Here is a 105166-nt window from a genome sequence, read left to right as displayed (position 1 = left end):
CGCCGATGCCGCCATCGAACTCAACGGCCGCCCACGCAAAACGCTCGGCTGGGAAACCCCAGCCGAGCGTTTCGCTGCTTTACTTCAGACCTAACCCCGTGTTGCGACGATCCCTAGAAACCGCCGAAGCGGGGGCCCATGTCGACGAAGCCTCGGCCCTGCACGCCGGGCTCCGCCGTCGGCGTCACGCCTTGTTCGCGAGAGCGAAGCGGACGGATCCGTCCTGGCCCTGCTCGGCGTCGAGGATGCGATCGTCGAGCGCAGGTACGGCCTCCGCTTCGACGAACAAGCGGGCGCCGTGGGAGTCGATGACGGCATCCGTCGCCTGCGGTGCGGGGGCGACGCTGATCTCGAAACCTCGCTCGGGGCCGGTGTTGCGGATGCGGACTCCACCGTCATCAGGAACGTCGGGGATGCCGGCGACGATCGCCTTGACGGCCTCTGCAGCGGTGTCGGTCATTGTGAGCATGGTGCTCTCCTTCCGTTGGGCGTGCATCGGAACGGGCCACGATTCCGAGATCCGCGCCGGATCGCAACCGTGTCGCGCGTGTCGGGTGCCATTCACACCGGATGCCAAGGTTCATCTGCCGGTGCGAGCGCGGCAGTGGGCGCCGCCGATGAGCGGATCGAGCGATGCCACGTGGACCGCGCGCCGGACATCCACAGGCGCTCTCGCGAAAGACTCCTGGAGTGAAGGACGGGTTGCGGATGCTCCCGGAATGAAGGACGGGTTGCGGATGCTCCCGGAATGAAGGACTCGAGATCACGAGTGGTTCGCGGGCGCGGAGCGGTGTCCTTGGTCGCGGGAGTCTCAGGGTGGTGTCCTTCGCTCCGGGAGCATCCGTGCAGTGTCCTTCGTTCCGGGAGTGTCCGTGCGGTGTCCTTCGTTCCAGGAGTCTCCCGAATGTCCGGCCCGCGTGCCACGCTCGAGCCATGAGCAACGCGCAGCGCTTCCTCGACGGCTATCTCGAGGCCTGGACGACGAACGATCCCGACAGCATCCGTGCCCTCTTCGCGCCCGACGCGACCTACCGCGGTGCCCCGCGCCACCTGCCCCCCTTCGAGGGGGTCGACGCGATCGTCGCGCACTGGCTCGAGGAGCAGGACGCTCCCGGCACGTGGACGTACGAGGGCGGTGTCGCGCAGGAATCCGGCAACGCTGCGCTCATCCACGGAGTGACGTCGTATTCCGACGGTCCGAAATCGGGCGTCTACGACAACACGTGGCTCGTGCGGTTCGACGACGACGGTCGCGCGACGGAGTTCCAGGACTGGTGGTTCGAGCGCAGGGGGTGACTCCGTCGCACCAGTGGGCGACGCAGGAGTCGGCGTCGCCTGCGACGGTACCGCTTCAGCCCTGCTTCAGCCTCGACCCGCCAGACTGGACGCATGCGGGTGCTGGTGGTCGACGACGAAGTGCGCTTGGCCGACGGCATCCGTCGCGGACTCGAAGCCGAAGGCTTCGCCGTGGACGTCGCGCACAACGGCGTCGACGGGCTGTGGCGGGCGCGCGAGACGCCGTACGACGCGATCGTACTCGACCTCATGATGCCGGGGCTCAGCGGCTGGAAGGTCGTCGAGGCGCTGCGCGCCGAAGAGAACTGGACCCCCGTGCTCATGCTCACGGCCAAGGACGGCGAGTGGGATCAGGTCGAGGCGTTCGAGACGGGCGCCGACGACTTCGTGACGAAGCCGTTCTCGTTCGCGGTGCTGGTCGCCCGGCTGCGCGCGCTCATCCGGCGCGGCAAGGTCGAGCGGCCGACCGTGCTCGAGGCGGGCGACCTGCGGGTCGATCCGGGTGCCCGTCGCGCGTGGCGCGGGGACACGCAGATCGCCCTGACGTCTCGCGAGTTCTCGGTGCTCGAGCATCTGATGCGCCATCGCGGCGATGTCGTCGCCAAGCGCGACCTCATCGCGGGGGTGTGGGACGACGACTTCGACGGCGATCCGAACATCGTCGAGGTGTACGTCGGGCACCTGCGGCGCAAGGTCGACAAGCCGTTCGGGCGCAACGCGATCGAGACCGTGCGCGGCGCGGGGTACCGATTGGCGGGCGACGGTGGCTGAGCGGCGGGGGCGCTCGTTGCGATCCCGCATCACGCTCAGCGCGACCCTGATCGTCGCGCTCGCTCTGGTGCTCGGGGCCGTCGGCTTCTACGTCGTGCTGCGATCGAGCGTTCTCGGGTCGGCGACGGCTTCCGCCGAGGCCCGGGCCGAAGAGATCGCCGACCGCATCGACGGCGGGGGCACCGGCATCCTGTCGTCCCTCGACGACGTCGCCGCCTGGGTCGTCTCAGGTGACGCGCTCGTCGCCGTCACCGACGAGGTCGAGGGCGAGGTGCTGCCGACGACCGAGGGGCTCGTGACGATCGACGGCGAGCCGTTCGTCGTCGCGTCCGAGGGGCTCGACGGTGACGGCACCCTGTTCGTCGGCACATCGGTCGAGGACGACCTCGCGACCCTCGGCACCGTGACCGTGCTGCTGGCCGTCGCGGTGCCGCTTCTTCTCGTGCTCGTGGCCGTGACGACGTGGTTCGTCGTGGGCAGGGCGCTGCGGCCCGTCGCGCGCATCCGGCAGGAGGCTGAGGGCATCACCGCCGAGCGCCTGCACCGCCGGGTGCCGGTGCCGGACTCGGCGGACGAGATCGCTGCGCTCGCCGTCACGATGAACGGGATGCTCGACCGCCTCGATGTCGCCGCACAGGCGCAGCGGAGGTTCGTGTCGGATGCCTCGCACGAGCTGCGTTCCCCCCTCGCGACGATCCGGCAGCACGCCGAGCTCGCGGGTGCGCACCCTGAGGCGACGTCGACCGCCGAGCTCGCCGAGGTCGTGCGCGACGAGGGCCTGCGGCTGCAGGGCATCATCGATGCGCTCCTGCTGCTCGCGCGGCTCGACGAACATGCGGCGACGTCGTCGGAGCCGGTCGATCTCGACGATCTGGCGCTCGCCGAGGTGTCGCGCCTGCGGGCCGCCGGCCACGACGTGGACGGCTCGGGCATCCACGCCGGTCGCGTACAGGGCGACGCGCGCCTGCTCGGGCAGCTCGTGCGCAACCTCGCCGACAACGCTGCGCGGCACGCTCGTTCTCGCATCGCGATCGGAGTCGCGGTGGCAGACGGGCGCGTGTTCCTCACGGTCGAGGACGACGGTGCGGGCATTCCGGCGGCCGAGCGGGAGCGCGTGTTCGAGCGTTTCGTACGCCTCGACGAGGCGAGGGCGAGGGATGCCGGGGGCAGCGGCCTCGGGCTGTCGATCGTGCGCGGAATCGCCGATTCTTCGGGCGCGTGGGTCGTCGTCGACGACTCGCGCTGGGGCGGCGCGCGATTCGCGGTCGCGTTCCCCGCGGCATCCTGAATCGTTCTTCAGGGAGCTTCAGGCTGGCTTCAGTGCCCGGTCGCGAGCATGGAGTCATGACTGACACGCAGAAGCCCCGTTCCCGCAAGCGCACCATCCTGATCTCGGCCGGCGCCGCCGGCGCGGCTCTCGTCCTGATCGGCGGAGGCGTCGCCATCGGCGCTGCGCTCGCCGACGATCGCGACGATGACTTCTCGCCCGTTGCGGGCGTTGCGACCGCGTCCACGTCCCCGTCGTCTGTCGCGACGCAGAGCCCGACTCTCAGCGCCGGATCGGCCTTCGGAGCCACCACGACCGACGAGCTGATGGCCGTCATCGACGCCGCGCGCGCGGTTGCGGCCGGAGAGGCGGTGTCGGTGGATGCCGAGCGCGACGGCGGCTGGGAAGTGAAGCTGCGCAGCGACACCGGTGCGGAGACCGAGGTGCGGGTCTCGGCCGACGGCACGGCCGTCGTGTTCGAGACCGAGCAGGACGACGACCGCCCACCGAGCGCCGTGCTCGATCGCGCGACCGTCGACGCCGTCGTTCGCGCGGCGCTGGGGGAGGCCGACGGCCGGATCACCGACCTCGACGCTGACTCTTCGTCCTACGACGTGACCGTCGTGACGGCCGATGGTCGCACGATCGACATCGACCTCGCGGGTGACTTCACCGTGCTCCGCGCGGACGTCGACGACTGATCGCTGTTGTGTCTGGATGGGCCGCGCCGGTGCGGGGGACCGCTACCGGTGCGGCGCGGCGACTCCTACGATCGGGGCATGGACCCCGCCATCCAGTCGATGATCGACAACCTGCCCACCAACACCGGCAAGTCCCTCGACGAGTGGTTCGTCGTGCTCGACGCTGCCGGCCTCGAGAAGCACGGCGAGATGATGTCGCTCCTCAAGTCCGAACACGGCGTGACGCACGGGTATGCGAACGGCATCGTGCTGCAGTACCGCGCGCGGGGCACGTCGTCGTCGGACGACGATCTGGTGGAGGCGCAGTACTCCGGGGCCAAGTCTGCGTTGAGGCCGATCTACGAGGCGTTGCGGTCGTTCGCGGTGGGCCTCGGCCCGGATGTCGAGGTGGCTCCGAAGAAGGCGAGCGTCTCGCTGCGCCGCTCGAAGCAGTTCGCTCTGGTCGAGCCCGCGAGCGCGAAGCGCGTGCAGTTGGGGTTGAATCTGCGCGGGGTGGAGCCGGTCGGACGGTTGGAGGCGTACTCGGGCATGTGCACGCACCGGGTGTCGCTGACGTCGGTCGACGAGGTCGACGATGAGGTGCGGGGGTGGCTCGCTCAGGCGTATGCGCTCGCGTGAGTAGATGCTTGCTTGCCCGTGCCGCTCGTGCGGTGCCGGGGCGATCGCACCGTCTCATCCCTCGGTACTTCGATGCCGAGCACGGCTCCACGTCCGTCGATCGGTCGCTGGCCGGGGCGGCCGATGAGGGATAGCCGCCCTCGGCTTCATCTGACGCCCGCGCAGATCTGGTGAATCAGAACCCCCGTGGATTGGAGCGATTCTGAAGGTAGCCCCGCTGGCTGCACAAGTCTTGCCACGATTCCTCATCCACCTGGCGGAAGTTGCGCCCGCGAACGCGGCAGATCTGGCTCCATCCATCTCGGCTGATCAGATCCTCCGACGGAATCGACCCGTTGTTGATCGCACGCACGACCTGCGCGTCGCTCCAGTTCGTGATGCTCACGTGCCTCCCCCTTGTGTTCGACCGGCCACCGCAGTGCGGTCAGTGGCAATGATCCAGATCACCGATCGCCGAATCGACCCGTTGCAAGGTCCGAGGTCGGCATCTCGGACTTACGATGCTCGTCGTGACTACCCCTCGTCAAGGTTGTCGTGCGGTGCACCGACGTCGGCGCGCACTCGTATCGATCTTGCCCCCTCGAAGCGCGCCCGGGAATCCTCGGCAGCGATGTCGGAGGTTCGTCGCATACTGATCTACTCGCTGCTCGGCGGGTATCCGCACGTGAACAGGAGTTCCGCATGACCGACCCGAACTACACCGCCCTGCTGATCATCCTCGATCGGTCGGGCTCGATGACCGCCATCCGCGATGACATGGTCGGTGGCATCGAGCAGATGATCGCCACGCAAGCGGCGGAGGACGGGATGCTGACGATCGACATCGTCACGTTCGATACTCAGATCGAGCTCACCCACCATTTCGCCGACCCGGAGTCGGTGCAGGTCGAGCTCGTGCCGCGCGGAGGCACCGCGCTGTACGACGCGATCGGGTGGGCGTTCAATGGCTTCGGCCAGGCCCTCGCCGAACTTCCCGAGCACGCACGGCCGGGAACCGTGCTCGTGACGATCGTCACCGACGGTGAAGAGAACAGCTCGAAGGAGTACAGCGCAGCCACGGTGACGCAGTTGATCGAGCACCAGCGGTCCGCGTTCGATTGGGATGTCTCGTTCCTCGGCGCCAACCAGGATGCGATCGCCGAAGCCCGCAAGATCGGCATTCGTGCGGAAGATGCGCTCGACTACGACCTCGGCTCCGTCGCGGGGACGATGACCGCCCACAGCGAGAAGCTGAGTCGTCGCCGGCGGGGCGACCTGACGGGATACACCGACGCGGAGCGAGGGAGCGCCCGGGGCGACGAGAGGCCGTAGCGCGCAGCGGCGCGAGGTGCGGCGGATACACTGGATGCCGCCAGCCTCTGTAGCTCAATGGAAGAGCAGTTCCGTCCTAAGGAAACGGTTGGGGGTTCGAGTCCCTCCAGGGGCACCGAAGTTTTCCGGCTTGATCAGGGCTTTCCCTACACGTTTGGTGTGCGGATCTCGCCCGGTTGTCGTGCTCGCGATCTACCCCGCCGCCATGTAAGTTCGGCAGTATGACAGTGGCGCCGGCGGTGGATCAGATGGTGACCGCGCTCATCCCATCCTTGTCTCGGAGCCTGGCCGATCAATTCAACGTCTTCCGCGTGATGCATCACGGCACGCACGAGAAGCAGCTGTCGAATGTGTTCGCCTGGCTTCTCAGGCCCGACGCGACCCATCGTCTGGGGAGCACCTTCCAAGAGATCCTCGTCGCTCGCGTAAATGGCGGACTGCCTGCAGGGAGCGATCAGTTTCCCGCATTCGGGTATCGCGTTATCCAGGAAGTCAACACGTCGGGTTCCGGCGAGATCGGTGGGGACATCGCCGACATCATGCTGACGTGCGAGACGGCCAGCATCGTCATCGAGAACTTCGAATCATCCGACGGGCACGGTCACGATTACGGGCGCTATCTCGCGCACGGTGCGGAAGGTGGCAAGCAGAGCGTCGTCGTGCTGCTGTGTGCTCGTCGCGAAGCGCATCGGCAGATCGGTGGGTGGCAGGATGCCGTGGTCATGACGTATGCCGAGCTGATCTCAGCGTTGGAATCCAGGGTCGCCCAAGACTCGAAGTGGCGACGCGAAAACCCTGATCAGTACTTCTTCATCAACCAACTCGTCGAGCATTTCGTGGAAGGCGCAAGGGCTGTGAGCATCGAGGACCGGATCTCCTTCATCAACACCATGTGCGAAACCGGCGAGTCAGCGCGTTACGGATACCGTCAGCAAGCGGCAGCGGCCGAGGAGTTCGCCGCCCTCATCGCGCAACACGCGACGCGACAGTTCGAAGAAGGGCGCTCGACGCTTGCGAGCGTGAAGAGGACCTTGAAGCGCTATGCCGAGCGAACGTTGGTCAGGCAGCTCGCCGCGCTCCTGACGTCTGGGCCGATCACATCGGTGGAGATGAACTTTCGCGGGCAGTGGGAGTGGTGCGTGACTCTTCGTCGCGACCAGCACCCGACGATCTTTCTCGAGTTCGGACCAACAGCGGTGGTCGAGAACGGTCGGGTTCCTCAACCCCTGACCGCCCCCGACTACACGAAGGTGTTCGTGACCCGTAAAGTTGCGGGCGACGGGATCGATTTCATCCTGCAGACAGACGTCGGCCTTCAGGAAGTGCTCGAAGGCCTTTCGGACGACGACACTCGCCTCCGTGATGCGGTGCTAGCGGCCGCCGGGGCGGGTTAGTAGCGCATCGCAACTTGGCTCGCGAGGCCGATCACCGGCCGGTGGCGTACGAGATCCACCGACGGGCTGACCGATTCCTCTATAGTCCGTGCGTTTTGCGCCAGAACCATGATCGCGGCAGCGGATCATACGATGAGCCACTATGCAACAGCTCGCGGACCAGAGGGTAATCATCCTTCGGTGAAACATCTAGGACGTGACGGTAGTGGTCGCCGCCTGCCTGGGAGAGTATCGCTGCGCGCCAGAACTTCCAGGTGCTGTCGGTGACCCGACCGATCCGTCGACAGTCGATCTCGTCTTCGCACAGCTGCAGGTATCCCTTGATTACGACGATGTCGGCCCGGCGAGGACCGCCCGACGATACCCAACGGAACGACCGCCGATCCATCAGCTCCCAGTACCTCGCGATGTATAGCGACTCGAACTCTCGATGCATCTGCCGGCTGTGGAACAGCAACTGCCATGCAGCCACGATCACGGCGACCAACGTCGCGACTTGGAGGATAAGACTCCAGATGTCGATGCCCACGAGGTTGATCGTGATCAGAGCTGACCGAGAAGATGATTGGCGATCGCCCGACCGAGCGGAATCGGCACAGCGTTCCCGATCTGTCGTGCGACGGCCGTTTTTGAGCCGACGAACCGATGAGTATCGGGGAATCCTTGCAGCACGGCGGCCTCGTAGTGCGTGATCGCCCGATGCTCTGTCGGGTGAAGGTAACGCCCCTTCTCAGGCTTGAAGAACTCTGTGCGGATCGTGACCGATGGCCTATCCCAGTGAAGCCTTCCCATCACATCCCCGGAGCCACTCGTGTGCCCGATCCAGCACGGCGCTTTCAAGCGATCAGGGAGATCGAACCGATTACCGCCCTCGGGAATCTCCGGAAAGCGGAGCTTCGAGATCTCCGCATAGTCGCGGCCGACATGCAGCTCGAACGGGCGGAAGACGCCGGGAAGTCGAACGCCGAAGAACTCTTTGGTTCTGCCGTCGAGCTGCGTCTCAGTAACCACAGGCGGGATGTGCTTGAACGCTTGACGGACAGTTCGGTGCCTCCCGATGTGCGTCGGCTCCGGCATCCCGACCGCCGGGAGATCGCGGTGGCGGCCGATCAAGATCGCGCGCTTACGTGCCTGAAACGCGCCGTAATCCGCAGCATTGAGGATGTCCCACTCGAACGTGTAATCGCGCATCATTCCGTCCGGCTGCGTCGACTCGGTGAAGTCTTGGAACTGCTGCGAGTTCGCGAACGCTGCGACGTTCTCCACGACGAAGTACTTCGGCTGTGCACGCAGAATGGTCGCCGCGTACTCCTGCCACAGGTAGTTGCGCTTGTCGGCCGTGTCGCGCTTGCCGAGCATCGAGAAGCCCTGGCACGGCGGACCGCCGACGATGACGTCGACATTCGGCACGTCCTCGTCTCTGAGCCAGCCTTCGATGCCACCTTGGTAGACGACGTCCTTACCGAAGGTCGGTCCGAAAGTCGCGCTGAAGGTCGCCGCGGCAGCGATGTCGAGCTCCACCGCTCGCTCGACATGGAAACGGTCCGATGCCTCATGAAATCCCGCGGTTAAACCGCCCGCGCCGGCGAAGAGATCGAGGACGGAGATCGTCTGCGTCACGCGATCAGAGTCAGGGGTCGAATCGACCTCGACGGGGAGCTGCAGAGTCATCCTGATCAATCTACTGTTGAGGCGAAGGGATCAAGCCATGGCCGCCGGCGAGTCCACGACGCCACGTCGTCGCACCGAATCGTGGGCGAGCACGCCGGGAAGCCGCGCCTCCATGCGATCGAATCGCGGACGGGATACGTCTCCCGAGCTCGCGATCCGTCGTCGACTGCACGCGTCCGGCCTTCGCTACCGGGTATCGGTGCGACCGGTCGCCACGCTACGTCGCACCGCCGACATCGTCTTCACCCGGACCAAGGTCGCTGTTTTCATCGATGGGTGCTTCTGGCACGGTTGCCCCGAGCATTATCAAGCGCCTGTTCGGAACGCTGAGTTCTGGCTCGCGAAGCGCCTGCGCAATCAGGCGCGGGATGTCGATACTGACGCCATCCTCAAGGAGGAGGGCTGGCGCTCGGTACGCGTCTGGGAGCACCAGATCAACGAGGCGCCCGACGCGGTGGTAGCCGAGATCGTCGCCATCTTGCGCGAGATCTGATCAGCGCCGGAATGGCCGGTGAGCCTCGAACTCGATCTCGAAGCCGAACCGCCCGAGGCGGTTCAGGAGCGACAGCAGCTCCACCGGCATCTTCGTCAGGTACGCCTGGCGAGCTCGGATTTCGGTCGGTCGATAGTCCTGGAACGGGTAGTACTTGAAGCCGCGGTGTCGCTCCTTGAGCTCATCTTCGAGCCGCACCACCTCGGAGTGGATCGACTCGACCTGCTCACGGGTGATCGGTCGAGGAAGCGACGTGTAGTCCCTCAAAGGCACGACCCAGTGCGGGCGGCGGTCCGCCGTGGCTGCATCGAGATCGGGACGCGTTCGAGGCACCCACACATGGGACTCCACAACGGGCGCGGATGCCGCGCGTGACCATCCGACGATGCCCGTAGCCCCGGCGGGCGTCGTGAACCAGTGCAAGATGACGTCGCCGGGCTGCACCATTCGCACGAGGTCCCAGTGCCAGATCGGTCGCTCATCCGCCGTCGTGATCGGCGCCCGCAGGTCGATGCCGGGTGCCTTGGCGCCCGCGATCTCCATCCAGAACCGCTGTCCTGGTTGGCCCTGCCACCAGAACTGCGGCCTCAGGTCGGCGTCATCCTCGATCATGAACCGCCCTCACCCCAACAGGAGCGCACTCGGCGCGCCCTTCCATGTCACCACGAGCTCATCGCGTGCGCGGCTCGCCGCGACGTAGAGCAGCGACCGGAACTGCTTGTCCTTGTCGGGCCTGTCTTCCTCGGGAACACCCTTGTATGCCCATGCGGGTGGGAACGAGCCGTCGGAGACGTCGAACAGCACGACGCGCGAGAACTCCATTCCTTTCGCGGTGTGCATCGTCATCGCGACCGGGCTGCCGCCGGTCACACGGGGTGCGTTGAGGAGCGTGAGAGAGACGTCGCGCTGGGCGAGACCCTGCTGCACCTTCTTGGCCGCATTGTTGGATGCCGCGAGCACCGCGATCGTCTCCTTGCGCACGCCCTCGTCGATCCAACGCTTGATGTCGGCCGCGATCTTGTCGAGCTGCTCCGCGTCCGACTTCGCCGTGTGCTTGGTCGGTTTCGGCCCACTTCGGGCGGAACGGTAGCCCTCGGTCGAGACCTCGAGTCCTTCTGAGTCGTCGTACTCTTCCCCGGCAAGCACGCCGAGCGCGAAGCGAAGATTCTCGAGGGTGGTGCGGTAGTTGAGGGTCAACCGTCGCGATCGACCCTGAATATGGATGCCGTAGTGCTTGAGCACCGTGGGCCGCCCGTAGATGCGCTGGTGGGTGTCGTCGGCGATGAAGAGGTCGTTCGCCCCTTCGGCCACGATCGCTCGCAGCAGCTTCCACTTGGCGGGTTCGAGATCTTGACCCTCGTCGACGAGGACGTGATCTGCGAAGGTCGTCCCGGTCGACGTCAGCCACTGTGCACCGATCGCGGCGATCTCGCCGTAGCCGAGCTGGTTTGCGATCCGCTGGTCTTTGCGCATCTGCTCGATCACCGCCCACACGGCCGCTCGCTTTCCTCGGTCGAGTGCGACGCCGCGTCCCGGGCGACGGACGGTGAAGTATGCGTCGGCGTTCAGGATCCTGTTCGGCAGCACCACCTGGGCGTACTCGTCGTCGAAGAACGCCGGCGACTGCAGTGAGATCGACAGCGACGACCCCGCCTGCGTGATGGCCGATGACCAGTCCGGCTCCGCGGGCGATGCCGTCTTCTCGCGCGTCGAGCCGATCGTCGCGAGCGCGGCCTCGCTGAAGCCTTCGCCGGCGCGCATGCGCACCTCGGCTGCGAGTTGATCCACGCCTCGCACGAGCACACCGGGGTCGCCCAGCCTCTCTGCGATGGGAACCGAGGCGTCCAGACGCTCGAGGTCGCGGCGCAGATTCTCGGCGAGCGCGCGGGTGAACGTCGTGAGGATGATGCGTGCAGCAGGATTCTCGAGCGCGAGGCGACGTGCCCGGTGCAGCAGCACCACAGTCTTACCCGTGCCCGCGCCCCCGCTGAGACGGAAAGACCCCGAGTAGTCCTTCTCGACGTACGTGCGCTGTTCGGGATGCAGGAAGACCCGCCACGCCCCGAAGTCGCCGTCCTCGATGATCCTGCGCAGCTCCTCGTTGTCCTCCACGTAGGTGAACTGCATCTTCGATGCGGGGTGCTCGAGCGCCTTGAGGATTCTGGTGTCTTCGTCGTCTTCGGGTTCGACTTCTACCGGCTTGTCGAGTCCGAGCTGCTCACGGATGACGTGAAGTGCCTCGCGTGCGGCCATAGAGAGCAGCACTTCCTGCTGCCACTGTGTGTGCAAGTTCTCCGCGAACTCGAGCAGTGCGTCTTCGTCGGATAGAGCGAAGGCCGCGTCGGCAAGATCCTGTGTGAATCCGAACTGCTCTGTCAGGTCGGTGACCAGGTAGCCCAGTTCGCTCAGCAGAGGTGTCTTGGACTGAGCGGTCGGAACCTCGGCGGGCGTGGCCGCGGCGTCGACCGTGACCTCCTGCGCAGCGACAGCCTCGTGCAGTTCGAGGACGCCGTTGACGTGGTTGAGGTGGAGGGTGAGCTTCTTCGCCTTCTCGGTGCCCTCGTCGTGGGGCCACGTTCCGGCGTAGACGTAGTGGGTCTCTCCGTTCGGCGGATCGATGCGGAACAGCACGGCGCGCCAGAAGTCGTTCACGCGGCCCGTCCGAGCGCGAGCGTCGACCGCTCCGTTGATCGGTTCGATGTGGAGCCCCGGGCTCGCGTCGTTGGCACTCAGTTTCTCGATGAACGTGAAGATCAGCGCCTTGACGTCCTTGTCGTGTTTGGGCTGCTTGACGCTTGCATAGGTGACGGCAGGCATGTCAGTCTCCTCCGGTCAGTGCCGCGACCTGCGCGGCGAGGTCATCGGACTGCGGGTCGAGGAGCGTCCAGCCGTCGCTGGTCAGCGAGTCGGCTTCGCCGTCCTGCAAGTCCAGAGAGATCGCGACGCGTGCGTCCGCCCACGCGAACGAGATCGGAATGCCCCCACCGACCTCGACGCCCATTTCAGGCAGCGGGATGGAAGCCGCAGCCAGTCGATCGATGACGTGGCGTTCGGCACCCGTGGCGTACGCGGCGAGCGACGCCCACTCGCTCGGCAATTCGGTTGCGCCCGTCGGCGTGACACCCGGAGCCGCGGCGGAGAGAGGGGTAGCGGCTGCCAGCCGCGACAGGGTCGTGATCTCGACACCGGACATGTCCGCGCGCCACCCCACGACGTTCGACAAGTGCAACCACAGCCGCCATGCGTGATCGAATCCCGCGTCAGCGAGCGCCTCGTCGCGGTCGTCGAGGACTAGGGCGAAGTCGGTGGCCCCACCACCTTTGAGCCGCGTCGCCGAGACGAGGGGTCCGGCGGCTGTGACCCAGTCCGGAGCGGGTATTGGTGACTTCGGTAGCCCTTCGACGAAGACGCGGGCAGCGCGTTCGAGCGCCGATTCGCCGCCGAACGGCGTCGAGGTCGCGGACCTTTGGAGGATCACCGGCAGGACGCGTGCGACGGTGTCGCGACGCTTCGCCTCGTCGTCGGGCCTCTGCATCCACTCCATGAGGAGCGTGACCGGGTCGGCGGTGAGCTTCGCAAGCTGGGTGAGCGGCAACTGCGCCTGGGCTGCGACCTTCTCTGCCCATGCCGGCACGAACCACGAAGTGTCGAGCTTGTCACCCATCAGATCCGCCCACGTGACCGCGACCACGCGATGTCCGAGCCCGCGCGCGGCGTCCCGCTTTTTCGTGTCGTCGGCGAGGCGGTTGCACCCGACCACCGCGTGGAAGGCCTTGCCATCCGTGTAGATCGCGATCGGCTCGGCGCCGCCGCCGAACTGTTCCAGCACGAAGTCGGGCTGGGTCGGGCCCAGCGGAACCTGTGGACGCAGCATCCAGATCCGTGAGTCGCCGGGGAAGGACACCTGTACCTTGTTGCCCCAGTCGCCCGGGATCTCTTTCACACGACCGCCCAGAGCCTGCGCGCGTTCGATGAAGGTCTTGCGGAACAGCTGTTCGATCACGGACTCGCTGAGCGGGACGCCCGGGTCGACGTCGGTCACGTCGAACGCCGTTGACGGATCGCCCGTCGATGAAACCTCGAGCAGCTTCGCGAGCGCCTGTTCCGCCGACGCGCGAGAAATGTTCGCATTGCCCGGAGCGAACGGCAGCAGGCAGCGGTGACACGCGGCGCGCTGCTCGTCCTGGCATGGACAGTCCTTGAGCACTCGCCAGGCGTCGATGAGGATGCCGTGGAGTCGGGCCGGATCAGCGAGCTCTGCGAGGTAACCCGTGCCGCCGGGGACGGTGTCGTGGATCAGCAGTGCCTGGGCCGTTCCGCCCTCGTCGCCGAGCGGCTCGGTCACGGGCACGATTCGCAGATGGTCCGGATCGCCACCCATCGATTCGCGGAGTCCGAGCAGCACGGCTGCGCTGAGACTCGGGACCACCACGCCGTCGCCGAGCGTGAGCGCGGGAGGGAGACGGAGGAAGATGCCCTGCGTCACGAGCGTGCGGGCCAGAGCCAGCGCTACCGTCTTCTCGCTGGATTGGTCACGTCGAGGGCACCACGGGCGGTGGTCGCGACGGCTGTTTCCGCCGGCCTGCGAGTCGAGCTGACCACAGGTGTCGCACACGCGGAAGAGTGGGCCCGTGACCTCGGAACCGGCGAGGAAGCGGCTCGGTCCGGCGCCCGAGCGCTTGCCGAAGTTGATCCACCGGATCGTCAGGTCTCGGGCATACGTGACGCCGAAGCTCGTGCCCTTGTCATACCAACGACGCACGATCCCGGCGGGGTTGAGGTCGGCACCGACCTTCACCGCGAACGCCGTCCGCCGCCGATCGTCGCTGCGATCGCCGATGACGGCTTCGTCGCGGCGCGCGACGGCCGAGACGGTCTTGAGTTCCGCCACGGGCATCCGCTGGGCGGCGTCGCCGATGCCTTTCGACCGACATCGGGGACACTCGGTGAGAGGCCCGTCGGCGCTCCGCCGGGCGAACCCGCACTCGGGGCAGAACGTCCAGTCCTCGACCGCTTCGCCGCCTGGGCCGAGATCGACGGCGTCGACCGGGATCTCGAGCCCCTGGGCGTAGAAGTAGGAGCCGGGCGCCAGTTCGTGGATCGCTATCGCCGCTCCACGTTCATAGCTGTAGGTGTCGTCGTGCCACTCGGAAGTGTCGGGATCGATCCACGACACCGCGGCGTCGAGGCGCACGGAGTCGTCGAGGAGCGTGTAGTTCGGCAGAAGCCCGAACCGCTCCAACGCGCCGATCCAATAGCCGTCGGTGAGTGCGGTCTGCTGGGCACGCAGCATCCGATCAGCCGCCTGGGCAGCCCGGAACGCGTCCTTCGCATCGCTCTCGACGCCCAGCTCTGCGGCGGCTTCGAGATCGGGGAGTGCCTTGCCGATCTCTGTACGCCGACGGGTGACCGTCTGCAGCTCGAGGTTCCAGCGCAGTACGGCGTCGCGGACGGACGCCGCGAGACCTGAGGTCCCGGCTTCTCCGGTCGGCGTCGCCCAATCTCGGAGGCGAGTGGCGGCCGCGTCGCCCAACGTCGGGAACGACTCGAGAAAGGCGTCGACGAATTCGTTCGCGCCGGCGTCGGCGAACGCGATCGCGTCACCGAGGAACGAACCGGCCTCGGACGTCTTCAGCACGTCGTTCGCCTTCTGAACGGTGTCGGACTCGGCCGATCGTCGGTCGAGGATCGACGCGAAGTACTGCCGGCGCAGGATCTCCTGCGCGTCGACGAATGTCGCCGGGGGGCGCACCGCACCGTTGATCACCGACAGCGGGTCGCCCATTCGAGGCAACTGGTCGCCGCGACCCGTGACCGTCGCGATCGACAGCGCGTTTCCGGTGAGGCGGCCCGCGCGGCCGACGCGCTGAAGGTACGACGCGACGCTCCGGGGGAGCCCCGCCAGCATGACGGTAGACAGGTCGCCGATGTCGATTCCCATCTCGAGAGTCGGGGTGGCGACGAGGACGTTCGGCGCCGACGGGTCGTCCGACGACGACTTGAACCCGTTCTCGTAGTCGAGGCGAACTTTCGTGTCCAGCAAACTCGTGTGCTCACGGGCCACGACGCGACGCACAGATCCCTTGTCGTAGAGGGTGCGGTAGTAGTTCTCGGGCGTACCGCCCACGGGCCCGAGGGCCCCGGGGCAGCGCGCCGAGATGCACGGGCCGTCGCGCAACTGACCGATCGCGTCGGCGGTGCCCGTCACGGGGTTGCGGCACACATCGCACTCGAGTCGCACGTCGCCGCTTCGGAGGGCGTCGCTGTCGACCGGCCGCACCACGATCGACGAAGGCGGGATCAGGTAGGCGGTCGCAGCCCCACCCGATACCTGGCGTGAGCGGAGAATCCCGATGCGTTCGAGCTCGGCGAGGAGCGCCGCGGTCAGGCGCACGCCGTCGGTCGCCGCCGACCCGAGGACTTTGCGCGCCCAGATCGCGTACCAGCTCTGCGCAGACGACACCACGTCTAGGTGCGTCCGATGGGCGTCGTCACCGGTCGGGGCGTGCGGGCCCACGCGAGGATAGCCGGGAGCGTCGCGTCCGGGTGGGAACGCCGGCATCCCAACCCCGCGCTTGCGACCGCCCCAGATCGGCCAGCGCTTGCCGTCTTCTTCGATGTAGCGGGTGAACCACTCGTGTTCGATCGCACCGCGGTCGCGCATACGCTCGAGCACACCGCGCACCCATCGGACGACACCGTCATCAGACGTCGACGCGGGATCCAGCCCGCCGATCACACCGTCGGCAGGAGTGTCTATCAGCACCTTGCGACCCGCGGCCCGCAGCGCAGCCTCGGTGGCCGAGACGGATGCCGCCAGGCTGCCGGTCAGTTCGAGAGTGCGTCCGACCCGGGACTGCAGGCCGAACTCCATCGCGAGATCGAACTGCAGCCGTCGCTTCACACGGGTCAGCACGGCGGCGGGCACCCCGCGAAGTGTCTCGGATTTCCAGAACTCGATGAACTCTTCGCGCTCGACGAGGTCGGGAGGCAGCAGGCGGTAGCGGGCGTCGGCGTCGTCGCCGGCATCCTGCACCAGCAGGTTGGCGATCTCGTCGAGTGGCGTCGCGTCGTCGGCGACGGCGTGACGAATCGCGTTGCGAAGGGCGAACACGTGCGCGCGGCTCTGCACGAAGCCGGCGCGGTGCGCGGCATCCTGCACGCTGTCGGTGAAGACGAGCGCCTTCTTCTCGGCGCGGTCGAGGTCGGCGTCGCCGAAGAGTGTGGTGACGACGACGGACAGCATGGTCGCCATGGCGCTTCCGAGGAACCGGATGCCGTCACGTCGGCCGCACGCGGGACACACGTCGTCGCGCGAATCGTCGTCGATCTCGCCTGACGTGAGCGCGAGAACGGGCAGTGCCGTCCCCTGCTCGTCCGCATCGTCTGGTCGTGAGGTCAACAGCGCGCGATGCTCATGGTCGAACCACGCGAGACCCGGGACCGGCTCGCCGCCGAGCGCGGCGTCAGCTTCGGAGGGGGCATGGAGCAGAGCGCGGAAGCGACTCTTGCTGTCGCGGGCGGCGTGGTCGCGACGGATATCGTCGTCGGTCGCCGACAGCTCGTTGCCGACGGGGGCGAGCTGCACACCCCATCCGCTGCGCCCACAGTGACGGCAGAAGATCGCCGGGAACCATTTCGTGTCGATCGTGTCGTCGGCCCCCGCCGCCACGGGTCCGTTGTCGGCCCAATGGAACCGCGCAGTGGGTGCTGTCGCGCGGTCGATGCGGGTGAGCTCACGGATCCACATGTGCAGGTCGATCGACAGCGCTCGCCGCCCGAGGCGGGCGCGCACATGGCTGAGTGCCGCGAGCACACGGGTGAGGAACACGCGCCGCGCTCCGCTGCGACTTTCAAACGTCTCGGTCACGCCGAGGCCTGCGGGGAGCAGCTCGTCGGCGAGATCGTCGATGCCCACCGCCTTTTCGGCACGCGTCGCGATCGCCTGCACGAGATCATGGGAAGCGACGGATGCCAGGAGGTCGTCGTCTGAGACCGACGCCCAGTCGACGTCCGCGCCGTCGGCGAACAACGCCGAAAGCACTCGGCCGGCGAGTGCGCCTGCGGGTGCCCCGTCGATGTCGCCGGGGAGTGCTGCGATGTCAGCGACGAGGGAGTTGTCGAGCCCGCGCGGCGCGCCGACGGGAGTGCCTGAGGCACGCGCGGCGCGCACCCACTGACGCACCGACTGGCGGGTCTCGCGGACGACGCTGTCGGCGGGGAACGGGATTCCGAAGACGGTCTCGGCGAACTCGAGCATCCTCCCGGGATCGCCGTCGTCGCCGAGGGTGGCACTGGTCGCGATCGGAGTGACATCGCCGAGTGGGCCGCTGCCGAGGGGCTCGGGCGCGTTCTCTGGGCGAAGACGTCGCAGCGTCAGCCCGAGCCGGCGGAGGAGCATCGCGACGTCGGTGCCCTGTGCGCCGTCGTAGGTGTGGAACTCGTCGAGCACGAGGTATTGGAGACTCGATGCCGCCGCAGCGAGGAGAGGCTGATCCGCGCTGCGCAGCAGCAGCTGGTCGAGCATCTTGTAGTTGGTGAGGAGGATGTCGGGTGGATCCGACCGGATCGAGCCGCGGTCGTTGATCAGGCCGTCGGCGGTGACGCGGGTGCGACTGCGCCCCGCGGTCTCGCCGGTGTAGATCGCAGCGCGCACGCCTTTGAGCGCATCGTGCCCGCGGATGAGCTCGGCGAGGCGCCGGGACTGGTCGTTCGCGAGGGCGTTCATCGGATAGAGGATGAGCGCCTTGACTCCGGTGTCTCCCGCTGCTTTCGCGCGGAGGACGTGGTCGAGGATCGGGTAGAGGAACGCCTCGGTCTTACCCGAACCGGTTCCGGTGACGACGAGCGTGGGCTGGGGAGCGGTCTTGACCGATCCGTCGGGTTGCTCGCCGCGGTTTGCGGAGCTCAGTCGCCGGAATGCCTCGGCTTGGTGGCCATACGGGGTGTGCCCCTCGTACCAGCCGAGCGAATCGCGCCAGCCGTCGGCGGCCGCGCGGAACGGCACCCGCGCGCGGACATAGGGGCCTCGGAAGATGCCGCCCTCGGCGTCGCCGAGGAATTCGCGGAGCGCGCGCTGTGCCTCTTCGTCCGACAGCGCGAACGTCGTCGTGAGGTAATCGACCAGGCTCGACCGGATCTGCGCCGCCTGGCGCGAAGGCAGCAGTTCGCTCACGAACGCTCCTGCAGGATCCGCTCGAAGTGCGCATACGCCTGCCGCATGTCGGCCTCGCGGTCGAGCGTGACGAACGGGAGCTCGTACTCGTACGTGTTACCTGACGGGTTCGTCGCACTGCGCTCGTCCTGCGTAACCGCATCACCCTTTTGGCGCCAGACCTTCAGCACCTCGTTAGGGACTAAGCGGCCATTCTTGTCGTAGATGTACGGGCTTTTCCCGAGCCCACGGTCGTAGTCGAATAGGACCGGAAACTGGGTGCGGTAGACAGTGCATAGCTCGTCAGCGGTGATGCCGAGCGAAATAGCGCACAACGCATCGATCTCCACCAACGCTTGACGCCGGTCACTATCTCGACGTAGGGGAGACTCGGCTGTCCATGTTGGTGCGTCAGCCTCCAAAGCGGGTCTGTTGGCGTACGCGAAACCGGGGGCCCAACTCATTAGAGCAGCGGGCGGACGCGCCTGTCTCCTCCACAGATCGTCGTACGCGGACGTTAGGGCGTTGAGGCGAAGTGCACGCCAAGCTATCGCCGACGCGCACAACCCGGTCGCGACGGGGAGGCGTTCGATCGCCCCGAGGAGAATCGACGACTTTGGAGCCGCCCGGACCGAGAGATCAGCGAGCAAAGACGACATTGAACCCGCAACGATGGAGAGGCTGTCATCCGCGTGTTCACGCATACCGACGGAGAGCACACTCTGTCGAAGGTGCGTGGGTCCGGGGGGAATAAGCGCTGGGATGAGTGTGCGCTCCCCGGTGTTCGCGGCCATCATACGCCAGACGACTCGGTAGTAATCGGTGGCGGGTTTGCGATCGGGACCCCAGGTCATGAATCCGGACTGGTATTCGGCGCGGGGGAGTGTTGGCTTGTAGATCGTCACTGGTGCTTCCGCTACCTGAATACCCTCCAGGTCTACCCGTGACCAGTCCTTATTGTTCTTCATCGAGGGGTTGGGGTACTTGTAGATCGGCGTGGCGACGAATATATGCGGACCCTGCAAGATTGCGCTCTCGACGCCAGTACGACCCCAGTCGACGTCGAAACGGCCAGACGCGCGATCGGTTGTCTCATCCCACCCGCGCGCGTAGTCGAGGGAGTACTGACCTCCGACACGCGGGGCATCCGCAAGCTTCGAAAGTACGCTCGCCGTTGCGTGGTTCACGGCGTACAACATTCTCGTCTGTGCCACGGGAGATTCCCCGCCCTCGAGGAGAGTCCACCACGAGCGCAGGGTGGAGCTGTCAACGTGCGTTATGCGATCTCGATGAGGTCGGAGGTCCCAATGGCCATCGCTAGTTCTCAACCCTGGTTCCGGGCCGGTGCCATCGTGCTGTAGGGAGCCCACAACGGTGGACGGGTGGTAAAGATTTGTCGCCATCAAGAAGCCTGGCTCACCGGGTGAGCCGTACACGTGTACGCCGTATGTGACCAGATTGTGGATCTCGAACAATGCGAGCTCGTTGACGAATTGCCAGTGACGCCGAAGCCGCCCGTATGTCGCCCGGCGGAGTGGCCCGGCCTTCTCGTCGGTGAAATGCGTCTCGGGGTGAATAAGCGCGACAGAACCCCTTGACGAAAGGTGCATCCAGGTTTGCTCCATGAAGCACCGATAAAGGTCGGGCTGAAGACCTGCGAGATGCGGATAGTTGACCGGCGATCCCACGAACGCGGCCGTGCACGCGACATTCGCCGTCCCGTCGACGAGTAGATCGCGGATGCCATCGAGCTCGAGCGTTTGTGCACGCTTGGCCTTCACCTGGATCTGCGTGGGCTTGACGGCGAGCTGCCACCAGGGGTCGCCCTCGGCCAGGAGGGCGTCGACGTTGGACCTCGGTCGCACCCACGGCGGGTTCCCGACCTGCAGGTCGAATCCGCCGCGAGCGAATACGCCAGCGAAGTCAAGCTCCCAATGAAAGAAGCCATTGTCTTTGGCGATGCGCGAGGACACCGCCAGCCATGGGTGACTTGCCAGAGCGTCGTCGATGTCGAGGGCGCTCGACCAGTCGAGGTCGTCCTTCTCGGCCTCCTCGAGGTCGTCCCATTCAGCTGGCAGGCCGAATTGCTGGGCTCCTTGGCCAGCCCGGCGGGCGGTAGCTCGCGAGTGGCCGCCGATCAGCATAGTGAGGCCGTCGAGCCATCCATCGAGGTCGGGCGGAGTCACTCCTTGCGTCAGGTGGTCGGTGAGCGGCCAGAACCAAAGAGCGCTCCACGCATCCATCACTCGCCGGAGGCGTCGGTATGCGCCTCCCTCGTCGTTGAGGAACGCCTCGACCTGGCGTCGGGATACGATCGAGTTTTCGCCGTCCTGCTGCGGTCGAGGGTCGTTCCAGAGCGCGACCTCTCGGGCGACCTGCTGCTCAGCGATCTCAAAGCGCCGTAGCGTGAACTGCCAGAGCACTTCGACACGATGGCTCAGCCCGACGAGGCGGTCGATCTGCTTCTTCGATGGTTTCCTGCGCAGCCGTTTTCGCCAATCGCGAATCGCAGCGTACGCCTCCGGCGCGAGCTCCTTGCCTTCATTGGCATCGACGCCTGATCCCCAGCCGTCTGCTGGGAGGAGGAAGTGATGGACCTTTCCAAGCGTCGCGCTGCCGAGCTTTCTCTCTCTCATCTCTTCGGCGAGAGTTGAGACCGGCACTGGTGTCGGTACATCGTTCAACCACGACTTGTCTTCGACTTGTCGCTGCGAGTACACCGCACGGCGGGCGCCTATGAGGGAGTTGCCCCGACGCAAACGCAAGCCGAACCACGGAGCCTGCAGACCGTCGACCATCGTGTCGAGCCACAGCGAGATCTCGGCGAGTTCCACAGCGGTGGCATTGAGGTCGACGCCGTACACCTGGTGCAGCGCGATCGCTGCCTTGACCTTCTGCAGCTCGCGGGGGCGCTCGTCAGGGTCGATGCGTTCGCCGGTCTCGTGCTCGCGGCGCTCGAGGTACTGCTCTGCGAGTTGTCGCACAGCCTCGATGGCGAACGCCCCAGATCCGAGCGCTGGCTCGCACACCGTCATGCCGAGAATCTCTTCGGCGGTCGTGCGGTGGCCGTCCTGGTCGAGCAGCTCTTCGAGTGCCTGTGACACGACGAACTTCGTCAGGACTTCGGGGGAGTAGTACGACGCCGAGGTCTGGCGCTCGCGGCCGGAGAGGCGGAACACGAACTCACCACCGCTGTATCGGCGTGGCCTCGATTCGCCCGTGATCGGATCGGTGATGCGGACGAAGTCCCTCTGTGCGATGCCTTCTGACCGGGTGACCGGAACGACCCATGATCCCTTCGAGCCGTCGCCGCCAGGCGCGACCTCGTAGAGATCTTCCTTCGCGAAGAAACCCGTGTACGACATGAGGCCCTCGTACACCGCGCCGAGCTGGTTGATGCCGAGGTCGGCGTACGAGATGAAGCCGCGGTCACGGCCCTTCTTGACCTGGTTCTCGCGGGTGAGGAGGAGAAGCTGCAGCACGCGCTGGAGCGCCCCATCACCGAGTCCAACTTCGTCGATCAGCGACGTCGCCGTCTTCGCGAACAGGTCGGCGTTCAGCGAGTTGAAGGTCAGTCCTTCGCGGAGGGTCTCGTCGGTTTCGCGTTCCTCGCCGGCGTCGTGGCCGGCATCCACCAGTCGGAAAAGTGTCGCGAGGGACCCGGAGAGGTGAGTGCGATGACGTGATTCCTCGCCGAGCTCGACGAGGACGAGCTCACGCAGTCGATCGAGGCCGTAACCGAGTGAGTACTCCGGAGCGCCGACCGGCAGCACCTTCATCTCGGGCGAGGCCTCGGCGTAGAGGAGGAACAGGATCCGGTAGAGGTAACGCAGCGACTGCCGCGCGAGGACGTTGGCCTCGGCATCCGGAAGCGACTCGAGATCTTGGGTCTTGCGACGCCGCACGACCTCGTTGGCGATGATCTCGATCGACTCCCGCACGCCCTCGCGCAGGTCTTTCGAAACACCGACGGTGTGCTTCACCGAGTCGTCGAGCGTCTCTGTCCACCACGTCGTGCCGTCGACGTCGGGCAGCACGGTCTCGCTGCTGAGCACGGTGGCGGCGCGATCGAACTCGCCCGCCTTCTTGGTGTCGCCGCGGTCGAGCACGAGCTGCAGGTCGACGGCGAGGTAGCGGCCCTCTGCCCAGCGGTCACGCTCGGCGAGGAGCGCCCACGTTCCTGACAGGACGACAGCAAACGCCGGGGTGTCGTCACCGCTGAAGAGATAGGAGAGGCAGCGCGCGACAGAGCTGACTGCGTCGGCATCGTCCGGGGTGAAGGGCTCGAGCAGGGTCGCCTCGTCCTTCGCCAGCAGATCGGACACATCATCGACGCGGTGCGCACGCACGACGGCGCCGGCGGGCGACTCAGGGGTATCGGCGGGCGCGATGATCGTCACCGGGCCGCTCACCGTGCGGTGCCAGCGGGCGTCGGCGTAGCCGAGGGCGGTGACGAGCGGCGTGAGCACCGCGGCGTCGTATGCGGCGGCATCCGTCGCCTCGCTTGCAAGCGCGCTCAGCAGATCGCGACGAACCGCAGCCAGGCGGGATGTCGGCGTCTGCTCGCCTTCCCTTGCGCGCTCGTCCCATGACTTGCGCAGGGCGCCGAGCCGGGACTGGAACGACTGTTTTGTCGACTCGGTGTTGAAGTAGTGCTCGCTGATCCAGTCTTCGCCGACGACGAAGGCATCCGATGCCATGCTCAGTTCTCCTCGGGGACGATCACGAGCAGGGGGCGAGCCAGACTTCGCGCGGGCAGCATCGTCCGGGCGATCTCGGCCTCTTCACGCACACGGCGGGCGCGTTCCTTGACCCCGACGCGTTGGACGAGGTCTTCCGAGGCATCCACCCATTCGTCGACACGATCCGACCACTCAGCGACCCTGCGACGTACGTCCTGCGCGGCGGCATCGGACGTCATGCGCAGGTGTTCCTCCGCAGCATCCACAGCCGCGGAGATGAGCTCCTGCACCCCGTCGACACCATCCACGCCGGCGGGATTACTGCGATCGGGGGTGATGCCGAGTTCGTCGAACGCTTCTGCGGTGTCGGCGAAGGGGCGGATGGAGGTGCCTGTCACGGCGACAAGGTTCGTCGCGATGACCTGACCGCGGGCATTCGTCAATGACCCCAGCACGAGGACCGTTGGGGCGTGGACGTCGCCGCGAACGGCGAACACCTCGTCGCGACCGAGACGGGCGAGCGTGCGGTCGCCCGCCCAGTCGAGCACCGGATGCAGCGGACCGAGATAGTGGGCCTCGGGCCAGAGGCCCTTGTTGTTCGCCTTGTCGTTCTGCGCGTCCTTCAGTGACGCCTGTGCTCGCGTTAGGGTGACCGCGAGTTTCATGTCGTCGACGACGCGGCGGTCGGTGAGGTAGGTCTGGGGGAGTACCGCGAGGCGCTGGCGCAGGTCGTCAGTCGGGGTGAGTTCGACGAGTCCGTAGCCCTGGTGGTCGACCCAATCGACGCCGCCGGCACCAGGGGATGCGGCGGGGGTCTCGAAGACCTCATCCAGCGCGGCGGCGAGGTACGCGGCATCCGACGGGAACAATCCCGTGCTGATCCGCTCGGTCACCGTCACCTCGGTCGTGCTGTCGACGTGGTGGTCGGCGTCGTCGAGGATGAAGGTGAGCCAAGGGTCGTCGGCATCGGATGCGACGGAGTCAGGTGTCGGAATCAGGTCTTCGAGCGATTGACCCTTGATGAGCGCCGCTTCGACCGCCTTCTCCTCTGCGGCGACGCTGTACGAGCCCATGAGCGCGCCGGCGTCACCGAGGGCTCCATGAGCCTCGGTCTCGCGATCGACGAGCTTGGTGAGCACCCGGATGTCGCCGACGAACTTCTCGTGTGTCGGTCGCAGGAGGAGCGTCGTGATCTGCGGGGCGTGGCGCTGGCCGTACCGGTCGATGCGGCCGTTGCGCTGCTCGATGCGGATGAGGCTCCACGGGATGTCGAAGTGGATGAGCTCGTGGCACTGGGCGTGCAGGTTCACGCCCTCGGAGGCGATGTCGCCCGTGACGAGGATGCGGATCGGGGACGCGGAGAGCTTGAAGGACTCGACGACCTCCTGCTGCTCGACATCCGACAGCCCGCCGTGCAGCACGGCGACCTGTTCGGGCTTGAGGCCGAGCTGCGTCTGAAGCTGCTGCTGGAGCCAAAGGAGCGTGGGCACACGCTCCGAGAAGACGACCGCGCGCATGTCGGACGATTTCGAGACGCCGATGCCCTTGAGATACGTGACGAGCTGCTCGAGCTTCGCCGAGGGGCTCGCAGCACTGTCCTTCGCGAGGGCGAGCAGCCGATCGAGTGACTCGCGCTCACGTTGTTGCGCGTCGGTGCGCTCCTCGCCGAGAGTGCGGATGCGGTTCTTGACCGATTCGACGAGGGCGGGGGGACTCGACAGGTAGGCCTTCGCCAGGGTCCAGGGGAAGAGACCCTTGTTCTCGCCCGAGTATGGGCTCGAGCCTGCCGCCGGATAAAGCCAGACGTCCGCGAGCTCGTGGGCGACGGCATCCTCTTCCAGGGAAGCGTCGACGAGCAGGTGCTGCAGATCCTTGCGCTCGACCCAGTCGTCGCCCACCTCACGGGCGACCTCGGGGGAGTGGCGATGGCGGCGGACGACGAGCCGGTCGAGCGCCTCACGGTTGATGTCGCCGTCGGGGCCGACCGCGGTCGGTTCGAGCAGGCGGATGAGTTCGGCGAACGACTCTTTGTTGCCGTTGTGCGGGGTCGCCGACGCGAGGATCATCGCTTCGGTGTTCGGCGCGAGCACGCGAGCGAGTGCGTTGTTCTGCGTGCCGGAACCGGTGAGGTTGTGGGACTCGTCGATCACGACGGCATCCCACTGATGCTTGCGCAGGTGGTTGAGGTAGCGGTCCTGTTTGAGGGTGTCCATCGAGATGATGACGCGCTTGTAGAGGCTGAACGGGTTGCGGGTCGCGGGGAGCTTCTGGCGCACGCGCTGGATGCCGACCGAGTCGAGGCGGACGAACGGCAGAGCGAACCGCGTCCACATCTCGAACTGCATCTGCTCGAGCACGTGTTTTGGTGTGACAATCAGTATGCGCTCGCCGCGGCCGCGGCGCACGAGTTCGGAGAGGATCATGCCGATCTCGATCGTCTTGCCGAGCCCCACCGTGTCGGCGAGGAGGATCCGAGGGCGAAGGTTGTCGGCGCTCAGCGCCTTGCGGACCGCCGAACGCTGGTAACCGAGGGCGTCGGTGAGCATCTGCGTCGAAACCGAGAGTTTACCTTCGCCGAGCGGGATCGGGGTCTTGCGGAGCGTGGACTCGAGCCAGAGCCTGCTTCGGCGGTACTTCGGTGAATCGTCGGCGCGGACCTTCGTCTGGCGAGGGTCGTAGGGAACGATCTCGTCGAGGTGCTCGTAGAACGCGGCGCGGGTGTCTCGGACGAGCTCGGAGAGACCCGTGACCTCGACGAGGAGTCCGTCTTGAGTGGGGCTCGCGTTGGTCACGAGCCAGTCGGCGTCTCGCACGCGGACGAGGGAGCCGGGTGCGACGTTCAGGGGCGCGGCATCCATCGACGTCCTCGTCTCCACTCCGGTTTGTCCTCTCCCACGCCTTCGGCCATCGTATCCAGCGAGTGCTCTTCGCGTTCGGGTGCCGGATTTCGAGCCGTCTCGAATCCACTCTATGAGGGTTCTCTCATCTTTCCCTATGCTCGGGAGGGTCGGCGTCGGAGCCGCCACGGGCCCGATGTCGGAGGTGGTCCGTAACGTCTGTCGGCTGGGCTGAGGTGCTCGGTGCCGCGGGGAACCGCCGCTTCCGAATGGGGAGAACGAAGATGAGCTGGCCGGAGCTTATGGAACCTGCGCTGCAGGAATACATCGAGGAACGACAGGCGACCGCGCTGCGGACGTACGAGAACGACCCGGATCTGCTGACCGAGCACGTGCGACAGGAGGACAGCTTCCGCACGGGCGGTTACGGGACGCGGCAGATCAGCGAGCTGTTGCAGAACGCGGTCGACGCGATCGGCGCAGGAGGCGGCACGGGGATGGTCGAGTTCCGCCTCGCCGACGGGGCGCTCTACTGCGCGAACGAGGGTGTGGGATTCAGTCGCGAAGGTGTGCGTGCGGTCACGTACGCGTTCTTGAGCACGAAGCGCGGAGACGAGATCGGGCGGTTCGGACTCGGGTTCAAGAGCGTCCTCGGCATCTCGGACAACCCGCAGATCTACAGCAGGGGCGTGAGCTTCGAGTTCAACGCCCCCGATACCGCCGAGCTGTTCGCCGGCATCCCGAACGAGGGCGGCCGCTTGCCGCTTCTGCGGATCCCTACGCTCGCCGACCCGGCCGTCGCCGCCGCGGAGGATCCCAATCTGGCGGAGCTGATGTCATGGGCGACGACGGTGGTGAAGCTCCCGCTGACCCGCGAGGGTGACCGGCTGCGGAAGGAGCTTTCGAACTTCGACGTCGAAGCGCTGTTGTTCTTCAAGCCACTGGAACGGCTCCGCATCACGGTTCAGGAGTCGCCCGGGTCCGCGCCACTGTCGAAGGACTTCACTCGTGAGGGCCACCCGGACGACGGTGAGGTGCACCTGGTCGCGCCAGGCAAGGAGCGCGAGCGGTGGCTTTACGCCGAGAGGGAGTACCGTCCGACGATCGACGTTTCATCGACGCTCAGCGCCACATCGCTCCGCGAGTCGATGACGGTCTCGTACGCCGTGCGGCCCGAGGGACGAGCGGGAGTCGGGCGGCTGTGGGCGTGGTTCCCGCTTCAGGACGAGACGACTGCGAGCGGCGTCTTCAACGCGCCTTGGCAGGTGAACGACGACCGCACCACGCTCATCCCCGGTTCGCAGCTCAATCGCGCGATGCTGGGCGTGGCCGCGGAACTCTTCCTCGACGTCGTGGCTCGAGCTTCCACCCCGACTGACTTCGCTGCGCATCTCGACCTGTTCCCCGCCCGCGGCCGCGAGATCCGGAGCAATGCCGACAGGTTCCTTTCGGACGAGATCCCGAAGAAGGCGTCGAGTCGACCGATGATCCCCGATGTCGGTGGCCGCCTGCGCGTGCCGACTTACTTCGAGCGGGTGCCCGAGCTCAAGAGTCCGCCTGTGACGGCTGCGGCGGTCCGAGCTTGGGAGGAGGTCGCACCGCGTGACAACCTGCCGCACTGGCAGAGTTTCACCACGGCGACGCGTCGCGCGCGCCTCCGGACGTTGCTGGGAGGGTCGGACGAGCAGCGTTCCCCCAAAGAAGTGGGCGTGGCGGGTTGGCTTCAAGAACTGGTCCATGATCGCGGCGCCGAGAGTGTCGAGACGGCGGTTTCGATCGCGGCGTCACTTTCGCCGATTTCGGCGGAGATGAAGGACGCGGTCGCTTCGGCGCCGATCGTTCCGTTGGAGGGTGGGCGGTGGGCGCGAGTCGACGCGAGCTCGACCGTACTGCTGCCTCTCGAGGGTGCGGCGATCCCCGCGGGAGTCCATATCGTCGACCGCGCACTCGCCGCTTTCGGTTCGATCGCGGATGATCTGCGCTCGCTGGGGTTCCGGGTGGTCTCGGCTGACGAAACCGCGATCGCACTTGCCAACAGTGCCTCCGATCATTGGTCTCCGCTGGACTGGGGGCGCTTCTGGAACGTCGTCAGCTCGGCGACTCCACAGACCGCAGTGCGGGCGATCGCGGATGTGCGCGGGAGAGGCATCGACATCCATCTGCCGACCAGAGCGGGCACCTGGCGCCCGGCTCGCGAGATGCTTTCGAATCCCGCATTCGCTCCGTCGGTCGCCGTTCGCCACGTCGACTCGGATCTGGTTCCCAGCATGGCCCTCGTGCACGCAGCCGGCGCCTCGCCCCGACCTGTCACCGGCTACCCGCTCGGGCGCGACGGCTTGCGAGTCCGGTACGTGTCTTCGATCGAGCAGATGGCGCGCGCGTTCCTTGCCCGTTCGGGAATCGGTGGTGTGCGGATCATCGTGCCCGATGCCGATGGTGTGGGCCCACTCGACGTGCTGGAGGAGAAGCTGACGGACGAAGAGCGAGTGAGTTGGACTCGAGAGATCCTGACCGCGATGGGCAGTCGGGAGATCACCCTGAACGTGCCGCTCGGCGGTCGTAAGACGGCGGAGATCCCTGCGTCATCCTTCGAGTGGTGGGCCGCGCGTAACTTCGGTCGCCTGGCCACCACACAAGGAGTCCGATCGCTGACTGACGCGGTATCGTGGCGCCTCTCGCGCTACGGCGCCTTTCTCCCGGTGGTCATCGACGGTGAAGTGAGTACGGTCGTGGGGCTGCCGAACGAACTCGCATCCGTGTCGGACGCACATCTCGTCGACTTCCTCTCGCGAGCCGGCTACCCGTTGAACCCCGCGGTCGTCGAGCCGTTCGCTGAGCTGCTCCGTCTCAGCGCCTCTCGCGACTCCATCCCGATACCGGACGTGATCCCGGCCGTGTCGCGGGGCACCGTGTCGCTCACCCCGCCGCATGAGGTGGCGGTCGCCGAGAAGTCGGCCGACGTCACCGCGCTCGACGAAGCTGGGGTGGCGTACATCCCGACGGGAGGTGACATCGGTGATCTCGTGCGTCGTTGGGCGCTCCTGCTCCCGGGAGAGGCGCTCCAGCAATCTTTGGAGATTCTTGGTCTGGGCGAGTCTACGCCGGTGCTCGACCTATACCCGAGCCTCCAGGGACGCGTCGTCGCCCGCCTCGGAAAGCAGCGGATCGCCCGTGCGGAATCGATCGCGCGCGTTCTCCGAAGTATCCACGGCGAGTCGAAGCGGCCTCTCACCTCGGCTGTCCAGGACGGGGTCGTGGTCGTGGATCGTTCCCTCGACCATCAGGGCGCACTCGAACAGATTTCGCGCGAGCTCGACCTTCGCCTCACCGCGGACGACGTCCGAGGGGTCCTGCGCGACGACGAATCGATGCGACGGAGCGAGCTCATCGAACGTGCGCAGGCGGCTCGCAACAACGAGCAGCGGCTGCTCATCCTGGTCGGCGCGGATGTGCTCCGCCAGCGATTGCCCAAGGGACTTCTGCCTGCAGTCGAATCCAGGACCGGGAAGCTGGACGATCGCGAGATCGCAGAGCTGTTCATACGAGTACAGGGTCAGGATGCCGTGCGCGCCGTGCGGGAGGACCTCGCACGTGTCGGCGTGCCGGTGCCCAAGCAGTGGGACGGCTCGGCCACCGCTCAAAGCGCCGTGAAGCGGTTGGGCTTCGACACCTCGTTCGCGGGCACCCGGGAGGCTCGGCGGATGTCTGTCACCCAGGTTCAGGGGCAGGTCATCCTCAACGAGCTGCACGATTTCCAGCGATCGCTCGCGGCTCAGATCACGGAGCTCGCGACGACTCACCATCCCGAGAAGAAGCGCGGTCTGCTCTATCTGCCGACCGGTGCCGGCAAAACACGCGTCACGGTCGAGGCGATCCTCCATCTCTTGAAAGAGCGGCAGGTCGAGGCCCCGATCCTCTGGATAGCCCAGAGCGAGGAGCTTTGCGAGCAGGCGATCACGGCATTCGCCGAGGTGTGGCGCTGGATGGGCGACGAACGACCGCTGGACGTGAGTAGGTTCTGGTCGGGACATGAGCTCGATGAATCGACGGAAGAACTGCAGATCGTCGTCGCGATCGACGACACGCTCGCGAGTCGGTTGAACGAACCCCAATACGGATGGCTGACACGGCCCGGCCTCGTCGTCATCGATGAAGCCCACACGGCCGGTACGAAGACCTACACGGAGATCCTCCGATCGCTCGGGTTGACGGCGAACCGGACCGAACGGCCACTTCTCGGCCTGACCGCTACCCCATTCCGCGGGCGGAACGAAGAGCTCAATCGCCGCTTCGTCGAACGATTCGGGTCGAACCGGCTTGAGTCTCTGGATCCGGAGGATCCGATCGGCGAGCTACGGGAACGCGACGTGCTCTCCGAAGTCGACTACGACATCCTGTCGGGCGTTTCGGTCGGGGTCGGGGATCAGGACGCGGAGTTCCGCCGGATGAAGGAGGTCACGAAGAACATGCTGACCCTCATCGGTCAGGACATGGGCCGCACGCAGGGGGTGGTCGACCACATTCAGGCACTGCTGACGAAGAACCCCGACTGGCCGGTGCTGGTCTTCGCGGCATCCGTCGCATCCGCCCACACGATCGCCGCGCTTCTCGTTCTGCAGGGTGTCCGCGCAGATTCCATCGACGGCGGCGCGCGAAAGCAGGAGCGACGCCGAGTCGTCGAGCGGTTCAAGTCTGGGGAGTCGCAGGTGTTGGTGAATTGTGACCTGCTCACACAGGGATTCGATGCACCGAAGGTGCGCGCCCTCTACATCGCGCGTCCGACGTTCAGTCCCAATCGCTATCTACAGATGGTCGGTCGAGGTCTACGCGGGCCGGCCAACGGCGGCACCGACCGGTGCCTCATCGTGAACGTCGCCGACACCTTCGAACAATTCGGCGAACGTCTCGCCTACAACGAGTTCGACTACCTCTGGAGCAAGAAATGACGGACATCCTCGAAACGCTGCCAGCGCCCGTATCGGATCCGAGAGAGGGGCGGGATGCCGTCACCGCCGAGCTTCGTAAGAGGTGGCTCGGGCCACTCGGCGGCGATGCCGAGGTACTGGAACGGAGCCCTGTCTATGCCTACCTCGTGGGCACGCTTTATCCGGTCGAGCGTGGGGTCGCACCCGTGGCGTTCGTCGAGGACGTAGAAGTCGAGGAGACGGACGAGACGCCGCTCGACGTGCCGGAGTTGTACACCGAGGACGATGACGTCGATGCGGGCACGGGTGATAGTGACGAAGAGGACACCGGGATCAACATCACCGGCGCCTTCGGGTGGGCCCCGCAATCGCTGGGCGTGTCATTCGTCCACTCGAGCGACGTCATCGCCGTGAACATCGCCGCCGGAGTCTACGAGAAGGTGGACCCGTCGGCCGAGGACACCGCAGTCGCTGGTGAGGCGGGCGGGACGAAGGATCAGAAGCGCGAGGCGTGGAAGCGTCGGCCACTCTCCGCACGGCACATGGTCACGGTCACCGGGTCGGGATCCGTCGCCGTACTCGAGGGACGCGCCACGCTGTCATGGAGGTCGCGGATCCACAACGGCAAACGGCTCACCACCGTGTCGTTGTCGAACGCTGCGGAAGTCGCGACAGGCGAGGCCAAGAGACACGCGGACGTGTGCCTGTTCCAGGTGTCGATGTCATGCGTCGACGATCACGGGCTTTCGCCGTACCCGCAGGGCGACGTCTACGCGACGGACGAAGACCGCGAACTGGCGTTCCGATACCGCGACAAGCCTGCTTTCGCCATCGGCCACGGCGTAGCCGTCGAGTGGTCGCCCGAGGACGCGCCCACGCTCGTCACCACAACCGTGCTGCCGGAGGTGGAGGTCGCGGCAATCCGCGCGAAAGTCGGATCGGGTGACATCTACTCGATGCGTTGGCTGTCCGACGAGGCGATCGCCGGTGTCGACCTCTCTGCTGCGCTCACCCAGATCGTCACTGACTATCGGGTGTGGATCGACGGCCAGAGGGACATCGCCGACGGCGAGGTGAGTAACTTCCGGAGCGTGGCGGCCGACATCGTCGCCCGACAGGAGCGCGCAGCATCCCGTATCGAGGAAGGAATCGCGATCCTGGCAGGCGACCCACGGGTACTCACAGCATTCAAAATGGCCAACCGGGCGATGCGCTGGCAGATGCTTCGGCAGCGCGACCTCGTCGAGAAGGACGTGCGATACGGCTCGGCGCTGGACGCCGATCGGGGCAAGGATGAGCCTCAGTGGCGCCCGTTCCAGCTGGCATTCATCCTGAGTGCGCTCGCGTCCACGGTCGACGACGAACACGACGACCGCGAACTGGTTGATCTCATCTGGTTCCCGACAGGTGGTGGCAAGACCGAGGCGTACCTCGGCCTGGCGGCTGTCGAGATGATCCGTCGGCGCATCGTCGACGGAGTCAAGGGTGGCGGGCTCGCCGTCCTCACCCGGTACACGATGCGTCTGCTCACCGCTCAACAGTTCCAGCGCGCGGCGACACTCATCTGCGCGCTCGAACTGATGCGTTCCGATGACGAACGGCTCGACGACGCGCCCGCGTTCTCGATCGGAATGTGGCTCGGCAACTCGACCACTCCAGGCACCTACAAGGCGGCGGAGAAGCAGATGCGTCAGGTGCGCTCGCAGGCTCGGCCGGAGAACCCTTTCCAGCTGCTCGCGTGCCCGTGGTGCGGGACGTCGATCATGCCGCCGCGTTCCACCTCGAACGATCGGGCGTACGGAGTTCGTTCATCCGCCCACGGATTCGAGTTCTTCTGTCCCGACGAAACGTGTCCCTTCAACGACCGGCTCCCGGTGCAGGTGGTCGACGAAGGGCTGTACGACAACCCGCCGACAATGCTCGTGGCCACGGTCGACAAGCTTGCGCGGCTCGCGTGGATTCCGCAGGGGTCGAAGTTGTTCGGGGTGAAGAGCGTCTCCGCTCCGCCGTCATTGGTCATCCAGGATGAGCTCCATTTGCTCTCGGGTCCTCTCGGAACGATCGTCGGGATTTATGAGGCAGCCATCGGCGGATTGCTCCGGTGGAATGGGACTGCACCGAAGGTCGTGGCGTCGACCGCGACGACCCGCGCGTCGATCGAACAAGTGCAGGGGCTCATGGCGAAGGCGGTCGAGTCGTTCCCACCCGCGGGTGTCGACGCCGACGACAACTATTTCTCGGAACCCGACCCCGAAGCCGCGGGGCGCCGATACCTGGGGATCATGCCGCAAGCGCACACGCCTTCCTGGGCCGTAGGTCAGCTGTCGGCAGAGATCCTCAACGCTCCGCAGGCGGTCAACCTGTCCGGCAAGGCTGAAGACGCCTACTGGACGCTCGTGGTCTATCACAACAGCCTTCGTGAGCTGGGGCGCACCGTCACCATCCTCCGTGATGACGTGCCATCGAACCTGATCCGACGTGAGAAGGCCGAGGGTTCTGCCCGAGAGCTTGGATCCGACGGTGTGCATGAACTGAACGGGAACGTCGACTCAGCGGAACTGATCGCTCTCTTGCAACGCTTGGAGAAGGGGCCCGACGACGCACAGGTCATCGACGCGCTCGCGACCACCAACATCATGTCGGTGGGCATCGACGTGAGTCGACTCGGTGTGATGCTCGTGAACGGTCACACCAAGACGACGTCCGAGTACATTCAGGCCACTTCGCGCGTCGGCCGTGGAAAGACTCCCGGTCTGGTGGTCACGATGTTCCGATCGGGCAAGCCCCGTGACCGTTCCGTCTTCGAGTCGTTCGGCGCATACCACCGCGCGTTCTACCGGTTCGTCGAACCGTCCAGTGTCACCCCGTGGTCTCTTCAAGCCCGCAAACGTGCCATCCGGGCTGCCCTCGTGATTCTCGTTCGTCATGGGGTCGGGCTCTCGGACAACGGCGACGCGTCGCTGTTCGACCCTGACTCCGCGCCCGTGAAGAAGGCCGTGGCACTGTTGAAGCGGCATGTGGAGTTCGCCGATGAGGACGAGGCATCCGTCGTTGCGAGTGAGATCGATGACGCCGTTCTCGAGTGGGTGGATGCGCGAAACCGTGTCCAACAAGAGGGGAAGAAGCTCGTCTACTCGTCTCGCGACCATGACGAGCGTCTGATGAGACAGTTCACCGATCCAGGCAAGGGATGGCCCGTCATGAACTCGATGAGAAATGTGGATGAGGTGGTCCGCGTGCGGGCGAATGGAGAGCGTCGTGGCTGAAGTGCAGGTGAAGACGGTCCGCGCATCGGAGACGGTATCCCCGTATGGGCCGGGGGCGATCGTGGACATCCTCGGCCAGTCGTTCATGGTGCCGACGGGTGACAAGTGGCCGCCGAGCAAGTTGCGCCGCGCGGTGCGATCGGACCGACTGGCCGAGGCGCTCGGCGTGGACGATCTCTGGGCCGCGCCGACCACGCACACGCCGGAAGATCAGAAGACACCGGGGCTCGAGTTCGAGCGGTTCCCCGCTTGGTTGTTCTGCCAGGGGTGCCGTCGCATGATCAAGTGGACTCGCTCTCTCGAGACGGGTGGTCTGCCGCATTGCCAAGAAGCCGCCTGTGATGGGCGACTTGTGCCGATGCGATTCGTCGCCGTGTGCACGTCGAACAGCCATATCGCAGACGTGCCCTGGGTCGAGTGGATGCACCGATCGGCGGACGGCGACTGCAAGGCAGACGACAAGCTCAAGTTCGAGTCTGCCGAGGGACGCGCCGAAGGTCTCAGCAGCCTGCAGGTTCGATGTGAGCGCTGCGGTCACCGACGTACGCTCGGCGAGCTTCGCCGGGATGTGCTCTCGGTCGAGGGGTTCACATGTCGTGGCAAGCAGCCGTGGGAGCGTGATTGGGGTGTGTGTGGCAAGCCGATCGATCCCCAGCAGAGAGGTGCCACAAGCCTGCACTTCTCGGACACGATGAGCGCGATCGACATCCCCGCGGTGGAGAGCAGATCTGAACAGGATCTCGAGGCCATACGCAGTCATGTGTTCTTCACCGCCCTGCGCGGCGCGACCGATCTTGCTCAGCGCGACATGCTCGCTGGACAGATCTCGCTGGACACCGGAATCCCGGTGGCGGATGTGATCGCGGCGGCGCAGCCCCCCGCAGCACCCGGCGACGTCGACGTCCGCGCCACGCGGAGCGGACTTCAGGCCGACGAGTATGAGGCGTTCATCGCGGCCGTCGCCGGAACCGCACCCGTGGAAGGGTTTCATACGCGTCCCGCTCGGCTTCCTCGGGGTCGAGGCGACGCGAGTGACGGACTTGCGGCTTTGATCACGGACATCGTGCTGGTCGATCGACTTCGCGACGTTCGAGCGGTTCTCGGATTCCGTCGGTACACCCCGGATGCCGAGCTGAAGGCGGCGGTGCCTTTCACTGCCCACGAGCGCAAGTGGTTGCCGGCGGTGGAGGGGTACGGGGAGGGAGTCTTCCTCCGGTTCGACCCGGACGCGGTGGCGGCTTGGGCAGCACAGGAGGAGGTGCAGCGGCGAGGCGAAGCTTTGCTCACGCACCAGAATGCCTCGATTCTCGGCAACCGGCTGCATGTCGTTTCGCCAGAGTATGTGCTGCTCCACACGTTCGCTCACCTGTTGATGCGAGAACTGGCATTCGGGAGCGGCTACACAGCGGCATCCATCCGCGAACGCATCTACTGCGAGTCGGACGGCGACTACGGCGTCTTCATCTACACGACCTCATCCGACATCGAAGGGACCCTCGGAGGACTCGTCCGTCAGGGCGAGCCGCGACACCTCGGATCGGCCATCATTCGAGCGCTTGAGCAGGCAGCGTGGTGCCCGAACGATCCGGTCTGCATCGAATCCGAGCCGCAGAGCATCGACGGATTGAATCTTGCGGCGTGCCATGCGTGCAGCTTGGCGTCGGAGACATCGTGTGAATCGCAGAACCTGCTGCTCGACCGAGCCTTGATCGTCGGGAGTGAGTCGGTGCGCGGATACTTCGAGGACGTGTTGGCGGCGATCCTCGGGCAGAGGATTTGAAGTGGAGGCCGACCGCGCTGCCACATCGCCGAGCAGACGCGAAGGAACCCGCCGCCGTTCTGGGAACCTGGGTCAGTTGCCGCCCGCGCTGGAGATGGTCGTTTCTGGAGGAGGGCGCATGCAGACGCATATGGCCAGATACGGCGCTGACGCCGTAGGGCAGCTCAGGGGACTCGTCGGCGAAGCGAAGGCGAACGACCCGCTCGCGCCGGTGACGATCCTCGCGCGCGACAACATTGCGGCGATCACGATTCGACGCGCGCTGGCGCAGGGCGTCGGGGATCGTCGTGGCGTCGCGGCCGTCGAAGTCACGACGCTGCGCCGGCTCGCGGAGCAGGTGCTCGCAGCCGGGGGCGACACCAGGCGTCCCGTCACCACCGCGCTCTTGACGGCACTGTGGCGGCGTGTGCTGTCATCCGATCCGGGGTGCTTCGCCGCCGTCGCGGAGCATCCGTCGACCGTCCGTGCGCTCGTGCGTGCGCACCGCGAACTCCGCGAGTGCGACGCCGATGCGCTCACCCGCATCGCGAGCACGAGCGTCCTCGGCGCGGACCTTGTGCGACTTCACGAAGCCGTCACGGTCGAGGCGTCCGTCGGTCGTCGCGATGAGGTGGCCGTACTCGCCGATGCCACCCTCCGAGTGCAGGCGGGCGCGGATCTCAGCGCGGTCGGCACGATCATCCTCTACCTCCCCGAAGAGCCCACGCCGTCCGAGTACGCACTGATCGCTGCGCTCGACGAGGCATCCGGCCTCCGTGCTGTCGTCGGCGTCACCCGCAACCGGGCCGTGGACCGCGACGACGTGGCCGATGTCGATGCCGAGTCACTCGCGAACGCGGTCGTGCATGCATCGGACTCTGACGACGAGGTGCGCGCGATCGTGCGTGAGGTGCGCGCGCTGCTCGCGCGCGGTGTTCCCGCGCATCGCATCGCGGTTCTGCATCCTGTCGCCGTCCCGTACGCGCGGCTCGTGCACGATCACCTCGCGCAGGTGGGCATCACCACCAACGGGCCGGGCGTGCGGCCGTTGCGTGACCGCGCGATCGCCGACGCGTTCCTCACACTGCTCTCTCTCGAACCCGAGAGCCTTCGCCGCGTTGCGGTCTTCGACTGGCTGGGGCGCGCACCGATCCGACTCGGCGAGGGCAACCTGCCGACTCCGCGCACCCGGTGGGAGAAGCTGAGCCGCCGTGCGGGCGTGACCGACGGCGACTGGTCGGAGCGCCTCGCAGATCACGTGGCGCGCGAGCAGGCTCGGCTGGATGCCGACCGCGACAACCCCGACGCGAGCGCGGGCGGTCTCGCTTATCGGGAGCGATCGATCGCCGAAGCGCAGGAGCTTGCCTCGTTCATCGTCGAACTGCGCCACCGCCTAGAAGAAGGTCGATCGCTCACGAGTTGGGCCGCGCTCAGTGAGTGGGCTCTCGGCCTCCTTCACCGTTACATCGGCAGAACCGACGCGCGGAACCGCCTGCCTGAAGAGGAACAGCGCGCGGCAACGGCCATCGAGGTCGCGCTGGGCGCGATCGCCGAGCTCGACGGCCTGGGCAACGCTGACGTCGCAGGGGTGCGCGAGATCCTCGAGGTGGATCTCGACGCCCGCAAACCGCGCGTCGGAAGGTTCGGCGACGGTGTTTTCGTCGGGCCGATCGGCAGCGCCCCGTCGCTCGACGTCGACCATGTCTTCGTGCTCGGGCTTTCTGAGGACCTGTACCCCGGCCGCCGGTCGAGCGATCCGCTCCTTCCCGATGCCGTGCGCGAGCTCGTCGGAGGAGCCCTTCCCACCGCGAGTGACGGCATCCGTCGTCAGCATCGTGCCGTGCTGGCCGCGTTCTCAGCCGCAGCGCACGTCACCGCCAGTTTTCCTCGCGGCGATCTGCGCCGGGGCGCCGAGCGGCTCCCGAGCCGTTGGCTCATGCCGACGATCCGTTCGCTCTCCGGCATCCCGGCACTCGCGGCGACGAAGTGGAGCGAGGCATCCGGCCTCCGCACCGTCGCTTCGCACTGGGAGGGCGTCTCGCGCGCCGAGCGGCCTGCCACTCGTCAGGAATGGCGGCTGCGCCACCTCGCGGGCCGAGGGACGCTGGACGGAGACAGGGCGGTGGATGCCGCGGTCGAGCTGATCGACGCTCGCCGAGACGAGGCATTCACCCGCTTCGACGGCAACCTCAACGGGGTCGCGGGGCTGCCCGATTATGCCGACGGGCGCGCCCTGGTCTCGCCCACGGCGTTGGAGGGTTACGCGGGCTGCGCTCACGCGTTCTTCGTGGAGCGGCTCCTCGGCGCGAGGCCACTCGAGAGCCCCGAAGAGATCCTCTCCATCCGTGCATGGGACCTCGGTTCGATCGTGCACGAGGTGATCGACCGTCTCACGACCGAGTCCGCGGATCGCCCGGACTTCGGTGAACCGTGGACGCCGGAGCATCGGGCGTTGATGCGCACGATCGCCGATGAGGTGATGGACGACTACGAGCGCCGCGGCCTTACGGGCCACCCGCGTTTGTGGGAGCGCGAACGCGAGGTGATCCTTCGGGATCTCGAACTGTTCCTCGATCTCGACGACGAGGCGCACGCGCGTCACGGCTCGCGCATCGTGGGCAGCGAGCTGGCGTTCGGCATGAAGGGCAAACCGGCCGTACACGTCGATGTCGACGGTGGTGCGATCGGGATGCGAGGCAGCGCCGACCGCGTCGACCAGACGCGCGACGGCCGACTCATCGTCACCGACTTCAAGACCGGCAGCGCGGGCGGCTTCAAGGACATCGGCACAGATCCCGTCGCGGCCGGACGCAAACTTCAGCTGCCCCTGTACGCACACGCCGCGCAGGCGGCGTTCGGGGAACATCCGGTTGACGCGGGCTATTGGTTCATCGGCCGTCGCGACCGGGGCAAGCGGGTCGAGGTCACCCTCGACGAACACCTCGAGGAGCTCTACCGCGGTGCTCTCGGCACTCTCGCGGCGGGGATCCGGGACGGGCTCTTCCTCGCACGACCGCCCGCGAACGACGACTTCCTGTGGGTGCAGTGCGCATACTGCAATCCCGACGGCGTCGGATACGGTCACGTCCGCGGCGCGAGCGAACGCAAGCGAACGGATGTCGTGCTCGCGAAGCTCTACACACTTCTCGACCCGTCCGTGGTCGCCCGCGACGGAGGAGCCCTGTGAGCCTGCCCGATCAGCCCGCCCGCCACGAGATCCGGACGAGCCTCGACGAGAACCTCTTCGTCGATGCCGGCGCCGGATCGGGCAAGACGTCCGCGCTCGTCGGTCGCGTCGTCGAGTCTGTGCTCGGGGCCGACCCCGTACGCCTGTCGAAGACCGCCGTCGTCACGTTCACCGAGAAGGCGGGCGCTGAGTTGCGTGATCGCTTGCGCGAAGCCTTCGAAGAAGAGCACCGCAGCGGCACACCTCGCGCCGAGGAGGCTCTCGACGATCTCGATGCGGCCGCGATCGGCACGCTCCACTCGTTCGCGCAACGGATCCTCGCGGCGTTCCCGATCCAGGCCGGAATGCCGCCGATGGTCGAAGTCCTCGACGAGGTCGGGTCGTCGGTCGCGTTCGACGACCGATGGTCGACGATGTGGCGGCGGATGCTCGCAGAGGACGCGCTGGCCGAATCGCTGCACCTCGCCCTCGCGGTGGGCGTCAAAGACGAGCAGCTTCGCTTCCTCGCCCGCAGGTTCGGCAACGATTGGGACCTCATCCCGTCGCATGTGCTCGCAACCCCCGAGCACGGCATGGTTCTGCCCGATACGGCGCCGCTTCTGCGCCGGGCGATCCTCTTGGCCGAGTCCGAGAGCGAATGCCGCAACGATTCCGATCGCTTCCTGGAGGTCCTGCGCGGTGTGGGCGACTGGGTGTCGCGCTTCCGTCACGCGGGCGATGACCGGGAGCGGTTCGCGCTCGTTCGCGAACTCGGCTACCTCAAGCTCGGCTACGGCCAGCGCGGCAACTGGCCCGACCTCGGCCGGCTCAAGGACGAGTGCAGAGCGCTCGCCGCCGACGCGCAGGCGATCGCCGCCGCCTACGGAGACGCGGCGTTGCGCCCGCTGGCGCGATGGATCGCGGCCGCGGTGCTCGACGATGCGCGCGAGCGCGTGGCATCCGGATCCCTCGAGTTCCATGACCTGCTGGTCGCGTCCCGCGACCTTCTGCGCACGGACGCCGATGCCCGCGCGGCCCTGCAGGAGCAATACCAGCGCCTCCTGCTCGACGAGTTCCAAGACACCGATCCGATTCAGATCGAGCTCGCGGTGCGCATCGCCGGTGGACGCGATGCCGATGCTGAGCACTGGCACGACATCGTGCTCCCACCCGGCTCGCTGTTCGTCGTCGGCGACCCCAAGCAGTCGATCTACCGGTTCCGCCGAGCGAACATCGCGACGTACCTCGAAGCGGGCGAGCGCCTGGGTGGTCGCCGGTCGTTGGTCGCCAACTTCCGCACCGTGCCGCCGATCCTCGACTGGATCAATACCGTCTTCGGCAGGATCATCGTCGAGAAGCACGGCGCGCAGCCGCGGTATGAGCCGCTTGAACCTGTTCGCGATGTGACCGGCGACGACGGGTCTGCGCTCGTCGGGCCGACAGTCACCCTGCTGGGTGTCGAACCGCATCCGCCACGCACGCCGGTCGGGCCTCAGCGTGAGGCGGAAGCGAACGACGTGGCATCCGTGATCCGCACAGCCCTCGCCGAGGGTTGGACTGTCGGCGAACGGTACATGGAGGAACAGCCCGACGGGACGATGGTCGAGAGGACCCGCTTCCGACCTCTTTCCGCTCGCGACATCGCGGTTCTCATCCCCGCCCGCACCTCGCTGCCCTTCCTCGAGGACGCGCTCGATGCCGCGGGCGTGCCTTACCGCACCGAGTCCAGCTCTCTCGTATACCAGTCGACCGAGATCCGATCGCTGCTGGCAGCCCTGCGCGCGATCGGGGACCCGAGCGATCAGCTCGCGACCGTGACCGCACTGCGGTCAGCGCTCTTCGGTTGCGGTGACGACGACCTGTTCATCTACAAGCGCGACGGCGGCGCGTTCACAGTGTCCGCCCCCGTTCCCGACGATCTCGCGAGTACACCGGTAGGGATCGCGATGACCTACCTCAACGGCCTGTTCCGACGCAGTCGGTGGATGACGCCGGCCGAGCTCCTCACGACGATCTCGATCGATCGACGGGTGCTCGAGGCCGCGACGATCACCGAGCCGTCGTCTCGCGCCCGTGATCAGTGGGGTCGCGTGCGGTTCGTGATCGATCAGGCCCGGGCGTGGAGCGACATCAGTCACGGCGGGTTGCGCGAGTACCTCGCCTGGGCCTCTCATCAATCGCAGGATGGCGCGCGCGTCGCCGAGTCGCTCCTGCCGGAGACCGATCTGGACGTCGTCCGCATCATGACGGTGCACGCCGCGAAGGGCCTCGAGTTCGGCATGGTCGTGCTGTCGGGTCTTACGAGCCACCCTCAGCGGCAGAACGGCGTGCGGCTGCTGTGGCGTGATCGTGGCTACGCGGTCAGCCTGTCGAGCTCGCTGCAGACCACAGACTTCGCCGATGCGGCACCGATCGACGAGCAGATGGACGACGAGGAGCGCCGGCGCCTGCTCTACGTCGGCACGACGCGCGCGCGCGATCATCTGGTCGTTTCGCTCCATCGCGCTGAGCGCGATGCCGTCTCCACGGCGGCGGAAATCCTGGTTGAGGCGGGTGCGGCCGATGTACCGGGCGTCCACGTCTACGAAGCCGGTCCGCTCGGCGACGTGCCCGCGGCGCGCGTCACTGCGCCGGCACCGGGTTCGACGTGGGAGGAGTGGTCAGACGAAACCGAGCGTGTCGTCGCCGCATCCCTCCGACCTTCCGCGGTCACCGCGTCCGGCTTGGAGGGCACGGAGCCCGAGGTGGTGTGGGCGATCGCCGACGAGCCGGCGGCTGCTGACGTCGTCGCCGGTCAGGCGAAGGGTGTCCGCGATGTCGAACTCGCACCGTGGATGAAGGGCCGTTACGGCAACCTCATCGGTCGCGCGGTGCACGGCACATTGCAGGCGGTCGGCGGCGACGCTTCGCTCGTCGACGGCGTCGCCGAGGCCCAGGCTCTGGCGGAAGGCATCCCCACACTCGCGACTGCGGTCGCATCGTTCGTGCGCTCGGCACTCGGCACGCCCGTCGTCGAGAGGGCGTTCTCGTCGGAGCACTGGAGCGAGCTCTACGTCGGTTCGACCGGCGACGACGAGCTCGTGCACGAGGGGTTCATCGACCTTCTCTTCCGCGATGGCGACGGATCGCTCGTCATCGTCGACTACAAGACGGACGAGATTCCGGATGCCGAGGCTCGCGCCGCGCGCGCCGCGCACTACGCCCCTCAGCTGAAGGAGTACGCGCGCATGCTTGAGGTCGCGACGGGGGAGCGGGCCCGAGCTGAGCTCGTGTTCCTGCGCTCGAATGGCGAGCCCGGTCGGGTGGTCCTGGTACCGACGGGCTGAACGCCCGAGGCTCGCGGGGTCAGACAGGTCACCGACGCGGCGGTCGAAGATCGACCGTCGGCACCGCCGTTCCATCAACCCCGCGTTTCGCGAGCATATCGACCATGTCCTCCTGCCGCGGCTGACCGAGCGTCAACCGGTAGAGAGTCAGCGCGCTGCGCAGTCGCTCGTACTTCGCGGCATCCCGACTCAGCGGATACTCCGCGAGCACACGGTGAATCCGGGCGGGGCCCGGGTACAGCCACCAGGGCGAGAACTCGCCGAGGTCGTTGGGCGCTCGGGTCGCGGCGTCGAATGCGGCGCGCCAGGCGCAGGCATCCCGCGATGCCAGCACATCGCCGAAATGTGATGACGCGACGTTCTTGCGCACCGCGTGCCCGGCGAAGCGGTTGACGCGGCCTTCACGCTGCTCGAAGTCGACGGGGTTTGACGGCACGTTCCAGTGGATGACGGAGTGGCTCCACCAGTGGAAGTCGATGCCTTCCTGCCCGACACTCGTCGAGGCGAGGACGAAGGGCGCGAATGGACTGTTGAAGGCGGCGCGGACCTCGCCCTGGCGCACGCCCGACGAGTCATCCGCCTCGGTCGCGTACTTGCCGCCGTAGCGCAGCGCGAAGCGTGCCATGAGCGGGATCTCCTCGCGCGACGGGGAGTTGTCGCGGGCGACGTAGCGGGCGGGTCGCAGTTCCATCGACTCGACACATCGCCGCGCGAGCGCCATGAGACCGGCGTCGTCGAGGTCCTCACCGCCCGATTCGCTCAGCAGTTGGTACAGGTATTCGTCCATGACGGACTGCAGATTGCCGTCGGCACAGTAGTCGAGCACGCTGCGCCAGTACTCCTGCTTGTTCCCATACAGCGTGACGAGCAGAGCGATCGATTCCGTGCGGTTGAAGAGTGTACGGATGCCTCGCACGAGCTCGAACGCGGCAGCCCACAGACCCGCCGGCGTGACCGCGGGTCCTGCTACTGACCGCAGTGCGCGCCAGGCGATGTTGCCGGGCGAGTGTGCGGCGATGCGCCCGAGGTCGGGGTGTGACATCGCGGGCGAGCCCACCTCGAGCGCCACTCGCACGTGCTCCAGCAGGCCGGCGAAGCGTGTGTCTTCCGACCGAAGCTCGACGAGTTGCTCCGCCGTCGCGTCGGCGAGCGATGCCGGCAGCAGACCCGGATAGGAGAAGACGGCATCGGCGACCTGCTCGGTCTCGGCCGCGGCATCCATTCGCGATGCGATGTCATCGAGCAGGGCGTCGGGTGATCCGACACCGCCCGATGTACGTGCGAACGCGAGAGGATCGCCGAGGTCGGCGAGTGCGGGATGCGGCCAGAACAGTGCAAGCGTCGACATGGCCGCGGCGCGGCCGTCGGCGAGCTTGTACATGAGGCGCGCGCTCACGGCTTTGCGTGCGTCGGGGGTGTTCTCACGCAGCAGGGCGCGGTCGCCCGCCGCAAGGCGGTCGGCCTCGTAACTCAGCAGTGCTGCGATGGCGGTCGGCACGCCCGTCCACGCCGAGAAGAGCACGTGTTTCGTGACCGATCCGTCCGAAAGCGGCCCGTAGATCGACCCTGGCGCGAGATAGGGCATCGTCGGCGGAACCCACAGCAGCTTCCACCACCCGCGATCGATCGTCTCGTCGGCGAGCGCACGCAAGTGGCCGTTGCCGAGGTCGATGGTGTCGAACGCAGAAACGGCGGCTGCCTCCAGGGACCTCGTCGCTGCGAGCGTCGCTCCCACCGAGGAGGCGAGCGGTCCCTCCAGCGCCGTGCGCACGCGGTCCGACGACTTGTAGCCGTCCATGAAACTCGCGAAGTAGGGGATCGACTTCCAGTACTCCAGGTCGATGGGCGAGTCGACTTCGCGGCCCAGCCGACGCAGCGCCGCCCATTCACGCAGATCGTCCGCAGTGGGGGACTTGGTCGCCAGCTGGCGCACCGCGACCAGGTCCTCGTTCTCGCCGATGGGCGGCCGCTCAGACCTCGTCATGAGCGGAGTCAACGCGTCACGCACACTTCGTGCCGCGGCGTGCGCATCGCCGCCGACGACGAGAGACTGGCGGTAGGCGGCAAGAGATGCCGCGACCTCACGCTCTGCCCCGGGAGCGCCGCCGGCGAGAAACCGCACGGTCGCCAGGAAGTCCTGGTAGTGGTCGTCTTCGGCGTCGTCGCTGTTCGTGAAGGGCTTGTAGGGGGTGGCCGACAGCAGCAACACCTTCGCGTCGGGGTGTTGGAACAAGGCGTGCGCGAGGTCGGCGGCATCGCCCGACTCGGGATTCAGCAGGTGTCGGAATCTCTGGAACTCATCGAGGATGATGAGGTCGGGCTCCAGCGTCTCGACACCCGCTTTCGCGAGCGTCTGGCGGAACTCCGCGATGAGGTCGTGGTTGCGATGCCAGAGCTCGCTCGGAACCTTCTTCCTCCCGCGAACTTCGTCGCGTAGGGCGATGAAGCGCTCGAGCGAGCCGTCGGCCTCGATCGCCCGCGTGAAGGCTCCGACGATGCGCGGGTCGGGATCGCCCTTGAGCTCGCGGAGGAGGGGTTGCACATAGGACTGGTCGAAGCGCTGCCAGGTCTTGACCGTGCCGTGCATGAGCAGGCGGGTGACGCGGCGATCCGAGTCCGTGCGGTTGACGAGCTCGTCGAGGATGACGGTCAGCATGGCGCGTTCGGGCGCCGAACCCTGGCGCCACCCGCCCTCGCTGAACGAGGTACCGGGCGTGAAAGAGACCAGGTTCACCTTCTTGCCCCCGCCGGTCGCCTTCTTGGTGAGCTTCTTGCTCTCCTTGGCGAGGAGCGTGAGGCGCGTCGCCATACCGACGTGCTCGTCACCTGTGACATTGAGGCGCTGCAGATTCTGGGCCGCGAGGTCGGCGTTGCTGCATACGTAGACCACATCGATGCGGTCTACGTGATCGACATCCTGCAAGTGCTCGATCGTGCGAGCGATCACCCCGCGGGCGATGATGCTCTTGCCGAGGCCGGTCTCATCCGCGATGAGGAAGCGGCCCGATGCCGTCGCCGACTCCGGCCCGTAGAACCGCTCGATGACGTGGTCCACGGCGTTCTGCTGGAAGCCCTTGAGGCCCGCCATGACCGCCTGGACGTCCACCGCGCTCACGACGCCGCCTCCGTCAGCTCGAGGTGCGCTTGCCACACCTGACTCCACAGTTCATCGAATCCGTCGGGCAAGACCGCTTTCTCATCGTGGGCGCGCACGTAGTCGATGATGCGGCGAGCATCGGCGAGCCCGCGATGACCGTCGCCGACCGCGCGGACGAGCGCTTCGAAGAGACCGGTGCCGACGGCATCCCGATCTCCGAAGAAGCCCGCACCGCCGCCTCCTGCACTCGACAAGATCGACGCACCCGACAGCTCGAGCAGCAGCGTAAGCAGGCGGATGAAGGCCGCGCGGTCGGTGAGCTGTCGTGCGATGACGGCATCCCGCCGGTCGGCGACGTCGTCGAGCAGCCGCGCCACGACGATCGTGCGACGCTCGTTGCCGAGCGCATCGCGCACGGCCAGAACGATGAAGGGGGTGATGTCGGCGAGCGGGATGCTGTGCACCGTCGCTTCGGCGGGCTCGGTACCCTCGAGGTGCATGCCTCCGACGTCGGGACGCGTGAGAAGGTGCCAGCGCAGTGTGAGGTCGTCACTCACCACGATCGGCTCGTCGGCCCAGACGCGAAGGGCGAACGGCCCGGCGGGGATCACCCGAACGGAGAACCTCGTCCGCGCCAGCCCGCGCACGAGTGCCTCGAGTCGTCGATCGATCTCTTCCTGAGGATCGGGCTGAGCGCCGCCCTCGGTCTGGTACTCCTCGACGAGGTCGCCCAGTGCCTCAAGTGTGGCGTTCACACCGACCTGCGGAACCGAGCCCACCATCTCGACCATCACCTCGACGTTGAGCTGCCACGCGGCGGCTGTCGCGTTCGCCGACCCCAGGAAGACGTGCGCGCCGTCTTTTCTGTCGACGACGATCGCCTTCGCATGCAGCCCCGAAAGACGCTCGCCGGGCGGAACGAACGGGCTGTCGTCGTCGTCGCCCGAGTATGTCGCGGCATCGTCGAGCACGTGCAGAACCGCCTTCAACGACGGTGGTTTCAGGCGGTCCATGCTTTCCGCCCGAGAGACGACGTGTGTCTCACTGCGGATGCCGCGGCGCAGCATCGCGAGCCCATCGTCGGACAGGAAGGGCGACATGATCAGGGAACGTTGCCCGCGCACATCGGGCATCTGCGACCCGGGAATGCCGAGCGCATGGAACGCGATGCTGCGCATCGGGTCGGGGCGCTCCCATGCGATCGTGCGCCAGCGCTCGGCCAGGGCGTCGATGCGCGCTCGCCGTTCGTCCTCGAGATCCTGCACGGCGAGAGCCGGGAGATAGCGGAGCAGATCGACGAGCGGGCGGTTGGTCGCCTCACTGTCGCCCGGCTTGCCATCGAGACGCACGACGGCATCCCAACTGCGATCAGCAGTCAGGTTGCGGCTTGCGCAGATGAAGCGGTACTCGATCGCGGTGCCGTTGGTGTACTCGAGGAACCACACCTTGGGGTGGAAGAGCCCGCGACGCACGGCGACGGGGTGGATCATCGGTTCGAGGAAGGCGACGAGATCAGAGCGCGCGCCCATAGAGATCTCGCCCGCCTGCGCGAAGATGTCGATGCGATCTGCCGCGCGCCGGATCGCATCGAGCACGCCGAGGGTGTCGTCTTGCACCGAGAGCCGATGTGACGCGAAAGACAGCGGCACCGCGAGAGCCGTTGCGAGATCGAGCGTGAAGGTCGTGCCGACCGCGTGGACGAGCTCGAATCCGGTCGGCGGCTTGAGCTGCTCCGTCAGCGCGGCGCGGGACTGGGGCTCAAGCATCCGTCACTCCGTCCCTCCGTGCGAGGCCGTCGTGGATGTCGAGCAGGATGCCGCGTACCTGCGGCCACCGGAACACGAGCGCGCCGGCGCCCGAGCTTCCGCCCCAGGTCGCGAGGCGAGCACGATTGCCCAGTCTCGCCTGCGCGCCCTTGTGCTGACGCTCGCGACGAGCCATGAAGTCGCGCAACTCGGCGCTGTCGGCGATCGCGCTGCCGTGTTCGATGAGCAGGTCTCGCCAGTTGCGGACGAACCGGCGAGACTGCGGATTGATCGGCGACCCTCGGGTCAGCTCGACGCGGGCGAGCAGCAGGTCGAGGTCCCAGGAGCGCAGATCGATGAGCTCATCCGACCAGCGGTCGAGACGGTCGCGAAACCCGGCGGTCGGTTCGGCGAGCTTCTCGTACCCGGCAGCTTCGTATTCCTCGGCGAGCATGAGGTTGTAGAGCAACTGGGCGCCGTGCATGAGTGATGAGAATGCGCGGGCATCGTCGAGCATGACGTGCGCATCCCCCGAAACAGCGATGGCGGCGGCATCCGCCCATGGCGCGGGGCTCTCGCGGTCGGGGCGTTCGACGGCGAGATGAGCGATGAGGGTGTCGGGGGCCTGGTCGAGAATGCGATCGCGGAGCCACTCGGCCTCGTCGCGCTGCAGCGCGAACCCGCCGGGAAGCGACTTCGGGAAGCCGTCGGGCGCGTCCGGGAGGGTCGTCGACCACGCGCGGAATCGCTTGTGTTCGCTGAGATCGTCGGGCGCCGCACGCATGCCTTCGAGCCGGAGCGCATCGTCGCGCGTGAGCGATGCGTCGGACAGGATGCCGTAGTGGCGAAGCATCGTCCAATAGATCGCCGACGGCAGGTTCTTGAGCGCTTCGCCGGCCTGCATGCCGAGCAGTCCGGCGTAATCACCCGCGTCTTTCAAAGCCCGAATGGTGTCTCGCTCGAACTGTGCGGCGTCGCCGGTCGCGTCTTTGCGCCCTGCGGCCTTGCGGTAGGCCCACGGAACGAACAACAGGTACCGTGCCCGCGTCAGCAGCGTGGAAGTGCCGGGGAACAGTGCGTCGGCGATGCCGTCGCGAATTTGTCCGAGACCGAGTTCGTCGCGACTCTCGCGTTCGGCGAAGAGGCGGATGATGTCGCGCATGCGGCGCTGCTCTTCGCTCGACGCGTCGAGCCACGCGATGAGAGACGGCATCAGGCAGCGAGCCTCGGCGGGGGCACGTGCCGCTCCGACCCCGTCGCGAGTGCGACGAACTGCTCGACCGCTTCCATGTGCTCCTCCCCGGGCTCACCCTATTACGCCGCATCGACGTCGACCCAACGGCCGGAGACGTCGACGAGAGTGAGGACCTGGGTGCGGCGCGCGAAGACCCACGAGTCAGCCGCCGATACGCTGGCGCCATGCCGCGAATGATCCCGTCCACCGCCCGGGCGGGAGCCAACTGGTCGGAGCGTCGCCTCTTCGATGCCTTCGCCGGCATGATGGACCGGACCGACTGGGTCGTGTTCCATTCGCTGGTCGTCCGGCAGCACGTCGACAAGCTCATGGGTGAAGCCGACTTCGTCGTGGCGGTGCCCGGGCGCGGCATCCTCGTCATCGAAGCGAAGGCGCCGAAGTCGATCGACTATCGCGACGGGGTGTGGACGCTCGACGGCACGCCCCACCCTCACAAGAGCCCGCTGGAGCAGGTCGACGGCGCTTCGCGCAGCATCCGGTCGTATCTCCTTCGCCAAGGAGTGATCGACGGCGACGAGCCGTTCGCGCGCCTGCTGTGGTTCACCTCGATCGGCCGGCATCAGTTCGGTGATCGCGCGCCGTCCGACCTGAGCTTCTTCGAGTGGGAGCTCGCGTGGGCCGACGACCTCGCTCACCCGGCTGCGATCGTCGAGAAGGTGCTCGACGAGCACATCGGCTGGCACTCCGGAGCCGATCACGTGGACCACGACCCCGCCGGGGTCACGGCCGAGAAGGTGGAGCGCCTCATCGGCGCGCTCGCCCGGGACTTCAGCGTCGAGGCAGACGAGCGGGACGCTCGGCGCGAGGCCGATCGCCGCGAGGCCGCGCTCTTGGCCGAGCAGCGCTTCGCGCTCGAGCTGGTCGCGGACAATCGCGCCGTCTACTTCGACGGGCCCGCCGGCAGCGGCAAGAGCCATCTCGTCGCGCAAGCGGCGATCGATGCGATCAAGCGGGGCGAGAAGACCCTGCTCACGTGCTGGAACGTCGTGATGGCCGATCGTCTGCGTGCGACCACTCGGGTCCTGCCGGGGCCGCTCGCCGTGGGCGACCTCGGATCAGTGATGCTCCGGGTCGCAGGTCTCGCGGAGCACCCCGCCGACGCGTCGAACGACTGGTTCCAGCGCGATCTGCCGACGAAGGCTCTGCAGGCGCTCGCTGGTCACCCCGAGCGCGGTGGCTACCGCAACGTGATCGTCGACGAGTTCCAGGACATCGCAGGCAACCCGCTGCTGCTCGACGTCCTCGCCGCGCTCGCGGCGCCGGATGCGCGATTGATGTTCGCGGGCGATGAGCGACAGCAGATCATGCGCCCCATGGCCGAGCGCGTGGATCCGTTCGAAGTGACCAAGGCGCGAATGCCCGATCTCGTGCGCGCCCGCATCCGCCGCAACTGTCGGCAGGCGCCGGCGCTGGTGGCGAAGGCCGAACTGATCGTCGGGCGACCGTTCGGGCATACGTCGCATCGATTGCCGAGCACGACTCCGGGTGGCGCTGAGCGCATCGCGGCATCGGCGGGCAGCGAAGCGGCGACGCTCGCGGGTGTCGTGAAGCTCCTCGCCCAGCAGTACAGCCTGAGCGACGTCGTCATCCTGAGCCCGTGGGGGTCGCGCTCGCTTGCGGCACGGATTGTGGCCGGCGAGCTCGATGAGCCGGCACACGCCGATGACGTGCGCTGGCTGCGGGCGAACCTCGGGGATGCCGCGGGCCGCGCGCGGTTCGGGTCGATCTCGAAGCTCAAGGGCATCGAGGCGGATGCCGTCATCATCACCGACGTCGGGCCGGATGCTCGCGAATGGGCGCAGAAGCACGAGCTCGATTGGGACGACCTGCTCTACGTCGCGCTGTCTAGGGCGAAGTACCAAGCGGTCGTGATCGAACAGGCAGGGCAGCAATGAGCGGTACCTACGAGAACCTGGCGCTCCGTGGCGACGCGATCGCCGGCGAGGATCTGCGTTTTGCGGAGTTCATCCGCTGTACGTTCATCGACATCACGTGGGCTGGGCGGGATCTCACGGGTGCGGTGTTCGACGACGTCCGATTCGAAGGGGGGAGTGTCGTCGGAGCGCGCTTCGATGAGTGCGAGTTCAGGAACACGACGTTCCGCGAAGTCGATGGGCGCACGTCATCGTTCCGAGACTCCTCGTTCGACCGCTCGCAACTGCTCAACGTGAACCTCGCGCGGGCAACGCTGACCGGCGTCGCTTTCGATCAGGCGACGATTCTCGGTGGACTCCTCGAAGGAGCCGACTTCAGCTTCTCGATCTTCCGGTCGTGCGGATTCAATTGGATCCAAGGAGAGGCCGCGAAGTTCATCGGGTGCGAGTTCGTCGCTCCGACCGCTGCCGGCCAGTCGACGATCGAGGTCGAACTGCCGGTGGCCGACTTCTCGCGCGCGAAGCTGCGGGATGTCACCTGGCCACGGGCGCGACTCGACATGGCGACGTTCATCGGCGCCACACTCGAACGCGTGCTGTTCGCCGATGCGCGCCTGGAGGACGCGGACTTTACGGACGCGACGCTTCACTCGGTGATCTTCGACGGGGCGGACCTGTCTCGAGCGGAGTTCGGTGAGACCGCGCGTGAAGTCAAGTCTCGCGAGTCGACGCTGTTCTTCGTTCCGGAGCAGCCTCGGCCCGCGCGTGTGCGCGACGTCGGGTTCGCGGACGCCGACCTTACCAACGCGCGATTCAACGGTGTGGAGTTGTTGCGGTGCGACCTCAGGGAAGCCAACGCCCTGGCGGCCGAGTTCATGGGCACGCGATTCGCCGATTGCCGACTCGAGGGCCTCGACTGGACCGATGCCGCGCCCGGTTGGCTCACGACGGATGACAGTGTTCGTCGCGCGATGATCGACCTTTTCCTCTCGGAAGACATGGCGCTCCCGTACATACCGCTCGATGAGGGATTCGACATCGTTCAAGACGCCGCGACGCAATTTCGCAGTCCATCCTGGGCGGGCATCGAGCCCGTAGCGCTGTACTTCTTCGAGGGGCTGTCGGCACGTCTGCGCGAGGCGGATCTCGACGACGGGTTCGTGCTCGGCATGAATGGTCACGGGATGAACTCGTATGCGTGGACCTACGCCTGCCGCGGATCGCGCGTGTCGCTCCTGGCCCAGATCCTGCGCGGCAACGTGCATCGCGATGCGGAAAGCCAGACGAGGCGATGGTCGGCGGTGATGCGGGGAGCGGCGCGTCTCTTCGAGCGTTCCTATGCCCAGGCCGATGGCGCGAGACTGCTCATCGAGTTCAGCGACATGCGCGGTATCGCCCAGTGGCGATGGATTCGGGAGGCGGATGCCGCGTTGCCCATCGATCCCGATCCCCGAGCCGTTCAGGTGGATGACCCGCGAATCGTGCGCTGGGAGGGCGACCTGTCGGACATCGAGGGCTTCTTCGGAGCGGCAGCGAAGGAGGCCGACAAGCTCTCGGCCACTCACGGGGAGAGCTGACTAGCGCGGCGCTACTCCTTGGGCTTGGGGAAGGTGATCTCGGTGGTGATCTTGATGCTCCCCACGGCCCTCGTTGACGCGGCGAACGTGCCTCCCACATCGACGAGCTTGGGGAGACCCGCCGACACCTTCAGCGCGCTGTCGATGTTCATCTGCGACTCCTTCGTCGCATCCAGCGTCAGCTGGTAGCGCAACACGGGGTTCTTGCCTCGTCGTAGAGCGACAAGTGCGGTCATCGAGTGCTCGCCGAGGAGATTGTGCTCGCGAATGTATGCGAGCGCCTCGTCTGGATCGGGATCGGAGCCGGCGAAGTCAGTCTCGAGAGCGAGTTGGGCCTTCAGGTCGGATGCAATATCCGCGCTCAGGTGCGCATCCACTCCGACCGTCTTCGCGCCGACCTTCGCTGCTGCCTTCGCATCCCCCGCAGTTCGCTCCACTTTGGCATCGGTGACGCGCAAGGAACGCGCTCCTAGAAACGACGCGACGACAGCGAAGTGGTGGTACTTCGCGACGGCGAACGTCTCGATGGCTTCGGATGCGCTCACATATGTCCCCGTGTCGTAGGGACTTTGAATGAGGAGAGTGCCTGATGCGAGCTGACCCGACTCTTTGAGAAGCTGTCTGGCCGCCGTTGCCCGCTCGTCGTTGACCTCGGGTTCGATCGAGAAGGGGATCACGACAGACTCCGCGTCTTCGAGTTGGTCGATCGTGCTCGGGTCATTGAAGGCGTCGAGATAATCTTGATCGCTCAGCACAGCAATCGATCGGGGTAGGTGCTGCGTAGTTGTGTCGGACGCTCTTGTGTTCATGAAGCACCCCTCCTGTCCGGTGTGTTGTTGCTCCGGCGCGGAGCAGGTCTCACGTACGCAACGGCGGTGACGAGAAGCACGCCGATGATGGCGGCTACCGAAATCCACCAGGTCGCCTGTGTCTTCTTCCGCGCTCGGGCGAGCTCCCTGCCAACGGCGAGCGCGGCGTTGAGCGCTGAAACATCGCATCGCCGATCGACTGCTTCGACTCCCTCGACGACCAGTTGTGCAACCGCGGCGATCGGAGACATGAGTTCGCGCTCGTCCACAACCGCCACTATCGGCGAACGGATCGATCCATCGAGTTCAGCGCCGGCGAACTCGAGTCGGAGCAGACCTTGCCCGAACTGCACTTCCACATCGCCGGAGCGCACTCGTTTCGCGCGTAGCCGGACCGCTGCGCTCTTGTCGCGGAGAGAAGCGAACTCAGGGTTCTCGATCGTAACGGCACTCCCGTTGATGGACGCATCGAGACCCTGGCGCTGGGAGGACTGCGCATATACCGCGATCACTTCACGTACCTCCTCAGGCTCTCGATGACGCGCCGGCGCCCCGCCTCGTCTTTCAGGCTTCCCACGATGAGGTCGGCCTTGTTCAGCTTGATGGCTCCCGACTTAATGGGCCGAGCCTTTCGCACCAGACCCCGGAACGCACGCTCGTCGGTGCCGAACAGTTCGCTCTGATCGGCGTGGGTTCCGATAAGGATGATGCGGGGCGTCTTCGCCTGTGGCGAGAGCCACTTCTTCAGTTGGTTGAGGTCGCGATCGACCAAGTCGACCGTGTCTTTGTCTCCCTGCTCCACGAGGTCGGCGCGAAACAGATAAAGGACGAAGTCGGCGTTGTTGAAGTCTTCCTCCCAGCCCTTGTAGGCATTCGCCGGCGCCCACCCAGGTAGATCGTGTCGCACCCGGTAGCGCACTGCCCGCTTCTCCTGCTGGAGTTCGAACACCCCGCCGGACTCCGGATCCACAGTCGGGCGTGCCGCCGCGGGGCGCTCCTTGCCTAGGAGGGTCTCGAGCAGGGCAGTCTTGCCGACGGACTGTCGCCCGATGATGGCGATACGTTTGCCATCCCACAGTTTGGAAATGCTGTCTACCAGCTTTTCGAGGCGCTGGCGAAACACGACGGTGACGATCGCAACGGCGGCCGCTCCGGCGACGGCGACTCCGCCCTTGATGAGGTTGGCGGGTAACGACATCCTTGCGGTCCTTTGGTACGGGCATGGCGAACGGTTTGGGCCGAAAGGCACGGTAGGGGTCAGCCTAGTCACCTTCGGCCCTAGCTGGTGACGTCGCCCAGCGCGTCTTCAGGCCACGTCCGGGCGTACTGAGCGAGGCCTTCGATGTCTGCGTATACGGTCGAGAACCGGTAGCCGAACCGCTCCTCGAGCTGGTGGCGGATCTCGCGTTTCGCCTCGGCCGAGATCCGATACGTGAAGACGGGCGCGAACGAGTTCGGCAGTCGCCCGCCTCGTACGTGAGCGAGTCGCATGGGCACCGATGCGAACTCGCGAAGTTGCCCGGCGGTCCAGATCGAGTCGCCGTGTACCCCGCCATCCGCTCCGTCGATGGGCACACCGTCGAGGATGAACGCGGCACTCTGCGCTGGGATGCGCGCATGGAGCGCGGGCGGTCGCCAGATCTTGCGGCCGAGACCGGTTCCCCAGTTTGCATGGCGACGCGCCGAGTCACTCTTGAGTTGGTGCCAGCGCGGGGTGTTGGTGTTCCACAGCGAGTTGAGCTGCAACGGTTTGTTGCCGTCGACGAAGACGAGCAAGCGTGCCGCCTTGTGATCGGTCTTGTCGTTGCGCGCCGTCGCAAACCAGGCGGCGATGAGCGGGTTCATCGTCACATCGAGCAGGCGAGTGGGAACACCCACGTGCTGCATCTGCGCGAGCAGTGGGAGAGACGAGATACCGTCCATCCGCCAATCCACGCGGGCGCGCCACAGCAGATTGCGTTCGGCGCGCACGAGTTCGTCCTCGGTCGCGGGTCTGCCCTGCAGTTCGCTCACGGCGCGGTGCAGTGAGCTCTGCAGCCCCCAGCTCGCGTCGGACTGGCCGCGCCAGACGAAGCGCTCCGTCTCGTAGGTCGACGTGAGGTGGTTGACCTCGGCCTGAAACGACTCCCACCCGTCGATGTCGATCTGCCACTCGTGGAACAGGCGGTTGGCGTCGATCGCGGGCAGCGTCATGGCGCGATCCTCGCAGGAGGTGCGTCGATGGATGCCGAGACACGCGCGACCGCGCTACGCAAGAACTCCTGCGGCGCGAAGCCCGGCAGCGTCGCGCGCACGTCCTTCCAGGCCTCGTCCAGCGGCCGGCCGCGATGGCGGACGCTGTAGAGCGCCGCGACAGCCGCCGTGCGGCTGCGACCCTCGGCACAGTGGACGAAGACCACCCTGCCCTCGGTCCGGAGTGCGGCGATGGCATCCACCGCATCCGTCAACACGAAGTCCAGGTTGGTGTTGTGATCGGGTCGATCGACGAGCCACACCTGCACGCTCTCCAGGCCCGCGGGAACCTGGCGGGTGCCCACGCGGCACAGCGATACGACGGCATCCACCTCAGAAGGCAGGCGATCGAGCGCCGCGAGCGAGCCGATCCAGACGCTGTCATCGTGCGGATGCGGGAACAGCCAGTCGCTCTCGCTCGAGAAGGAGATGCGCGCAGCGGTCGGCCAGCCTTCGCGATCAGCACGCCCACCGCGGGCGGCGAGCACCGCGAGCCGCACGAGGTCGTCCGCGCGCAGTCCGGGCCAGCCGTGCAGGCCGCGCTTCCACGCGATCGGCATGGCCGAACCGCCGAACACCGCACCGGCGAGCGAGCCCGCGATCGCGGCGACCGTGTCGGCATCGCCCCCGCCGCGCACGGCGCGCTCGACGGCATCCTGCAGCGATCCGGCACCGGCGACGGCGGCGAGCGCGGCTTGAAAGGCACGCACGACCCATCCGTTCCCCTCGCGGAAGTCGCGGGGATGGATGCCGGGGGCAAGCGCTTCATCGATGAGGTCGGACCACCGCGCCCGACGCTCGCGCGGAACCCACGCGAGCTGCGCGCGCACGTCGAGGTCGCCCGACAGCACGGCGTGCCGGATCGCGAGGCACCACAGCGCGCAGGCGTCGGCGTTGTCGTCGTCCCAGTGCGTCAGGCGCGCGATGCGCCCCGCCGCATCCGTGAGGTCGACCTCATCGCGGTCGAGGTAGCCGAGCGCGAGCGGTCCGGTGCGCATGAGGGAGCCGTTGCCGCTTGTGCGACCGTTCATCCGGTGAAGCTGCTCGGAGCGCTCGAGGGCGGTCGCCGCGGTCGGCGTGACGAGGTGCGAGAGCACGCTCCGCGTCTGGGTGCCGACATCCTTCGCCGTCCGCGACCACTCCTGCCACTGCGCGACGATCTCGTCGAGGGTCGCAGCGTCGTCCATGCGATGACCGTCCGCGAGGGCGCGGAGGATCGGCATCGCCATACTCGTGTCATCCGTCCACTCGCCGACGGCGTGGCCGAAGCATCCTGTCCCGAACTCGGGCACGACGTCGTCTGCGAGCGCCGGACCGAACTCGTACTGTGATCCGAGGGCGTCGCCCGCGGCCGAGGCGAGAACGGTGCCCACGGCGCGGTCGAGCTGTTGAGGTGAGAAGTGGGTCATCGGGCGCTCCCTCCGGTCGGTCCGCCGAACAGCTCGCACGGAATCGTCTCCTTCACTCCGTCGCCCATGGTGCCCTCCTCGATTTAACGCACTATCGCGCAATAAGTCGATGATGGCACGAGGATCGGACATTACGCAAGAGTGCGTAAAATGAGAGATTCGGATCGCCGCGTGGACGTCGGAGCGACAGCGCGCCAGGATCGGAGCATGGCTCAGCTCCCTGCATCCATCGCCGCCTTCATCGATGCGACCAACGCCGGCGACTCCGACGCGTTCGTCGACGCTTTCGCCGAGGACGGCACGCTCGACGACTGGGGGCGCGTCGCGCGCGGGCACGACGGCATCCGGCAGTGGGATCGCACCGACAACATCGGCAAGCGCTCGCACTTCGACCTCGTCGACATCGCCGAGGAGGCGCCGGGCACCTACCTCGTGCACCTGAAGGTCACGGGCGACGGGTTCAACGGCACGAGTCCGTTCCGGTTCACGCTCGCGGGCGACAAGATCGCGAGCGTCGTCATCGTTCCGGACTGAGCGCGTGTGTGGGAGTGTCCGAGGCTCCCCGTACCTTCGACAGTGACGAGAGGAAGCGCAACATGGCACAGGTGGTCTGGTTCGACATTCCGGTCAGCGACATGACGCGAGCGATCGCGTTTTACGAGGCGCTCACGGGCGAGCAGCTCGTCCGGCTGCCCGTCGGGCCTGAGAAGGAGACGGCGATCATCCCGGCGAGTGACGGAGGATCAGCGGGATGCCTCTTCCTCGCGCCCGAAGACGAACCGTCGCACTTCGGCTCGCGCGTGTACTTCGACGCGAGCCCGTCGATCGACGAATGGATCGCGCGCGCCGAAGCGGCGGGCGGAAGCATCCTGGTTCCGAAGACCGAGATCGGCGGCGGGCGCGGAGTCTTCGCCTATATCGAAGACTCCGAGGGCAACCGGATCGGGCTGAACGCGCAGGCGTGATTCACTGACCGGGAGACTGCGCCTGCTCGTCGGGGTGGTTCGGGGTCCAGCCGTACCAGCCGCCGTCGGCCTGCGCCACGGTCCACTCTCCGCACGCGAAGGCGGTGTCCAAGGCGTAGACATCGGGAGCGCCGTCGATCGCGAGCGTCGGCCCGGACTGGCGGTCGATCTCGGCGCAGACGGTCGGATCGAGGGTGGCGGCGCTGTCGAGCAGTACGACGACGTCGGTGGACTTCTCGCGAGTGGACGCGACGGTGCGGATGTTCGTCGCGTCGGACGGGATCCAGTCCGCCGTGAGCTCGCTGTCGGCCAGTGCTCCGACGTCGTCGTACGTCGCGGAATGCCGCTGGTAGACGGCCCCTTCGATGGCGGAGCATCCGGTGAGTGCGAGGGCGACGGTGGCGGCGGAGATGACGGTGAGAAGGATGCGGTGATGAGGCATGCATCCAGCCTCCGCATCGACGGCAGGCGGCGCGTCCGTCTCGAGACGTATCCGGTACCGCCGCCGGATGTAGATCTCAGCGAGCGAACAGTCGACGCATCCTGCCCCGTGCCAGCATGCCCAAGACGAGGGAGGCGAAGGCGTCCACGAGATCGATCGGCAGGATCCGCACCCGCGAGCGTATCGAGCGGGTTTCACCCCGTCCCGGCCCAGCGGGCGATCTCGCGCTCAAATTGCGGCAGAGCCGCCGTGACATCTTCGGGCGACGTGAAGGTGATGACCGCGCGGTTGTGGCCTGCCCACCGAAGCCGACCGCCGAGGTCTCCGAGCTCGATGGCGTGTCGCTCGGGCTTGGGCTTCGCTCCCGTGTGGAGGATGACCTGCAGCACCCCCGGGCGCCGCATGCTGAAGGTGGCGAAGTCGTCGTCCAGCGCGAAGTTCGGCGCCTGCCATTTGATGCTCTCGGTCGCCGCCGGCACGACACGGAGAATGGATGCCCGCACCTCCCGCGCGGCGTCGGTCATCGCGTGCGACTGCTCATCGAACCAGGCATCCACCACACTCTGTTCAACGCTCACTCGTCGATTCTGGCGTGAGAATGCGTTCATGCCCGGCCTTCGGCGGTTCTCGCCCCGCGACTCTCTCGATGAGGGTTCCGGAGGGGAGGGATGCCCCGCAGTGGCGCTCGCCGTGGCGCTCCGCTCTGCCGGTCGAGAATCCGGGACTCGTACGCACTGTAGGAGGTCGAAATGATCGAATATGGATCGCACTTCTATTGCATTCAGTAGTAGATATGTTCTAGTATGAGTGCATGAACTCCCGTCCCTCCATCGAAGTTGAGGACACCGACTTCGGGCCCGACACGGTGGATCGCATGGTCGAGGTCGCCGACATGATGACGGTGCTCGCGGCGGAGCGATTGATGGCGGTCGCGGTGCTGCACGCCGAGGCTCGAGAGCGTGGGCCGCGGATGTCGGCCGAGATCCTCGATCGTTCGGTTCGGCTCGAGATCGCTTCCGAGTTGCGCATCACGGAGTACGCGGCGGGGGAGCTTCTCGCGCTGGCGGATGGCGTTGTGCATCGTTATCCGGCTGTCTACGACGTGCTGCATCGCGCTGAGATGACCGAGAAGCACGCCCAGATCCTGATCACCGCAGTCGACAGCGTTGATCCACCTCTGCGGGCTCAGGTGCTCGATGAGGGGATGACGCTGGCGACCGAGTTGCCGGTCGGTTCGTTTCGGCGGGCGATGCGTGCGCTCGTCGATCGGGTGCGCGCGGTGTCCCTCGTCGAGCGGCACAGTCAAGCGGTCGCGGGTCGTCGGGTCTACATCGAGCCGGTGGATGACGCGATGTCGTGGCTGCACGCGCTGATCCCGTCGGTTGAGGCCCATGCGATTCAACAGCGGCTCACCGGCATCGCCGGCGCGATCGTCGGGCGCCGGTCGGAGTCCGAGTCCGGCTCAGGTGCCGACTCTGACGTAGCGGCGGACGACACGCGGACGACCGACCAGGTGCGCGCCGACGCGCTCTCGGACCTGCTCATCGATGGCGACACGACCCTGCTTCCCGACGCCGCACGCGGTGTGCGGGCGAGCGTCGTGGTGACCGTCCCGGTGATGTCACTGCTCGGCAGCGACGCTCCAACCGAGCCGGCGACGGTCGAGGGTGTCGGGCCGATCCCGATCGACCGCGCGCGCGAGTTGTGTGGGGGAGCGGACGGGTGGATGCGAGTCCTCACGCATCCCGAGACCGGCATGGTCCTCTCGGTATCCCGCGATCGCTACTCGCCCCCGCCGTCGCTGCGGAAGCTCGTGAAGTGGCGATCGGCGCGGTGCATGGCGCCCGGATGCGGTGTCCCCGCCAGCAGGTGTCAGATCGATCACACGCTCGCCTGGGAACACGGCGGCGAGACCTCGCTCTGGAACAGCGCTCCGCTCTGCCAGGGGCATCACACGATCAAGCACCACGGGAGCTGGGTCGTGCAGCAGATCGACGGCTCCGGCGGGGCGATCGAATGGACCTCGCCCTCCGGGCGAAGGTATGTGGTGAAGCCCGAACGGCCGATGCCCGCGTTCCGCCCGAGCGACGAGCCCCCACCGTTCTAGTGCACCTTGGTTCACAACGCGCCGGCTCTCCGCGACTTCGGCGTGGATGTGCGCGTCCGCCTCGCTCGGCGCGTCTACGTGCCGACGGAGCCGTGAGTTCGGCGGTGATCCTGGACGTCGGCGTCTACGCGCCGATGGGTCCGTGATTCCTGCGGTGATCCTCGACGTCGGGCTCCGCGCGCAGCGCGTCGGCGATCGACTCTTCCGGGCGCGGCGGGACGGTCTCGTCGTCTTCGATCTCGGGAATGCTCGGCTCGCCGGGCGCGGGTACGTGATGGGCGGGATCCTGAGCAGCTGACACGAGGCATCCTCCGTTCGACGATACGCACACATGCTACGCCGGCCGCGCGATCCGTCCGCGCTCGGTAGTGTGGGCCTCGACGAGGGGATGCCCGTGATCGCGCGGTTCGAAGAGCTCGACTGGCAGCCCACGCCGATGGGCGACCTGACGCTACGGCGACGATCGGAGCCGGCCGTCGGCGCAGAAGTGTACGAGGTCAAGCTCGGCGACGAGTACCTGATGTCGAGCCTCTTCACGGTTGCCGAGATCGCGCTCGCCGATCTCGGACTCGCCGCCGCGACGGGCGACGAGCTGAACGTCCTCGTCGGCGGCCTCGGGCTGGGCTACACAGCGGTGGCCGCACTGCGCGACCGGCGGGTCACCGCGCTCACCGTGATCGACCGCCTCGACGCGGTGATCGGCTGGCACGAACGGATCCTGCTGCCCGTGTCATCCGAACTCGTCGGCGACCCGCGCACGTCGCTCGTCAGCGACGACTTCTTCGAACGGATGCGGCGACCGCCCACCGGCGCTCACTACGACGCGATCCTGCTGGACGTCGACCACTCACCGAGGCACCAGCTCGATCCGAGTCACGCCGACCTGTATCGCGCTCCCGGCCTGCGCGCACTCGATCGACACCTGACGGGCGGCGGGGTGTTCGCCCTCTGGTCCGACGACCCGCCCGATCCGGAGTTCATGACCGAACTCGCCGCCGTGTTCGACGACGCAACCGCGCACGTCGTCGACTTCGACAACCCCGTCACGGGTGGGACGTCCTCCAACACCGTGTACGTGGCATCCTCCCGACGCACCTGAACCTGTTCTGCTCTGTCGTAGACGACGAGAGCGCGAGCGTCGTCATCGTTCTGGATCGAGCTCGGCCGGCGGCGTCGGAGGCCCCCGATAGGTTCGAATCGATCGGGGATCGACGAACGGGGAGGTCGATCGAGGGTCGATGAACGGAAAGGTCGATCGGGGATCGACGAACAGGAAAGACGAACAGGAAGGGCAACTGTGCGGGCGGGAACGGCGCTGGGGGCGGTCGTCGCGGGCATCGCGATGGTGGTCGCGCTGTCTGCGTGCGTGCCGACCCCGGCTACACAGGTCGTCGCGACGGCGGCGCCCGAGGCATCCATCGACTCGACACCTGCGGCATCCATCGTCGAGACCGCGACCTTCCTCGATGTCGTAGACGGCGACACGATCGAGACGAGCGCGGGCACGGTGCGCATCATCGGGATCGACACCCCCGAGCGGGGCGAATGCGGCGACGCGCCGGCGAGCGAGGCGATCGCGGATGCCGTGGCTGCCGGAGACGCCGTCACCCTCGAGCTGCCGGAAGGGCAGAACGAGCAAGACCGGTACGGGCGTCTCCTGCGCTATGTGACGACCGCGAGCGGCGTCGACCTGGGGCTCCTTCAGTTGCGGGCGGGCAACGCCGTCGCGCGGTACGACTCGACCGACGGGTATCCGGCGCATCCGCGAGAGCCCGACTACCGCGCGGCACAGGTCGCGACGCTCGGGCCCGACGGCGGAGTGATCGCCACGGGATGCCAGGATGCCGCGCCAGTCGACTCATCACCAGGACGAGCGGCAGGCTAGAGCCTGCGACACGGAGCGCAGCTCGCAGCCGTCATCCGGCGTCTCATGACGACGCCCGGCGTCACTCTGGAATGAGCCCCGCGGCGCGTCGCTAACGTCGTGCCTCATGATCCAGCTCGAAGCCCTCACGAAGGTGTTCGGCGATGGTCCCGACGCGACCACCGTACTCGACCACCTCGACTTCGCCGTGCCATCGGGTCAGATCGCCGCGGTCGTCGGTCCGTCGGGCGCGGGCAAGTCGACGCTCGCGCAGTGCGTGACGCTGCTCGAGCGCCCGACCTCTGGGCGGGTCGTCGTCAACGGCGACGACCTGACGGCGTTCGGCGAACGCGACCTGCGGGTCGCCCGCCGCCGCATCGGCACGATCTTCCAGTCCGACGGACTCTTCGCCCGGCGGACGGCGGCCGAGAACGTGGCGCTCCCGCTGCAGTTCCTGGGCGTCACGGCGGCCGAGTCGCGTGCGCGCGTCGCCGAGCTGCTCGACCGCGTCGGGCTCGCCCACAAGGCAGGGCACTACCCGCATCAGCTGTCGGGCGGCCAGCGCCAGCGCATCGGCATCGCCCGCGCTCTCGCCCTGCGCCCGAGCGTCCTGCTGTCGGACGAAGCGACCTCGGGACTCGACCCGGATTCGACGGCGACGATCGTCGCGCTGCTGAAGGAACTGCGCGACGAGCTCGGTCTGTCGATCCTGTTCATCACGCACGAGATGGACACCGTCGTGCAGATCGCCGACACCGTTGCTCGGCTCGACCACGGCCGGATCGTCGAGTCGGGACGCATCGTCGACCTGCTGCGCGATGCATCCTCGCTCCTCGGAGACCAGCTGCGTCCCGCGCGTGCCGCCGCGGCCGCTGAGGACGGCGACGTCGCGATCGATGTCAGCTATACGACGGCCGTCGACGGTGACTGGGTGGCGCGCGTGTCGCGCGAGCTCGGCGCCGACCTGCGCCTGCTGGGTGCGTCGATCGAGCAGGTGCACGGCGCCACTGTCGGAACCGCCCGCGTCGCCGTGCCGTCCGCCGCCTACGCGCGAGCGCTGCCGCTGCTCGCCGCGGCGGGTCTGACGGCCCGTGCCGCGGAGCCGATCCGCACGACGAGCTTCACCGACGCGGAAGACGCGGAAGACGCGGAAGACCTGGAGGCCGTCGCATGATCGGGTTCCCCGTGCGCGCGCAGAACGTTCCCATCCCCGAGATCCCCGCGCTGATCATCCCGGCGATCGGAGACACGCTGATCATGGTCGGGATCACGATGATCATCGTCGTCCTGGTCGGGGTGCCACTGGGGGCCACGCTCTTCAACCTCGCTCCCGGCGGGCTGTTCCCGCACCGCTCGTCGCACGTGACGCTCAGCTGGGTCGTGAGCATCGGTCGATCGCTGCCGTTCCTCGTGCTCATGGCGGCGATCATCCCGTTCACACGGCTCATCACCGGCACGAACATCGGCATCCCCGCCGCCGTCGTGCCCATGTCGATCGCCGGCATCGCATTCTTCACGCGCATCGTCGAGAACTCGCTGCGCAGCGTGCCCGTCGAACGCTCCCGCGTCGCGATCGCGTCCGGCGCTTCGCCCCTGCAGACCATCTGGCACGCGCAGCTCGCCGAAGCAGTGCCGTCGATCGTCGGGGGCCTCACGATCAACACGATCGCGATGATCGAGTACTCCGCGATCGCCGGCACGATCGGCGCCGGCGGTATCGGCTACGTCGCCGTCACGTACGGCTACCAGCGCTTCGACAACGCCGTGATGGTCGCCACGATCATCGTGCTCGTCGCCCTCGTCGCGCTCGTGCAGTTCGCCGGCGACCGCGCGGTCCGGGCGCTCACCCCCTCGGCACGACAGTCGCGCCGGCTCACCCTCGCGGCTTGAATCCGTCCTTCCTCACACACCGGAGACCAGCATGTCCACCACAGCGACCCAGACCCCGCTCACCCCGAACGACGACCACGGATTCACCGTCCGGCGACGAAAGCGCTGGCCGTTCATCGTCGGCGGCATCGTCATCGTCCTCGGCATCGCGGCGGCGATCATCCTGCCGCGGGTCATCGGCACGACCTCGCCCAACCTCGTCGAGGGCGCGACCCTCACGATCGTCACCGCCGAGGGCAACGCCGCAGAAGAAGCCCTCGTGCAGTTCGTCGCCGACGAGGTGGCGCCCGACTACGGGATCACGGTGCAGTTCAAGGGTCTCTCCGACAGCACGACCCTCAACCGTGCCGTGAGCGACGGTGAGGTCGCGGGCACCGTCTACCAGCACAAGCTCTGGCTCTCGCAGGTGCTCGAGGCCAATCCGGACTTCCGTGAAGAGGCCGCGACGCCGGTCTTCCGCTGGGGCTTCGGGCTGTGGAGTGACGAATACACGTCGGTGGAGCAGATTCCGGATGGCGCGAACATCTCGCTCTACTCGGACCCCGCCAACGAGGCCCAGGGCCTGTGGGTCCTGGAGCGCGCCGGACTCATCGAGCTCGACCCGTCCATCGACAAGTGGTCGGCGACGCAGGATGACATCGTCTCCAACCCGAAGAACCTCACCTTCACGCTGCTCGACTTCGCCGCGCAGTCGCGGTCGCTCGCCGACCTCGACGCCGCCGTGGGCTACACCGAGTACTACCTCGCCGCCGGCATCCCGATCGAGCAGCAGATCTACGCGCCCGCCGCGCCCGACGAGTTCGCCGGCCAGCTCACGATCGGCTCGGACTACGCCGACGCCCCCAACATCCAGAAGCTCGTCGCGGCATTCCAGGACCCGAAGGTGCAGGAGTTCCTCGCGACGGACCCGCGCGTGAAGGGCATCCTGCTCCCGCTCGACGCGGAGTAGCACGGGGCGGATGCCCGGGGCCTGAGGTTCCGGGCATCCCGCCTCCGTTCGACGCCGCCTTCGTCCAGGCACCGGTAGCGTCGTCGGCATGACACAAGCGATGATCATCGTCGGGTCGGTCCGGCCCGGACGCGTCGGCCTGCCGATCGCCGAGTGGGTGCGCAGGCAGGTCGAGGAGCACACCGACTGGGCGGTCGACTGGGTCGACCTCAAAGAGCTCGCGCTGCCGTTCATGGACGAGCCGAAGCATCCCCGCCTTCGTCAGTACACGCACCCGCACACCATCGCCTGGAGCGAGCGGGTGGATGCCGCGGACCTGATCATCTTCGTGACGCCCGAGTACAACCACAGCGCGTCGCCGGCGCTGCGCAATGCGCTGGACTACCTGAATCAGGAGTGGTGGCGCAAGCCGGTCGGGTTCGTCAGCTACGGCGGGGTGTCGTCGGGCACGCGCGGAATGGTGTCGCTCCTGCCGTCCATCACGGTGCTCGGCATGGTGCGGGTCGGGTCCAACGTCGAGATCACGTTCCCGGCCACGATGATCGAGGACGGCGTGTTCACTCCGACCGAGAAGGAGCACGCGATCATCGGGAGGATGCTGCCCGAACTCGCCGAGCTCGCCGAGGTGCTGCGGCCGCTGCAGAACCGGTAGCGACGATCTCGCGACCGGGCCGGCCGCCCGTCGTTCCGGTCGCCGGCGGTACCGGTCGTGCCGGCTCGGTCAGTGCCGGACGGCGACGGTCATTCCCGGACGCCTGCCCGGGTCATCCATCGTGGCCAGCGCGTGCGGCAGCTCGTCGAAGCCGATCGTGTCACCACGCGTGAGGCTCGGATCGAGGCGTCCCGCGGCGATGTCGGCGAGCATCGCGGGGTAGTCGGCGGCGCTCATGCCGTGGCTGCCGAGCACATCGAGCTCGTCGGCGATCACGCGGCCCATCGGCACCGCCGGCATCGCGTCGCCCGCGAGCAGAAGCCCCACCTGCACGTGTCGGCCGCGCGGGCGCAGGCTCTCGATCGATGCGACACAGGATGCCGCGCTGCCGAACGCGTCGATCGAGACGTGCGCTCCGCCGTCTGTGAGGGAGCGGATGCGCTCCGCCGCGTCGGAAGCGGCCCGGAGCGTCTGTGCACCGAGCGTCTCGGCGGCCGCGAGCGCGGTGTCGGAGACGTCGGTCGCGATGATGCGAGCACCGGCGGCGATCGCGATGACGATGGCCGAGAGCCCGACGCCGCCGCATCCGTGCACCGCGACCCATTCCCCCTCTTGCACCTTCGCCCGCGCGCGCACGGCGCGATACGCGGTCGCGAACCGGCAGCCGAGGCCCGCGGCATCCACGAAGTCCACACCATCGGGCAGCGCGACGAGATTGATCTCGGCGTTCGTCACGACCACCCGATCGGCGAACGACCCGGGCAGGGTGAACCCGGGCTGCGCCTGCCGCGTGCAGACCTGGTGGTCGCCGGTGCGGCACTGGGCGCAGTCTCCGCAGGCGAAGACGAACGGGGCCGTGACGCGGTCTCCTGCCCGGAACGTCGCGACCTCGGGTCCGACGCTCTCGACGACCCCCGCGAACTCGTGCCCCGGGATGTATGGAGGCACGACGGACGCGTCATGCCCGCGCCAGGCGTGCCAGTCGCTGCGGCAGACGCCGGTCGCTTCGACGCGGACGATCGCGCCGTCCGGCGGGCAGGGCGGGGCATCCACGTTCTGGATCGTGGGCAAAGTGCCGAATCGGTCCACGATCACTGCGCGCATGAGCCCTCGCTCCTTTTCTGTGGCGTGATCATTCGAGCGTTCGAGACGGGGATCACGCCACCTGGTCAGTTCGCGCGCTGGGGATGCCGCGGCCGGCGATCGCCCATGGGATGAACCCGAGCAGCACGAAGAACGGGAACAGCAGGAGTCGATGCGGCGCGTCCCCGGAGTCGTTGGCGGCCAGCAGGCTGAACCACACCCAGAGCGCTGCGCAACCCGCGCCGAAGGCGGCGAGATAGGCGATCCGACGACCGCGATTCGTGCCGTCGATCGCGGCGGACGTCGCCGCGATGCCGGCGATGATGCAGACGCCGGCCGGCAGCAGCAGGGCGGTCCACGCGGGCGCGATGGTTGCGGGTTCGCCGGCGTTCCACTGCGTCGTGATGGTGGATGCCACGGCATCCCATGACGCGATGACCGACACGATCAGCACGGCGAGCGGCAGCCAGCACACGACCACGGCGATCATCTGCCGCGTGCGGTCCTGAGCCTCGGTCACCGTTCCAGCCTTGCATACGGGTGCTCCTCCGTCGGGCCTCCGCACGGGCGTGCGCCGGTGCGCTCCCACACCCGACTACCCTTGATTCCTGGCCGCGCTCCGATTTCGACAGAGCGCCCTGCTCCAGAGACCACGCAGCCGGGAATCGACGATGACCCACGCCCCCGAAGACACGACGATCGGCGAGATCGTCGTCGTCGGCGACGGCAGGATGGGGCGGGCGCTCGTCGCGGCGCTGCGCGACGCCGGTGCAGACGTGCAAGGCCCGAGAGCGAGAGGCGAGGACGCCTGCGGCGCCGCGATCGTGCTGCTGGCGGTTCCGGATGCCGCGATCCGCGCGGCCGCGCAGGTCATCGCGCCCGGACCGCTCGTCGGCCACCTTTCCGGTGCAGAACAGCTCGCTGTGCTCTCGCCGCACGAGGGGTTCAGCATCCATCCACTCATGACCGTGACCGCGCAGGGCGCCGACTTCTCGGGTGTGAGCGCCGCGATCGACGGAACCACCGATCGGGCACGCGCGACCGCCGAGCAGCTCGCCCGCGCGATGCGGATGACGCCGTTCCGCGTCGCGCCGGGGGACCGTGCGGCGTACCACGCCGCGGCATCCATCGCCTCGAACTTCGCCGTGACGCTCGAGACCTTCGCCGAGGACCTCGCCGCGACCGCGGGAGTGCCGCGCGAGGCCCTCGTGCCGCTCGTGCGGGCATCGATCGAGAACTGGGCGGCCATGGGCGCCGACGCGCTGACGGGGCCGGTCGCTCGAAGGGACGAAGCCACGGTCGCGCGGCAGCGTGCGGCCGTCGCGGAGCGGCTTCCCGAGAGGCTCGACCTGTTCGACGCGCTCGTCGCGACGACGCGGGAGCTCGCGAAGTGATCATCGTCAAGACCATCGCTGCGCTGCGCGAGGCACTCGACAGCTCGTCCCGCATCGGCGTCGTGCCCACGATGGGCAACCTGCACGAGGGGCACCTCGAGCTCGTCCGCGCGGCGCGCGCGGAATGCGACACGGTCGTCATGACGATCTTCGTGAATCCGACGCAGTTCGAGGATGCCGCGGATCTCGCGCGGTACCCGCGCACGCTCGAGCACGACCTCGCGCTCGCCGAGTCGACCGGGGTCGATATCGTGTTCGCGCCCAGCGCCGAGGAGATGTACCCCGAGGGATTCGCGACGACGGTGCGCGTCGACGGCGCGATCACCGAGGTGCTCGAGGGTGCCGTGCGCGGTCGCGCGCATTTCGACGGCGTCGCGACGGTCGTCGCGAAACTGCTTCTCGCCGTGCTCGCCAGCGTCGCCTACTTCGGCGCGAAAGACGCGCAGCAGGTGGTCGTGGTGAAGCGGATGGTGCAAGACCTCGGCATCCCGACCCGCATCGCCGTCGTGCCGACCGTACGCGACGGCGATGGACTCGCGCTGTCGAGCCGCAACTCGCGCCTCACGGCGACGGAGCGCGAGAGAGCGCTCGCCGTGCCCCGCGCGCTGAGCGCGATCGCCCAGGCATCCGAGACGGAGCGGGATGCGGCATCCCTCCGCGCCATCGGCGACCGGATCTTGCAGGATCTCGAGGTCGAATACCTCGAGATCGTCGATCCCGACGACCTGTCGACGCTGACCACCGTCCATGCCGGAGCGCTCGTCGTCGTCGCCGTGCGCGTCGGTCGCACTCGCCTCATCGACAACGTGTCGATCCCCGCACGCCCTTCACCCCCAAGGAGCGAACCATGACCCGCAATCCCGTGACTCTCGCGCGCCTCGACGAGATGCATCGCGCGGGCGAGCAGATCGTCATGGTGACCGCCTACGACTACGTGTCGGGCCGCGTCGCCGAACAGGCGGGCATCGACATCGTGCTCGTCGGCGACTCGGGCGCCCAGGTCGTGCTGGGCTATGACAGCACCGTGCCGGTCACCGTCGACGAGATGCTGACCCTGGCGAAGGCCGTGCGCCGAGCCGTGCGCACGCCGCTGATCGTGTGCGACGTGCCGTTCGGCTCGACCGAGACGAGCGACGCGCAGGCGATCGAGACGGCGATGCGCTTCGCGAAAGAGGCCGGGGCGCACGCGGTCAAACTCGAAGGGGCGACCGAGGACCGTCTCAGCCGCATCCGCGCGATCGTCGCGGCGGGCATCCCGGTCGTTGCGCACATCGGCCTCACTCCGCAGACTGCGACGGCGCTCGGAGGCCTTCGCGCGCAGGGTCGTGACGAGACGAGCGCGCTGCGTTTCGCGCGCGAAGCGCTGGCGGTGCAGGATGCCGGAGCCTTCGCCCTCGTCGTCGAAGCCGTTCCCGCCGACCTCGTCGCGGCGATCCTGCCGGCGCTGCGCATTCCCGTCATCGGCATCGGCGCAGGAGCGGCGGACGGGCAGGTGCTCGTGCAGCACGACCTGCTCGGCATCACCGAGGGCCACACGGCGAAATTCGTGAAGCAGTACGCGTCACTCCACGGCGAGATGGTCGCGGGAGTCACGGCCTACGCCGACGAGGTGCGCCGCGGCGCGTTCCCGTCCGAGTCGCACACGTACGCCGTGCGGCCCGAGGTCGTCGAGACGGTGCGCGCGGCGCTGAAGTCAGCCTCCGAAAAGTGAGCTGATCTCGGTCTGCCCGGAGTTGAATCGGATCTCGCGACGGTGGGTCGCGGCATCCGGGATCACGGCCGCGATCACGGCGGCGACGTCGGCCCGCGGGACCGACGCGGGCCCGGAAGCCTCGACGTCGATGCGGCCGGTCGGCGCGTCGAGCGTGAGCGCCGACGGCGCGAGGATCGTCCAGTCCAACCCGCTCGCGCGCAAGTGCTCGTCGGCCGCGGTCTTGGCCTCGGCATAGGCGAAGAACGAGTCGTCAGGACTCACACCGTGGCCCGGGCCGGCACCGAAGTACGACACCATGACGTACCGCTGCACCCCGGCGGCGACGGCCGCGTCGATCGAGCGGATCGCGGCATCCCGATCCACCGCGTGCGTGCGCGCCGGATCGCCGCCACCTGCACCTGCCGACCACACCACGACGTCGTTGCCCGCGATGACGTTCTCGATCTGGTCGGTGTCGAACCGCTCGATGTCGAAGACGATCGGCGTCGCCCCGGTCGCGGCGACCTCGGCCTCGTGCTGCGGATTGCGGATGACGGCGGTCACGGTGTCACCGCGTTCGGCGAGCAGGGGCTCGAGCAGGAGTGCGACCTTGCCGTGGCCGCCGAAGATCAGGACTCGTGTGGACATGTCATCCACCCTACGCATCCGCTCGGACACGCTCTCGGGCTTGTCATCGACTGTTCACCATGCGTCCATGGGCGCCGGAGGTACGTTCCCTCCATGACGATGAATGATCCGAGCATCTCCTGGTCGGCGTTCGCGATCGGCGAGTCGGTGCCCCTGGGCCCGGATGGACTGGACGACGGGTTCGAGAGCCAGTTCGCCGTGTCGGAGTTCGACTGACCGGTCAGGCTTCGTGCAGCGTGCGCAGCGCGCCGACCGCCTGATCGTGCCACCGACGTGCGGCGTCGAGCACACCGGTGAAGATCCAGATGTCGTGGATAACTCCGTCGTACTGCACCGCGGTGGCCTCGACCCCGGCGCGGCGGAGCGCCGCCGCGTACGCGGGGCCGTGGCCGCGCAGCGGGTCGTACTCCGCCGTCATGATGAGAGCCGGCGGGAGTCCCTCGTGGTTCGGCGCGCGCAGCGGCGACGCGTACGCATCCGTCGCGCGCGACGCGTCGGGGAGGTACGTGCGCGCGACCGAGCGCAGTTCGCGCAGGGCGACGACCGCGGGAATGCCCATCGCCCACGTCGGGCGCAGGTCGAGGTGCCGCGCGGTGAGGTCGAGGACGGGCACCTCGAGAAGCTGCAGGCGAAGAGGATGCCGCGCTCGATCGCGATTGACGAGTGTCACCGCGGCGGCGATCGCCGCACCCGCCGACGTGCCCTGCACGGCGATCCGAGCGGGATCGACGCCCAGTTCGTCCGCGTGCGCGTGCAGCCAATCGAGAGCCGCGTAGCCCTGCTCGATCTGCGTCGGATACCGGTGCTCCGGCGCGAGCGCGTAGCGCACCGCGACCACGATCACGCCCGCCTCGACGGCACGGCGGCGGTACGCGGCATCCGTCGTCGGGAAATCCACCCCGCCGATGCGGAAGGCTCCACCGAAGAAGGACAGCACTGCCGCGGCCGGCGAAACGAGCTCCCGTGGTCTATAGAGGCGCATGACGACATCGGGGTACCCGTCGACCGGGACGGAGTGCTCCTCGGTCGGCACGTCGGGCGGGGGAGTGCCGACGGTCTCGAGCTCGGTGCGGTCCCACGCGAGGGCGGCACGCCGGTGGCGTTCGCGGGGGGAGAGCTTCGAGGGCTTCGCAGCCTTCGCAGAACCCGTCTTCGCGCCCGGCTTCACGCGCTGCACGGCCTGACCCAGCAGGTAGCGGCGGTGCACGCGCAGGCGCTCGGCGAAGAAGGGATCCAGAGGCATCGCGGCGATTCTCGCAGAGTGATCTGAACGTAAGATCCCGCGGTAGCGTTCTCGGGTGCAGGTGACCCGGCTCCGCGTATATCCGATCAAGTCGTTCGCGGGCAACGACGTCCGCGCGGCCCATGTGCAGCCCTGGGGCCTCGAGGGCGATCGCCGCTGGGCGGTCGTCGACCCGGACGGCGAACCGATCACAGCTCGCGAGGCGAACTCCCTGCTCGGGCTCACCGCCGAGATCCTGACCGACGGCGGCGTCCTGCTCGGCGACGGGCGGTCGGATCCCGTGCGGGTCGACGTGCCGATGGATTCCGCGCCGACCCCGGTCGGACACTCCCGCCAGGGCACCGCGCTGCCGGCGAGCGCCGAGGCCGCGGCGTGGCTCAGTGAGCGTCTCGGGAGGGACGCCCGACTCGTCTGGCAGCCCGACCCGACCGCGCGCATCGTCAACCCGAAGCACGGAGGGCTGCCGGGTGACCACGTCTCGCTCGCCGACGTCGGGCCGCTCCTGCTCACGAGCGAGGCCTCGCTCTCGCAACTCGACGACTGGGCGGGTGAATCGCTCGATATGGTGCGCTTCCGTCCGAACGTGGTGATCGACGGGGATGTGCCCTTCGCCGAGGACGATTGGCCTTCGCTGCGACTCGGCGCGATCGGGTTCCGCGTCGCCGGAATGTGCGACCGGTGCGTCATGACGACGATCGACCCCACGACTCTCGCTCGCGGCAAGGAGCCGATCCGCACGCTGGCGCAGTACCGCAAGAAGGACGGCAAGACCTTCTTCGGGGTCTGGCTCGTTCCACAGGAGCGGGGCACCATCGCTGTCGGCGACGAGGTGACGCCCCTGTAACGCAGCGCGGCTAGGCTCGGCCGCGTGACTGAATCCGCAGACTTCTGGGCCCGCGCCGACCGGCACCTCGTCCGCTATGGCGGAAAGTTCACACCTCGCATCATCACGAGCGCGCGCGGCTCGTACGTGTACGACAGCGAAGGCAGCGGCATCCTGGACTTCACCTCGGGACAGATGAGCGCCGTGCTCGGGCACGCGCATCCCGACATCGTCGCCGCCGCCACCGACTCGCTCGAGAACCTGGATCACCTCTACAGCGGAATGCTGAGTGAGCCGGTGGTGGATGCCGCGACCGCCCTCGCGGCGACGCTCCCGCCGTCGCTCTCCAAGACCCTCCTCCTCACGACGGGCGCCGAGGCGAACGAGGCCGCGATCAAGATGGCCAAGCTCGTCACCGGCAAGTACGAGATCGTGTCGTTCGACCGCTCGTGGCACGGGATGACGTCGGGCGCGGCATCCCTCACCTTCTCCGCCGGCCACCAGGGCTACGGCCCCGCCGTGCCCGGCAGCCTCGTGCTGCCGACGCCGAACGCGTACCGCTCGCCCTTCCGCCGCGCGGACGGATCGTACGACTGGGAGGCCGAGCTCGACTACGGGATCCGCCTCGTCGATGCGGCCTCGTCGGGCAGCCTCGCGGCGGTCCTGATCGAGCCGATCCTCTCGTCGGGCGGCATCATCGATCTGCCGGTCGGATATCTCGCACGCCTCAAGGAGCTGTGCGACGAACGTAGGATGCTGCTCATCCTCGACGAGGCGCAGACAGGGCTCGGTCGCACGGGCACGATGTACGCGTTCGAGCGCGACGGCGTCGTGCCCGACATCCTGACGCTGTCCAAGACGCTCGGTGCGGGGCTGCCCGTCGCCGCCGTCGTGACCTCGGCCGAGATCGAGGAACGCGCCCACGAGCGCGGCTTCCTCTTCTTCACGACCCACGTGTCCGACCCGCTCGCGGCGAACGTCGCGCTCGCCGTGCTGCGCGTGATCGAGCGCGACGGACTCGTCGAGCGCGCACGTGTGCTCGGACTCGCGATGCGAGACCGGCTGCTCGGGATGCAGGAACGCCTCGACGTCGTCGGCGACGTGCGCGGACGCGGGCTGCTGCAGGGTGTCGAGCTCGTGCGCGACCGCGCGTCGAAGGCGCCGGCCCACGAACTCGGCGCCGCCGTCACGGACGAGTGCCTGCGCCGCGGCCTGCACGTCAACATTGTTCAGCTTCCGGGCCTGGGCGGCGTCTTCCGGATCGCGCCGCCGCTCACGGTCGGCGAGGACGAGCTCGCCGAGGGACTCGACATCCTCGAGGCATCCATCGCCGCCGCCGTGAGCTGACGCAGATCGTCATTTCGGGTCGTCGACCGTGCCGGAACGGCTCCGGCCGCGCTCAGCTCACGAAGGTCATTTCTCGGGGTCGTCGACCGTGCCGAACAGGCCCTCGCCGCGACCGGTCAGCGCGTCGTACGCCTCGCCGTACGTCGTCGGCACCTTGCTGCCCGGGTCGAACCGCGACGCGAGAAGCCCCATGAGCCCGCGCGCGGGCGCCGTGAGGGGGCGCTTGCGGTGCTTCTCGTCGGGGATCGGCTTCGCCTCGGCGTTCGGCGGATTGTAGAGCGACTTCGGCTGCGGCCACGCGTACGGCTGCCGGGGCACCGTGAGGTTGACGGCGTTGAAGATGGGGTTGGCCCCGGCATCCCGCGCCGTCAACGGCCGCAGGCCGTGCACGCGGCAGACCGTGTTGATCACCGAGCCGTGGTGCATCTCGTCGTGGATGACGGTGTTCGCCGCGGTGTAGGCGCTCACGACGATCGACGGCACGCGCAGCCCGAGCCGATCGAACGCGAAGCCCATCTCGCCCGGTCCGGCGTTGTCCGGGGGGACGGCGCTCGGCGGAGCGACGTGGTCGTACGTGCCGCCGTGCTCGTCGAAGGTGATGACGAGCGCCGTGTTCATGGCGTTGGAACCGCGAGGGGATGCCGCGGTCCGCACCGCGTCGTAGATCTCCTGCACGAGCGCGTCGCCCGCACGGACGTCGGACCACGCGCTGTTCTGGATCTGGATGCCGGTGCCGTCGCCGAGGTCGAGGTAGCCCTCTTTGAGCTCGCCCCACGGCGGGTGCATGTCGTTGTGGTCGAAGACCATGCGCGGCTCGATGAACGCGTACGCGGGGAGGTTGCCCGTGCGCGCGTCGTGGTGGAACTGCGACATGACGCGGAAGTTCGACTTCCAGTACTTCTGCAGCACGGGAGCGTGCAGCATGCCGGTGAGCGAGACGAGCTGCGACTCGTCGTAGTAGACGCGCCAGCTCAGCCCGGCCTCTTCGAGACGGTTGAAGATCGTCGGGGCTTCGGGACCGTTGATCCACTTGTAGTAGTCGTCGCCCGTGTGGTTGACGACGTACCCGTTCGAGGTGGACGCGTGGAAGAACATGCGGTTGCAGAACGTCTGCGACGGCACGCCCGAGAACCAGCGGTCGTACACGGCGAACTCGCGTGCCAGGGTCGAGACGACGGGCAGCATGTCGGGCGAGAACCCGCCCATCGCGACCTTGTACTCCTCGGGCTTCGGCTCGCGCTTCTTCGCGACCCGGTAGTTGATGACGTAGTCCTTCACGAAGCCGTCGTTCGCGGGCGATTCACCCGGGGCCGGAGCGTTGTACGGATCCTTCTGCCCGTACCGCGCGATGTCGGCGTTGCCCTCGGGTTCGACGATGCCGAACAGCTGCGTGTTGACGTGGGGATACGTCTCGCCGGGGTCGGGCTGCGGCTGCTGCATGACCGAATCGGTCGGGCCCTCGTAGACGTACGCGGGGATCACGGTGCCGTCAGGGGCCTTGTTGGCGTAGTCGCCCTGCAGGATGCCGTCGAACTCGGCCTTGCTCTTCTCCTGCGCCGTGTAGAGATGGCCGAGAAGATTGTCGAAGCTGCGGTTCTCGAACATGACGACGACGATGTGATCGAAGCCCGGCGTGTGCCGGGGTGAGAGGGGAGCGAACTCGGGAGGATGCGTCGTCGCGGCCGCCGTGATCGCGGCACCCGCCGATCCGCCGATCGCGATGCCGGCCGCCCCGAGCCCGGCCTTGCGGAAGAAGTCGCGGCGCGACGTGCCGTCTGCGTTCTCGCGCTTCTCGCCTGCCATCTCCACCGCCCCCGTGTCGCTCCCGAGTCTACGGGGGCGCCGATCGGCTAGTCTCGCGCCATGGCCCCCACGATCCCGTTCGACCGCGGTGCGCGCTACGGCGCGGCCGTCGTGGGCATGCTGTTCGCGACATATCTCGCGATCGCGACGGACTTCTCGGCGATTCTGCAGTCCGAGACGTACGCCGGCACGATCCGCAACGACGTGCCGTTCGTCAACATCTTCCAGTTCGTGCTGATCCTCGCCGCGATGACGGCATCCCTCGCGATCCTGCCGACCTCCGGCATGCGCCGTGTCGGGGGCGTCACCCTGGTGTGGGTCGTGCTGTGCCTGTGGGCGACCTTCGGGCTCGAGCGTGGTGTGGGCAACATCACCGAGCCGGTGGCGTTCTGGGCCTTCGTGCTCAACCAGGGATTCGTCGTCCTGCTCGCGGCCATCGGGGGCTGGGTGATCGCGCGGGGGAGGCATCCGCTCTCCTGGCTCGTCGTCGTGGTCGCCGTCGTGCCGCCGATCGTCGCGCCGATCCTGATCCAGGCCAACTTCACGACCGGCGGGTACGCCCTCGTCATCCAGGGACTCGTCATCGCGCTCGGACTCGGCGCCGTGTGGGCGGCGGTGTGGATCGACCGCGCGGTTTCCGCTGATGACAAGAACCCGTGATCTTGACGTGTCACGAAGGGGTTGCGAGCGCTCGATCGCACGCTGACGACCTCTAGAGTCGGTTCTTGTCGCCCTGCGAACCTCGGGTGACAGGCAGCAGAGGAGCTCCGCATGACACTCATCGGCATCGTCGCCGAGAGGCCCGGTGAGAATCGCGTCGCCGCGACACCGTCGACCGTCGCCAAGCTGCGACAGCTGGGTTACGACGTGCAGGTCGAGACGGGCGCGGGGGAGGCGTCGTCGTTTCCGGATGCCGCGTACCTCGACGCCGGCGCGACGACCGTCGATCGTTCGACCGCGTGGAGTTCGCCGATCGTCTTGAAGGTGGATGCGCCGACCGATGCCGAGATCGCGCTCCTCGCCGACGGCGCGACGCTCTTCGCGCTGCTCGCTCCGGCGCTGCGGCCCGAGCTGAGGGCGGCGCTCGCGACTCGGGGGATCACGGCGATCGCGCTGGACGCCGTGCCGCGGATCTCACGGGCCCAGTCGATGGATGTGCTTTCGTCGATGGCGAACATCGCCGGCTACCGCGCCGTCGTCGAGGCCGCGCACGAGTTCGGACGCTTCTTCACGGGGCAGGTGACGGCGGCCGGGAAGGTCCCGCCCGCGAAGGTCCTCGTCGCGGGAGCGGGCGTCGCGGGACTCGCCGCGATCGGCGCTGCCTCGAGCCTCGGCGCGATCGTGCGGGCGACCGATCCCCGCCCCGAGGTGGCCGACCAGGTCAAGTCGATCGGCGGCGAGTACCTGCCCGTGGATGTCGAGGTTGCGGCATCCACCGACGGTTACGCCAAGGCGACGAGCGAGGCGTACGACCGCCGCGCGGCCGAGATCTACTCGGAGCAGGCCGCCGACGTCGACATCGTGATCACGACCGCGCTGATCCCGGGCCGCGCGGCGCCGCGACTGCTCACGGCCGCGGACGTCGCGTCGATGAAGCCGGGCTCGGTGATCGTCGACATGGCGGCGGCGCAGGGCGGGAACGTCGAGGGCTCGGTCGCGGGGGAGAGGATCGTGACCCCCGGCGGCGTGACGATCCTCGGCTACACCGATCTCGCGGGGCGCCTGCCCGCGCAGGCGTCGCAGCTCTACGGCACGAATCTCGTGAACCTCCTGACGCTGCTGACGCCCGCGAAGGACGGCGTGCTCACCCTCGATTTCGACGACATCGTGCAGCGCTCGGTCACGGTCGTGCGCGACGGCATCGAGACCTGGCCGCCCCCGCCTGTGCAGGTGTCGGCGGCGCCGGTCACAGCACCCGTCGAGGTCGCGCCCGTCGTCACGGAGAAACGGACGATGCCCGGCGCTGCCAAGCTCGGCTTCTTCGTGCTCGCGGCGGCGCTGCTCTTCCTCGCGGCGGCGTTCGCGCCACCACCTCTGCCCCAGCACCTGACGGTATTCGCGCTCGCCGTCGTGGTGGGCTTCTACGTCATCGGCAAGGTCGCCCACGCGTTGCACACGCCGCTCATGAGCGTGACGAACGCGATCTCGGGCATCATCATCGTCGGCGCGATGCTGCAACTCACCTCGAACTCCCTCGTCGTGCAGGTCCTCGCGGGTGTCGCGGTGCTGCTGGCATCCATCAACATCTTCGGCGGCTTCGCCGTCACGCGCCGCATGCTGCGCATGTTCTCGAAGGGTGACGCGCAGTGACCCCGTACGCCATCGCGCAGGCGGCCTATCTCGTCGCGGCGCTGCTGTTCATCCTGAGCCTCGCGGGACTGTCGAGGCACGAGACCTCGCGCCGTGGGGTGTCGTTCGGCATCGCCGGCATGGTCATCGCGATCGCCGCGACGGTATGGCTCGTGCTCGTCGGCGGCGCGACCGACGTCGTGCCGATCGTGATCCTCGTCGTCGCCGTGCTCATCGGCGGGTCGATCGGCCTGTGGCGGGCACGGATCGTCGAGATGACCGGGATGCCCGAGCTCATCGCCCTGCTGCACTCCTTCGTCGGCGCGGCCGCCGTCCTCGTCGGCTGGAACGGAGCCCTCTACGACGGCGGACTCACGGGCGCGCTGCGCGACATCCATCACGCCGAGGTCTTCATCGGCGTCTTCATCGGCGGGGTCACGTTCACCGGCTCGATCGTGGCGTTCCTCAAGCTCTCGGGCCGCATGTCGTCCAAGCCCCTGGTGCTGCCGGGCAAGAACGTGCTCAACCTTGGCGCACTCGTCGTGTTCGCGGGGCTGACCGTCTGGTACGTGATCGTGCCCGACACGCGGCTGCTGATCGCCGTCACGGTCCTCGCGCTCGCCCTCGGCTGGCACCTGGTCGCGTCGATCGGCGGCGGAGACATGCCCGTCGTGGTGTCGATGCTCAACAGCTACTCGGGGTGGGCGGCCGCTGCGGCGGGCTTCCTGCTGAACAACGACCTGCTCATCATCACGGGTGCACTCGTCGGCTCGTCGGGTGCGTACCTCAGCTACATCATGTGCAAGGCGATGAACCGGTCGTTCCTGTCGGTCATCGCCGGCGGATTCGGCATCGCGGCGCCTTCGTCGTCAGGTGAAGAAGACGGCGAGTACCGGGAGATGGATGCCGCGGCCGCAGCGTCCCTGCTCGCCGACACGTCGAGCGTCGTGATCGTGCCCGGCTACGGCATGGCCGTCGCGCAGGCGCAGTATCCGGTCGCGGAGCTCGCGTCGAAACTGCAGGGTCGCGGCGTCGAGGTGAGGTTCGGCATCCATCCCGTCGCCGGCCGTCTGCCGGGTCACATGAACGTCCTCCTGGCCGAGGCGAAGGTGCCCTACGACATCGTGCTCGAGATGGACGAGATCAACGACGACCTCGCGTCGACGTCGGTCGTGCTCGTGATCGGCGCGAACGACACGGTCAACCCTGCGGCCGCCGAGGACCCGTCGTCACCGATCGCGGGGATGCCCGTCATCCGCGCGTGGGAGGCCGAGAACGTCATCGTCTTCAAGCGGTCGATGGCATCGGGATACGCCGGCGTGCAGAACCCGCTGTTCTTCCGCGACAACACCCACATGCTCTTCGGCGACGCCAAGGACCGCGTGGAGGACATCCTCCGCGACCTGTAGATCGCGGGACGTCGCAGACCGTAGGAGAAAGCAGCTGCATCGGCCGGTTCGACGGCCGACTCGTAGCGTTTCTCCTACGGTCTGCAGCAGAGGTCACGGGCGCCGGATGACCTGCGTGGGGATTGAACTTCGCGTTCACATGGACGGAGGATGATCTGCGTGGGGATTGAACTTCGCGTTCACGCGCGGGGGTCGTGATCTCGTGGTGTGAACCGGAGGTCCCATGACGTGAAAGGAGCCTCGCTCTCCCCGCGACACGCCGCGTGAACGCATCCCGGTTCGCCCGCGAGGCCGCCCGGAATGAGTGTTATTTGCGTCGCCTATGGCCTGCGAATTCTCACGCTTCAATGAGCTGCTTCATAGGCTTCGATGACGGATGCCGGAACCCGGCCCCGCTCCGAGACCTGATAGCCGTTGGACTTGGCCCAATCGCGGATCGCGCTGTAATCCTGCTGACCCGGGCGGCGGCGTTTGCGACCCGCCGGTGATGACGTCACGGCGCGCGACGACGAGATCGAACGCCCTGCTGCGAGATACGGCTCGAGCGCCGACCGCAGCGCGGCTGCGTTGTCGTCGGTGAGATCGATCTCGTACGCGACACCGTCGAGGGAGAAGAGCACCGTCTCGCCCTCTCCGACCTCGAGGACGGTTCCGTCGATGTCGTCGACGAGCTGGTGCACGATTCTGCGGGCCATGAAGCGCACAATACGCGAATTGTGACCGGAATTGTGCAGGACTATGTCAGGGCAGAAGTCCCGCGCGACGTGCTTTGGCAACGGCCGCGTGGCGGGTCGAGGCATCCAGCTTCCCCATCGCCGCCTGCAGGTACGACTTGACCGTGACCTCTTTCAGTGCGAGCGTCGCGGCGATCTCGGCATTCGTCGCGCCGAGCGCGGCGCACGCGAGCACGTCGGTCTCGCGCGGCGAGAGCCGCACGTCGAGCGAGAGCGGCTCGGCCGGAGCATCGGTCGAGATGGATGCCAGGCGACGCTCGATCACCTCGAGGCGTTGACGCAGGGCGGCGTCCTCGACGCTCGCCGCGATGCTGCGCAGTTCGGCATAGCTCTCGCGCAGCTCTTCCCGCGCCGAGGCACCGAAGACCGGGATCGGTGCCGTCACGGGAGCGAGCGACACGCGCCGTTCGACCTCGTCGCGCACCCGGAGTTCGGTCGCGAGCTCGGTCGCGACCTCGAACGCGGGGCCGGCGACGACATCGCCGACGGGCGCCTCCGACCACGACCCGCAGTAGATGACCCCGCGCGCACGGCCCGCCACGACGATCGGCACGGCGAACAGCGTCGAGATACCCTCGCCGAGGATCATCCGGTCGTAGTCGTGCGTGATGCTGCGCGACGACCGGTAGTCGAGGGCGAGGCGGGGCCGCTTCTCGACGAGCGCCTTGCCGCCGAGGCCCCGGCCCTTGCCGACGACGAGCCCCTGCAGGTGCTGCGTGCGGGCGCCGGTGATCGCCGTCACGTGGACCGAGCCGTCCTTCTCGAGGCCGCCGAACGCGACGGGGAAGCGCGTACGTCGCGTGAGCTGCTCGACGGCGCGCGCGACGAGGTGCTCGCCCGATTCGTTGCTCACCGGTGCTGCGCCCACGCATTACCTACTTCCGGGGGTACGGCGTCTTCGCCGTCTTTCGTAGCGTCGACCCTACCACCGGCCTCGGCGCCCCCTGCTGGGGTCGGTCCCCCGGCGGCGCAGCGCTGCGCCGCATCCATGTAGGCAAGGAGGCCACATGTCCGAGTCCCGGACGGATGCCGCACCCCCCGGTGGCATCGACTACATCGCGGAGGAGCGATCCCCGCGATTCACGGAGCTGAAGCGGCGGCAACGCAGCTTCGTCTTCCCCATGGCGATCGCGTTCCTCGTCTGGTACTTCACGTTCGTCCTGTTGTCGTCGTTCGCCCCGGCGTTCATGGCGACGCCCGTGTGGGGCAACATCAACGTCGGCCTGCTGTTGGGCCTCGGCCAGTTCGTGACGACCTTCGCCATCACGATGGGCTACGTCGCGTACGCCAACCGCAAGCTCGACCCGATCGCCGCTGAGATCCGCGAGGACCTCGAATCCAAGGAGTCAGGACAGAACGGGGTCTCGGCATGAACGACGTCTTCGGAGCGATCCACGCCGCGGTGCAGACCGTGGAGAACAACCCCATCCTGAACATCTCGATCTTCGGCGCATTCGTCGCCGTGACGCTGTTCATCGTCATCCGCGCGAGTCGCAACAACAAGACGGCGGCGGACTATTACGCAGCCGGCCGCTCGTTCACGGGGCCGCAGAACGGTTTCGCGATCTCGGGCGACTACCTCTCGGCCGCGTCGTTCCTCGGCATCTGCGGCGCCATCGCGATCAACGGCTTCGACGGGTTCCTGTACTCGATCGGGTTCCTCGTCGCGTGGCTCGTCGCGCTGCTCCTCGTCGCCGAGCTCATGCGCAACACGGGCAAGTTCACGATGGCCGACGTGCTGTCCTTCCGACTCAAGCAGGGTCCCGTGCGCATGGCGGCCGCGATCACGACCCTCGCGGTGTGCTTCTTCTACCTGCTCGCGCAGATGGCGGGCGCCGGCGGCCTCGTGTCGCTGCTGCTCGGCATCAGCGACCAGCTCGGACAGTCGATCGTCGTCGCCGTCGTGGGCGTCCTCATGATCGTCTACGTGCTCGTCGGCGGCATGAAGGGCACGACCTGGGTGCAGATCGTCAAGGCGTTCCTGCTCATCGGCGGGGCGCTGGTCATGACGATCTGGGTGCTCGCGATCAACGGCTTCAGCCTCGACACGCTCCTCGGCAAGGCCGTGGAGATGTCGCCGAAGGGGGAGGCCATCCTCGGACCGGGACTGCAGTACGGCGCCAACCCGTGGGACTTCATCTCGCTCGCGATCGCGCTCGTGCTCGGCACGGCGGGTCTGCCGCACGTGCTGATGCGCTTCTACACGGTGCCCACGGCGAAGGAAGCCCGTCGCTCGGTCGTGTGGGCCATCTGGCTCATCGGCCTGTTCTACCTGCTCACGCTCGTGCTCGGCTACGGCGCCGGCGCGCTCGTCGGGCCGGAGGAGATCGCCGCAGCGCCCGGTGGCGTCAACTCGGCGGCACCCCTGCTCGCGCTGCACCTCGGCGGCCCCGTGCTGCTCGGGTTCATCTCGGCGGTCGCGTTCGCGACGATCCTCGCGGTCGTCGCGGGGCTCACGATCACGGCGGCGGCGTCGTTCGCGCACGACATCTACGCGAACGTCGTCAAGAAGGGCAACGTCCCCGAGGGCGGTGAGGTCAAGGTCGCACGTCGCACGGTGATCGTGATCGGTGTTCTCGCGATCCTCGGCGGCATCGGCGTGCAGGGTCAGAACGTCGCGTTCCTCGTGGCGCTCGCCTTCGCGGTGGCGGCCTCGGCGAACCTGCCGACGATTCTGTACTCGCTCTTCTGGCGCAACTTCACGACGCGCGGTGCGGTGTGGAGCATGTACGGCGGACTCATCTCGTGCGTCGTGCTCATCCTCCTCTCGCCCGTGTTCTGGGGCCCGGCCGACGGCACGAGCGTCTTCAAGGTCGGCACCGCGATCTGGCCGCTGAACAACCCGGGCATCGTCTCGATCCCGCTCGGGTTCTTCCTCGGCTGGCTCGGCTCGGTGACGTCGAAGAAGGACGAGGATCCGAAGCTGGCGGCCGAGATGGACGTCCGCTCGCTGACCGGATTCGGCGCCGAGAAGGCGACGAGCCACTAGGAGGCACCAGCACGACCGTGGTTCGCGGCCCCGGGGCGGATGGCATCCTCCCCGGGGCCGCACTCGTGCACGGGCGGCCTACACGCCCGCGGCGCCGAGGGTCTGCTGTTCGAGGTCGATCAGGGAGCGTTTGATGTCGGGGCGCCCGCCGTATTCGCCGAGCGATCCGTCGGCGCGCACGACCCGGTGCACGGGGACGACGATCGAGAACGGCGTCGATGCGCACGCCGTGCCCACCGCCCGCGCCGCGCGCGGCCGGCCGGCCATGATCGCGACTTCGCCGTAGCCCGCCGTCTCGCCGTACGGGATGTCGCAGACGGCCGCGAGCGCTTCGCCCGTGAAGCCGCGCACGCCGCTCCAGTCGAGGGGGAGGTCGAACGCCCGCCGCTCGCCCTCGAAGTACTCATCGAGCTGCGCGGCGGCGATGGCCGCCGGATCGGACGCCTGATCTTCAGCGCGAAGCGCGGCGGGTTCGGGAACGGCGTGCAGCGTCAGCGCGATGCGCTCGAGCTCCGCGCCGAGCGGACCGTCGAAGGGATGCAGGGTGAGGATGCTGTCGTCGTCGGTGACGATGATGATGTCGCCGACGGGTGAGGGGTGGACGAGGTAGCGGGGCGATCCGGTCATGACACGATCCTTCCGGTGGGGCGGCGCGCCGGGCGCGATGCCGGACGAGCTGGGGAGGAGGACGCGTCGCACCGGGCCTGGGGAGGAGGAGAACGCCGGGCAGGCGACCATGACAGGGCGGCCGGGCGGTCGAGCCCCCAAGGAGAAGTGACCAGCCTCCAATACCGCGAAACCCGGCGCAGATGCAAGGGGCTCCGCGTGTCGCCGCCTAGGGTGGCCGTGTGTGGCGAGCAGACGGGAGCACCTTGGCGGATGACAATCCGGCCGGTGCGGACGAATCCGACCCGACGGCGACGCCCGGCGACCTCGCCGTGGCCGAGCCCGGGGTGACGGTCGCGCACATCGCCGACCCCGAACGCGAACGTCTGCAGACCGAAGCGGGTCAGCTGGGCGGTCGCTCGACGCTTCTGCACATGGCGAGCGACGACGCCGCGATCGAGATCACCAAAGCGCACCCCGGCAGTCTGCCGCAGTTCCTGACGGGGCGCTCGACGCTGCTGTCCGGGCTCTTCCGCGACGAGGTCGCACTGCGCACGGCGCGGATGGCGGCCGAGCGCATCACGAACAAGAGCGTCGAACTGCGCACGACCCGCGGCCTCGACACCGTGCACCTGTCTGTCGGGCTCGCGTCGTGGCGCGTCGGCGAGGACGACTTCTGCGCTCCCGTCCTGCTGCGGCCGCTCGCGATCCGGCGCCACCAGACCGACTTCGAAGTGAAGCTGCACGGCGCGTACGCCGTGAACCCGCAGCTCGTGACGACGCTCGCGGAGCACTTCGGCATCATCGTCGACGCGCAGGGCCTCGCCGCGCTCGCCTACGACGAAGGCGTCTTCAAGCCGCAGCCCGTCATCGACCGCCTTCGCGCCCTGACGGCGACGATCCCGTCGTTCACGGTGCAGCCGCGTCTGCTCGTCTCGAGCTTCGGCGACGTCGGGACGGCGATGCGGGCGGATGCCGCGAACCTCGATCATCCGATCCTGAACGCGCTCGCGGGGCATCACGACGACCGCGAGCGTCTCGCGGCGGTGCGCGAGGTGCGGGCGCGCACGAATCCGGACGAGCGGGCCCCGGCATCCGACAACTACCTGCTCGACGCCGACGCCGAGCAGGAGGACGTCCTCGCGCGCATCGTCGCCGGGCAGTCGCTCGCCGTGCACACCCTGCCGGGCACCGGCGGCACGCAGACCGTCATCAACGCCGTCGGCGCGCTCGTGCGCGACGGCAAGCGCGTCCTCGTCGTGAGCGCGCGCCGATCGACCCTCGAAGGGGCACGCCACAGGCTCGCCGGCATCGGCCTGCCCGGACTCGCCGTCTCGCCCCGGCATCTGCAGCGCGATCTCGTGCGGGCGATCGGACGCAACGAGAAGGCGGAGAAGCCCAAGGTCGCCGACATCGACGATGCGCTCGTGCGCCTGCGCGGCGTGCTGCGCGACTATCGCGGCGCCGTGACGGTGCGTCATCCCGCGCTCGGCGTCTCGGCGCTCGACGTGCTCCGCGCCCTCTCGACCCTGTCGGCGGAGTCCCCGGATGCGGCGACCTCCGCGCGCTTCGACCCGCGCACCCTCGAGCGCCTCGCCGAGAATCGCCCCGAAGCGGCGGCCAAGCTCGCCGCGGCGGCGCGCATGGGGGAGTTCCGCTTCGGGCCCGATGACTCGCCGTGGTACGGCGTGAGCTTCGCCACGACGGAGGACGCCCGCGGCGCTCATGCGCTCGCGAGCCGCCTGCACCGGCAGGAGGTCCCCGCCCTGCTCGAGCGCGGGTACGAGCTCATCGCGCAGACGCACATGCGTCCGTTCCAGACGATCGCCGAGCTCGGCGCATACCTGCGGCTCCTGCAGGGCATCCGCGACTCGCTCGACCGGTTCAGTCTCACGGTGTTCGAGCGGCCGCTCGGCGAGCTCATCCAGGCCCACGGCCCGCGCCGCGACGCGCCCGAGATGTCGAGCGCCAACCGCCGCCGCCTCAAGCGGCTGTCGAAGGAGTACGTCCGCCCCGGCGTCCACGTCGTCGACATGCACGAGGCGCTCGTGCGCATCCAGCAGCAGCGCACACAGTGGCAGCGGTTCGTCGACGCCGGCGTCACGCCCGAGATCCCGATCGGCATCGCCGACGTGCAGGTCGCGTGGCAGCGCGTGGACGCCGAGCTCGCGGAACTGGATGCCGCGCTCGGACGCGGCGACGCGGATCGCCTCTCGACCCTGCCCGTCGCCGAGCTCGTGCGCACGCTCGCGGGCCTCGCCGCGGAGTCCGCGGTCTTCGACAATCTCGTCGAGCGCGCGACGCTGCGCACCGAGCTCGCAAGCCTCGGCCTGGAGCCGCTGCTCACCGAGCTCTCGGTCAGGCACGTGCCCGAGAAGCTCGTGGGCGCCGAGCTCGAGTTCGCGTGGTGGCAGTCCGCGCTCGAGCACCTCCTGCGCTCCGAGCGTGCGCTCCTGGGCGCCAACACCGCCGTCGTCGATCGCCTCGAGCGCGACTTCCGTCTCGTCGACGAGGCGCATGCCCAGGCATCCGGACCCCTCCTCGCGGCTCAGCTCGCGACGCAGTGGCGCATCGGCATCGTCGATGACGCGGCCGAGGCGGACGCGCTCAAGCGCGCGCTCAAGGACGGCGCCGCGACGCCGCGCGCCGCGTTCGACGCCGCACCCTCGCTTTTGCGGACGCTCGCTCCGGTGTGGCTCGCGTCTCCGTACGACGTGCCGTCGATTCCCGACGACTTCGGGTTCGACGTCGTGATCATCGCGGATGCCGCCGCCCTGTGCATCGCCGAGGCCGCGCCCGCGCTGCGTCGCGCGCGCCAGATCGTCGTGTTCGGTGACCCCGTGACCCAGAAGCCGACGCCGTTCCGGATCGCGACCGGCCCGGCCCCGGCCCCCGAAGACGCGTTCCGCATGACGTCGGCGCCGCGCGCCGAGGAGCCCGAGCCCTTCGATGAGGCGAGCGTCTTCGAGCGTCTCGCCGAGATCGTCCCCGTCGAGACCCTGACGCGCAGCTACCGCGCGGGCGGCGAGGACCTCGCCGAGCTCGTCAACGCCGCGTTCTACGGCGGCGAGATCGTCTCGTATCCGTGGGCGGGTTCGTACCTCGGGCGGGGGAGTCTCAGCGTCGACTACGTCGAGGGCGGGACGGGGATGCCCGATCCGGTCACGGGAGCCGTCGAGAGTCCGGATGCCGAGGTCGCGCGCGTCGTGACTCTTGTCGTCGAGCACGCCGTGAACCGTGGCAACGAGTCGCTCATGGTCGTGACGGCGAGTGCCAAGCATGCCGAGCGCATCCGCGCCGCCGTCGAGCACGCGTTCGCGGGTCGTACCGACGTCGCCGACTTCGTCTCGCGCGACACGGCCGAGCCGTTCGCGGTGCTGACGCTCGAGGAGTCCGTCGCCGAGAGTCGCGACCGCGTGGTGTTCTCGCTCGGGTTCGGCCTCACGAAGCACGGGCGTGTCCTGAGCGACTTCGGCGACCTGTCCACGCCCGACGGCGAGCGACTCCTCACGGTCGGGATGACGCGCGCCCGCCGATCGATGGTGATCGTCTCTTCGATCCGCCCGACGGCGTTCGAGGACGGACGCCTCGAGTACGGTGCCGCGATCATCATGAGCATCCTCGGCGGACTCGCCGCGCGGGGGCGCGACGCCCGACTCGAGGACCTCGCCGATCCCCTGACCCTCGCGCTCGCGCGCGAGCTGCGGGCCCTGGGGGTCGCGGTCGACGTGCACTACCGCGGACTGCTTCCGCTCGTCGCGCAGTACGAAGGCAAGGCGGTCGTCGCCGAGAGCGACCCCGAGACGATCGGGGAGTCGCTGCGCGAGTCGCTGCGCCTGCGTCCGCAGATCCTGCGGCGCCTCGGCTGGCACTACGTGCGGGTGCACTCGTTCGATCTGTACAACGATCCCGCCAGCGTCGCGGCGCGCATCGCGGCGCTGCTCGGGGTCGACCCCGATCAGCCCCGCGCCGGCACCGTCACGCAGCCGATCGATGTCGACTGATCCCGAGCGTCAGAAGGTCGTGCACGTGCCCGGCTCGCGTCGGGTGAAGCTCACCCCGGCGCCGGGCACGACGGCCGAGCCCGTCGAGGAGTCGGATGCCGCGGCATCCGACCCCCCGTCGGGTGGCCCCAATGACGACCGCATGCGGCAGGACGTCCCGCCGCACTATTGATCGTTCGTCCTAGGTGATCGTTCGTCCTAGGCCTTGGGTGCGTCGCCGGCCGGGGGAGTCGTCGAGACGGATACGCCCGTCTGACGCTCGAGCAGGTCGCGGATCTGCGTGAGCAGCTCGACGTCCGTGGGTCCTGCCGGTGCCTCTTCAGCGACGCCCGCGCGCGCTGCCGCACGCTCCTTGAACTTGTTCATGGGGAAGACGAACACGAAGTAGACCACGACGGCCACGGCGAGGAAGCTGATGATGGCTCCGACGATCGCGCCGAGGGGGAAGAAGACCTCCTGGCCCTGCAGGCCGGTGATGGTCGGGCCGACCTGGTCGAGGCTGTCGGCCTTGAAGACGAGTGCGATGAGCGGATTGATGAGTCCCGCGACGATCGCGTTGACGACCGCTGTGAACGCTGCGCCGATGACCACCGCGACGGCGAGGTCGATGACGTTTCCGCGTGTGATGAACTCCTTGAAACCCTGGATCATGTGCTGCCCCCTCACGGCGCGCGTGCGCCGGTTACGAACCCGCTGGTGCGGGGGAGGCCTTCGCCTCCGACTTCGATGATGTCGAAGAAGACGAGTCGCTGCCACCCGAGGACGACGATCCGGACGACGAGCTCGACGTGTCGGAGGATGACGTCTTGGCGCGCGAATCGGTGCGGTAGAAGCCCGATCCGTTGAAGGTGACCCCGATCGAGCCGTACTCCTTGCGCAGCGGTCCGCCGCACTCGGGGCACTCGGTGAGCGCCGCATCGGCGAAGGACTGGACGGCGTCGAAACGGTGGCCGCACTGTTTGCAGGCGTAGGCGTAGGTAGGCATGGACTCTCGTGTCGGTTCAGCGCCGCGAGGGCGAAAGGGTCAGAGTGCGGGTCGGCGTCACGACGCCCGTTACAGGTTCGTCCCGTTCGTCGGAGGGGATGTCGTCGAGGACTTCGGAGTCGAAGACGACGGCGTAGACGGGCGGGCACTTCTCCATCGAGCCCAGCGTCTTGTCGAAGTACCCGCGTCCCCAGCCGAGCCGCATGCCGTCCCGGCCGACCGCGGCGGCGGGGATCACGAGCACATCGACGTCGTTCACGGCGATGGGCCCGAGGACTTCGCCGACCGGTTCGGGCAAGCCGAAGAGCCCCTCCGCGATGTCGCCGTCCGGGGTCGCGACCGCCCAGTCCAGAAGACCGTCCGCACGCGTGATGGGAAGGAGGACCCGGATGCCGCGGGCAACGGCCAGCTCGACGAACTCGTGCGTGCCCGGTTCGGTCGTCGTCGACAGGTAGCACGACATCGACGTGACGCCGAGGCGATCGACCAAGGCGTCGAGCTGCTCGCGGATGCCGGTGGCCGCGGCATCCCGCGCGCTCTCCGACAGCAGCTGTCGTCGCTCGCGAAGATCCGCGCGCAGCGCGCGCTTCTCGTCGTGGACGGAGTTCGGCATGAGTCGATTGTAGGTGCGTGCGACCAGCAGACCGCCGAACGGTGGACAGCAGGTGGAGTCCTGGTGACGGTAGAGTTCTCGGCATGCCGCATAAGCCCTTCAAGGCCGTCATCCCTGCCGCTGGCCTCGGCACACGATTCCTGCCCGCTACGAAGGCGATGCCCAAGGAGATGCTGCCGGTCGTCGACAAGCCGGCGATCCAGTACGTCGTGGAAGAGGCGGCGGCCGCGGGGATCGACGACATCCTCGTCATCATCGGTCGCAACAAGAACGCGATCTCGAATCACTTCGACTCGGTGCCGGAGCTCGAGGTGAAGCTGAAGGACAAGGGCGACTACGAGCGCCTGCACCGCGTTCTGGAGTCGAGCGATCTCGCCGACATCCACTTCGTCCGCCAGGGCGAGCCCAAGGGACTCGGCCACGCCGTTCTTCGCGCCAAGGCACATGTGGGCGAATCCTCGTTCGCCGTCATGCTCGGCGACGACCTCATCGACGATCGCGATGAGCTGCTCACGACGATGATCGCCGAGCACGAGCGCACGGGCGCGGCCATCGTCGCTCTCATGGAGGTCGATCCCGACCACATCCAGCTCTACGGCGTCGCTGCGGCCGAGGCCACCGATCGCGACGACATCGTCAGGGTCACGGGTCTCGTCGAGAAGCCCAACAAAGAGGACGCGCCGTCGAATCTCGCCGTGATCGGGCGCTACGTGCTCGCGCCGTCGGTGTTCGACATCCTCGAGCGCACCGAGCCGGGCAAGGGCGGCGAGATCCAGCTCACGGACGCCCTGCAGGAGCTCGCGGCGGATCCCGATGGCCCCGGCGTGTACGGCGTCGTGTTCCGCGGTCGCCGCTACGACACCGGCGATAGGGTGGACTACATCAAGGCCATCGTGCAACTGGCGGCGGATCGCGACGATCTCGGTCCAGACCTGCGACCCTGGTTCAAGGAGTTCGCGGCGAACCTCTGATCGCCGCTCGGCACGAGGGGGACGGATGGAGCTCAGCACTCCGCGGCGCCATGGTCCGGTCTCGATCCGACTTGTGAAGCAGCGCGACGCGCGCGTGCTGCAGCAGGAGCTCCTTTCGAATCGCGGATGGCTTCGGCCGTGGGAGGCCACGAGCCCCGACGGTCCGGTCTCGTTCGACATGCGACTCGGAGTGCGCCGCCTGCTGCAGCAGTATCGCGACGGCGCGGGTGTTCCCTTCGTCATGGAGTACGACGGCGACATCGCGGGACAGCTCAACGTCTGGGGAATCGCGCGCGGGTCCCTCGCCTCCGCGACGATCGGGTACTGGGTGAGCGAGCGCTACGCCGGGCGCAACATCACCCCCACGTCGGTCGCGCTCGCGACCGACGTGTGCTTCTCGGAGCTGCGCCTGCACCGCATGGAGATCTGCATCCGCCCCGAGAACGCCGCGAGCATCCGCGTCGTGGAGAAGCTCGGCTTCCGCTACGAGGGGCTGCGTCGCCGCTACATCCACATCGACGGCGACTGGCGAGACCACTACGCGTTCGCCCTCGTGCGGGAAGAGGTTCCCGAGGGCGTCCTGCAGCGGTGGGTCGCGGGCCGTGCGCCGCAGGATGCCGCGACCGTGCCGCCCACCGACCGCCTGCACGCGTGAAGGTTAACCTTTGACGCGAGGTTGAAGGACACGCGACGGGATGCCGGGGTCGCCGCATCCCGTCGCCTACCGTGGACGCCATGGGTGGGCAGGTACTGGGCGGGGGAGTCATCGTTCTCGTCGCCGTGCTCCTGTGGCTCGTGTACCTCCTTCCCTCCTGGCACAGCCGTCGGCAATACGACGCATCGGAGCGCAACGCCGTGCGCCTCAATCAGGCGCTGCGGGTGCTCGCCGAGACGAGCGAGACTCCCGACGAGGTGCGCCTCGAGCTGACCGCGCGCACGGCGCTCGCGCAGCAGAAGCTCGCGCGCCGGGCGATGGCCGAGCGCGAGTACGCGGCGCTCGAAGACGCCCGCGTCGATCTGGAGCGCGCCCGTGACGAACGCGCCGCGGCCCGGGCGACTCCGCAGGCGCAGCGCGCCCGTGCGCGACGCCGACTGCGGATCACGGTCACGATTCTGGGCCTCGTCGGCGTGGGCATCGCGGTCTGGGGAGGCTGGCAGGTCGTCGCGACAGGATCGCAGGTTCTCCTGTGGGCGGGTGCAGCAGGCGCCGCCGTGTGCGGACTCCTCCTTCACCGCATGTCGCGCGTCGGAGCGCGTGCGGTCGTGCGTCAGGCCTCGGCCGAGCCGCGTCCCGTCGCCACGGTGCAGGATCTCGCCGTGGGCGACGCGCCACGCGCCTGGTCCCCTCGCGAGCTGCCGAAGCCCCTCACGGCGTCGTCGGGGTCGCGCGCGGCAGCGCTGCTCGACGCCGAAGAGGCGCGCGAGGCGCTTCGCCAGGCAGCGGTGGAAGAAGCGATGCGCGAGCGCGCGGAGGCCCAGCGGCCGCCGTCGATCGACACGGCGCGCCCCGCACGCGAGTTCGCCCGCATGGGCTTCGTCGACGACGCCGAGATCGAGGCGCACGTGCGCGACCTGCTCGCGCGGCGGGCGTCGGGCGAGTAGCTCTCACTCCGTCTTCGTCGACGACGCCGAGATCGGAGCACACGCGCCCGTCGGGACCGTGACTGTCAGCTCTCCCAGAGCACACGGCCGCGGCCGAGCACGAGTTCACGCGGCGGCGTGCGCACGATCGCGTCCATCGGGTTCTCCGCGTCGAGGAGCACGAGGTCCGCGGGCGCTCCCGCGACGAGGTCGTGTGCCTGTCTGCCGACGAAGGATGCCGCGGCGCTCGACGCCAGCTCGGCGACCCGGAAGAGGTCCTCGTCGCGCACGATGCCCGACGAGCGCGCGTACTGCCATGCGATGCCGAGCAGATCGCCCGTGCCGTAGGGGCTCCACAGATCGCGGATGCCGTCGGTGCCGAAGCCGAAGCGGACGGCCGCGGCATCCATCTCCTTCAGGGGCAGCTGCGGCAGGCGCAGCGGCGCGACCGTCGTCATGCTGATGTCCAGGCCGCCCATCGCCTGGAGGAGATCCTGGCGACGGGCGGGGGAGACCTCGGCGATCGCGAACCCGTGCGCGACGTTGACGCGACCCTCGAGGCCGTGGCGCTGCGTCCGCTCGATGATGAGCTCGATCTGGAACGCCCCCAGATCGGCGGAGTCGTGCAGATGGATGTCGACGCCGACGCCCGTGTCGGCGGCGATGGTGAAGAGCGCGTCGAGCTGGCCGACGGGGTCGCGGTCGATGGATGCCGGGTCCAGCCCGCCGATGTGCTCGACGCCCGCTTCGGCCGCGGCGCGGAGGAGTTCGACCACGCCGTCGCGGCGGAGCACGCCGTCCTGCGGGAACGCGACGATCTCGGCGTGCAGAGCGCCGTCGTACTCGGCGACGGCTTCGCGCACGACCTCGATGCCGCGCAGGCCGATGCCCGGGTCGACGTCGACGTGCGTCCGCAGGGCGGTCGTCCCCGTGCGGACGGACTGCTCGAGCACGTTGCGGGTGACGTCGAGACCCGGGATGCCGAGCTCGTCGCGCCGGGCGCGCTCGTGCCGGATGCGACCCTCGGTACCGCCCGCACCGCCGTAGGACTGCCACGGGTGGCCCCACCAGGACTTGTCGACGTGCGCGTGGACGTTGAGCAGACCGGGGAGCGCGAGCCGTCCGCGGCCGTCGATCTCGCCCTGCGCGATCGCGGCTGCGCTCGCCGGTTCGACGGCGCCCCAGGTGCCGTCGGCAGCGATGCGCAGATCGCTGACATCGCCTCCCCAGGGCCTCACATTGCGGACGGAGGACACGGAGCGGAGCGAGGACTGCATCCTCCCGTCCTGCCCCCCGTAGGAGCCGTGAGGATTCGAGGAGACCCGTCAAGCGTGATACTGTATCGGAGGTTCACGGGCCTATGGCGCAGTTGGTAGCGCGCCTCGTTCGCATCGAGGAGGTCAGGAGTTCGAATCTCCTTAGGTCCACCGAGAATCACGAAACGCCCCTCTTCGGAGGGGCGTTTCGGCATCTCCGACCGGGAGCTCCGCGCCGGCATTCCGGCCTGTGCGTCCTGGTCCGATGGTTCGGCTGCACATCGGGTTCCGTTGACCGTCGATGCCACGTAGGTTCGCATCATGGCTGACCGTGCTGTGCCCAACCTGCCGTCCCGGTCGTTCGACGACACCGTCGCGTTCTACCGGGGATTCGGATTCGAGGAGCGGTTCCGCGATGGCGGGTGGCTCATCCTCGCGCGTGGCGGGATCGAGCTCGAGTTCTTCCTCGCCCCCGAGCACGATCCGTACGCGAGCTGGTTCATGACGAGCGTGCGGGTCGTCGACCTCGATGCCCTCTATGCCGCCGTACGCGCGAGCGGCGTGCCCGAGCGGGATTCCGGCATCCCGCGCCTCGTTCCCGTCGCGCTGCGGGAGTGGGGCCAGCGCGCCGGATTCCTCATCGATCCCGACGGCACGCAGCTGCACCTGATCGAGAGTCCCGCGTGATCAGCTGACAGCGGCCTCGCGCGCCCGGAGGTCCTTGCGCAGGATCTTGCCGGCCGTCGACTTGGGGATGACGTCGATGAACTCGACGCGGCGCACCTTCTTGTGCGGCGCGACGCTGCCGGCTACGAAAGCCATGACGTCGACCTCGGTCAGACTCGACTCGGGGGCCGCGACGACGTACGCCTTCGGTATCTCCTGTTTGTCCTCATCGAGCACGCCGATGACGGCGGCATCCATGATCTTCGGATGCGACAGCAGCAGCGCTTCGAGCTCGGCCGGGGCGATCTGGTAGCCCTTGTACTTGATGAGCTCCTTCACCCGATCCACGATCGAGTAGTAGCCGTTCTCGTGAAGGACGCCGATGTCGCCGGTGTGCAGGAATCCGTCGGCGTCGAGCGTCTCGGCCGTCGCATCCGGCTTGTTCAGATACCCGAGCATGACGTTGGGGCCCTTGATCCACAGTTCACCCGGCGCGGTGACGCCGCCCTCGCCGAATGACGTGATCTCTTCGCCCGTCTCGGTGTCGACGAGCTTGCACTCCTGATTCGGCAGCAGTGTGCCGACCGACGAGTGCGGAACGGCGTCGCGATCGTGCGGCGTCGCGTGCGACACCGGCGACAGCTCGCTCATGCCGTATCCCTGCATGACCCGCGCGTTGATCCGCCGGCCGGCGACCTCGGCCGTCTCTCCGTCGAGCGGCGCAGCCCCCGAGAAGACGGAGTGCACGGTCGAGATGTCGAACTGGTCGACGACGGGATGCTTCGCGAGCGCGACCGCGATCGGGGGCGCGATGAACAGATAGGTGCACCCGAAGTTCTGGATGTTCGTCAGGAACTCGACGAGGTCGAACTTCGGCATCGTCACGAGGCTCGCGCGCTGGCGCAACGCGAGGTTCAGCAGCACCGTGAGGCCGTAGATGTGGAAGAACGGCAGCACCGCGAGCACGCGGTCGCTCGGCTGCAGATCGATGTTCGCGCGCGACTGCTGCACGTTCGCCACGAGGTTGCGGTGCGTGAGCATGACACCCTTCGGGATGCCCGTCGTGCCCGACGAGTACGGCAGGGCCGCGATGTGCGTCGCCGGATCGAACGACACGTCGGGCGCCGGCGACCCTTCCGTGAGCAGTCCCCGCAGATCGGGGTGCCCCTCGGCGCCGTCGAGCACGATGAGCCGCTCGGGCGCGATGCCGACAGCTTCAGCCGCCGTCGAAGCCTGGGCCAGCAGCGGCGAGACCGTCACGAACCATGTGGCCCCGGCGTCCTGCAGCTGCTTCTCGATCTCGCCCGCCGTGTAGAGCGAGTTGATCGTCGTGACCGTGGCCCCCGCGCGGAGCGCGCCGTGGAACACCGTCGCGAACGCGGGCACATTGGGGCAGAGGAGCCCGATCACGGTCTCGGTGCCGACGCCGCGTGCCGCGAGCGCGCCGGCGAACGCGAGAACCTGTGCGCGCAGGCCGCCGTATGTCGTCTCGACGCCGGTCGCCGGATCGATCAGCGCGACGCGCCCGTGGTCGTCGTCGGTGAGCGATCCGAAGAGGTAGTCGTAGACGCTGACGTCGGGGATCTCGACATCGGGCAGAGGGCTGCGGAACACGGGGTCTCCTTCGACGGCCGTCACCCGGCTCCGTCGCCGGGACGATGGCGTCCATCATGCCACCGCGGTGCCGTCGACGGATGCCGTGCTCCGGCATCCCGTCCACGTCAGTGCGTCAGCACCTGCTGCCTGCTGCCTGCCGCAAGACGTTCCGCCGCGAGTCCCTCGGCTGCCGCGAGCGGGGTCACGCCGCGCGACTCGGCCTCGTCGAAGATGCGCCGCACCGTGCCGCCGATCGCGGCGACGCGCTCCATGATCTCGCCGCGGCTGCCGAGCTTCTTCGCCTCGAGGTCGAGGTAGATGACGCCGCCGGCGTTCACGACGAAATCTGGGGCGTAGAGGATGCCGCGCCCCGCGAGCCGGTCGGCTCCCTCGCGTGCGGCGAGCGGGTTGTTCGCCGGACCGCAGACCGCTCTGGCGTCGAGCGCGTCGATGACGTCGTCCGTGAGGAGTCCGCCGATGCCCGCCGGCACGAAGACGTCGGCCGGGATGAGGTGCTCTTCGCCCGGGAGGGCCCATTCGGCGCCGAGCTCGCGCGCGAGGTCGCGCTTCGCGGGGTTCACGTCGGTCACGGTGAGGATGGCTCCCTCGGCCGCCAGGCGCACCGCGAGCCGGCTGCCGACCTGGCCGAGACCCGAGATCGTGACGCGCCGCCCCGCGACATCCGCGACGCCCGCCACTCGCTCGAGCGTCGCTCGCAGCGACTCGTACACACCCAAGCTCGTAGGACCAGCGGGCTCGCCTGAACCGCCGCCCGCTTCGGGCAGGCCGACGACGTGGTCCGTCCGCTCGCTGACGGTCAGCATGTCCTCGGTGGTCGAGCCCACGTCCTCAGCCGTGCGGTAGAGGCCGTGCATCGACTCGACCGCGTCGCCCAGGTCGAGGAACGCGTCCCGCCGCCGTTCGGCGTCGAGCACCGTCCCGGGCTCGAGCGCGATGACGGCCTTGCCGCCGCCCGCGTCCAGGCCTGCGGCCGCGTTCTTCAGGGTCATCGCGGCCGAGAGGCGCAGGGCGTCGCCGAGCCCGTCGCTCCACTGCGGGTACGCCCACAGCCGTGCGCCGCCGAGGGCGGAGCCGAGCACCGAGGAATGCAGCGCGACGGCGATGAACAGACCGCTCCGCCGCCCCGTGATCACCTCCACGCGCTCGTGCGTGAAATCGGGCAGGGGCAGGGTGTGCGACATCGCGTTCTTCCTTCGGCCGGCCTTGTGGGCTGTGCGCTCCGGACACCGCGGCGTTGCGGCATCCGTCATCCATTGCACCACCGCAGGGCGCTTCGTTCAACCGGCGTCGCTCCAGCTGTGCGATCTGACCGGAATGACGCTCTCCGGCATGCATATTGCCCGCCGCCGTCGCCGAGAGCGATCGTCGCGGTGCGGAGCAGCGACCGTCTGCGGCGCAGAGCATCCATCATCCCGGTGCCAAACCGGAGGAGAACCGTCGCCGAAGCGACAGGACGCGTCGGAAATCTCCGGATCTCCTATGGTCTGGCACTCCTCCCCAGAGCCCCCGTCGTCGCGCCATCCCCCGGCTTCGAGGTATCGGCCTGTGCGGGCCCGGCCTCATGACGACGATCGGGGGATGAGTCAGAACGTCGAGCCCCGCTTCTTCCGCACCGGAGACCTGCACGAGCGCGGGTGGACTGACCGAGATCTCAGACGGGCGGTCGCGAGCGGCATTCTGCTGAAGCTCCGTGACGGGGCCTACGCCGGATCCGAGGTGGATGCGGCGTGCCTGAGCGCCGGACGGATGGGCGCGCGACTGACCTGCCTGACCGAGCTGGGTCGGCTCGGGATCTTCGTGCTCGAGAGCGAGGGCATCCACGTCCAGGTCGCTCCAAACCATTCCCGGCCGCTCCGCAAGCCCGCCCGCACGCGGGTGCACTGGACGCGACAGCTTCGTCGCGCGCACCCGCGCTCGCTCACGACGACGGTCTTCGACGCCCTCGTCCTGGCGGTCAGCTGCCAGCCGGTACGTGCGAGCGTCGCGACGTTGGATTCGGCGCTGCGGAGCGGACTCCTCCGGGAAGACGACCTCGACGAGCTGTTCGCCCGGATCCCGCAGCGCTACGCGGTTCTGCGCCGACTCATCGACCCCCGAGCCGAGTCTGGACCGGAGTCGCTGATGCGGCTGATCCTGCGGGGCCTGCGCTGCCGCTTCGAGCCTCAGGTGTGGATCGCCGGCGTGGGACGCGTGGACTTCCTCGTCGACGGGTGGCTCATCGTCGAGTGCGACAGTCGCGCGCACCACTGGGAGACACGGCGACAAGATCTCAAGCGCGACCAGGAGGCGGCTGCACGCGGATACGTCACCTTCCGGCCGCTCGCGGAGGACATCATGTGGCGACCGGGTGAGGTGCGCGCGGCGCTCCTGGGGCTCCTCCGCGTGGGTCGACCCGCGGTGCGCGGTCGCAAAGCGTAGGAGATTCCCCATCGAGCGCGGCCGAGGTAGGAGATGTGCTTCACATCTCCTACGGTCTGCTACACAGGACGCGCTCGCGTCGACCATAGGCTGGATGGATGACCGAGCACCTGCATCCGCGCAGCCGCCTCGTCCTCGACGCCATCCGCGCCGCGGGCATCCAGGGAGATATCGTCGTGCTTCCGGATGCCGCATCCACGGCGCCGCTGGCGGCCGCCGCCCTGGGGGTCGAGGTCGGTGCGATCGCGAACAGTCTCGTGTTCTGGTCGGATGACGAGCCCCTCCTGGTCATGACGAGCGGCGCGCACCGGGTCGACACCGACGCGCTCGCCGCGCGACTCGGGCGCGATCGGATCGTGCGTGCGACGGCCGAGCAGGTGCGCGCGGCGACGGGGCAGGCGATCGGCGGCGTCGCGCCGGCGGGCCATCCGTCGCGGCTCACGACGATCGTCGACGCGGACCTCGCCGCGTTCGACGAGATCTGGGCGGCCGGCGGCACCCCGCACACGGTCTTCCCGATGACCTACGACCAGCTCGTCGCGCTGACGGGCGGCACGGTCACGAAGGTCGACTGAGCATCCCGGTCAGAGCCCGGCGCGCGAGCCTCCGATCCGGCGTGCGAGCTCGGCGGCACTCGCACCGACGGTCTCGGCGAGTGTCTCCGGGTCGACGGGCGCATCGCTCGGGAACGTCACGGCAACCGCTGCGCTCGGCCAGCCCGCGTGGTCGAGGACCGCGGCGCCCACCGAGCGCAGGCCCAGCGTGACCTCTCCGTCCTCCTCGGCGAAGCCGCGGGCCCGCACGGCCCGCAGCACGTCGCGCAGCTCCCGTGGGGTCGCGGGACCCCGACCTGTGCGATCGGCGAAGGCCGAGGCATCTGGATACAGCGCCCGCACCTGCTCCCGGGGGAGCGCCGCGAGCATCGCGCGTCCCGTCGCGGTCAGGTGCGCGGGCAGGCGCACGCCGACGTCGGTCACCAGAGCCGGGCGGCGCGGCGCGCGCTCCTCGACGAGGTAGAGCACGTCGCGGCCCGTCATGACGGCGAGGTGCGCGCTCTCGCCCGTGCGGTCGGCGAGGGCGGCGACGAGCGGACGACCGAGTCGCGCGAGCGGCTGCTGGCGCGCGAAGCCGCCCGCCAGCTCGAACGCCGCCGTCCCGAGCCCCCAGCGGCGCTCGCCGGGCACGTGCACGACGAACCCGTGCTCTTCGAGCGTCGCGAGCAGGAAGTACACGCTCGATCGGGGGATGCCGAGCGTGGTCGCGAGCGAACTCGCCGCGACAGGACCCCGCTGCCGCGCGAGGTGGGCGAGGATGCGGAGCGTCTGATCCGCGGCGGGGACCTGTGGGCTTTTGTCTGGCATGACAGACACAGGATGCCACGATCCGCTGTCCACGGCGAGTCCCGCGGTGTGGAATCGAGGCATGATCTCTCCCGTCGTCGTGGGGGCCGCGCCCCTGAGCCCAGAAGACGTCGTCGCCGTCGCCCGTCACGGAGCCTGCGTCGAGCTCGACGCGGCCGCGATGGCGCGCGTCGCGGCATCCCGCGCCCTCATCGAGGGGCTCGCCGACGACCCCGAACCGCACTACGGGGTGTCGACCGGTTTCGGCGCCCTCGCGACGACCTTCATCGCCCCCGAGCGTCGCCGACAGCTGCAGCTGAGCCTCATCCGCTCGCACGCCGCCGGCACGGGCGCCGAGGTCGAGACCGAGGTCGCGCGTGCGCTGCAGCTCCTGCGTCTGCAGACGCTCGCGTCCGGCCGCACCGGCGTCCGGCCCGTCGTCGTCGAGACCTACGCCGCGATGCTCAACGCGGGCATCACGCCCGTCGTGCGCGAATACGGCTCGCTCGGCTGCTCGGGCGATCTCGCGCCGCTCTCGCACGTCGCGCTCGCGGCGCTCGGCGAGGGCTCCGTGCGCGTCGGCGGTGAGCTCGTCCCCGCCGGCGCGGCACTGGCCGCAGCATCCATCGCTGCGCTCGAACTGCAGGAGAAGGAGGGCCTCGCCCTCATCAACGGCACGGACGGCATGCTCGGGATGCTGCTGCTCGCGCTGCACGACCTGCGGGTTCTCCTGGACACGGCCGATGTCTCCGCCGCGATGTCGATCGAGTCGCAGCTCGGGACGGACGCCGTCTTCGCGGCCGACCTCATGGCGCTGCGCCCGCAGCACGGGCAGGCAGTGTCGGCGGCGAACCTGCGCGCGCTTCTCGCGGACTCGGCGATCATGGCGTCGCATCGGGATCCGGCGGTGTGCACGCGCGTGCAGGACGCCTACTCGCTGCGCTGTACGCCGCAGGTGCACGGCGCCGCGCGCGACACGGCCGATCACGCCGCGCTCGTCGCTTCGCGTGAACTCGCCTCGACCGTCGACAACCCCGTCGTGACGCTCGACGGGCGCGTCGAGTCCAACGGCAACTTCCACGGGGCCCCGGTCGCCTACGTGCTCGACTTCCTCGCGATCGCCGTCGCGGATGTCGCGTCGATCTCGGAGCGTCGCACCGACCGCGCACTCGATCCCGCGCGCAGTCACGGGCTTCCGCCGTTCCTCGCCCACGAGGTCGGCGTCGACTCGGGGCTCATGATCGCGCAGTACGCCGCCGCGGGGATCGTGTCGGAGCTCAAACGGCTCGCCGTGCCGGCATCCGTCGACTCGATCCCGTCGTCGGCGATGCAGGAGGACCACGTCTCGATGGGCTGGGCCGCGGCGCGCAAGCTCCGCCGGGGCATCGACGGCCTCGCACGCGTCCTCGCGATCGAGATCGTCACCGCCGCCCGCGCGCTCGACCTGCGCGCGCCGCTGGCCCCTGCCCCCGCGACGGCGGCCGTGCGCGAGCGCCTGCGCGCCGTCGTCGCCGGCCCCGGGCCGGACCGCTTCCTCTCGCCCGACCTCGAGGCGGCGACCGACCTCGTGATCTCGGGCGAGATCATCCGCGCAGCATCCCTGGAAGGACGATTCTCATGACCCGTACGATCCGCGCCGCACGCGGCAACGAGCGCACCGCGAAGAGCTGGGGCGCCGAAGCCGCCAAGCGCATGCTCATGAACAACCTCGACGCCGAGGTCGCCGAGCATCCCGAAGATCTCGTCGTCTACGGAGGCACCGGCAGAGCCGCGCGCAGCTGGGAGGCCTACGACGCGATCGTGCGCACGCTCGACGAGCTCGAACCCGACGAGACGCTCCTCGTGCAGTCGGGCAAGCCCGTCGGCGTGTTCCGCACGCACGAGTGGGCGCCGCGCGTGCTCATCGCCAACTCGAACCTCGTGGGTGACTGGGCGACATGGCCCGAGTTCCGCCGGCTCGAAGAGCTCGGACTGACGATGTACGGCCAGATGACGGCCGGGTCGTGGATCTACATCGGAACGCAGGGCATCCTGCAGGGCACGTACGAGACGTTCGCGGCGGTGGCTCGCTCCTTGGGGCGGGAGTCTCTCGCCGGCACGCTGACCCTGACCGGCGGATGCGGCGGTATGGGCGGCGCGCAGCCGCTCGCCGTGACGCTCAACGGTGGCGCCGTGCTGATCGTCGACGTCGACGAATCGCGCCTCGCGCGCCGCGTCGAGCACGGGTATCTCGACGAGTACACGGCGGATCTGGATGCCGCGATCGACCGAGTCGTCGCGGCGCGCGCGAACGGCGAGGCGCTCAGCGTCGGCGTCGTGGGCAACGCCGCCGAGGTCTTCGGCGACCTCCTGCTGCGCGGAACGCCGATCGACATCGTGACCGATCAGACTTCGGCGCATGATCCCCTGGCCTATCTTCCCGTCGGCGTGCCGTTCGAGCGCTGGCGCGAAGAGGCCGAGCGCGATCCCGAGGGCTTCACCGCCCGTGCGCGTGGTTCGATGGCGAAGCAGGTCGCGGCGATGGTGGGATTCCAGGATGCCGGAGCCGAGGTCTTCGATTACGGCAACTCGATCCGCGCCGAGGCCAAGCTCGGCGGCTTCGAGAATGCGTTCGCGTTCCCCGGATTCGTCCCCGCCTACATCCGCCCGCAGTTCGCCGAGGGCCGCGGACCCTTCCGCTGGGTCGCGCTCAGCGGCGATCCCGAGGACATCCGCAAGACGGACGAAGCCGTCAAAGCGATCTTCCCCGACAACGCGGGCCTCGTGCGCTGGCTCGACAAGGCCGGCGACGCCGTGCACTTCGAGGGCCTTCCCGCCCGCATTTGCTGGCTCGGCTACCAGGAGCGCCACCTCGCGGGGCTGAAGTTCAACGAGATGGTCGCCTCGGGGGAGCTCTCGGCTCCGATCGTGATCGGCCGAGACCACCTCGATGCGGGATCCGTGGCATCCCCCTACCGCGAGACCGAGGCGATGGCCGACGGGTCCGACGCGATCGCCGACTGGCCGCTGCTCAACGCGCTCCTCAACACGGCGTCGGGCGCGAGCTGGGTGTCGCTGCACCACGGCGGGGGAGTCGGCATCGGCCGCAGCATCCACGCCGGTCAGGTGACCGTCGCCGACGGCACTCCGCTCGCCGCCGAGAAGCTCGCGCGCGTTCTGACGAACGATCCCGGCACGGGCGTCATGCGTCACGTGGATGCGGGCTACGATCGCGCCAAGGAGGTCGCCGCCGAGCGCGGCCTCAACATCCCGATGCTGTGACGGATGCCATGACCACGCTCATCACGAACATCGGCGAGCTGACGACGAACGTCGCCTCGCCCGATGACCGCTTCGGCACGCTGCGGGACGCCGCCGTCCTCATCGAGGACGATCGCATCGCCTGGGTCGGCTCCGCCGCGGAGGCGCCGGGCGCCGATGACGTCGTGGATGCCGGGGGCCGGGCCGTGATCCCGGGCTTCGTCGACAGCCATACGCACCTCGTCTTCGGCGGCGACCGCGCCGACGAGTTCGAAGCCCGCATGGCGGGCGTGCCCTATGCCGCCGGCGGCATACGTCGAACGGTCGCGGCGACACGGGCGGCGTCCGACGACGAGCTGCGCGAGCGCCTGGCCGGGTTCGTGGACGAGCTGCACGCGCAGGGTACGACGACGTTCGAGGTCAAGACGGGCTACGACCTCACGGTCGACGGAGAAGCCCGCCTCGCGCGACTGGCGGCCGAGGTCACGCCCGAAGTCACGTTCCTGGGTGCCCACGTCGTGCCCGCCGAGTACGCGGATGACCGCGCCGCCTACGTCGACCTGGTGTGCGGTGCGATGCTCGACGCCGTCACCCCGTACGCGAAGTGGTTCGACGTCTTCTGCGAGCGCGGTGCGTTCACCCCTGACGAGACCCACCGCATCATGCTCGCGGGCATCCAAGCGGACCTCCTTCCGCGTCTGCACGGCAACCAGCTCGGGTATGGCGAGGGCGTGCAGATCGCGGTGGAGTACGGCGTGTGGTCGGTCGATCACTGCACGTATCTCTCGGACGAGGATGTCGCGGCGCTCGCGGCATCCGACACCGTCGCGACCCTGCTGCCGGGTGTCGAGTTCTCGACCCGGCAGCCGTATCCCGATGCGCGGCGGCTGATCGACGCGGGCGTCACGGTCGCGATCGCGAGCGACTGCAATCCGGGCTCGAGTTTCACGAGCTCGATGCCGCTCATGGTCGCGCTCGCCGTGCGCGAGATGGGCATGACCCCGGCCGAGGCGCTATGGGCGGCGACCGCAGGAGGCGCTACGGCCCTGAACCGCGACGACGTCGGGGTGATCGCTGCGGGCAAGCGCGCGGACCTCGTGCTCCTGGACGCGCCGACGCGCGTGCACCTCGCCTACCGTCCCGGGGTCCCTCTGATCGACACGGTCTTCAAGGACGGCTCAGCCCTCTAACGCCCCCGCTCCCGCTCCCGCGCGCGCCGACGCCGAACCCACTCACTTCGCGCGAGCCCACACGATTCGTCAGCAGAATCATGTGGGTTCGCGGAAAGTCGGTGGGTTCGGCGACTCCGGCCGGTCAGCGCGGTGTGTCGAGGTGCCAGCGCTCGGGATCGATGGATGTCGCGACGTCCCAGTCATCCACGTCCCATTCGAAGCGCGCAACGGCGCACGTCGGCATATGGCCGATGCCGTCGTCCGAGAGGAGGCCCGCGAGTACCGACATGCCGGGGTCGTGCGCCACGACCACGACCGAACGCACGCCGCGCTCCGCCGCCGTCAGCAGGAGCAGCGACGCGGGCGCTCCGTAGAGCCGCTCCTGCTGCTCGACGGGAACTCCGAGCGCGCCGCTGAAGAATTCCGCGGTCGTCGCGGCGCGCAGCGCCGTGCTCGAGAGGATCGCGTCGGCGCGGAATCCGGACTCCGCGAGCCTGCGCGCCATGACCGGCGCATCACGCAGGCCCCGCTCATTCAGCGGACGATCGTGGTCGTCGAGCCCGGGATCCCCCCAGTCCGACTTGGCATGACGCACGAGCACGAGCCGGATCATCCGGTCACCGCTTCCGATCCTGGCGCGGCCGAGGCTGATCGTGGCGCGGCCTTGGCGGCCAGCAGTTCCAACACGCACAGCGCCGCCAGGCGCACGGTGCGGCCATCGGGTGCGTCGGCCGTGGCATCCACCTCGGCGATGTCGGCGCTCGCGACGCGCGCATCCGACGCGATCCCGCGCACGAGCGCGCGCAGCTCCCACGCGTGCAGGCCCCCGGGGACCGAGGCCGGGCACCCTGGTGCGACGGCCCGATCGCACACGTCGACGTCGATGTCGAGATGGATGCCGCCGCGCCCCGCTCCCGCGACCGAGAGCGCTTCGGCGACGACGTCGTCGACCCCGCGCCGGCGCACGGCGTCGAGCGTGATGACGGTGATCCCGAGGTCGAGCGCGCGCTGAGCGTAGGCGGCGGAGTTCGCGAAGTCGGCGATGCCGATCTGCGCGATGCGCGCGGGGTCGAGGCCGTCCTCGATCAGGCGGCGCACGGGCGAGCCGTTCGAGACGCCGTCCCGCAGGTCGTAGTGGGCGTCGAGTGTGATGAGTCCGTGCGCCGCCGCGCCCTGAGCCACCGCGTACGTGAGCGAGTTGTCGCCGCCGAGGGCGATCACGAGACCCGCGTCCAGCGATGCGACGCGGGCACGCACCGCCGCCTCTCCGTCGGGGCCGTCGGGGTCGGAGACGTCTCCGGCGTCGACGACCGACAGCGCACGCGACAGGTCGACCGGGGGAGGGCCGATCAGGGTCGGGCTGTAGCGGCGCAGCGCCTCGCGGATCGCGGCGGGCGTGGCATCCGCCCCCGTCGGCGAGAGCGAGGTCTTGTGCGCGGGGACGCCGAGGATCGCCGCATCCACGTGCGATCCGTCGAACGCCGGCCAGTCGCCGGCGCGAGGCCAGAGGGGATCGAAGGACAGCGGCATCTCAATTGCCCACGTAGACCCAGGCGTCGCGCCCGCTCGCGAGCACGACCGCGATGCGGCGGTACAGAGCGACCTCGTACTCGTCCGAGGCTTCGAGCTCGTCTTCGGAGACCCAGAACACCTTGCCGACGATCTTGTCGCGGTGACTTCCCGTCGTGCGCACGATCGGGTGCACGGCGGTGCCCGACAGGTCGACGACGCGCGGATC

General features: G+C 68.1%; 84 protein-coding genes and 2 tRNA genes (1 of these 86 cut by a window edge). 48 read left to right on the top strand and 38 right to left on the bottom strand.

The window, feature by feature from the left end; all coding sequences use genetic code 11:
* Nucleotides 1-184: 184 nt before the first annotated feature.
* A complete protein-coding gene (locus MA876_RS16105) occupies nt 185-469 on the bottom strand; it encodes a Fe-S cluster assembly protein HesB (protein WP_248151845.1) in 285 nt (94 codons plus the stop codon).
* A 464-nt stretch (nt 470-933) separates the two neighbouring features.
* On the opposite strand from MA876_RS16105, the gene MA876_RS16100 reads away from it, so the two are divergent.
* The 5 genes from MA876_RS16100 to MA876_RS16080 all read left to right on the top strand — a co-directional run bounded on the left by MA876_RS16100 (nt 934) and on the right by MA876_RS16080 (nt 4653).
* Nucleotides 934-1296, top strand: a complete 363-nt coding sequence (locus MA876_RS16100) for a nuclear transport factor 2 family protein (protein WP_248151843.1) — start codon at nt 934-936, stop codon at nt 1294-1296.
* Nucleotides 1297-1389: 93 nt separating this feature from the next.
* Nucleotides 1390-2067 (top strand): response regulator transcription factor, encoded by a 678-nt coding sequence (locus tag MA876_RS16095; protein ID WP_248151840.1) that lies wholly within the window; start codon nt 1390-1392, stop codon nt 2065-2067.
* Between the two features lie 16 nt (nt 2068-2083).
* Entirely contained in the window at nt 2084-3355 is a 1272-nt protein-coding gene (locus MA876_RS16090; RefSeq protein ID WP_248151836.1) for a sensor histidine kinase, read from the top strand.
* Between the two features lie 56 nt (nt 3356-3411).
* Nucleotides 3412-4035: a DUF3244 domain-containing protein gene (locus MA876_RS16085; RefSeq protein WP_248151828.1), complete on the top strand. Its 624-nt coding sequence runs from the start codon at nt 3412-3414 to the stop codon at nt 4033-4035.
* A 78-nt stretch (nt 4036-4113) separates the two neighbouring features.
* A complete protein-coding gene (locus tag MA876_RS16080; RefSeq protein ID WP_248151825.1) occupies nt 4114-4653 on the top strand; it encodes a DUF4287 domain-containing protein in 540 nt (179 codons plus the stop codon).
* 175 nt (nt 4654-4828) lie between these two features.
* Here MA876_RS16080 and MA876_RS16075 read toward each other — a convergent pair whose 3' ends face one another.
* Complete coding sequence (locus tag MA876_RS16075; protein ID WP_248151822.1) at nt 4829-5038, bottom strand: hypothetical protein; 210 nt, start codon at nt 5036-5038, stop codon at nt 4829-4831.
* Nucleotides 5039-5334: 296 nt separating this feature from the next.
* On the opposite strand from MA876_RS16075, the gene MA876_RS16070 reads away from it, so the two are divergent.
* From MA876_RS16070 to MA876_RS16060, 3 genes are all read left to right on the top strand, one after another.
* Entirely contained in the window at nt 5335-5964 is a 630-nt protein-coding gene (locus MA876_RS16070) for a vWA domain-containing protein (RefSeq protein WP_248151819.1), read from the top strand.
* A 43-nt stretch (nt 5965-6007) separates the two neighbouring features.
* A tRNA-Arg gene (locus tag MA876_RS16065) sits at nt 6008-6079 on the top strand.
* A 106-nt stretch (nt 6080-6185) separates the two neighbouring features.
* A complete protein-coding gene (locus MA876_RS16060; RefSeq protein WP_248151816.1) occupies nt 6186-7358 on the top strand; it encodes a PDDEXK-like family protein in 1173 nt (390 codons plus the stop codon).
* 79 nt (nt 7359-7437) lie between these two features.
* On the opposite strand, the gene MA876_RS16055 is transcribed toward MA876_RS16060, so the two are convergent.
* Together MA876_RS16055 and MA876_RS16050 are read right to left on the bottom strand one after the other, a co-directional pair.
* Nucleotides 7438-7887, bottom strand: coding sequence for a hypothetical protein (locus MA876_RS16055; RefSeq protein ID WP_248151813.1), 450 nt, complete (start codon nt 7885-7887; stop codon nt 7438-7440).
* A gap of 14 nt (nt 7888-7901) precedes the next feature.
* A complete protein-coding gene (locus tag MA876_RS16050) occupies nt 7902-9029 on the bottom strand; it encodes a DNA cytosine methyltransferase (protein WP_248151810.1) in 1128 nt (375 codons plus the stop codon).
* 37 nt (nt 9030-9066) lie between these two features.
* On the opposite strand from MA876_RS16050, the gene MA876_RS16045 reads away from it, so the two are divergent.
* Nucleotides 9067-9522 (top strand): very short patch repair endonuclease, encoded by a 456-nt coding sequence (locus MA876_RS16045; protein WP_248151806.1) that lies wholly within the window; start codon nt 9067-9069, stop codon nt 9520-9522.
* On the opposite strand, the gene MA876_RS16040 is transcribed toward MA876_RS16045, so the two are convergent.
* Genes MA876_RS16040 through MA876_RS16020 form a run of 5 tightly spaced genes read right to left on the bottom strand, consistent with a single transcriptional unit; the run spans nt 9523 to nt 26216 of the window.
* On the bottom strand, nt 9523-10134 hold the full coding sequence (locus MA876_RS16040; RefSeq protein ID WP_248151803.1) for a hypothetical protein: 612 nt from the start codon (nt 10132-10134) through the stop codon (nt 9523-9525).
* A 9-nt stretch (nt 10135-10143) separates the two neighbouring features.
* On the bottom strand, nt 10144-12339 hold the full coding sequence (locus MA876_RS16035) for a 3'-5' exonuclease (RefSeq protein ID WP_248151801.1): 2196 nt from the start codon (nt 12337-12339) through the stop codon (nt 10144-10146).
* 1 nt (nt 12340) lies between these two features.
* Nucleotides 12341-18697, bottom strand: a complete 6357-nt coding sequence (locus tag MA876_RS16030; RefSeq protein WP_248151800.1) for a DEAD/DEAH box helicase — start codon at nt 18695-18697, stop codon at nt 12341-12343.
* Nucleotides 18694-23376: an Eco57I restriction-modification methylase domain-containing protein gene (locus tag MA876_RS16025; RefSeq protein WP_248151799.1), complete on the bottom strand. Its 4683-nt coding sequence runs from the start codon at nt 23374-23376 to the stop codon at nt 18694-18696. Before MA876_RS16025 ends, MA876_RS16030 begins: the two co-directional genes overlap by 4 nt.
* A 2-nt stretch (nt 23377-23378) precedes the next feature.
* Complete coding sequence (locus tag MA876_RS16020) at nt 23379-26216, bottom strand: helicase-related protein (RefSeq protein ID WP_248151798.1); 2838 nt, start codon at nt 26214-26216, stop codon at nt 23379-23381.
* Nucleotides 26217-26479: 263 nt separating this feature from the next.
* On the opposite strand from MA876_RS16020, the gene MA876_RS16015 reads away from it, so the two are divergent.
* The 5 genes from MA876_RS16015 (at nt 26480) to MA876_RS15995 (ending at nt 42637) form a co-directional block, all read left to right on the top strand.
* Nucleotides 26480-31141, top strand: coding sequence for a DEAD/DEAH box helicase family protein (locus MA876_RS16015; protein ID WP_248151797.1), 4662 nt, complete (start codon nt 26480-26482; stop codon nt 31139-31141).
* A complete protein-coding gene (locus tag MA876_RS16010) occupies nt 31138-34386 on the top strand; it encodes a helicase-related protein (protein ID WP_248151795.1) in 3249 nt (1082 codons plus the stop codon). Before MA876_RS16015 ends, MA876_RS16010 begins: the two co-directional genes overlap by 4 nt.
* Nucleotides 34379-36166, top strand: a complete 1788-nt coding sequence (gene drmB / locus MA876_RS16005) for an MrfA Zn-binding domain-containing protein (RefSeq protein ID WP_248151794.1) — start codon at nt 34379-34381, stop codon at nt 36164-36166. The genes MA876_RS16010 and drmB overlap by 8 nt, the downstream gene beginning before the upstream one ends.
* Nucleotides 36167-36284: 118 nt before the next feature.
* Entirely contained in the window at nt 36285-39332 is a 3048-nt protein-coding gene (locus MA876_RS16000) for a PD-(D/E)XK nuclease family protein (protein ID WP_248151783.1), read from the top strand.
* Nucleotides 39329-42637 carry a UvrD-helicase domain-containing protein gene (locus MA876_RS15995; protein ID WP_248151781.1) on the top strand — a complete coding sequence of 1103 codons (3309 nt, stop codon included), beginning with the start codon at nt 39329-39331 and terminating at the stop codon, nt 42635-42637. Before MA876_RS16000 ends, MA876_RS15995 begins: the two co-directional genes overlap by 4 nt.
* A gap of 28 nt (nt 42638-42665) precedes the next feature.
* Here MA876_RS15995 and MA876_RS19355 read toward each other — a convergent pair whose 3' ends face one another.
* From MA876_RS19355 to MA876_RS15980, 3 genes are read right to left on the bottom strand one after another with little or no spacing between them, the layout of a single operon-like run.
* On the bottom strand, nt 42666-45752 hold the full coding sequence (locus MA876_RS19355) for a DEAD/DEAH box helicase (RefSeq protein ID WP_248151779.1): 3087 nt from the start codon (nt 45750-45752) through the stop codon (nt 42666-42668).
* The gene (locus MA876_RS15985; protein WP_248151777.1) at nt 45749-47500 is read right to left on the bottom strand and encodes a hypothetical protein; all 1752 of its coding nucleotides are present in this window, start codon (nt 47498-47500) and stop codon (nt 45749-45751) included. Before MA876_RS15985 ends, MA876_RS19355 begins: the two co-directional genes overlap by 4 nt.
* The gene (locus tag MA876_RS15980) at nt 47493-48692 is read right to left on the bottom strand and encodes a DUF6361 family protein (protein WP_248151775.1); all 1200 of its coding nucleotides are present in this window, start codon (nt 48690-48692) and stop codon (nt 47493-47495) included. The genes MA876_RS15985 and MA876_RS15980 overlap by 8 nt, the downstream gene beginning before the upstream one ends.
* 206 nt (nt 48693-48898) lie before the next feature.
* Here MA876_RS15980 and MA876_RS15975 point away from each other — a divergent pair, with 206 nt between their 5' ends.
* Both MA876_RS15975 and MA876_RS15970 read left to right on the top strand, forming a co-directional pair.
* Nucleotides 48899-50629: a nuclease-related domain-containing DEAD/DEAH box helicase gene (locus tag MA876_RS15975; RefSeq protein WP_248151774.1), complete on the top strand. Its 1731-nt coding sequence runs from the start codon at nt 48899-48901 to the stop codon at nt 50627-50629.
* On the top strand, nt 50626-52185 hold the full coding sequence (locus MA876_RS15970; RefSeq protein WP_248151772.1) for a pentapeptide repeat-containing protein: 1560 nt from the start codon (nt 50626-50628) through the stop codon (nt 52183-52185). The genes MA876_RS15975 and MA876_RS15970 overlap by 4 nt, the downstream gene beginning before the upstream one ends.
* Before the next feature lie 11 nt (nt 52186-52196).
* Here MA876_RS15970 and MA876_RS15965 read toward each other — a convergent pair whose 3' ends face one another.
* The 5 genes from MA876_RS15965 to MA876_RS15945 form a co-directional block, all read right to left on the bottom strand.
* On the bottom strand, nt 52197-52940 hold the full coding sequence (locus MA876_RS15965) for a hypothetical protein (protein WP_248151770.1): 744 nt from the start codon (nt 52938-52940) through the stop codon (nt 52197-52199).
* Between the two features lie 50 nt (nt 52941-52990).
* Nucleotides 52991-53506, bottom strand: a complete 516-nt coding sequence (locus MA876_RS15960) for a hypothetical protein (RefSeq protein ID WP_248151768.1) — start codon at nt 53504-53506, stop codon at nt 52991-52993.
* The gene (locus tag MA876_RS15955) at nt 53503-54192 is read right to left on the bottom strand and encodes a GTPase domain-containing protein (protein WP_248151766.1); all 690 of its coding nucleotides are present in this window, start codon (nt 54190-54192) and stop codon (nt 53503-53505) included. Before MA876_RS15955 ends, MA876_RS15960 begins: the two co-directional genes overlap by 4 nt.
* 80 nt (nt 54193-54272) lie before the next feature.
* A complete protein-coding gene (locus MA876_RS15950; RefSeq protein ID WP_248151764.1) occupies nt 54273-55187 on the bottom strand; it encodes an FRG domain-containing protein in 915 nt (304 codons plus the stop codon).
* Complete coding sequence (locus tag MA876_RS15945; RefSeq protein ID WP_248151761.1) at nt 55184-56635, bottom strand: ADP-ribosylglycohydrolase family protein; 1452 nt, start codon at nt 56633-56635, stop codon at nt 55184-55186. Before MA876_RS15945 ends, MA876_RS15950 begins: the two co-directional genes overlap by 4 nt.
* Nucleotides 56636-56842: 207 nt before the next feature.
* On the opposite strand from MA876_RS15945, the gene MA876_RS15940 reads away from it, so the two are divergent.
* The gene (locus tag MA876_RS15940) at nt 56843-57169 is read left to right on the top strand and encodes a nuclear transport factor 2 family protein (RefSeq protein WP_248151760.1); all 327 of its coding nucleotides are present in this window, start codon (nt 56843-56845) and stop codon (nt 57167-57169) included.
* 62 nt (nt 57170-57231) lie between these two features.
* Entirely contained in the window at nt 57232-57600 is a 369-nt protein-coding gene (locus tag MA876_RS15935) for a VOC family protein (RefSeq protein ID WP_248151759.1), read from the top strand.
* A 1-nt stretch (nt 57601) separates the two neighbouring features.
* Here the strand turns inward: MA876_RS15935 and MA876_RS15930 are convergent, their stop codons facing one another.
* Together MA876_RS15930 and MA876_RS15925 are read right to left on the bottom strand one after the other, a co-directional pair.
* The gene (locus tag MA876_RS15930) at nt 57602-58042 is read right to left on the bottom strand and encodes a hypothetical protein (protein WP_248151752.1); all 441 of its coding nucleotides are present in this window, start codon (nt 58040-58042) and stop codon (nt 57602-57604) included.
* Nucleotides 58043-58236: 194 nt separating this feature from the next.
* Nucleotides 58237-58620 (bottom strand): DUF1801 domain-containing protein, encoded by a 384-nt coding sequence (locus MA876_RS15925; RefSeq protein WP_248151750.1) that lies wholly within the window; start codon nt 58618-58620, stop codon nt 58237-58239.
* A 233-nt stretch (nt 58621-58853) separates the two neighbouring features.
* On the opposite strand from MA876_RS15925, the gene MA876_RS15920 reads away from it, so the two are divergent.
* Nucleotides 58854-60149, top strand: a complete 1296-nt coding sequence (locus MA876_RS15920) for an HNH endonuclease signature motif containing protein (RefSeq protein WP_248151748.1) — start codon at nt 58854-58856, stop codon at nt 60147-60149.
* Between the two features lie 124 nt (nt 60150-60273).
* On the opposite strand, the gene MA876_RS15915 is transcribed toward MA876_RS15920, so the two are convergent.
* Complete coding sequence (locus MA876_RS15915) at nt 60274-60450, bottom strand: hypothetical protein (protein ID WP_248151746.1); 177 nt, start codon at nt 60448-60450, stop codon at nt 60274-60276.
* 87 nt (nt 60451-60537) lie between these two features.
* Here MA876_RS15915 and MA876_RS15910 point away from each other — a divergent pair, with 87 nt between their 5' ends.
* From MA876_RS15910 to MA876_RS15885, 6 genes are all read left to right on the top strand, one after another.
* On the top strand, nt 60538-61248 hold the full coding sequence (locus MA876_RS15910; RefSeq protein ID WP_248151873.1) for a polyamine aminopropyltransferase: 711 nt from the start codon (nt 60538-60540) through the stop codon (nt 61246-61248).
* 198 nt (nt 61249-61446) lie between these two features.
* On the top strand, nt 61447-62034 hold the full coding sequence (locus MA876_RS15905) for a thermonuclease family protein (protein ID WP_248151744.1): 588 nt from the start codon (nt 61447-61449) through the stop codon (nt 62032-62034).
* Nucleotides 62035-62140: 106 nt separating this feature from the next.
* Entirely contained in the window at nt 62141-63187 is a 1047-nt protein-coding gene (locus tag MA876_RS15900; protein ID WP_248151742.1) for a methionine ABC transporter ATP-binding protein, read from the top strand.
* Entirely contained in the window at nt 63184-63903 is a 720-nt protein-coding gene (locus MA876_RS15895) for a methionine ABC transporter permease (protein ID WP_248151740.1), read from the top strand. Before MA876_RS15900 ends, MA876_RS15895 begins: the two co-directional genes overlap by 4 nt.
* Before the next feature lie 31 nt (nt 63904-63934).
* Nucleotides 63935-64852, top strand: coding sequence for a MetQ/NlpA family ABC transporter substrate-binding protein (locus MA876_RS15890; protein WP_248151733.1), 918 nt, complete (start codon nt 63935-63937; stop codon nt 64850-64852).
* Nucleotides 64853-64940: 88 nt separating this feature from the next.
* The gene (locus MA876_RS15885; RefSeq protein ID WP_248151731.1) at nt 64941-65504 is read left to right on the top strand and encodes an NADPH-dependent FMN reductase; all 564 of its coding nucleotides are present in this window, start codon (nt 64941-64943) and stop codon (nt 65502-65504) included.
* A 69-nt stretch (nt 65505-65573) separates the two neighbouring features.
* Here MA876_RS15885 and MA876_RS15880 read toward each other — a convergent pair whose 3' ends face one another.
* Both MA876_RS15880 and MA876_RS15875 read right to left on the bottom strand, forming a co-directional pair.
* Nucleotides 65574-66608 (bottom strand): alcohol dehydrogenase catalytic domain-containing protein, encoded by a 1035-nt coding sequence (locus tag MA876_RS15880; RefSeq protein ID WP_248151729.1) that lies wholly within the window; start codon nt 66606-66608, stop codon nt 65574-65576.
* Nucleotides 66609-66660: 52 nt separating this feature from the next.
* Nucleotides 66661-67107, bottom strand: a complete 447-nt coding sequence (locus MA876_RS15875) for a hypothetical protein (protein WP_248151727.1) — start codon at nt 67105-67107, stop codon at nt 66661-66663.
* 151 nt (nt 67108-67258) lie between these two features.
* Here MA876_RS15875 and MA876_RS15870 point away from each other — a divergent pair, with 151 nt between their 5' ends.
* The 3 genes from MA876_RS15870 to panB are packed head-to-tail and all read left to right on the top strand — an operon-like array spanning nt 67259 to nt 69692.
* Nucleotides 67259-67981, top strand: a complete 723-nt coding sequence (locus tag MA876_RS15870) for a Rossmann-like and DUF2520 domain-containing protein (protein WP_248151725.1) — start codon at nt 67259-67261, stop codon at nt 67979-67981.
* On the top strand, nt 67978-68832 hold the full coding sequence (gene panC / locus MA876_RS15865) for a pantoate--beta-alanine ligase (RefSeq protein ID WP_248151723.1): 855 nt from the start codon (nt 67978-67980) through the stop codon (nt 68830-68832). The genes MA876_RS15870 and panC overlap by 4 nt, the downstream gene beginning before the upstream one ends.
* On the top strand, nt 68829-69692 hold the full coding sequence (gene panB, locus MA876_RS15860) for a 3-methyl-2-oxobutanoate hydroxymethyltransferase (protein ID WP_248151716.1): 864 nt from the start codon (nt 68829-68831) through the stop codon (nt 69690-69692). The genes panC and panB overlap by 4 nt, the downstream gene beginning before the upstream one ends.
* On the opposite strand, the gene MA876_RS15855 is transcribed toward panB, so the two are convergent.
* On the bottom strand, nt 69675-70322 hold the full coding sequence (locus tag MA876_RS15855) for an SDR family oxidoreductase (RefSeq protein WP_248151712.1): 648 nt from the start codon (nt 70320-70322) through the stop codon (nt 69675-69677). The genes panB and MA876_RS15855 overlap by 18 nt on opposite strands.
* Before the next feature lie 93 nt (nt 70323-70415).
* Here MA876_RS15855 and MA876_RS19150 point away from each other — a divergent pair, with 93 nt between their 5' ends.
* Nucleotides 70416-70538, top strand: a complete 123-nt coding sequence (locus MA876_RS19150) for a hypothetical protein (RefSeq protein ID WP_275563255.1) — start codon at nt 70416-70418, stop codon at nt 70536-70538.
* A gap of 4 nt (nt 70539-70542) precedes the next feature.
* Here MA876_RS19150 and MA876_RS15850 read toward each other — a convergent pair whose 3' ends face one another.
* On the bottom strand, nt 70543-71565 hold the full coding sequence (locus tag MA876_RS15850) for an alpha/beta hydrolase (protein WP_248151709.1): 1023 nt from the start codon (nt 71563-71565) through the stop codon (nt 70543-70545).
* Nucleotides 71566-71620: 55 nt separating this feature from the next.
* Between MA876_RS15850 and MA876_RS19350 the strand changes: the two genes are divergently transcribed.
* The gene (locus tag MA876_RS19350; RefSeq protein ID WP_248151706.1) at nt 71621-72409 is read left to right on the top strand and encodes an MOSC domain-containing protein; all 789 of its coding nucleotides are present in this window, start codon (nt 71621-71623) and stop codon (nt 72407-72409) included.
* A 24-nt stretch (nt 72410-72433) separates the two neighbouring features.
* Complete coding sequence (locus MA876_RS15840; protein ID WP_248151704.1) at nt 72434-73735, top strand: aspartate aminotransferase family protein; 1302 nt, start codon at nt 72434-72436, stop codon at nt 73733-73735.
* A gap of 66 nt (nt 73736-73801) precedes the next feature.
* Here MA876_RS15840 and MA876_RS15835 read toward each other — a convergent pair whose 3' ends face one another.
* Nucleotides 73802-75538, bottom strand: a complete 1737-nt coding sequence (locus MA876_RS15835) for an alkaline phosphatase family protein (protein WP_248151698.1) — start codon at nt 75536-75538, stop codon at nt 73802-73804.
* 60 nt (nt 75539-75598) lie between these two features.
* Here MA876_RS15835 and MA876_RS15830 point away from each other — a divergent pair, with 60 nt between their 5' ends.
* The 3 genes from MA876_RS15830 (at nt 75599) to pntB (ending at nt 79236) form a co-directional block, all read left to right on the top strand.
* Nucleotides 75599-76198, top strand: coding sequence for a hypothetical protein (locus tag MA876_RS15830; protein ID WP_248151695.1), 600 nt, complete (start codon nt 75599-75601; stop codon nt 76196-76198).
* A 111-nt stretch (nt 76199-76309) separates the two neighbouring features.
* Nucleotides 76310-77848, top strand: coding sequence for a Re/Si-specific NAD(P)(+) transhydrogenase subunit alpha (locus tag MA876_RS15825; protein ID WP_248151686.1), 1539 nt, complete (start codon nt 76310-76312; stop codon nt 77846-77848).
* On the top strand, nt 77845-79236 hold the full coding sequence (gene pntB / locus MA876_RS15820) for a Re/Si-specific NAD(P)(+) transhydrogenase subunit beta (protein WP_248151684.1): 1392 nt from the start codon (nt 77845-77847) through the stop codon (nt 79234-79236). Before MA876_RS15825 ends, pntB begins: the two co-directional genes overlap by 4 nt.
* Nucleotides 79237-79580: 344 nt before the next feature.
* Here pntB and MA876_RS15815 read toward each other — a convergent pair whose 3' ends face one another.
* Together MA876_RS15815 and MA876_RS15810 are read right to left on the bottom strand one after the other, a co-directional pair.
* Nucleotides 79581-79931: a histone-like nucleoid-structuring protein Lsr2 gene (locus MA876_RS15815; protein ID WP_248151681.1), complete on the bottom strand. Its 351-nt coding sequence runs from the start codon at nt 79929-79931 to the stop codon at nt 79581-79583.
* Nucleotides 79932-79977: 46 nt separating this feature from the next.
* Nucleotides 79978-80823 carry a LuxR C-terminal-related transcriptional regulator gene (locus tag MA876_RS15810; RefSeq protein WP_248151679.1) on the bottom strand — a complete coding sequence of 282 codons (846 nt, stop codon included), beginning with the start codon at nt 80821-80823 and terminating at the stop codon, nt 79978-79980.
* 154 nt (nt 80824-80977) lie between these two features.
* Here MA876_RS15810 and MA876_RS15805 point away from each other — a divergent pair, with 154 nt between their 5' ends.
* Both MA876_RS15805 and MA876_RS15800 read left to right on the top strand, forming a co-directional pair.
* Complete coding sequence (locus tag MA876_RS15805; protein ID WP_248151677.1) at nt 80978-81343, top strand: DUF485 domain-containing protein; 366 nt, start codon at nt 80978-80980, stop codon at nt 81341-81343.
* Nucleotides 81340-82959 carry a monocarboxylic acid transporter gene (locus tag MA876_RS15800; RefSeq protein ID WP_248151674.1) on the top strand — a complete coding sequence of 540 codons (1620 nt, stop codon included), beginning with the start codon at nt 81340-81342 and terminating at the stop codon, nt 82957-82959. Before MA876_RS15805 ends, MA876_RS15800 begins: the two co-directional genes overlap by 4 nt.
* 78 nt (nt 82960-83037) lie before the next feature.
* On the opposite strand, the gene MA876_RS15795 is transcribed toward MA876_RS15800, so the two are convergent.
* On the bottom strand, nt 83038-83586 hold the full coding sequence (locus MA876_RS15795; RefSeq protein ID WP_248151672.1) for a methylated-DNA--[protein]-cysteine S-methyltransferase: 549 nt from the start codon (nt 83584-83586) through the stop codon (nt 83038-83040).
* A gap of 221 nt (nt 83587-83807) precedes the next feature.
* Between MA876_RS15795 and MA876_RS15790 the strand changes: the two genes are divergently transcribed.
* Both MA876_RS15790 and MA876_RS15785 read left to right on the top strand, forming a co-directional pair.
* Nucleotides 83808-87569: an AAA family ATPase gene (locus MA876_RS15790; RefSeq protein ID WP_372491539.1), complete on the top strand. Its 3762-nt coding sequence runs from the start codon at nt 83808-83810 to the stop codon at nt 87567-87569.
* Complete coding sequence (locus MA876_RS15785; RefSeq protein ID WP_248151670.1) at nt 87559-87741, top strand: hypothetical protein; 183 nt, start codon at nt 87559-87561, stop codon at nt 87739-87741. Before MA876_RS15790 ends, MA876_RS15785 begins: the two co-directional genes overlap by 11 nt.
* A gap of 26 nt (nt 87742-87767) precedes the next feature.
* On the opposite strand, the gene mscL is transcribed toward MA876_RS15785, so the two are convergent.
* From mscL to MA876_RS15770, 3 genes are read right to left on the bottom strand one after another with little or no spacing between them, the layout of a single operon-like run.
* Nucleotides 87768-88220 carry a large conductance mechanosensitive channel protein MscL gene (gene mscL, locus MA876_RS15780; protein WP_248151668.1) on the bottom strand — a complete coding sequence of 151 codons (453 nt, stop codon included), beginning with the start codon at nt 88218-88220 and terminating at the stop codon, nt 87768-87770.
* A 31-nt stretch (nt 88221-88251) separates the two neighbouring features.
* Nucleotides 88252-88554 carry an FmdB family zinc ribbon protein gene (locus tag MA876_RS15775; RefSeq protein ID WP_248151666.1) on the bottom strand — a complete coding sequence of 101 codons (303 nt, stop codon included), beginning with the start codon at nt 88552-88554 and terminating at the stop codon, nt 88252-88254.
* Nucleotides 88555-88570: 16 nt separating this feature from the next.
* Complete coding sequence (locus MA876_RS15770; protein WP_248151664.1) at nt 88571-89167, bottom strand: 5-formyltetrahydrofolate cyclo-ligase; 597 nt, start codon at nt 89165-89167, stop codon at nt 88571-88573.
* Between the two features lie 83 nt (nt 89168-89250).
* Here MA876_RS15770 and galU point away from each other — a divergent pair, with 83 nt between their 5' ends.
* The 3 genes from galU (at nt 89251) to MA876_RS15755 (ending at nt 91740) form a co-directional block, all read left to right on the top strand.
* A complete protein-coding gene (gene galU / locus MA876_RS15765) occupies nt 89251-90138 on the top strand; it encodes a UTP--glucose-1-phosphate uridylyltransferase GalU (RefSeq protein WP_248151662.1) in 888 nt (295 codons plus the stop codon).
* Between the two features lie 25 nt (nt 90139-90163).
* Nucleotides 90164-90793, top strand: a complete 630-nt coding sequence (locus tag MA876_RS15760) for a GNAT family N-acetyltransferase (protein WP_248151660.1) — start codon at nt 90164-90166, stop codon at nt 90791-90793.
* Between the two features lie 80 nt (nt 90794-90873).
* Nucleotides 90874-91740, top strand: coding sequence for a large exoprotein (locus tag MA876_RS15755; RefSeq protein ID WP_248151658.1), 867 nt, complete (start codon nt 90874-90876; stop codon nt 91738-91740).
* Nucleotides 91741-91805: 65 nt separating this feature from the next.
* On the opposite strand, the gene MA876_RS15750 is transcribed toward MA876_RS15755, so the two are convergent.
* A complete protein-coding gene (locus MA876_RS15750) occupies nt 91806-92996 on the bottom strand; it encodes an amidohydrolase family protein (RefSeq protein ID WP_248151656.1) in 1191 nt (396 codons plus the stop codon).
* A 77-nt stretch (nt 92997-93073) separates the two neighbouring features.
* Between MA876_RS15750 and MA876_RS15745 the strand changes: the two genes are divergently transcribed.
* Nucleotides 93074-93146, top strand: a tRNA-Ala gene (locus tag MA876_RS15745).
* Between the two features lie 150 nt (nt 93147-93296).
* Nucleotides 93297-93662, top strand: a complete 366-nt coding sequence (locus MA876_RS15740; protein WP_248151654.1) for a DUF8817 family protein — start codon at nt 93297-93299, stop codon at nt 93660-93662.
* Here MA876_RS15740 and MA876_RS15735 read toward each other — a convergent pair whose 3' ends face one another.
* Nucleotides 93663-95255 (bottom strand): AMP-binding protein, encoded by a 1593-nt coding sequence (locus MA876_RS15735; RefSeq protein ID WP_248151652.1) that lies wholly within the window; start codon nt 95253-95255, stop codon nt 93663-93665.
* A 107-nt stretch (nt 95256-95362) separates the two neighbouring features.
* On the bottom strand, nt 95363-96439 hold the full coding sequence (locus MA876_RS15730; RefSeq protein ID WP_248151651.1) for a Glu/Leu/Phe/Val dehydrogenase family protein: 1077 nt from the start codon (nt 96437-96439) through the stop codon (nt 95363-95365).
* A gap of 397 nt (nt 96440-96836) precedes the next feature.
* Here MA876_RS15730 and MA876_RS15725 point away from each other — a divergent pair, with 397 nt between their 5' ends.
* Both MA876_RS15725 and MA876_RS15720 read left to right on the top strand, forming a co-directional pair.
* Nucleotides 96837-97676, top strand: a complete 840-nt coding sequence (locus MA876_RS15725; RefSeq protein WP_248151649.1) for a type IV toxin-antitoxin system AbiEi family antitoxin domain-containing protein — start codon at nt 96837-96839, stop codon at nt 97674-97676.
* A 98-nt stretch (nt 97677-97774) separates the two neighbouring features.
* Nucleotides 97775-98251 (top strand): YbaK/EbsC family protein, encoded by a 477-nt coding sequence (locus MA876_RS15720; RefSeq protein ID WP_248151647.1) that lies wholly within the window; start codon nt 97775-97777, stop codon nt 98249-98251.
* 9 nt (nt 98252-98260) lie between these two features.
* On the opposite strand, the gene MA876_RS15715 is transcribed toward MA876_RS15720, so the two are convergent.
* Nucleotides 98261-99037, bottom strand: coding sequence for an IclR family transcriptional regulator (locus MA876_RS15715; protein WP_248151646.1), 777 nt, complete (start codon nt 99035-99037; stop codon nt 98261-98263).
* Between the two features lie 61 nt (nt 99038-99098).
* Between MA876_RS15715 and hutH the strand changes: the two genes are divergently transcribed.
* The 3 genes from hutH to hutI are packed head-to-tail and all read left to right on the top strand — an operon-like array spanning nt 99099 to nt 103446.
* Nucleotides 99099-100637, top strand: coding sequence for a histidine ammonia-lyase (hutH, locus tag MA876_RS15710; RefSeq protein ID WP_248151645.1), 1539 nt, complete (start codon nt 99099-99101; stop codon nt 100635-100637).
* Nucleotides 100634-102277, top strand: coding sequence for a urocanate hydratase (hutU, locus tag MA876_RS15705; RefSeq protein WP_248151644.1), 1644 nt, complete (start codon nt 100634-100636; stop codon nt 102275-102277). The genes hutH and hutU overlap by 4 nt, the downstream gene beginning before the upstream one ends.
* 8 nt (nt 102278-102285) lie before the next feature.
* On the top strand, nt 102286-103446 hold the full coding sequence (gene hutI / locus MA876_RS15700) for an imidazolonepropionase (protein ID WP_248151631.1): 1161 nt from the start codon (nt 102286-102288) through the stop codon (nt 103444-103446).
* 124 nt (nt 103447-103570) lie between these two features.
* Here hutI and MA876_RS15695 read toward each other — a convergent pair whose 3' ends face one another.
* The 3 genes in view from MA876_RS15695 to MA876_RS15685 are tightly spaced (at most 1 nt apart) and all read right to left on the bottom strand, a layout consistent with a single transcriptional unit that may run on beyond the window.
* The gene (locus MA876_RS15695; RefSeq protein ID WP_248151630.1) at nt 103571-104041 is read right to left on the bottom strand and encodes a SixA phosphatase family protein; all 471 of its coding nucleotides are present in this window, start codon (nt 104039-104041) and stop codon (nt 103571-103573) included.
* Entirely contained in the window at nt 104038-104958 is a 921-nt protein-coding gene (locus MA876_RS15690; protein WP_248151629.1) for an agmatinase family protein, read from the bottom strand. The genes MA876_RS15695 and MA876_RS15690 overlap by 4 nt, the downstream gene beginning before the upstream one ends.
* A 1-nt stretch (nt 104959) precedes the next feature.
* Nucleotides 104960-105166: the 3' portion of a gamma-glutamylcyclotransferase family protein gene (locus MA876_RS15685; protein WP_248151627.1), read on the bottom strand. The gene runs 135 nt beyond the window's last position; only the last 207 of its 342 coding nucleotides appear in the window; the start codon falls outside the window, past its right edge; it ends in the stop codon at nt 104960-104962.

Origin of the sequence: Microbacterium aoyamense (assembly GCF_023155855.1) — a bacterium.
Lineage (GTDB): Bacteria > Actinomycetota > Actinomycetes > Actinomycetales > Microbacteriaceae > Microbacterium > Microbacterium aoyamense.
Note: the sequence above shows the minus strand (reverse complement) of the source record. Positions and strands in the feature narration are given on the sequence as shown.

What these genes read in the sequence shown, in the direction of transcription:
- MA876_RS16105 (WP_248151845.1), bottom strand. Translation starts at nt 469, where the DNA reads ATGCTCACAATGACCGACACCGCTGCAGAGGCCGTCAAGGCGATCGTC.
- MA876_RS16100 (WP_248151843.1), top strand. Translation starts at nt 934, where the DNA reads ATGAGCAACGCGCAGCGCTTCCTCGACGGCTATCTCGAGGCCTGGACG.
- MA876_RS16095 (WP_248151840.1), top strand. Translation starts at nt 1,390, where the DNA reads ATGCGGGTGCTGGTGGTCGACGACGAAGTGCGCTTGGCCGACGGCATC.
- MA876_RS16085 (WP_248151828.1), top strand. Translation starts at nt 3,412, where the DNA reads ATGACTGACACGCAGAAGCCCCGTTCCCGCAAGCGCACCATCCTGATC.
- MA876_RS16080 (WP_248151825.1), top strand. Translation starts at nt 4,114, where the DNA reads ATGGACCCCGCCATCCAGTCGATGATCGACAACCTGCCCACCAACACC.
- MA876_RS16070 (WP_248151819.1), top strand. Translation starts at nt 5,335, where the DNA reads ATGACCGACCCGAACTACACCGCCCTGCTGATCATCCTCGATCGGTCG.
- MA876_RS16060 (WP_248151816.1), top strand. Translation starts at nt 6,186, where the DNA reads ATGACAGTGGCGCCGGCGGTGGATCAGATGGTGACCGCGCTCATCCCA.
- MA876_RS16050 (WP_248151810.1), bottom strand. Translation starts at nt 9,029, where the DNA reads ATGACTCTGCAGCTCCCCGTCGAGGTCGATTCGACCCCTGACTCTGAT.
- MA876_RS16045 (WP_248151806.1), top strand. Translation starts at nt 9,067, where the DNA reads ATGGCCGCCGGCGAGTCCACGACGCCACGTCGTCGCACCGAATCGTGG.
- MA876_RS16040 (WP_248151803.1), bottom strand. Translation starts at nt 10,134, where the DNA reads ATGATCGAGGATGACGCCGACCTGAGGCCGCAGTTCTGGTGGCAGGGC.
- MA876_RS16035 (WP_248151801.1), bottom strand. Translation starts at nt 12,339, where the DNA reads ATGCCTGCCGTCACCTATGCAAGCGTCAAGCAGCCCAAACACGACAAG.
- MA876_RS16025 (WP_248151799.1), bottom strand. Translation starts at nt 23,376, where the DNA reads ATGGCATCGGATGCCTTCGTCGTCGGCGAAGACTGGATCAGCGAGCAC.
- MA876_RS16020 (WP_248151798.1), bottom strand. Translation starts at nt 26,216, where the DNA reads ATGGATGCCGCGCCCCTGAACGTCGCACCCGGCTCCCTCGTCCGCGTG.
- MA876_RS16015 (WP_248151797.1), top strand. Translation starts at nt 26,480, where the DNA reads ATGAGCTGGCCGGAGCTTATGGAACCTGCGCTGCAGGAATACATCGAG.
- MA876_RS16010 (WP_248151795.1), top strand. Translation starts at nt 31,138, where the DNA reads ATGACGGACATCCTCGAAACGCTGCCAGCGCCCGTATCGGATCCGAGA.
- MA876_RS16000 (WP_248151783.1), top strand. Translation starts at nt 36,285, where the DNA reads ATGCAGACGCATATGGCCAGATACGGCGCTGACGCCGTAGGGCAGCTC.
- MA876_RS15985 (WP_248151777.1), bottom strand. Translation starts at nt 47,500, where the DNA reads ATGCTTGAGCCCCAGTCCCGCGCCGCGCTGACGGAGCAGCTCAAGCCG.
- MA876_RS15980 (WP_248151775.1), bottom strand. Translation starts at nt 48,692, where the DNA reads ATGCCGTCTCTCATCGCGTGGCTCGACGCGTCGAGCGAAGAGCAGCGC.
- MA876_RS15975 (WP_248151774.1), top strand. Translation starts at nt 48,899, where the DNA reads ATGCCGCGAATGATCCCGTCCACCGCCCGGGCGGGAGCCAACTGGTCG.
- MA876_RS15970 (WP_248151772.1), top strand. Translation starts at nt 50,626, where the DNA reads ATGAGCGGTACCTACGAGAACCTGGCGCTCCGTGGCGACGCGATCGCC.
- MA876_RS15955 (WP_248151766.1), bottom strand. Translation starts at nt 54,192, where the DNA reads ATGTCGTTACCCGCCAACCTCATCAAGGGCGGAGTCGCCGTCGCCGGA.
- MA876_RS15950 (WP_248151764.1), bottom strand. Translation starts at nt 55,187, where the DNA reads ATGACGCTGCCCGCGATCGACGCCAACCGCCTGTTCCACGAGTGGCAG.
- MA876_RS15945 (WP_248151761.1), bottom strand. Translation starts at nt 56,635, where the DNA reads ATGACCCACTTCTCACCTCAACAGCTCGACCGCGCCGTGGGCACCGTT.
- MA876_RS15940 (WP_248151760.1), top strand. Translation starts at nt 56,843, where the DNA reads ATGGCTCAGCTCCCTGCATCCATCGCCGCCTTCATCGATGCGACCAAC.
- MA876_RS15935 (WP_248151759.1), top strand. Translation starts at nt 57,232, where the DNA reads ATGGCACAGGTGGTCTGGTTCGACATTCCGGTCAGCGACATGACGCGA.
- MA876_RS15930 (WP_248151752.1), bottom strand. Translation starts at nt 58,042, where the DNA reads ATGCCTCATCACCGCATCCTTCTCACCGTCATCTCCGCCGCCACCGTC.
- MA876_RS15920 (WP_248151748.1), top strand. Translation starts at nt 58,854, where the DNA reads ATGAACTCCCGTCCCTCCATCGAAGTTGAGGACACCGACTTCGGGCCC.
- MA876_RS15910 (WP_248151873.1), top strand. Translation starts at nt 60,538, where the DNA reads ATGCCCGTGATCGCGCGGTTCGAAGAGCTCGACTGGCAGCCCACGCCG.
- MA876_RS15900 (WP_248151742.1), top strand. Translation starts at nt 62,141, where the DNA reads ATGATCCAGCTCGAAGCCCTCACGAAGGTGTTCGGCGATGGTCCCGAC.
- MA876_RS15895 (WP_248151740.1), top strand. Translation starts at nt 63,184, where the DNA reads ATGATCGGGTTCCCCGTGCGCGCGCAGAACGTTCCCATCCCCGAGATC.
- MA876_RS15890 (WP_248151733.1), top strand. Translation starts at nt 63,935, where the DNA reads ATGTCCACCACAGCGACCCAGACCCCGCTCACCCCGAACGACGACCAC.
- MA876_RS15885 (WP_248151731.1), top strand. Translation starts at nt 64,941, where the DNA reads ATGACACAAGCGATGATCATCGTCGGGTCGGTCCGGCCCGGACGCGTC.
- MA876_RS15880 (WP_248151729.1), bottom strand. Translation starts at nt 66,608, where the DNA reads ATGCGCGCAGTGATCGTGGACCGATTCGGCACTTTGCCCACGATCCAG.
- MA876_RS15870 (WP_248151725.1), top strand. Translation starts at nt 67,259, where the DNA reads ATGACCCACGCCCCCGAAGACACGACGATCGGCGAGATCGTCGTCGTC.
- panB (WP_248151716.1), top strand. Translation starts at nt 68,829, where the DNA reads ATGACCCGCAATCCCGTGACTCTCGCGCGCCTCGACGAGATGCATCGC.
- MA876_RS15855 (WP_248151712.1), bottom strand. Translation starts at nt 70,322, where the DNA reads ATGTCCACACGAGTCCTGATCTTCGGCGGCCACGGCAAGGTCGCACTC.
- MA876_RS19150 (WP_275563255.1), top strand. Translation starts at nt 70,416, where the DNA reads ATGACGATGAATGATCCGAGCATCTCCTGGTCGGCGTTCGCGATCGGC.
- MA876_RS15850 (WP_248151709.1), bottom strand. Translation starts at nt 71,565, where the DNA reads ATGCCTCTGGATCCCTTCTTCGCCGAGCGCCTGCGCGTGCACCGCCGC.
- MA876_RS15835 (WP_248151698.1), bottom strand. Translation starts at nt 75,538, where the DNA reads ATGGCAGGCGAGAAGCGCGAGAACGCAGACGGCACGTCGCGCCGCGAC.
- MA876_RS15830 (WP_248151695.1), top strand. Translation starts at nt 75,599, where the DNA reads ATGGCCCCCACGATCCCGTTCGACCGCGGTGCGCGCTACGGCGCGGCC.
- MA876_RS15825 (WP_248151686.1), top strand. Translation starts at nt 76,310, where the DNA reads ATGACACTCATCGGCATCGTCGCCGAGAGGCCCGGTGAGAATCGCGTC.
- MA876_RS15815 (WP_248151681.1), bottom strand. Translation starts at nt 79,931, where the DNA reads ATGGCCCGCAGAATCGTGCACCAGCTCGTCGACGACATCGACGGAACC.
- MA876_RS15805 (WP_248151677.1), top strand. Translation starts at nt 80,978, where the DNA reads ATGTCCGAGTCCCGGACGGATGCCGCACCCCCCGGTGGCATCGACTAC.
- MA876_RS15800 (WP_248151674.1), top strand. Translation starts at nt 81,340, where the DNA reads ATGAACGACGTCTTCGGAGCGATCCACGCCGCGGTGCAGACCGTGGAG.
- MA876_RS15795 (WP_248151672.1), bottom strand. Translation starts at nt 83,586, where the DNA reads ATGACCGGATCGCCCCGCTACCTCGTCCACCCCTCACCCGTCGGCGAC.
- MA876_RS15785 (WP_248151670.1), top strand. Translation starts at nt 87,559, where the DNA reads ATGTCGACTGATCCCGAGCGTCAGAAGGTCGTGCACGTGCCCGGCTCG.
- mscL (WP_248151668.1), bottom strand. Translation starts at nt 88,220, where the DNA reads ATGATCCAGGGTTTCAAGGAGTTCATCACACGCGGAAACGTCATCGAC.
- MA876_RS15775 (WP_248151666.1), bottom strand. Translation starts at nt 88,554, where the DNA reads ATGCCTACCTACGCCTACGCCTGCAAACAGTGCGGCCACCGTTTCGAC.
- MA876_RS15770 (WP_248151664.1), bottom strand. Translation starts at nt 89,167, where the DNA reads ATGCCGAACTCCGTCCACGACGAGAAGCGCGCGCTGCGCGCGGATCTT.
- galU (WP_248151662.1), top strand. Translation starts at nt 89,251, where the DNA reads ATGCCGCATAAGCCCTTCAAGGCCGTCATCCCTGCCGCTGGCCTCGGC.
- MA876_RS15760 (WP_248151660.1), top strand. Translation starts at nt 90,164, where the DNA reads ATGGAGCTCAGCACTCCGCGGCGCCATGGTCCGGTCTCGATCCGACTT.
- MA876_RS15755 (WP_248151658.1), top strand. Translation starts at nt 90,874, where the DNA reads ATGGGTGGGCAGGTACTGGGCGGGGGAGTCATCGTTCTCGTCGCCGTG.
- MA876_RS15750 (WP_248151656.1), bottom strand. Translation starts at nt 92,996, where the DNA reads ATGCAGTCCTCGCTCCGCTCCGTGTCCTCCGTCCGCAATGTGAGGCCC.
- MA876_RS15740 (WP_248151654.1), top strand. Translation starts at nt 93,297, where the DNA reads ATGGCTGACCGTGCTGTGCCCAACCTGCCGTCCCGGTCGTTCGACGAC.
- MA876_RS15730 (WP_248151651.1), bottom strand. Translation starts at nt 96,439, where the DNA reads ATGTCGCACACCCTGCCCCTGCCCGATTTCACGCACGAGCGCGTGGAG.
- MA876_RS15725 (WP_248151649.1), top strand. Translation starts at nt 96,837, where the DNA reads ATGAGTCAGAACGTCGAGCCCCGCTTCTTCCGCACCGGAGACCTGCAC.
- MA876_RS15720 (WP_248151647.1), top strand. Translation starts at nt 97,775, where the DNA reads ATGACCGAGCACCTGCATCCGCGCAGCCGCCTCGTCCTCGACGCCATC.
- MA876_RS15715 (WP_248151646.1), bottom strand. Translation starts at nt 99,037, where the DNA reads ATGCCAGACAAAAGCCCACAGGTCCCCGCCGCGGATCAGACGCTCCGC.
- hutH (WP_248151645.1), top strand. Translation starts at nt 99,099, where the DNA reads ATGATCTCTCCCGTCGTCGTGGGGGCCGCGCCCCTGAGCCCAGAAGAC.
- hutU (WP_248151644.1), top strand. Translation starts at nt 100,634, where the DNA reads ATGACCCGTACGATCCGCGCCGCACGCGGCAACGAGCGCACCGCGAAG.
- hutI (WP_248151631.1), top strand. Translation starts at nt 102,286, where the DNA reads ATGACCACGCTCATCACGAACATCGGCGAGCTGACGACGAACGTCGCC.
- MA876_RS15695 (WP_248151630.1), bottom strand. Translation starts at nt 104,041, where the DNA reads ATGATCCGGCTCGTGCTCGTGCGTCATGCCAAGTCGGACTGGGGGGAT.
- MA876_RS15690 (WP_248151629.1), bottom strand. Translation starts at nt 104,958, where the DNA reads ATGCCGCTGTCCTTCGATCCCCTCTGGCCTCGCGCCGGCGACTGGCCG.